Genomic DNA, 115,343 nt, shown 5'->3' on the forward strand with positions numbered 1-115,343 from the left:
AGTTCGGGTTGAAAAACATCCCTCGGGAGCTGAAGCCCGGACGCATTTTCAGGCATTTACGGTACGGCTGAAATTGTGCCCTTTCAAAACTGCCTTTGTAGGGGAGGGTGGGATAACGTCCGTATCTGCGAGGGCGTCTTGTTCGCGTATCCTTGCTCTTTCCCCTTCATTTGATTTCGCATCAGGGGATAAACTCATGGATGGCGAAACATGGCGAATGTACATTCTTTAGCGCGTGCGGTTGCAGGTTCAGGGGTAGAGGCTGGTTCTCTGCCGGGGGAAGTGGCCATTGACGGGATGATGGCGGAAGAGCGGCGGACGCAGATTGTGCAGATGGTTCGCAGCGCAGGCCGCGTGAAGGTGAATGAGCTGGCGGCGCACTTTAATACTTCTGCCGTGACGATTCGCAACGACCTGAATGATCTGCATCAGCGTGGGCTGGTGCTACGGTCGCATGGCGGCGCGGTGCTGCCGGATGCGATTCATCGCGAGTCTCCGGTGGATGAGCGGCTGAAGGCGCACGCGGCGGAGAAGCGGCGCATTGGCGCGCTGGCGGCAACGCTTATCAATGACGGCGAGACGATTATTCTCGACTCGGGCACGACGACGCTGGAGATTGCGCGGCAGATTAAGGCCAAGCAGGGGCTGCAGATTATTACGAATGGCGTGAATATTGCAGCGGAGCTTTTGGATGCGCCAGATGTGCAGCTTTTTATTGTGGGCGGTACGGTGCGCGGGGAGTCGGCGTCGATTACGGGGCGGTTTACAGAGCAGATGCTTGCGGAGTTTTCCGCGGACAAGATGTTTTTGAGCGGCGCGGGATGCGATATCGACTTTGGCGTGAGCGGCGGCAACCTGGAAGAGACGATGGTGAACCGCGCGATGTTGTCGATTTCTCGCGAGATTATTCTTGTGGCGGATGCGAGCAAGTTTTCGCGGCGCAGCATGGCAAGGATTGCGCCGTTCAGCGAGATTGATACGGTAATTAGCGATACGGGGCTGCCGAAAGAGCTGCAGCAACGTTTGCAGGCGATTGGCTGCAATCTTTTGCTGGCTTAGATTAGACCTCTTCCGATGGGATGTCGAAGCTGACAACGGCGCTGCGGAACCAGTTGGTGCGCCATGCTCCGTAGGCGATGCCGAGGAGCATCCACGCTGTGCCGAGAATGAGCGCGATGTGGCTTAAGTGAATCCAGATGAAAGCGCAGATGGCGAAGCCCAGCAGCGGCGAGAGCAGGGTGAGGTTGCGCTTGCCGTGACGGAACTGGTGGAGGAAGGCTGCGCCGTTGACTCCCATGAAGGCGATGAAGGCTCCGAAGTTGAGAGCTTCTGCGCCGACTTCATAGGCGCTTCCGCCGAGACGGGCGGAGAAGAACTCCAATGCGGCGGCACCGGCGAGAGCGAAGAAGCCTACCAACACAATGTTGTTGCGAGGAATGTGGCGCTTGGGGTCGATGGCTGCGAAGAAGCGCGAAGGGATTGCGTTGCCTCGGCCCATTCCGTAAAGCAGGCGGCCTGCGGCGAGCTGCGAACCCATGCCTGAGCCGAGGTTGGCGATGAGCAGCGTGAAGTTGATGACTTGAAAGAGAAGCGCGCCGCCGGCCTGGCGGGATACGAGTGCGAAGGAGCTTTCGACTTGATCGCCAGCGAAGGGCTTGGAGCCCCAGATGAGCTGCGCGGCGTAGACCTCAAGCCCGGAGAGGATGCCGGTGATGAGGCAGACGAGAACGGTGCCGAGCATGATGTTGCGGCGGGGATTTTCTACTTCTTCTGAGAGCGTGGATACAGCGTCAAAACCGATGAAGGTGAGTACGGCCACGGAGGTTCCGGAGAAGACGCTGGCTGCGTGGAAGGTGGCGGGGTCGTAGAACGGGCGGGTGAAGAAGCCGGGGTCGTGATGGGTGCTCCAGACGAAGCGGGTGGCTGCGGCGAGGAAGAGGAAAACGACGATGACCATGGCCGCGCAGAGTGCCTCATTGAGGCGGGCGGAGGTTTTGATACCGCGCAGGTTGAGCCAGGTGAAGAAGGCCGCGAAGAAGAGAATCCATACGTAGAAGGGCAGGCCAGGGAGGATGTTCATGGCGGCCTTGGCGCAGAAGGCGGTGCAGATGAGGGGGTTGAGGAGGTAGTCCATGACCATGCCCCAGCCGACGATGTAGCCGAGGATGGGGTGCATCTCCTGGCCGACGTAGGTATAGGCCGAGCCCGCGCTGGGATAGATGCGCGCCATGCTGCCGTAGCTGATGGCGGTGAAGAGCATGGCGACCATGGCTACGAGAACGGCGGTGACGACATGGCCGTGCGCGGTGTTGCTGATGACTCCGTAAATGCCCATGGGTGCGGTGGGCTGGATAATCACCATGCCAATGAAGACGAGGTTCCAGAGGCCGAGCACGCGGCGCAATGCTGCGCCGTTGCTTGCGGAAGGGGCAGAGTGGGGAGTTGCGGAATGGTCGTTGGTCACAAAAAGCGGCCTTCGTTGTGGGCTTGCTCGTGCGAGCGTCAGGCTTTGCTGGCAATGCTGGACGTAGAGTGAATCGTAACACCCTGCACGACCCTGTTGATGACTCCTTCAGGGCTGGGATTGTCCGGGTTGAGGCCGGAGAGCAAGCTTAGGTGATAGCCGAGTAATTGCGCTGCGGGGATTTCAAAGGGAGTGCGGAGGGTATCGTCTGTGTCTGGCGCTACCGCGGGGATGACGAGATTGAAGAGCGGGGCTACTTCTGCCGGGGCGGCGATGCCGACGAGATAACCGATTTCCTTATTGCGCAGCTCTTGCAGGAGCTCTAGCTCGTAGGCGCGGCGCAGCGGGTCGCTGGATAGCAGACAGAGGATGAGCGTGTCTGGCTTGGCGAAGACCATGGGGCCGTGGCGGAAGCCGAGGTAGCTTTCCGAGATGACGGGGAAGCGGCCTGCGGTCATTTCGAGCAGCTTGAGGGAGGCTTCGTGACGCCAGCCTGCGAGTGGTGATGAGGAAAGAACGACGATGCGATTGACGACATGCTGCGCTGCGGTGTGGGCGAGTTGGTCGATGGAGTTTAGCAGGGATTCGGCGTGGGAGCTGAGGGTGTCTACGGCGGCGAGCGTGGCTTGAGGATGCGCGAGGGTGAGTCCGCCGAGGACAAGGTTGGAGAAGGAGCTGGTCATGACGAGGCTTTTGTCGTCGGTGCGCGGGTCGAGAGGGAAGACGTGATTGACTTCGCTTTGCGCGAGCGCTCCGTTGGCGTTGCAGACGATGGCGAGCTGGAAGAGGTTTGGGTGCAGGGAACGCGCTAGCCGCACGACGGCGAGGCTTTCCGGGCTGTCTCCGGAGCGGGCGAGGGAGATGAGGACGTCGGTTTCGGCTAGCAGGAGTTGGCCGTCAACGAGCAGGTCTGTTGTTGGAATTGCCGTGGCGCGAGGCCAGGCTGAGGCTATGGACTCGGCGGCGTAGGCGGAGGTTCCGGCGCCGGTGAGAACGATGCGTGCCTGCGCTAGCTTTTCCGGGAGCAGGATCTGGGCGGCTTTTGCGGAAACAGCTTTGACGGTTTCAGGCCAAAGGCGGGGCTGCGCGAATATCTCCTGTCTCGTAAATGAGGTGTCTGCCTGGAAGAGGTCTTTCGCGGGCGCTTGGGTGTCCTGTGGCATTTTGTCGTCCTTTCCCTGCTGTATGCTTTCCAGAAAAATCTTGAAAGCATTCAATATCGAAACAAAATGAAAATATATAGGCAAGACTTGCGGTCGTCAATATGTGCATGGGCTTTTGAGTGAGGGTGATGGGCGTGCGGGGTGAGCGGAGATTGTTTTTATTGCTTTTATTTCAGATATTTATTGGGGAGTTTGCTTGTTCTGAGAGCTTAAATGTGGCGAGTTGGCGGCGATAGGGAAAGGGGTAATTCAAATACTTCGTATAGCGATTGTTTTTAACTGTTGACAATTTATTTTTTATTTCGCAATAATACGAAACACAAAAACAAGTTTTCGATGGTTTAGTAGTCTCCTCTCGCAGCAATATGAAGAAACAAAGAGCATTGTTGTAAGCAGCTTCTCCAATTTTCAGGAGGTAAGTGATGTTTCGGAATCGCAGGGAGTTTCGGGGCTGTTGGGGATATCTAAGGCTGGTTACGATGCTGCTGGCGGTTGCCGGCACTGTGGTTTGTCCACTGAATGCGCAGAGGGACGCTGCTTCTCTTGAGGGACGCGTGCAGGATGCGAGCGGGGCGCTGGTGCCGGGGGCGCTGATCCAGGCGGTTGAGACATCGACCAACTTTACTTATAAGACGCAGAGCGATGCTTCGGGTGCATGGGTTATCAGCCCGGTTCGCATTGGTACCTATCGGGTGACGATCACTGCGAAGGGATTCAAAGAAGCGGTAGCGGGGCCGATTACGCTGGATGTGCAACAGAGGCAGCGTGTAGATGTGAGCCTGCAGTTGGGTGACGCGAGCGAGCAGGTGGTTGTGCATGACTCGACGCCGCAGCTTCAGACGGACTCCTCTGAGACTGGGCAGGTAATTGATAGTCAATCCATGGTGGCGTTTCCGCTGAATGGACGCAATCCTGTGCAGTTGGCACAGTTGACGGTTGGCGTGACGACGAGCGAACCGGGTGCGCGTGACTCGGGTGGCTATGGTTTTAGTGCGAGCGGGGCGCGGTCGCTAGACAATAACTTTTTGCTGGATGGTGTGGATAATAACTCGAACCTTCCTGACTTGTTGAATGAAGCTAACTATGTAGTGATGCCTCCGCCGGACGCTCTGCAGGAGTTCAAGATTGAAACTGGCAACTATGATGCGGAGTTTGGCCGCGCTACCGGTGCGATTGTGAATGCGACAACGAAGTCGGGCACGAATCAGTTTCATGGTGTGCTTTATGAGTTTGTGCGCAACCAGGATTTTGATGCGTTGAACTACTTTGATTCGGCGCAGCAGCCGTACCACCAGAACCAGTTTGGCGCTACTCTGGGCGGACGGATTATTCGCGACAAGTTGCTGTTCTTTGTGGACTACCAAGGGCTGAGGACGAGTGAGGCGCAGACTACGACTTCTGTTGTGCCGAGCACGGCGGAACGGCTGGGAGATTTTTCAAGTCAGCTCGATCTCACGTCGCCAACGGGAGTGCTGGACTGCAATGGCAAGCCTACCTATGCGGGTGAGATTTTCGATACGCGCAGTACACAGACGAAGGGAAGCGGTTTCTGTGGTGTTCCGTTTGGCTATGACAATGGAGCGCCTAGTAATGTTGTCCCGTCCGCGAAGTTCGATTCGCTGGGCAAGACGCTGATTGATCTCTTTCCAACTTCGAATGCGAATGGCGTGGGCTACAACTATATTTCCGATCCTGTGACGGCGCAGACGATGAACCAGGGCGATGCTCGTGTGGATCAGGTGCTGACGAAAGCGGACAATGCTTTTTACCGCTTTAGCATGAGCAATAGTCCGGAGACGATTGGGTCGCCGTTTCCCGGCTACGCGGATGGCGGCGGGTTCTTTGATGGCATTCAGCAGATTATTGCGTATGCCGGTGCGGCGAGTGAGGTTCATGTTTTTTCTCATCACAAGATCAATGAGTTTCGCTTTGGATTTAACTGGATCAAGACAAGCCGCTATCAAGCGAACTATGACCAGAATGTTTCTGCGACGATTGGATTTCCCGGCGTGCCGTATCAGCAGGGAGATAGTAACGGCGGGTTGCCGCAACTGACTTTTGATGATGCCTCAAGCATTGGCAGCCCTACATATTTGCCCGCGGTTGAGCGGCAGAAGACAATCCAGTTTTCCAATACGTTTACGTTGATCTCCGGAAGCAACACATGGAAGTTTGGCGGTGAGGTTCGGCCGGAGCACTTCTCGATTTATGAGCCTGCGGAACCGCGCGGCTCTATGAGCTTTGTTCGTCAGTATACGGACAATGCAGGCAGCCCGGGGTCGGGAGGTAACAGTCTTGCGAGTTTGTTGACGGGGCAACCGGGAGGTGGCGGTATCAATAACCTGAACAATATTGAGTACTATCGCCATACATATGCGCTGTTTTTGCAGGATGACTGGCGCGTGCTTCCGAACCTGACGCTCAATATGGGGTTGCGCTATGAGTTTTTCTCACCTGTGTATTCGCAGCATAATGCGCAGGCGAATTTCAATCCCAACACGGGGTACCTGGATATTCCGAAAGGCAGCAATGTGAGCCTGACTCCGACGCTGGCTTCAGTGCTGCCGGTGAATCATAATGCTTCGTCTGCGTTGATTAGCTCGGACTACAAGGACTTTGCGCCGCGTGTTGGCTTGTCGTACAGCGTGACGAAGAAGGATGTGATTCATAGCGCGTTCGGCGTCTTCTTTAATGGAGATGAAGCGGGGCCGTATAGCAATCCGAGCCCGGGGTTTAATCCGCCTTACTTTATCAGTGAGGCTTTCTCTGCGCCTTGCTCGCTGCCTTCGTATTCTGCTGCGGCTGAGGATTGCTCGGTGCCTGGCATCAGCACGCTGGCAAATGGTTTTCCTGCGAATGCGCTTACTGATCCGAATACGCCAACGCTATTTGCGCTGCAGACGAATCTTCGGATGCCTTATGTGTTGCAGTGGCACTTGTCGAACCAGTATCAGTTGACTGACAAGACCATGGTGGAGCTTGCCTATGTCGGCTCCAAGAGCAACCGCGCTTATATCTATCTGAACCTCAATCAAGCAGTTCCTACGGCAGATCCTTCGGCTCCAACTGCGCCGCGGCGACCGTTTCCATATGTGGATACATCGATTGGATATCTGCGGTCTTCAGGGTCGGCAAACTATAACGGACTGCAGGCCTCTGTGCAGCAGCGGGTTAGCCATGGACTTGAGTTCATTGTGAACTACACGTACAGCAAGGCGCTGGGCAATGCGAGCAGCGCGGACCTTGGCTCACAGAATAATGATGGATTTCGCGATAGCCGGTATCCCAACCAGGAATATGGTCCGCTGGACTTTGATGTGCGCAATCGTTTTGTGGCCAGCTATGTGTATGACCTTCCCTTTGGCGCAGGGCAGCCGCTTGCTACGCATGTGCGCGCGCTTGATGCAATTATCGGGCACTGGAACTGGTCCGGCATTGTGACGCTTTCGAGTGGCACGTGGTTCACGGTAACGGATGGCAATGGGGGCTTTGCGAATTCCGATGGGCAGCAGCGGCCGGATGTGGTTCCAGGTGTGAAGGCAAATTCCAAGCCTTGCATTGCGGGGACTTTCTTTAATACGTGCGCGTTTCAGAATCCTGCGCTGGGATCGCTGGGCAATCTAGGGATGAATACGTTGGAGGGGCCGGGGTCTAAGAATGTTGACTTCGCTCTGCTGAAGACGATTTCCTTGGGAGAGCAACGCCGCATTGAATTTCGAGCGGAGGCTTTCAATGTGTTTAATCATCCGAACTTTCAGTTTGCAGCGCCGGGGCCGCAGAATTCTATCAACTCGACAGTTATGGGAACGCAGACCTTTGGGTACTTAACGGGCGCGCTTGCACCACGGCAGCTTCAGCTTGCGTTGAAGCTTTTTTACTGACGGGTTGTGAGAACGGCATGCTGATTTAAGGTGTGCGCTTGAGAGAAATTTCTGCCGGAATACATATCGAGAGTTTGCGGGAGAGAGCATGAGTTCGCATGCAGTTATAGGAGATAGAAGCGAGTGGGGAAGCGGTGAGAGGCCTGATGTGGTGCTTGCGGGAGAGATTAATCCTGATCTCATTTTGTATGGGCTGCCGCAGGAGTTGCCTGAGGAGCGTGAGCTGCTGGCCAGTGGCTGCAAGATGATGCTGGGGAGCTCTTCGGCGATATTTGCGCATAATCTTTCGCTGCTTGGGAGCAGGGTGAGTTTTACTTCGCGTGTTGGCGAAGACATTTTTGGACGAGTGTGTCTTGAAGAGCTTACAAGCGCTGGCGTGGATGTGAGCCGTGTTGTGCATTCGACGACAGGGACAGGAATCACCGTGATTTTGCCGCTGACGCAGAAGCGGAGGATTCTTACCTATCCGGGTGCGATGTTTGAGATGAGCCTTGCTGATCTCGATATTGATTTTCTTGCGCGAGCAAAGCACTTTCATCTTTCGTCGCTGTTTTTGCATCGAGAGCTGGTGAAGGATGTGCCGTGGTTGTTTGCGGAGATGAAGCGGCGCGGCTTGACGACTTCGCTGGATACCAATGATGACCCGGCAGATGAATGGTGCGGCGTGGTGGATGAGATTTTGCCGCATGTGGATGTGCTGCTGTGCACCGAGGAGGAATTGGAGAAGATTGCGAAGGTGAAGAATGCCGAGGAGTTTATTGCGGCACGCGTGCCTGTGCTTGTGGTGAAGCGAGGGGCGCGTGGCGCTTCAGTGTTTTACCAGGGAGAACGCGTGGATGCGCCGGCATTGAAAGTGGATGTGACGGATACGGTTGGTGCGGGCGATACGTTTGACGCGGGTTTTCTGCATCAGTGGCTTGGTGGCGCACCGCTTAAAACATGTTTGCAGTTTGGGAATTTGACTGCGGGATTGTCGGTAACGCGTTCGGGAGGTACGGCTGCATTTCGAGATGAGGAATACCGCAAGAGTTTTTTTATGCGGCATTGGCAAGAAAGTTTATTGGCGCGATAGAAGCATTTTGTTGTGGCTGAAGTATGGCGCGCGTAAAGAAAGAGGAGTGAGTTTCGCATGGCGGGGCAGGTGGATATCAAGAAGGAAACGGTTGCGCTGAAGCCTTCAACGGCTGCGATGTGCCGGTTGTTTGAGGAGAATCGCAGTGGGAAACAGAAGGGTATTTATTCGGTTTGCTCCGCGAATGAGTTGGTGCTGAAGGCTGCGTTTGAGCAGGCGGTGAGGGATGAGAGCCTGCTGCTGATTGAGGCTACGTGTAACCAGGTGAACCAGGAAGGCGGATATACCGGGATGACTCCGGCGCAATTTCGCGAGTATGTTCTTTCTCTTGCGAGAGGCGCTGACTTTGCAGAGGAGAACCTGATTTTGGGAGGCGATCATCTTGGGCCGAATCCGTGGCGATCTGCATCTGTTGATGTGGCGATGGAAAAGGCCGCGAGGATGGTGGAAGCATATGCGCGTGCGGGGTTTGCGAAGATTCATCTGGATGCGAGCATGCGTTGTGCAGATGATCCTGCTGTGTTGGGTGACGATGTGATTGCGGAGCGTGCAGCGCGCTTGTGCCAGGAGGCTGAAGCAGTAGCGAGCGAAACAGGGAACTGGCCGGTGTACATCATTGGTACGGAAGTGCCGACGCCGGGTGGTGCGCAGGGCGAGATGGAGATTGAAGTTACCAGTACGAAGAATGTGCAGAAGACGATTGAAGTGCATCGTGAGGCGTTTGCGAGGCATGGGCTGTCTGCTGTGTGGAATCGCGTGATTGGAGTGGTGGTGCAGCCGGGTGTGGAGTTTGGGGATGAGAGCGTGGCTGACTATGCACCTGAGCATGCTGCAGAACTCTCGCGGTGGATGCTTGGGCAGAATGGAATTGTGTTTGAAGCGCATTCGACTGACTACCAGATTGGTGATGCCCTGGGGCAGCTTGTGCGCGATCACTTTGCCATTTTGAAGGTGGGGCCTGAGCTTACCTTTGCAATGCGTGAGGCGGTCTTTGGGCTGGCGTGTGTGGAAGAAGAGTGGATTGTGGATTCGCAGCGTTCTGGCATGCGCGAGGTGTTGGAACAGGTGATGGTGGCTCATCCTGAAAACTGGAAGGCGTATTACCACGGGGATGCGCATATGCAAAAGATTGCGAGGGCGTACAGCTTGAGCGACAGGGTTCGTTATTACTGGCCGAATGTAGAGGTGGTTCGGGCGCTGGACTCTCTATTGAGCAATCTTGCGCGGCGCCCTGCGCCTTTGCCATTGGTTGCGCAGTATCTACCGTTTGAGGCGGAGGCGATTCGCAGCAAAGAGATTGAGAATGAGCCGAGGGCAATGATTTTTCATCACATTAGGCGGTCGCTAGCACGCTATGCCGGCGCATGCGGTATTGAAGGGGAACCAATGCAGAGTGCGGCAGCGCTGAGGGCTGGTAGAAGAGATGAGCAGCGTTAGCAAGCCGATTGCCGATGATAAATTTGCCAGCATTGTTTCGGCTGTTGCCGATGTGGATTTGCGTTTGAGCGAGTTTAAGCCGCACTCAACGTTGAATACGCGGGCGACCTATGTTGAGAGGCCGCGTTTTGCTGCGATTGACTTCCATAATCATTTGGACTCCATGCGGCCAGAGGATGTGCTTGCGGTGATGGACCAGTGCGGTGTGGAGCGCGTGGTCAACATCACGATGCAGGTGGGAGAGGCGGCTTTGGCGATTATGGACAGGTATCATTCTGCAGCGCCGGAGCGCTTCTCTACGATTGGGTGGATGGACTGGAATGGTGTGGAACGCGGGGACTTTATTCCACTGACGATGGACAGGCTGCATCGGCTGGTGGAGCACGGCGCATGCGGGGTCAAGTTCTGGAAAGACTTTGGGCTGACGGTGCGCGGAGCTGATGATAAGTTGCTGCGCATTGATGATGAGCGCTTTGCGCCTATTTTTGAAGAGTGTGGACAGATGGGGCTTCCGGTGATGTTTCATACTGCTGACCCCACGGCCTTTTTTGAGCCGCTAGATGAGACGAATGAGCGCTACGAGGAGTTGGCGGCGCATCCTGACTGGGGATTTGCGTCGTCTTCTGTGTCAAAGCGGACGTTGCTGGAGCAAAGAAATCATGTGATTGCGCGTCATCCTGCGACGACCTTTGTGGGGGCACATTGCGCGGAAAGCGGCGAGGATTTGATGTATCTGGCAGATCAGCTGGATGCGCTGCCGAATTTTTTTGTGGACATCAGTGCGCGCGTGTCTGAGCTTGGGCGGCAGCCTTATACGTCGCGGGAGTTTTTCCTGAAGTATGCCGACCGCATCGTGTTTGGAACGGACCTGCTGCCAGAGGTTGAGATGTACAGGCTGTACTATCGCTTCTTAGAAACGGCAGATGAGTATTTCGAGTATCCGTCGCATGCGTCACGGCAGGGGCGCTGGAATATCTATGGGCTTTTTCTTCCGGAGGATGTGCTGCGCAAGGTGTATCGTGAGAATGCATTGAAGCTATTAAATCGAGAGGGACGATGAGCGAGTTTGAGGTGGGTCAGTGGAGCAGGCGTAGGTTCATCCAGGTAAGCGCAGGCGCGGCAATTGCGGCAAGCGCTGCGGGGCATGCAGAGGAGCAGGATAAACAGCCGCATCGCTCAATGATTGATGTGGCTTTTGAGAAGCGTGAGCCGCGGATTGCCATTATCGGGACTGGGGGCCGAGGCACGTCTTTGCTGCATAATGTGCTGGCGGCGGATGGTAAGGTTGTGGCGCTGTGCGATGTGGTGCGTTCCAAGGCAGAAGCGGCTGCGGCGTTTGTGGTGAAGCAAGGGCAGAAGCATCCGGAGCTTTATACGGACAATGAGCACGCGTATGAGAAGCTGCTTGACCGCAAGGATATTGACCTTGTGATTATTGCTACTCCGTGGAACTGGCATGCGCCGATGGCGCTTTACGGGATGGAGCATGGGAAAGATGTTGCGATCGAGGTTCCGGGCGTGACGACGATTGAGGATTGCTGGAAGATCGTCAACACGTCAGAGAGAACCGGCAAGCACTGCATCATGCTGGAGAATTGTTGTTACGGATATAGCGAGACGCTGATTTTACGCATGGCTCATGCAGGCATTTTTGGGGATTTGCTCTATGGGGAAGGAGCTTATCTGCATGACCTGCGCGGGGAGTTGTTCTCGAATGCAGGCGAGGGGCTGTGGCGCAGGACGGAGCATACGCTGCGTAATGGGAATTTGTATCCGACGCATGGGCTTGGGCCGGTTGCGAACTATATGGGGATTCAGCGTGGGGATCGGTTTGCTTATTTGGTGTCGATGAGCACGCGTGAGCTTGGGTTTGATGCTTATCGCAAAGAGAAATTAAAGCCGGATGATGTGCGCATGCGCGAGAAGTACGTTGAAGGCGATATGAACACAACGCTCATTAAGACGGCGAACGGATTGACGATTACCGTGAAGCATACGGTTTCTACGCCGCATCCGTATGATCGCATCAACCAGGTGGCGGGCACGAAGGGGATTTTTCAGGATTATCCACCGCGTATCTATATTGATGGGCAGAATGCGGATGAGTCCTGGGAGCCTGTGGAGAGCGGGCCGCAGAATAAGTGGAAGCAGCATGAGTATCCGCTGTGGACGACGGAGGGTGATGCAGCGCGGAAGAACGGCGGGCATGGTGGGATGGACTACATCATGATCTACAGGCTGCTGCAGTGCGTGCGGCAGGGGATTGCGCCGGATATGGATGTGTATGACGCTGCAGCGTGGGCTTCGGTTGCTCCGTTGAGTGAGCAGTCTGTGCGTACGGGCAGTGCTCCTGTTGAGTTTCCGGATTTTACGCGCGGTGCGTGGTCAAAGAGGAGTATTTCGGCGATTGCTACTCTGGCGTAAGAGATAGAAGGCGGGAAAATATAAGCGCTCCCTGTTATGCAGGGAGCGCTTATGTTTTTGGAACCGGACTGCTTTGTGCGGCTAGATCTTGATGAAGATTTTTTTGCGATAGAGCCAGAAGAGCATGAGCCAGTAGACGAGCATGACGGCTATACCCTGCAGAAGTGGCTGGAGGTCGGGGCCTAATACCTGAAATGGCGCGAAGCCGAGATGCGTGTGGAGCGAGCTGATGATGAAGTCTTCACAGAGGTGCGCGATGAGATAGGCGGCCATGGAGTTGAGGCCGACGACGACGAGCGGGAAGGCCCAGCGGCGATAGCCTTTGATGTCAATGAGCCATGCGAAGGCCGAGAGGAAAAGGAAGCAGATGCCGCCGCTGAAGAGTGTCCATGCGGGTGTCCATACGCGCTTGACGATGGGGCAGATGCCGCTGAAGTGCAGGAGAATTGCGAGGGCTGCGAGTGAGACACCGGCTACGAGAAACTTTTTAAGTGGGATGCGTGAAGGGGATTCGCGATACCAGCGACCGGCGAAGAGGCCAAGCAGCATGGTTCCCAGGGTGGGGATGAAGCTGAGTGTCAGGTAGCCTCCGCTGTTGTAGGCGAAGCGGGAGGTGCGCGGGAAGAGGTTGAGGAACCACACGTCAAAGGCGTTGCCGAGGTTGCTGTTCTTGTTCCAGTGCGAGGCAAAACCTGTGAAGTTGTGCGACCATCCGGGCGGCACTCCTACCGCTGCATAGTCAAAGCCGGGGCCGGGGGCGGGGTAGAGCGCCCACGCGAGCCAGTAGGCGAAGAGGATGGAGGCGAAGGCGATCCATTGCCAGCGGGGACGGACGTGATACAGCAGAAAGGCGAAGGTGTAGCCGAGGCCTATCTGGGTCAGTGTGTCTTCAAAGGTGAAGTAGGTGATGGGCTGGCCGATGGAGCGAAGGAAGAAGCCCAGCAGGATGAGGAGCAGCGAGCGCCAGAGCGCGTGTTTGAGCTGATGCGCGAAGCTCTCGCCTTTGCGAGTGCGGGATGCGATGGAGTACGGCATGGCCACGCCGACGAGAAATGTGAATGAGGGCTGGATCATGTCATGCAGGCCCAAGCCGGCCCATTCGACGTGGTTCTGATTGAAGGAGAGTATTCGCCAGAAGAGACTTGCGGGGTAGGCGCGGTGTACGGCGGCAAAGTTCATTACTTCGCCCATCATGAGAAGCATTACGAGGCCGCGATATGCGTCTACGGCTACGTTGCGCGCGGCGGGTTTCTCGACGGATTTCAAGGGGCCAGTCTGAGCTTCGAGTGGGCCTTGCTGTGCCGTGGCTGCAATTGTGCTGGCAGAGCTCATGGGATGACCTCGGATACTGGGATTTCTTACGGTCGTGCAGGCCGGTAGAGGATTCTATTTGCACCAGGCAATGAGTCATATTGAGCAAGGCCTGACTCTATTGCCGGAGTTCTTTCGTTCAATATCGAATGCTTTCCTATTTCTGTGTATTTAGTGTTGGGTTGTCAAGTATAAAATGAAGTGCTTTTGATGACAGCGAAGGAGTTCCTCCCCAAGTTGGTGGAGTTGGCGCAGTTGGGTTCGGGACAAATGTCTGCACCTGTTGTTTCTTTTGTTTTCGGAAAATTTGTCGAGGTTGGTCTGTATGGTACGAGCCCTAGTAGATGCGGCTGCCGATAACTTGCGCGCCAGCGGAGCGGGAAGCGATGCTGCTGGAGCGGAGGAGAATTTCAAATGAGCGCAGGGAGCCGTCGGGGCGCGTGGCTTGCTGCAGAATGGATGCCACGGCTGCGGGGTGGATGAGTGCTTCGGCAGCGGCTTGCGTTCCGGCTATGTCTAGCCCTTGTAGAAGAAGAAGGTGGCCGCTGCCGCCCAGGTTTGGCAGGTACGCAATGATGGCGTAGGTCTCGTGCTCGGGCTGGTTCCAGTGGCTTTCGTAGGAAGGCGCTTCGCCCGGCAGCGGCTTGCTGTTCACAATCGTTGCAGACTGCATGGCTTCGCCGTTCACAATGCGGAAGTTTGCATTGCGTTCCGCAATGGCCGCCCAGGGGTTGCTGCCCATGGAGCCAATGAGGATGGCATTGGAAACCTTCAGGTCGTCGAGCTGCAACCGGCGTGGGAAGCGAAGAATTGTGCGCTCGGGGTTGAAATCAGGGAGGTGTGCGAGCGCGGTAATAATCTGCAGGTCGGTAAAGCTGCTGAACTCCTGAGTACGAAGGTCTTCCGAGCTGAAGGCATCCAGTTGCGGCAGGGGAGCGTCAAGGTAGCTGCCATTGACGTAATCTCCCAGCGGGATGGGGCGATGAAGACGGCCTTCGAGATTGTTGAGGGCTGCATCCGAGGGAACGATGTAGCAGCTTGCGGGTCCGCCAAAGAGAGAAGCCCACAAAGGCTTTACCGAGTCAGCGGGAGACGGCGCGTGGAACAATGTGCCAAGCCAGCTTGCGACCTGTGGAGAAACTACAGCCCACGTAAGAGCCACCAGGGCGACGCTGTAAACGGCAAGAAGCGTCATAAGGCGGGCGTTGGGTGTCCACATCTTTTGCGGGCGGGGAGTTGGAGGGGCAGGTTCCGCCTGTGGCGCTGGTTGTGGCGCTTGTGTTTCTAAAGGATCTTCTGCGGGCAGAGTTTGGGCAAAGGACGCAGGCTCGAAGACAGGGATGTAGCCACCGACAGGAATCTGGATGTGGAATGGCTCGGAACGGCCTTCGGTCTCAAAATATTCCGCAAGGCGGCGGCGAAGATGGCGGGCGTAATTCCGGACAATGTTGTCATCACCGGGGTTGTAACCCTGCGGGCGGCGAAAAACATGCTCGCCTATTTGCTGCTCGGTAATTTCATACGTGTGGTGCAGCAGGCACTTCTCACATATATAGAGAAGAAAGCTGGCCAGAAACTTGGATTTCGCAAAATGTTTGCTGGTTGCAACCCGCTTGGCAAGCAGCCACCGAGGGTCCGTCTCCAAAGAAGGCAACGAACCATCTCCTCCGGCGGAGGTTGGGGCAGCCTCAAGAATGTTGGAGGTTCGGCTCATGGAATCTCGATATATAGCTGACGTATTTAGTAAAAATTATCACCGTGGAAAAGAGTATTACGCTGGGATAAATTCAATCTTTGGGTTTCTAACCGATGTGACAGGAACATAAAAATAATATCGGGGGAAAATTCTCAAGTTAAAGAAAATAATGAAGATACTGGTTGTAATAAAGAGATATTTTAGAAAATTCCACGGTGGAAACCCCTAACAACTCCTCTTGCCGGCTGGAGAAGATTGAGGCACAGGAGAAAAGCTAATCTGGTCAGGCAGGGGCGTGGAGGCTTACGCTTCCGGTGTCTCTGCCGGGCTGGCTAGCTCGACTCAATGGGAGAGGGTTTTGCAAAAACTTATGAAATCGCTTTTGAAGATTCTGCCGCTAATCGGAATGGTGCCTTTGTGTGGGATTGCTCAGCAGGCTGCGGTTGTGCAACAGGACCAGGCGCTGCGGGTAAATCAGATCCAGGTGATTGGCAGCCACAACAGCTACCACACTGGAATTGCGCCGAGTGAGCAGAAGCTGATTGAAAAGCAGAACCCGAAGGCGATGCGGGCGCTGGATTATGCCCATGCTCCGCTGCCGGACCAGTTAAACGGCGGGGTGAGGCAGCTTGAAATTGATGTTTATGCGGACTCCAAGGGCGGGCGCTATGCTCACCCGGCGATTGTAGACAAGGTGAAGGAAGCCGGAATGCCGGCTGATCCAGATTTTGATCCTCAGCATGAGATGGATAAGCCGGGGTTCAAGGTGATGCACGTGATGGATGTGGATCAGCGGAGTTCGTGCCATACCTTTGTGCGCTGCCTAGAGATTGTGCGCGGCTGGTCGCATGAGCATCCGCAGCACCTGCCGGTCTTTCTGCTGATTGAAACCAAGCAGGGGCGTCCGGGAGCGGCGGTGAGCGACCATGGCCCGGAGCCGTTTACCTCGGCGACCTTTGATGCGCTCGATGCTGAGATTCGTTCCGTCTTTCCTCCGGAAGAGTTGATTACACCGGACCAGGTGCGCGGCGGTTACGACACGCTGTTTGAAGCTATCCAGAACAGCGGCAAGAAGGGGGCGAAGGCTGGCGGCTGGCCGACCCTGGCTGAGGTTCGCGGCAAGGTTATCTTTCTGTTGGACCAGAGGCCGATTGAGGCGATGTATACCGAGGGGCATCCTTCGCTGCGCGGGCGGGTGCTGTTTACCAACGCTACGCCGGGCGCTCCTGATGCTGCTTTCACGGAGATGAATAGCGGGAGCAAGGCGGAGATCGACGCGTTGGCGCAACAGGGATACCTGATTCGCACGCGCACGGATGACGGCACTGAAGAGGCGCGGGCCAATGACCATCGCCGTGCGGATGTTGCACTCTCCAGCGGCGCACAAATGCTGAGCACAGATTATCCGGCCTCAGAGCCGGCTAAGTGGACTGGCTTCTTTGTAGGGCTTCCACATGGGTCGATAGCAAGATGCAATCCGGTGACCGCTCCTGCCGGATGCGTAGATGGCTTGTTGGAGAAGCCGTAGAGCAAGGTAAGCAAAACAACACAATCTTTGTTTCGTTAACTCCACGCACGCCCAGGCTGTGACGTTAAGGGGAGTTTTTTGCAAATTTTCCATCTTTGTTCAGTTTCTTACTTAGGAGGCGCATGTGCGCAGTGTATTTCGAGTGACTAGCATGAGATGCTTCAAGGCTCCGGCTTTGAACGTATCTTCCTTGCCCCGTACTCTTGCTGCTTGTAGTCGTGGGCTTGCGGTAACGATGTTCCTGATGATGGTTTTCGCTTTGATGCAGCCAGCAGCTTTGCTGGCGCAGTCGGATAATGCTTCGATTACCGGCACGATTACGGATTCGTCCATTGCTGCGGTTCCTCATGCCACAGTAACGGTTACCAGCGAAGAGACCGGAGCTGTGCATACGACAATCAGCAATGCTTCGGGGTTTTATACCATTGCTGGACTTGTGCCGGGTAAGTACACCGTAACGGTGACCGCGCCGGGTTTTGCTACCGTGCAGCGTACGAATAACAATCTCGATCCGGCACTGCCTGCCACGGTGAACATCAGCCTGAAGGTGGGTGCGAACTCCGAACAGATTGAGGTGCGAGCAAACGAGACTACGCTGCAGGCGGATAGCTCTACGCTGGGACGCGTGATTACGAACAGTCAGGCGCAGGAGCTGCCGTTGAATGGACGCAGCCCTATTTATCTTGCTCTGACCAAGGCTGGTATTACGAGTACCAACAACACGGTGTCGTCGTCGAACTTCAGTACTGGCCTGGGCGGAATCAACATCAACGGTGGCCGTGAGCGCGACAACCTGGTGTCGTATGACGGCGCAGTTGCGGTGCGTGTTCGCGCCAGCGGCGACTCCGTGGGCACGCCGGACCTGGATGCGGTGCAAGAGGTCCAGGTGCTGACGACGAATTATCCGGCTGAGTATGGGCGTTCGATTGGCGGACAGGTTCGCATCATTACCAAGGGCGGCAGCGAACACTTTCACGGCAGCTTGTATGAGTATTTTCAGAACCCTGTGCTGAATGCGAATACGTGGGTTCGCGAGCACAATGGCAATAACTCGAATCCGAATTATCCCTCGGCGTTGAAGACGGATTCGGTGGCTCCGTTTACTTACAATCAGTTTGGCTTTGTGCTGGATGGGCCGCTCTATATTCCGCATCTCTTCCCGAAGGGGAAAGTGTTCTTCCTCTACTCGGAAGCATGGGTGCGCAATCCTTCGCTTTCGACGACGACAAGCGTGGTGCCGAATCCTGCTTTCCGGACAGGTGACTTCAGCTCGTTGATTACGGGGAATCCGGCGACGAATCACTACATCAAAGACCCGCAGTCGGACCAGCCTTGCGATGTATCGACGGGCGGGCCTGGATGCTTTTCTTATGAAGGCAGGGCAAACGTAATTGCGCCGAACCGCTTGAGCACGAACGGCGTGGGCTTGTTGTCCGTTTTTCCGACGCCGACGCCAGGATTCCAGGTTGGAACGGCAAACCTGCTGGAGACGGGTAATTATCCGCGGTCGCAGCGTATCGATAGCGGCAACCTGGACATTGTGCCGACGGATAAGGACTACATTCGCTTCCGCCTGATGCACTTCTGGTACACGGAACTGAATCCCTTTGCGACATCGAGCTATGCCGTGGTGCCGCGTCTTTACAACCGTCCTAATGAAACAGGCTCGCTGGACTGGGTGCATACTTTTAGCCCAAGCATGACGAACGAAGTGCTGTTGACGGCAAGCCATGAGGTTGCGCGCCTGAAAATTGATACTTCGACGGGCACGTATGACCGCACGAAGTATGGCATTAACTATCCGTATCTGTTTCCGAACGGCAAGGATCTGGAAAATAAGATCCCGACGATTGCGTTTGATTCGACGGGTATTACAACGGTGGATGGAAGCACGTATCCGGCACACTCGCAGGGACAGATATTTGACTTTGCGGATACGATTACGCGCGTCCTTGGCAATCACACGATTCGAGCAGGCGGCTTGTATGAGCGGGCTGGCGAAAATGATGACGACCAGATTGCGTATGCAAACTCGACGCCTGGACAGACCAATAATCAGAATGGCAAGTTTGACTTTTCGAGCCTGAATACGCAGGGCACGGGGTATGACATTGCCGACGCGGCGTTGGGTCTCTTCAATACTTACTCCGAGATTGGGCCGCGTAACGAAACACCGAGCCGCGCGAATATGTTCGAGTTCTTTGTGCAGGATTCATGGAAAGTGACGTCAAAACTGCACCTTGAATATGGCGTGCGTTATACCAGCATCCATCCTTTCTACAGCCTTTGGAACAATGCAGGCACGTTTGCTCCGGCGTTCTATGATGCGGCCAATGCAGTGCAGGTGAATCCTACGACAGGCAATCCGATTGCCGGCACGGGTGACTCACTGAACGGCACGGTGTTGTTTGGTAAGGGCTGGACTTCCGATGCGTCCAAGCATGTTGCCATTGCCTCTACCGGGGCATACGACAACCTCTTTCACGACCTGCCGCGTGGTTATATCCATGTGCAGAAGTGGCTCTTTCAGCCGCGCGTGGGCATTGCTTATCAGTTGAACAACAAGACGGTGTTTCGTACTGGCTTTGGGCGTTATACAAGCAGGCAGGGAACTTCCGATAACGTCTTTCTGGGCGGCTTTGCTCCGTTGCAGCAGGTGGTTTCTCTCTCGGCAGGCAGCGTGGATAATCCGGGCGCGAATGCTACTCAAGGTTCTTATCCAACACTCTCTGGTTCGATTGACAGGCAGTCACCGCAGCCTGAAGCGTATATCTGGAATGCGTCCATTGAGCGCGACCTGGGCTTTGATACTGTTGTCGATGTTTCTTATGTGGGCCGCCACGCATTGCATCAGCAGTTCGAGTCTGACATTAACCAGGCGCCTCCGGGCACTGCGCAGAAGTATGGCACCAGCGGCGTGAATGCGCATCGCCCGTACCTTGGATATGCAGCTATTACAGGCGTATATCAAGGGGACACGGCTGTGTACCAGGGTCTACAGATTGACGTGAACCATCGCTTCAGCCATAACCTTGGGTTTGGCGCGGCCTACACTTTTGCTCACTCGGATGACTGCGGTTCGTTCCAGAAGAACCTTCTGCCGGATGCAGATGATCCGAAGGGTTTGTGCGGTCCAGCCGACTATGATCTGCGTCATGTGTTTGTGCAGAACGCTATTTATCACATCCCCTTCCAAAGCCATAACTGGCTGGCGAATGAGGCGCTCAGCGGGTGGCAACTCTCGCAGGCGTATCAGTTCCAGAGTGGCACGGTGTTCAGTGTTGGCACGAGCCAGGACGTTGCGGGTGTGGGTGCGGGCTTTCAGCAGCAACTGCTGCAGGTGGCTCAGGGCGCACACTTGGAGGGAAACCACAAGTTCTCGACTGGTTCTGACGATAACTACTGGTTCAACACCACCCAGAGTGGCACACCAATCTTTACGACTCCGACGCCGGGCACGTTTACTTCGCAGCGCGTGCGCAACTTCCTGACGGGGCCTGCGCAGCCAAGCTTCAACGCGAGTTTACAGAAGCGGTTCCCGACGTTTGAGGACCAATATCTTGCGTTCCGTGTGGATGCTTTCAACTTCCCGAACCATCCTGATCTGGCGAATCCGGATGCAACCTACACCGATTCCACCTTTGGCCGGGTAACCAGCAAGAATGGGCAGCGTTCGTTGCAGCTTAGCTTGCGCTACACGTTCTAAGGTGTTCTGTTCCATTTTGCCGTTGGGGTTTGCGCAAGCAAGCCCCAACGGCAATTTCAAATAGTGATTTTAAAGAGATTGATTGGAAGGATGGAATTGTGATGCGTATAGAGAATCTTTTTTGCCGCATGACTTCTTGCCGCCTTAGTGTGGCTTTTGTTGTAGCGCTTGTTGTGGGGCAGACTGGGTGGGCGCAAAAGACGGACGCGGTAAAAGCCAAGGACTATACGCAGAATGTTGATCCGTTTATTGGCGTGGACTGGGGTGGAAATACTTTTGTTGGATCTGCAGTTCCGTACGGCATGGTGAAGGTTGGGCCGGATATACAGGGGTTTGATGGGCGCCGCTCAGGCTTTGGATATGCGAGCAGCGGCGAGGTTCTTGGCTTTTCGCATTTGCATCTGAGCGGCGCGCAGGGCAAGTACGGCAACGTGATGGTGATGCCTGTAACGGGGCCACTGGAACTGAATGACATTAAAAGCGCGCGGTCTGAGGAAGAGAATCATGTGGGCTACTATGCTGCGAAGCTTGACCGCTACCAGGTGAAGGCTGAGTTGACGAGCAGTCGCCGCGTGGGATTTCACCGCTATATGTTTCTTGCCCCGCAGGAGGCGCATATCACGATTAACCTGGCGCATGCGCTGGGGCTTGGAACGGATTGGCAGGCGCAGAAGTTTTTGGGTGCTGAGGCACACGTGCTCTCGAATCGCGAGGTGCAGGGTGTTACGCGTGTGACGGGAGGATGGAATCGTGGCGGTGAGTACAAGGTTTACTACGACATGGTTCTCGATACGCCTGCTGAGAACGTGCGTACATGGATGGGGACGGAGCTTGCAACGGCGAAGGATGCTGTTGTGGGAGCGAATACACCGGTTGGGGCTTCGTTTGATCTTCATGTGAAGGCGAAGCAGGTGGTGCGCGTGAAGGTGGGCATCTCCTTTATCAGCGCTGACCAGGCGAAGCGCAATGTGCAGGAAGAGATTCTGGGATGGAATTTTGATGCGGTGCGTAATGCGGCGAAGGAGTTGTGGAATCGAGAACTGGCGAAGCTGGAGCTTTCGGGCGAGAGTGTGTCGCAGCGTCGGCAGCTTTATACAGCGATGTATCACATCATGCTGATGCCTACGGATAGAACGGGGGAGAATCCGGACTGGCAATCGAAGGAGCCTTATTACGACGACTACTACTGCATCTGGGATACCTTCCGTACTTCCAATCCCTTGCTGACGTTGATTTCGCCGGATAGAGAGCGGGATATTGTTCGTTCGCTGGTGGATATTTATCGTCATACGGGCTATATGCCAGATGCGCGCAGCGGCAATGATAATGGACGCACGCAAGGTGGTTCGAATGCCAACGTGGTTGTAGCGGATGCCTTTGTGAAAGGGCTGAAGGGCATTGATTATGAGACGACCTTTGCGGCGATGGTGCATGATGCTGAGGTTCCTCCGGCAGATGCGCAGAAGGAAGGCCGCGGCGGTTTGAAGGACTACAACACCAAGGGCTATGTGACATTGGCGGATGAGCGCTCGGGTTCTCGCACGATGGAGTACGCTTACGACGATTTTGCGATTTCTGAAGTGGCGTGCGGTTTGGGTAAAACAAAAGAAGCCGCGCTGTATGGTGGCCGGGCGCACAACTTTAAAAATCTGTGGGACAAGGATATGACGGCGGAAGGCATAAAGGGCTTTCTGCGGCCTCGTAATCCGGATGGTAGCTGGGCTGCACCGTATCTTGTAGTGCGTGGTACGTGGCCGGATTTCTTCTACGAGGGAGATATCTGGACGTACTCGATTTATGCGCCGCAAGATATGCGCCGCTTGATTGAGATGGCTGGCGGCGAGGAAGCATTTGCGCATCGCCTGGACTGGACATTTCTACGCAGGCATTTTGATGTGACCAATGAACCGGGTTTTCTGCTGCCGGTGCTCTACAACTACGCACGTAAGCCGGATCGTTCTGCTGAAGTCGTTCGCATGATTCTTGAAAAGTACTTCATGGATAATCGCGCGGGGATTCCCGGCAATGATGATTCGGGAGCTATGTCGAGCTGGCTGATCTTTTCTACGCTTGGATTGTTTCCGGTGGCGGGGCAGGATGTTTATCTCATCAGTACGCCAAGCATCCCTGATGCTTCGCTATCACTGGACAATGGGAAGAAGCTGCACATTCTTGCGAAGAACTTTGATGGCAACGGTCTGAACCGCTATGTGCAGTCAGCCACATTGAATGGCGTGGACCTGCCAAATGCGTGGTTCCGGCATGGACAGATCAAGGATGGCGCCACATTGGTACTTACGATGGGGCCAGCGCCTTCCAAGTGGGGTACTGTTACACCGCCGCCCTCCATGAGCGATCCGGGGATGGGTATGTGCTACGGCAGCAAATAAGCCGGTGGATGTGGGGAGAAGGCCTCGCGACACCTTCTCTCCGAACGATTGCCGACGAGGATTACGACTGGCAATGCGGCCTGTGCTTCGCTACCGGCAGCCGATGGCACATCCTCTTCGAGTACACATCCGGGCTTTCGCAATTTCGCCGTTATCCTGGCCTGTGCTTGCCCGCGGACAATTTATCAAGAGCTTCCTGTCTGCAACTCTAGCTACAAATGAACTCAGCCGTACTCTTGTAGTTTTGCTATTCAGCCGACTCTCTCGATGTGCTGACGTACTTAGATCCGTGCAATCCGCTCCTTCCAGAAGACTGGCAGCAAGTCCAAGCTGATGATTCGCATTCGCATTTCCCTGTCGCTCGTGGTCTTTAAGCTGTAGCTCCAAATATCGGCAATGCTAATCTTCTCCGGCGCCCTAGAGACAATCTCGATTTCGCTATTTCTCGTTATGTCTCCTTCCTGAAGAACGGATGCATACCACCCAGGACGTCCTTCCCGCATGAACAGCGCTACCATATCAGGCCGATGGAATTTCATTTGCAGCTTATAGCAGGGGCTTCGCGGCTGCAGTACCTGCATGATTGCCGTGCCAATCTGAATTACGTCGCCAACATGCAGATCGGATTCGAGAAGCCCCTTTGACGTAATGTTTTCGCCAAAACTGCCCGGAGGTAGCGAGTCCATGCTTAGCAGCTTTTCCCAATAAGAGTAATGCTCTTCGGGATAAAAGTAGATTGCTTTGTCGAGACCGCCATGAACTCGCAAATCTCCCTGCGCATCGCCATCCAAACCAAGCTGGCGTGTGCGAATACTTCCTGAAACTGGGCTCTTGAAGAATCCGGTAATCACGGATTGTCCTGCAAACTGTACTTCTCGCAAGTTGCCGCTCACATTCACAGACTGCACATTTGCCTTTTTGGATTGGCTCGTCATTCTTACTCCTTACTGGACATACCATGGCATGGTTTTCTTTATGGTGATTGCTGAATCAATGACTAAATGATTGAAATGAGCTGCAGATTCAGAACAGGGAACCTATTAGTGCGAAAGAAAGTTGTCGATTATTGATGCTATTCATCTGCGTTTGTGTCCAGAGCGAAATGACCGGCATTCAGGATGTGTATTTCTGCATTCTTGACATCGCTCTGATAAGCAGCTGCTTCGGCGACTTGGAACGAGGAATCATATTTACCCCATAGCACCAGCAAATGAGGCTGCCGACTGCGGAGCCAAGCCTGCCATGCTGGATACGACGCGACATTGGTTCGGTAATCGTAGAAGAGGTCGCTTTGTATCTGGGCTTCGCCTGGCTGGCTTAGGAATGCAAACTCGTCTGTCCATAGGTCACGGTCATAAGGTAGTGTCCTAATTTGAATTCCACAGATTCAGGCTTCCACAGCGGAAGCCAACGTGCTACGAATCCATTCCGAAACGGTCTGCTCGGCCCGGTTCGCTGCCTCCTGAATCCGTTCCAAGTCCTCAAGGGCAAATCGCACCGGCACAATCTTGGCCTTTGCCTCATGTTTGGCCAGCTTCGGGCGACCGGGCTTCCGTTTCGTTTCTTTAGGCTGTTTGAGCATTACGATACTCCTGAACGATGAAAGTACGCACAGCGGTTTCGGGGGATACTGCGGGAGGAATTTTCAGGATCTTTATGCTGCGCTTAGGGGTCTGCGGGTCATCAGTCGCATGGGTCCAAGCAAAGGCCGTATCCGCCTTGGGGTGGCCGTGCAGGTCAAATATCTCGACGACACCCTCCCAGATAGTCTCTCCGTTGAACTCCTCTTTCACCGGGACGCTCTGGCGGTGCGTGGAATCCACGCCGTGGAGCTCCTGGATAACCTCGCGCAATTCCTCGATGTAATTCATGTCGCCGCCTCCACCAAGTCTCCCACTGACCAGAAACTCGGCGCAATCCCCGCAGCCACAGCAGGGGTGCAGCGAAGCGTATTATGCCGCCGCACCAGGTTGTAATAAGCGAAGTGCAGTCCGACCGCAGCCTCGAAGTTCTCCCGCTTCTTGCTAAAGGCGTGAGTCAGGCGAGTCAACCGCCTCATGTGGAGCCGGGTCGTAGCGTTTAGGCGTTCGACATAGCTGGTCGAAATCAGGTCGTAGTTGGGAGAGCCGGAGATGACAATTTTCTCAACGTCCGTGACTTCGGGAGTGCTGTAACGGTGGTCAACTACTTCGGTGGTCTGTCCGTAGACTTTGACGATTTGCGCGTAATCGGCATCCGCGCCAAAGGCGCTCTCCATCGCCGTGATGTAATGGCGAAGCCCATCCGTGGAGACTTGGACGCGGTTACGCATCCTGTTGGCAACGTCCGCGCAGAACGCATGAGCGGTCGTCGCGTCCCGCTCCCCAACCTTGAACGCCGGAACGAGCTTGGTCTCCGCGTCAATCGCGCAGAAGGTCCAGATGCTCCCAACTTCGGGTCATCGCCGGGGCGCACATGAGCTTCTTTCTTGCCGATGAAGCCCCAGATTTCATCCATCTCAAGCCGGGTGCAGGACAGGTCGCGCATCAGGGTATCAAGTAGCCGGGTGCATCCCCGACTTATGCGGACACCAAGGCGCATGATGGTGTCGCGGTGAATCTCCGTCATGCGCTCAATGGAGCGGATGCTGGAGCCTTCTGCCAGTGCTGCAATCACCGCGATTTGCTTGTTCATGCTGAGTACGTTCGCCATAAAGCATCGCTGCAATAAATGTATTACATAAATATGGTAGAGGTCAAGTATTTTTGTGATACATTTTCGTTATCATGCTGAAAAAATTGATTCTGTTGGCGATAACGCTCTCGCTGGTCTCTTTCAATGGAGATATTAAGGCGCACGAAGCAAAGCAGACTCAGTATTACCAGAAGCCATCCACGCCAGTCGCGTCTGTTCCGAAAAACCAAAAAGATGACGCCAGCAGCCCCCACTCCAAAGGCGAGCCACACATTAATGCCGATGTATGGGTCGTCAAGGCCCCCGAAAAGGATGGATACGACAAAGCCTCCTTTCTGATGAATGAGGTACTTGCTGTTGCTGCAATGATAGGTCTCATATATGAGTTCTGAAACTTGAGTTTTCTGAGTAGCCAAGTGAAAGAAATGAAGCAACAACGCATCGCCACACAGGACACACTCATAGCCATCAATCGGCAAGCTGAGATTATGGAGTCTCAAGCTAGGGATGCTGCGTCTTCCTCTGCCGAAACTTTGGCTGCGCTCAAGCGGCAGGGGGATTGGATGCGTCAGTCTGCAAAGGCCCAACTGCTTTCCGCAAGAGCGGCAATCCTTGGGGCCAAGGTGGCGAGCAAGCAGATTCACGCGCTGAGAAGCAATGCGCGAGCCCGACTGATAGCTCACGTTCCTTCCACCGAACCGCGTACTGGCTTTCCCGTTGAAATAGACGAAGGTATCACCGAAGAATCGCTGGACGTGAGGATTGAAGTCACCAACGAAGGAGGAACCGGGGCCTTCAATGTAAGTGCCACCGGGGATTTCTTGGTTGCTCCCCTCAACGGTAAGAACGTCATATTTGACGGAGCCAAGTTGAGCATTCCCACCATTGTCCGGGCCGGTTCTAAAACAGTAGTCCGAATCGAGCCAGCAGAGGACGGACTTGCATTTATCTCCGCCAAAGATTGGGAAGCGATATGCAACGGTGATCCGGCTCTCCATATATTCGGCGTTATAGCCTATGAGGACGTTTTCGGGATTAGTCACAGTACGCCCTTCCATTTCGCTTGGAAGGTTATTCGATATGGTGACGATGCTGGAGATGCCGAGGCTAAGTGGCTGAATCTCCGCCCAGCAGACGGGAAACCCGATAAAGGCCAGAAAAGCCAGAATCCAAATTAGGACACTACCTCGCTCGGTTGTAAGCACGGAAACATGCCCGAGAAGGAACTGAATCTGCTCTAATTCCCCGCCATTTACATGACAGAGTTTGGCGCAAGTGCGCCGGAGATCGCGTGGTGCGAGATGGTCCATTTGTATCCGCTCAGCGCATCTTCGGACGACATACCAGATCACATTTTCGGATACTCCCTTACCCCAAGCAGTTCCATGGCGGCTCACGGCTCGGAAGACTCGGCCGGCAGTTACGTTTGCCGACTGCCTTCATCGATCGACTGCCTGCTTGCCTCACGCAGGCATAGGAACTGTGCGGACATGACCACCCTTGCCCACCAGATCCACGATGGCCCAATGTCCTTGCCTGATCTGCAAGTCCTCAACTGTAAGTGCAGAGAGCTCGGCACGGCGCAATCCGCAACCGACAAGCACGGAAATCATTGCAACGTCCCGGAGACTGCGCAGATTCGCGCCATCTGCTTTTTCCAGTAGAAATCGAACTTGGTCCCGGGTGAGCCAGTTTCCCGTGTGGGCTCCAAGCTGCTTTACGCCTTTGACGCGGCGAATACCTGCCGCGAGTTCTGGGCTGAGTAAGCCGGAATCTGCCGCCTCGTACGCTAGCCGTCTGACTGCCGCAAGGCGCTGGTTGACGGTTCCTGCTGCCAAGCCCAGAGATTCCAAGTGAAGACGAAATCGCAGGACGACAACCCGATTCAAGGCAAGTCTCGGCTCAGAACAATACCAGGTGATGAACTGCTCCATTGCAAACTTGTAGTTTCTCCTAGAATGAGGAGAACTCAGGCTGTTGAGTACTGCGAATTTTGCGTGATCCAGATCTGGAAGCTTCAGAACGAGCTTGCGGCAAGGTGGCCATCCGTTACCTTTGTGCATATAAGCGGCCTCCACGCCGCTGGCATGCACAAAATAGACCTAATTGGTGGAGTTCTACCTCGAAAAGTATCCAGGCGATTTTGAACGCACCAGCTATCTTTGATGGAACCCCAGGAGATGGCGAGTCGCTCAATAAGAGCTATTGGGGATCTTGCCCAATTCCGCTCATCCTGATTCTGTCGCGGTTCTATTGCTCCCGAGCACTACGGCTCAAGAATATTGAATGGGGAAAGATTTTCCTGAATGGCGGACCGGCGTGAAAGGGATCTGCGAAAAATTTTCCATTTCTTGCCCAATCGATCGGATGCCATAAAGATCTGACCAGCGGTGAGTCCGCCCGCCACGCGGTAATGGCCGACCGCAGCCAATCCCATCGAGGCGATGCAGCCACATTGCTCGCAATCAGGGGCTCCGCCAAACTGGCAGGGGGTGATTTGCGTTCTGAGATCCGCAGAAATAATTTCCGTGGTTCTTGCAAAGATGCATTCGCTCGGGCTCCTCGGAGGAGCCTGCATCTCCCGAATCACTGCCTCCGGTAAGTCAAGCTTGGGGTATCTCATCCGTAAGCCATGCAATTCAGCGATCGTGGACGCCCTTTGCGAAGCCGTCAGGATCTCCGGGTCGGTGGCGCCGCACTGAGGAGTGAAAATGCTGAACCACACTTTGGCAATTTGCGGCCGGCTAGTCCAGAAGCGAAGGAATTCGTCGAGATAGCCGGGACGCTCCGCTATCTGCGATGTGATCGTGCAATGAATGGTAACACTAGCCTCTTCGATGTTCTGAAGGATACGCTCGTAGGTCGCGGGCATGCGTCGCGCGTCATGCTCTGGCTGAAGGCCATCGATCGATACCACGACATTCAGTTTCCTGAATTCCTTCCACGCGCTCGGGATCTTCCTGAAAGCGCTGGTAACGACCTGCGTATGCACACCACGGCTCTCGATCTGCGGTAACAGCGATTCAAGTTCGCGATACCGTACCAGCGGGTCACCACCCACAAGAGAAACATGGAGCGGCCTCCGTTCATCGATCAACTCAAGCACTTTTGCGACAAGTTCTTCGCCTTTGTAGTCGGAGAGCTGACGTAGCTGCGTGACTCCTCCGAGGTGCGCAGCATCGAAGGCATAGCATCCGGGGCACCGCAAAGGGCATTCTTTCGTGATTTCGATTGAAAGCGAAGGCGCACGGCCAGCCAATATCCTGGCCCAGGCGTGAAGGACTTCTGATTTTTTCATGACCTCTCCATATCAGACGTAACGAAGGTTGAGTCGATATCGATGGCTCGCAGACAACTCTGCGATGAACCACCCTACAAAGTTGCCTGGAGAGGGATGGATCAGATTTGAAGGGGAAGACTGAATTTTGCTAAACCCGGACTGGTCCCGCATTCTGAATAGAAGATCGAGGACGGTCCAACGAGCGCAACCCTAGCCACCACCGGGGCACGGGAAAGAAATGAACATTGGTGCCGGGCTGCAAATAACAAATCCATGCTCTGCTTGCAATGCTGAGCCAGTACCAGCACCATGCAGAGAAACGCCAGTAGCATGAGTGTGCTTAATTCATAATCCTGACCACCGTGCAGAAAGTGATCCCAAGTCCAAATGTACTGCGTCAGCGGCGCAGTAACCAGCAGAATGGCGGTTAATATCAACAAAACACGGCCGATCCAAGCAAATGCTCGTCCCGCACATGCGAATACAGTGGGGTTTGGATGGTTCGTGTTGGAAGTGCAATTCAATCGGCCCTCACCTGTTTTGACTCGATGCTCTTTCTTGGGTTTGCGTTTCTTACTCGCTGAACGGCACGCCAAACGATAGCAGCGCGGTATGCTCTGGACGATGCTGTGTTCCTACGATCTTCGGCTGCTTGCCCATGTCTTTCCAAATGCGAAGCGCCGTGGCATTCATATACAGCATCCGCACCTGCTCGCGGCTGTTGCCGCGCAGGCTATAGATGCTGAGCGTGGTCAGCAACCGCGTCTGTTCAGACGCTATCAGATACGGTCCCATACTCACGGATGGAGAATTTTGAATATCCTGCACATCTGCAGCGCTTTGCGCAATTACGGTATAGTTCATAGCTTCTTGTGGACGGTCTGATGCAAGGCGGAGCAAAAGATCGTTCGACGTAGGGTTAGACGGATATTCCATTCAACGCTCTCTCCATTAGATCAATCAGGCTTTTTCCCGGTATAGACGTGCGAAGGCATCAGGCCGGGTTCTCAGTATGGAAGGCAAACCAGTAATACCGCCTCCAGCAGAACATGCAACGAACCGGCCGTAATGCAAACATACTGAGCAGTCTGTCGAAGGGTTGTAACTCGGCTGGTTTGAATTTGACCGAGTTGCAACTGGGACATTCGTGCCTGGTCCAGATCAGATGCGGTAACCACACAGGCCGCTGTCGGCTTGCTGCACGCATTTTCTCCTCCATCCGATGCGCTACAATCGGCGCATGTTTTCTGAATCAGAGTGCAGGTTGAGCCATGCAAGCAGAGCGCGTATGCTGCCCGTTGCCATCGCCATACACGAATCGGCAGCACCGTAATAGAGGCGAATTGTATCTCCATCGGTGCCGATGATCTGCCCGCAGGGGAACACAACGTCCTTGACATCTCCGCTGCGCTCATAAGGAGCTTCCGGCCCAAACATCCAGGAAGCTCCACGTTGCAGGCAAATCTCCGGATTTTCCAGGTCGAAGAGCGCAAGTCCGAGGCGATAAATGCTCCCTGCAGCGGTTTGCCGGACTCCGTGGTAGATTGTCAGCCATCCCTTCGATGTCTCAATCGGCGGTGAGCAGAGCCCGATTTTGTTCGCATCCCACCATCCGCCGCGACGTGCTTCGAGCATGACTTTGTGGTTCCCCCAATGCCGCAGGTCCGGCGAATAGGAGATCCACATGTGCGCGCCCGTAGGCGTTACCGGGCGGTGAATCATGGCCCAATAGCCGTTGATCCTGCGCGGCAGCAAAGCCGCGTCCTTATCTTCGGGTGGCATGATGACACCGAGTCGTTCAAAGGTCCTGAAGTCCCTGGTTAATGCGAGTGATACGCCAGGACCGCCGCGCGCGAACGAAGTATAAGCAATCGCATATTGATCGAGTTCGGGAACGTACGTGATCCGCGGATCTTCGATTCCCCAGATTTCTTCAGGGTATTCGCGCGGATTGGCCATCAGCGTGGGTTCGGAATCGATGCGCCATCCATCGATTCCGTTTGCGGAGCGGGCGGCGCACAGATGTGACAAGCCAGTCCGCTCCTCCACCCTGCAGAGCAAAAGGGTGTCTCCATCGGGTAACTGTACAGCTCCCGCATTGAAGACGCTGTTCATCGGATAAGGCCAGTCTCGCTGGGTGAGGATCGGATTTCCGGCATAGCGAGTAAACAGGGGAAGGTCTGCGCATGGTCCAGGCTTCAGTGAGTCCGGGACAATAGATTCTGACGATACTGCTGAAGAGGCATTCAGGCTCAAAGGGAAACGCTCATTTCCTGATGAAGTTGGTTTGTGTTGGTCACTTTCTCCTCTTGCAATTCGAGGAGGGCCATCAGGAACGAAAGTGTCGACTCCGCTCCCTGGTTTTCATTTACGCGATCAGGATGAAGCCCATCCCTGCACCCGCCCGTTGCAGCATCGTAGAGGGGAATTTGCAAATCATTCTTGCCGAGAAACCAGCGAAAAATCTGCTGCGCGGATTCAAGCCAACGCTGTTCGTGCGTCAGCCTGTAGGTTTCAAGGCAGGCGGAAATGGTGGCACAGGCTTCGACAGGTTGTTGATCGAAGCGGGCCTTTTCTTTGCCCTCGGTAAAGAACCCATTTGAGCCGATAGGCACGAATATCTGTTCGTCGTCTTGATGCTGCGCGGTCAGAAGCCATTCGAGGGATTCGATACCGGTTGCGATCATTTTTCTGTTTTTACTTTTCCATCCAACCAGAATGAGCGCCTGTGGCAACCTGGCGTTTGAATAAGCGAGACTCTTCTCAAACCATTGCCAGGTCCCGGTGCAACTCTGCTCGTAGATAGCTAACAGCCGGTTGGCAAGCGTGTTTCGCGCGCTCTGAACGTCCCTGTCGCCGGGAAACCAATCCAGATAGGCCTGCATCCCGAGAATGCTGAATGCCCATGCGCGCGGACTGGTGAAAGTCAGCGTGGCCGGTAAAGCGGCTTCGAACAGTCTGCCTGCCGCGCCGCGTAATCCGGCATCCTGCGAACGGCCTAGTACGGTTCCTAAACTCCACAGCGCCCTGCCGTGGCTGTCTTCCGAGCCTATGTCTTCCTGCCATCTCCGGTCGTAGCCAAGAAAGTTTCTGAACCGTCCCGAATCCGAATCAAATGCCAGCCAGAGGAAAGCAAGATACCGTCGCGAGAGTTTGAGAGATTCATTCATGTGCGTGAACTCGCCACTCTCGTCCAAAAGCGTAGCCACGATGAGGGCGCGTGCGTTGTCGTCTGTCGTGTAGCCCTCACGCGTGCTCGGCACAGAGAAGATCGCGTGTTGCAACATGCCCGTGTCATCGGTCATGTTCAGCATGTGCGCAATATTTAGTTCAGGAAGATCCATTGGAGCGCTTAACGCAAGTTCATCCGATTGAGCGGGCCTTGGCCGCAGACTGCGCTCGAAGCGCGCGCGCTGGAAAGTCGCCATATATGCACGCGCTGTCTTTGGCCATGTCGTCTCACGAGAATGCAGATACGCTCGCTTACGCATCGCATGACGTTCCGCATCATTCTCCAATAAGCCAAGCACAGCTTTGGCAATGGATTCGGGATCATCAAAGGGGACAATCATGCCTCGTCCATTCGCGAGAAGCTCCCTGGCGTGCCAGTATGGCGTCGAGATAATTGCTTTGCCTGCGCCAAGCGCTATGGCGAGCGTTCCAGAGACGACCTGCGCTTCCTGCCGGTAGGGTGTGACATAGATGTCCGCCGCGCCGACGTGCTCCACCAGTTCCTCGGTGCTCACAAAGCGGTTGTTGAAGATCAACTGCGAGGCAACGCCCAGTTGTTCAGCCAGCGCTGTTAGTTCTTCGCGGTAGCGCTCGCCCTCCCGCCGCCGGATATGGGGATGCGTGACTCCGGAGACGAGGTACACCACATTCGGATGCTTCGCCAATATCGCCGGCAGCGCCCGTATGACGTTCTCGATGCCCTTGTTGGGAGAGAGCAGGCCGAAGGTCAGCAAGACCGACTTTCCTTCCGTGCCGAATCTGTCCTTGAAATAGTTGGGGTCCACAAATGGCATTTCCGGCACTCCATGTGGAATGACATCGATGTTTTCACCGGGAACTGCGTACACATCGCGCAGAAGCTCAGCCGCCAACTCGCTCATGACGACCAGACGATCGGAAAGTCTTGCAATTTCTTCCAGCACGGACCTCTGATCCATATCCGGGTTGCGCAAAACCGTATGCAGCGTAGTAACCAACGGCATTTTCAGTTTGCGAAGCAACGTCAGGATGTGGCTGCCGGCGCTTCCACCGTAGATGCCGTATTCATGTTGCAGACATACCAGATCGTTGCCGTTGAAGTTGAGAAAATCGGCCGCGCGTTCATACGAGGCCAAGTCGTCCTGCTCGATTTCCAAACGCACTTGTTCCGGATAGTCGTAATTTGAGCCGGGATCATTGACGGGAATGGCAAACAGACACTCCGAGCCATATTCTGAGGCGAGTGCTGTGCAGAGGTCGGTGGTAAACGTAGCAATGCCGCACTCACGCGGCAGATAGTTTCCAATAAAAGCAATGCGCGTTGGCAATGGGGCATGTGTGGTCTTTAACTCATTGGGGCGCAGCGCTGTTGAAACACGTTTCCCAGCCGGTTTCGCCGGATGCATCATTTCATGGAAAGTCACTTTGTCCTGCTTTCGTTTAAGCCCCGATTGCGTTGACGATCTCTGCAATCTACTGAGAAGTGTCGAGAGAAGGCGCATGGACCAAGTACACCGGGAATCTTCCGGGAAAAGTATCGTGCTGGATTTGGTGGAGATGCACGATCACTGCCGCGATATGGAAGCCGGATACTTTGCGGCCTGAAAAGAATCAAGCTCGGCGGCGTTGAACCGTTTCGCAACCCTTTCAAGCACACCACAAAGCTCGATAAGCCGCGTCTCCCTGCACGTCTTGCGCAGGAAAACGGAATGCGGGTTTACGCCCGTATGTTCTTCGATACTGCTGTTGCCTGCGGACTGATGGAACCAGTTACAGGACCATTCGATGCGAAGACTTTGCCGGAGGACGAATGCTCCGCAAGGAAATCCTCAGCGAAACCCAATGGAACTTTCTTGAGTGCGTCCGGTTCGTTCGCGGAAAGGCCAGCTGCGTCGGATACGGGTTTGTAAAGATGTATCTTGGCGCGATAGTGGGGAGACAAGGGGTTCTTTACATCGCCTTGTTTATGCAGATTCATGGCGGCTCCAGTCGCTCGGTTGCGTGCTTAAAAGGTGCTCGTCTGAAGCGAAGCCTGGAATGCCTGAGGCGAGAAGCAAACGTTACTTACCTGAGCATACGCCCGAATCCGTTTGCGTGCGGACCATTTGTGAAAACTCGCCGCAAAAGAGATTTAAAGCAGAATCCGAGTAACAGCGCTCTCGTCGTAGACGCGCAAAGCGGCTTCTTCTACTGAAAAACCGCTTAACGTAAGTGCCTTGGCGCACATAATCGACCGTTTGCTGATCAGGCAGCGGGTGCAATCAGCAGCACGTCAATCACTGGAGGCGGCGTGATCTCAGGCAGCTTCTCATACACGCGTGTGCCCTTTGCCACTTCGGTGAGCACCCGGTTGACAGTGTCTTCCGTTCGTGTCGAGTTCACGTGCAGTTTTCGGGTTGCCTGCATTGTTGTTGTTGCCAGAAGAAAGCGGTTCTCAATTTTGAGTCCGGCTTCAAACACCAGCTCCGATCGCATAATATGCCTCAATTCCCGGTGGTGGAGCGTTTCTAACAGAAGCCTGACTGGCCTCCGCACACTTGCGGCGTTATCTCGAATTCAGGGCGTTTTATACAAAGTGGCGCGGAGGGTGTCGAGGAAGGCCGAAGGTCGTTAAGGATGGAGATTATGGATTACCTCTTTGTCCAGCATACGCTGCTTGAGCCGCTTGGCCTAATCTAGCCATCAAGCGATGCCCCAGCGACGCGGCGTGGAGTGAAAGAGTAGGTGAAAGGGTTTTATGGCAGAGAATCTGCAACTGACCTGTAGCGACTGTGGACAGGAATTCACGTTTTCAAGCGAGGATCAGGAAGAATGGCGGCGAATCTGGCGCACGGGAACAGCCACTGCAGACGGCTGATGATATACATCTTCCACAAAGCGCGTTCGACCATTGAGGAATAAATGTTCTCCGCGCCAATATTTGTAGTTGACTGGGGTGTACACTTACCACAGATCAAAGAATCCGATCTGGATTTCTTGCTTGTTCCGCTTCTCCGCCTTACTCGCAATCAACTCCAAATTGAGTTCGGTGGTACACCTATTCAAAGGAACAAGTTCAATGGAACAAGGAACAGTGAAGTGGTTTAACGACGCGAAGGGATTCGGTTTTTTGAGCCGTTCCAGCGGCGAGGATGTCTTCGTGCATTTCTCGGCAATCCAGAGCGAGGGCTTCAAGAGCCTGCCGGAAGGTCAGCCTGTAACATTCAATGTTGTAAAGGGCCCTAAAGGCTTTCAGGCTGAAAACGTGCGGATTGCCTGAGAGACAAACAACACATCGAACGGGGCGGTCATCCAGATCGCCCTTTTTCGTTTCAAAGGAGGGTTCATGAGTAAGCCTTCTCCCCGGCATGATAAGTACTTCCTGCGCGAGCTTCATCAGGAGATCGACCTGTACGATCGCAAACTTGCTTACCTCGACAAATTTGTCGAGTTTGCCTCATCCACAGATCGCGAAGAGGCCAAAAGCAGAATGCTGGCGAAGAGAGCACCCCTTGAGAAAACTGCTCTGCAACTCGTGGCATCGGGCGTTGAATACGAGGAGAAAGACCTTCCACGCTCCTTCCGCACGATGAATCTTGTGCATAACCGTGCACGGAAGAATGTCACACTGATAAGACCGGCATAGCATGCCAGCCCTATCCAAGCCGTTCGCAAACGCCGGTTCCCCTGAATGAGCCGAGCTGTGATGAACAAGAGTCTCGCCGATGATGTCCAAGCAGCAATTCTCTCCGTTATGCGATGTGCATCATGTCCCCATGCGTCGCGTGATGCTGGAGGAAGACTCGGAAGATGTTCGCTCCTACCATGCATGTGAGCGGCGAGATTGCACGCGGATTTTCCGTGATTCCAACGGCTACTCGGATCGGACCGAAGGCCAGTTTGATGGTTCGCGTGCTTCGACTCGGACATGTCCCCGATGTGGAGCCATCCTCTATCTAGCGGACGTGGACCACTCACGGAAGGTGGAGACATGGGAGTGCCCGCAGAAAGAGTGCAATTTCTCGGAAGAGTATCCATCCCCTTCTGCGCGATAACCAGACTCGATGCTGATGGGCTTTCAGAAGCTACTGGAATGTTGTGAGATATCTGAGACATCAAGCAAGCACGATACGATGCCATATCGCCGAGCCCGGAAGGTACCCCGGTTATATGAAATCACCGCCTCGGCACAGGATTCATTGTCCACTTCATAATGGCTATCGTTGCGCGTGCGAAATTACTCGGACATGCAAGGCCGTACCTGCCTGCCGAGCTCAGGTCGTTGAGTCTCAACTATCGCCTCCAGTGCGTATCGTTCGTCGAATGAGAGGGTGGCTCAGCAGTCGATCAGTTTACGACCTGGCGACTATGCGCTCGTTAAGTGTAGGTCCTGATGCGTGGGAAGAGCGATCCTCAATCGCCGTGAACACTTGTGTCTGCTGTGGCAGGAACGAAGTTAGCTACACTCAGGTCTGGCAGGCCAAAGGAGCACTCCTGTGAATAGAACTGTTGCAATTTCCCTTCTTATTGTTGCAGCAGCTCTTGAAGCTGGTGGAGATGCTCTCATGCGCATCGGCTTGCATTCCGCGTCCATGTGGAACAAGTTAGGACTTTTTGTTCTGGCAACAATTGTGTTGTTTTCCTATGGTTGGGCCGTAAATGCGCCACCGTGGGACTTTGGAAGGCTTCTCGGATTCTACGTCGTCTTTTTCTTTCTCTTTGCCCAGCTTATCTCATGGCTTGTATTCAAGCAGCCGCCATCAGTCGGTGTGCTGATGGGCGGATGTCTTATTGTCGCTGGCGGAATAATCATTGCTATAGCCAAGGCATAATTTCTGCAAGCACAACAGGTTAGGAAATCCCGTTTAGCGATTTGCAGACATATTGAAAGCGCGCTGCATCCCTTTCAATCTTCACGGAACCGATAGCCGATATAGCTTTCTGTGAGGATGTAGACGGGATGAGTGGGATCGTCTTCGATTTTTTTCCGAAGCTGATTGATAAGCACGCGCAGATACTCCCGCTCATTGCCATACTCTGGCCCCCAGACGGATGCTAACAGGCGATGATGAGGCACAGGCCGCCCGGCGTGAGACATCAAGTATCGAAGCACATCAAACTCTTTCGGGGAAAGATGGATTTCCTGCCCCTGCTTCTCCACTCGATGACGGTCTGTGTCCAGACGGATAGCTCCGATGGAATAGGCCACAGGAGATATGTCTGTTGATGCTTGAGAGCGACGAATGGCGGAACGCAGGCGGGCGGTCAGTTCTCCAATTTGGAACGGCTTTGTCACATAATCATGCGCCCCGGAATCAAGGGCCTCTATCTTGTCTTCTTCTTCCTCTCGAACAGTCAGCATGATGATCGGAATACGGGGATACGTCTGCGAGATTCTTCGGCAGGCTTCCATCCCGCCTATTCCCGGCATGTTGATGTCGAGCAGAATTGCGTCATAATCCACCATGAGAAGGCGAGAAAGAGCTTCTTCTCCGTTACCAGCTTCCCCAATGGCAAATCCGAGTGCCCATAAGGTTTCAAAGAGGCTTTGGCGAATCCCGGAGTCATCTTCAACAATCAGTATCTTGCTTCTGTATTCCATCCTCATCGCCTTCCGCTGGGGAGTGTCAGAAAAAATGTAGTTCCGGCACTGGAGTCGCTGACGACCCACGCGCGCCCATGGTGCGCTTCTACGACATGCTTGACCACGGAAAGCCCGATCCCTGTCCCGGATGCCTTATGTGCAGAACTGGGCGAACGATAGAAGCGTTTAAAGATTTTGTCGCGTTCTTCCAGAGGTATGAACGATCCTTCATTATGCACACTGACAACTGCCTCATCTTTTTCTTCGTAAATATCCAGAGTGATTGAGGCATCGGTTCCGCCGTACTTAGCCGCATTATCGAATAGCTGAAGGAGAGCCATCTTCAAAAGTTGTCGATCTGCCAGCACCGAAATATGCTCTACTGCTGAAGCAAAGATGACAGGGCGCGGCATGAACTGTTCGGCAGATTCTGCAACGCTTTCCCGAACGAGCGCGACGACATTGATATGCTCGCGCTTAACCTTCAGGTTTGCACTATCAATTTTTGCCGTGCGAAGAAGGCGTGTTGTGATGTCGTTCAAATGATGAGCCTGCTGGTCAATCAGTGTGACCAGTTTCTTCTCTGTTCCGCGTAGTGTATTCATCTCCAAAAGACCGGAACTGGAGGTCTGAATGGTCGTCAACGGAGTTTTGAAAGCGTGCGCCAGCGAGTCAAGAACTGTCGCGCGGAGTTGCTCGCTCTGCCGGGCAGCTTCTGCGTTGCTCTCCTGTACAAAGGATCGTGCGCGTTCCATCGCGATTGCAGCAAGGGAGGCTGCGGCATTGATAGACACGGCATCACTGGTATGCCCGTAAAGGAGTAACGCTCCAATGGATCGCGTGCCCGAACGTAGAACACGTCGGGAAATTTCATTCGCTTCATCATCGTCGTTTCGATCTGCGAAAAAACTCGCACGGAGTTGCAGTTCTTCCTGCTTGAAATCAAATTGTCCGGCGGAAGAGAAGTGCAGATCGTAAGCGTTCCATAATCCGACTCCCTTGGCTTGCAATGCCGTTTGGATAAGAGGAGTAAGCTGTTGATCGACGGAATGCTGGAAGTCCAAGAGCAGGATGCTCTGGCTTAACTCATAGAGTCGTTGCAGGCGGGAACGGTGTATATCCGATTCGAGCGCATGTTGATTGACCTGATTTGAGAGACGGCTGACAAGCAACGCGACACTCTCAAAGGTTCCCAGCGCCACCCAGTCATGCGAATCCGCCATATAGAACTGAAAGAGCGGTACGGTGAAGAAATAGTCCAGGCAAGCCACCGACACCAGCGATACCGCACTGGCCTCCAGAAATCCCCACCGTAGCGCAATAGCCGTAATCAGAAAAAGATGAAGCGACGTGGCGGAAGAGAGATTGAAGTGGAATTTATAGGCTGCGCCTGTTGACAGCAATGCTGCTGCAACGCCCACGATAATCCTGAGCGCAATGTGGCGGATTTTCCCATGCAACATAGCCGTGCTCACTACCCTTCGAATTGTAGCGAGAAACCCATTAAAAACCCGTAAGTACAGGGCTTATGCCTGTCTAATACATTTCACGCTTCACTGAGCAAGGCTGGATTTCATGCTGCCCTTGAGGTGATTTCAGTGAAATACGACAGATTGTTTCATCGTTTTTCTTTTATAGCCGTTTCGCACTCAGCACATACCCTGAACGGAAACGGAATGGACGGAACGCTAGAAGCAGCTTCCGAAAATCTAAGGAAGAGTTCTGCACACTGGTTGCGTGTCTGCCTATGGGCAATTCTCCTCGGCGCATCGTTAGGGGCTGTGCCTTCCTACGCGCAATCCACGTTCGGCAGTATTCGAGGAACAGTACAGGATGAATCTGGCGCGGTGATTCCCGGCGCAGTGATTACGGTTCACTCCCTGGATGAAAACTTTGATCGTCAGGTAACAACCAGCGATGCCGGAGAGTTTGCTATTGAGAATCTGAAGGCAGGCCACTATCGGCTGACGATCCACCATGATGGTTTCGCGGATAGCGTTGTCAGTTCCACCGACCTTGAAGCGCGCCAGGATTTGCGTGTGCCGGTAAAAATGACAGTGGCATCTACAGCTACTGTCGTAGAAGTTAGTGCAGCTCAGGAACAGGTCAATACGGAGAACGGAACCATCAGTGACTCCAAAGACAACCAGTTGATGACGCAACTCCCACTCAACAATCGCGCCACAACGACAAGCCCGCTAGGTTCGCTCTCGCTGTCGCCTAATGTGCAGCAGGATAGCTCAGGCAACATTGCGCTCGGCGGAGCAAGTTCTTCGATGGTGAACTTCTCTGTGGATGGCATCTCGACGGCCAATGTCCGGCAGAATGGAGCGTTGCAGGATGCCTACCCCTCGCAGGAAGGCATTGCCGCTGTGAAGGTGACGTCTTTCAACAACAGCGCGGAGTTCTCACAGGTTGGAGACGTCACCTTCACAACCAAGAGCGGAACAAACCAGTACCACGGAAGCCTCTTTGAATATCTGCAAAATGATGCGATGGATGCAAGCCCTTATGGCTTTGATGGCAAGGCTCCAAAGCGGTTCAATACCTTCGGAGGTTCTCTCGGCGGTCCGTTGAGCATTCCGCATCTATATAGCAGCAAAGATAAGACATTCTTTTTTGCCGACTATGAGGGCAATCGCCGTACGACCGCGGCTGCACAGCAGTTCCTGGTTCCAACGGAAGACGAGCGGAACGGCAATCTGAGCGGCTTGCTGGATGCCAGTGGCAATCCTGGGCCGGTGATTGATCCCAGCAAGATCAGTGAAACCGCCAAGGCGCTGCTTGCCTATTATCCGTTGCCAAACGTTTCGGGACAGTCAAACTACAACTACGAGAACTTTCAATCGACTCCGGCGAGCACCAATGGAGCGGACATTCGTATTGACCGCACTATTACGGATAAACAATCCGTCTATGCTCGCTTCAGCCGGAAGAATATCAGCCAGGATGTGGCAAATTCGCTGCTGCCAAATGACACGGATCTCGTACATAACCGCAGCCTGCTTGTTTCCTATACCTATGCCATTACGCCGAAGCTGCTCAATGAATTTCGGTTTGGCTTTACGAATGTGACCACTCAGGTCAACTTTCCGATTGAAGGCGCAAATGCTTTGCAGCAGCTTGATCTGACGGGCGTTAACATCAGCCAGCATCCTACTTCTCATGCCTTTCCGACCTTTAACTTCAGTTCGGGAACGGGCTTTACCGCAATCGGGAGAGATAAGACAGGCACTACACAGTCAAAGACCTTGCAGCTTACCGACAATGTGACATATATATTCGGACGGCATACGGTGAAGGCCGGAATCGATGTGCGCCGAGTGCGCTATTTCGACATTGAAACCTTCCTGCCTTCCGATGACTTTGGGCAGTTTACTTTCCAGCCGAACTTCACCGGGAATGCTTTTGGAGATTTCCTGGAAGGCGCGCCTACGACACTGTTCTTCGCCGTCTCCAGCCCGGACGTGGGTGGAACCGCGTGGCAGTACAGCGCGTTTGCACAGGATGAGGTACAGCTTACCAGCAAGCTGACAATCAACTATGGTCTACGCTGGCAGATTCTCCCCGGCTTCCACGAGGATGGTGGCAATCTCGCAAACTTCGATCAGCGGAACAATTCCATTGTCGTTCCCGATGAGCTTGCATCCTATTTGCAGCAGAATAATCTTGGAGCATCGAACCTTGCCTTTCAGCAGTCCTTCAATGCGTGCGATCTGAGCTATACGGCACTGCCTTGCACAAACTATGTGACGGCGAGCCAGGATCATCTGCCGCAAGGGCTGCGTAATACTTATAAAGGCAACTTCCAGCCCCGCATTTCTCTGGCGTATCGTCCATTCAACGATACGAAGACGGTTGTCCGTGCAGGCTTCGGTATCTTCACGATGACCAACCTCGGACCGCTTTCCTTCAATAACAGCGGTAATCCAACATCGGCTCTTCACACATATTCCAATTCGCTGACAGCAGCGGGAACACCGCTTATTCAGTTTCCGAATACTGCGCCGCCTTCCGTTGGTGTGCAGTATGGTGGTGGCGGCCTGGATCAGGGGGTCGATCCCAACTTCCGCGATCCGCAATCCGAGCAGTGGAACCTCACCGTAGAGCGGCAGCTTGCGAACAACGATACGCTGCGCGTTAGCTACGTTGGCATGCACACCTACAGGCTCAACATTACAGAAGACCTGAACCAGATAGGGGCCAGTACAACTCCCTATCAGGTGACGACGGTCAGCCCCTATGTCGATCCACGCGCGCCGTATCACAACTGGCTGACGCTCTACAGCACATTCAATGCGGGCACTGCCAGCTATCAGGCATTGGAGGTAGATGAGACGCATCGGATGTCCCACGGATTGTACTTTGACGCCAACTACACCTTTGCCAAGAACCTGGCGGATAATCAGGGGGATAATCCGAGTGCCTTTGCCGGAGAGGTCAACTACGGCATACCAATTGCTGACCGTTTCCATATCGCCAATGATTACGGAAATGTTGAAGGCACGCGGCGTCATCGCTTCCTGCTTACGGGCATTTATCAGTTGCCTGCGGGGCAAGGACGTGCGTTTCTAAACAACGGCGGATGGAAGGATATTCTTTTGGGCGGATGGGATTTGAACACGGTCACTCTGCTTGAGACGGGACCGTGGCTGACGCCCAGCATCAGCACCTCCTTCGATCAGTCCAATACCAACGTCGTCAATCGCGGTGCGTTTCTCCGTCCCGATGTAGTCTCGAAAAGCTTCTACAAAGGGCAGTCGAGAACGCAATTTTTCAATCCGGCGGCATTTGCTCCTACTCCGACCGGAGCGGGCCGCTTCGGCAATGCCGGTGTTGGCATCCTGCAAGGCCCAGGTACAGCAGCAGTTTCTCTTGGCCTGGCAAAGAACTTTGCGCTGACGGAGAAGACAAAACTTCGCTTTGAGTCTACGTTTACCAATGTGCTCAATCACACGAACTTTGCTCCACCTGCAACGCAGATCGACAATACTACGACTTTCGGTATTCTGAGTGCCCCTCAGACCGCAGAAAGCGCGGGCAACCGAACCGGACAAGTAGCGTTGCGTATCGACTTCTGAGAACATGCGACATATCACTTTGCAAGAAGCCAGACTTTGGTCTGGCTTCTTTTTGACTCAAGCCACCACTGCCCGTGTGAAGGAATATAGGGTGTGCTCCTCAGAATCTACGATGTGATGGTTGCAGGTGGGAACTGATTCCAAAGCCGTTGAATGATTGTGAGGGCCTGCAACGTCTCGAATTTGCTCGTAGTCCCCTTTGAACGCTGCATCGCAGCTTAGTACCTGATCAGTGCCATCATCTTTAAATCATAGAGAACAGAGGATATCGCTAACCGTCGACTGCACTCCAATATGGCCCAAATCATTCAACTCAGCGCTTCCACTTTCCGGGAATTGTGAGCGGGGTAATTGTTTAGTGAACCTATACCTATCCTCTTAGCCATCCTTTTCTGTTTGACTTCCGCCTTCGTTTGCCTTGACGGTAAACTACACTTTCGCAGGATTGCTTTGCCGCCGATTATCCGCAGTGCGATCCTTGCGACTGATTCCACATAGGCTTGATCTCGATAAACAATGCACTTGCGCATAGTGAGCGTTGCTTCAGCTCAAATGTACGACAAAACAAAAACGCCCGCCCAAAAGATCCGGGCGGGCGTTTGAAACAACAGCAGAGTTAGTGAATCAACACGGGCAGAGCAAGCTGGGCGACGTTGCCTGACGTATCGCTCACTGTGACGTTGAGCGTGGTCGAGAGCGTCACATTCACGCTGGCTGCACCGGAAGCCGATGGCATGAAGGTGCTGTCTCCGCTGTAGCTTGCTGTGATGGTGTGCTTGCCCACGGCTAGGGTCGAGACGCTGAGTTGCGCCTTGCCTCCAGAAACCGTTGCGGAGCCAAGCGGAGTGGACCCGTCATAGAACAGGACAGTACCGCTGGGCGAGAAGGTGTTCGATACCGCACTCACGGTGGACGTGAAAGTGACCGCTGTTCCGTAAGACGCAGTGCCCGAGGAGACGGACAACTGGTTGGTGACCGCCGTCGAAGTCGCTTTGTGCGATGAACTGCCGCAGCCGGTGGTGACGCCCAGCGTGAGCGTCGAGAACACCAGCGCAAGCATGCCGAACATGCCGATGATGCGGCGACGCTGACGCGCACTCCAGAGCAGAAGCAATCCTCCGAGAGCGAGCGTGCCGGCGCCTGGTGCGATTGCCGGCGAAGCAGACTGACGTGCGGCGGCAGCACTGGTTTGCGGATTGTTGGCGGTGACGGTGAGCGTAGAGGTTGCGTCTCCACTGGCATCGAGCACTGGCGCGGTGAACGCGCAGGTGACGCCGGTAGTGCTGAGTCCCTGGCAGGCGAGCAGCAACGATGCCGGATCGATCTTAGTGCCATTGCCAGAGCCCACGGTGATGGTAGCGCTGGCCTGCTTGCTGCCGCTTACGTCGATGTCCAGCGAAGAACTGCTGGAGGCGATGGAGTAGGCGCCGGTGTAATGTACGGCCACCGATGCATTGGCTGCTGCAAGGTAGTTGCCGTCGCCGGCATAACTGACATCGATCACGTTGTTTCCACTTGCGAGTGCTGTTCCAGGCAGCTTCATGGAAGCCTGCGACCAGGAGGCCCCCGAGGAGCTCGTGAGCGGTGTGAGCGTGGTGGTGCCGAGCACAGCCCCGGTGGCGTGATTGGTAAATACCAGTGTGCCGGTCGGATTCAGCGCCGTGCTGTCGGTTCCGATCTGCGCCAGAATGGTTACGCTGTTGGGAGCAACGACACTGGTATTGCTGGCGGAAGCGGCTAGCGAGGTCGCTGCCCTGGTGACAACGAACTCCGTGGGCGTGGATGTGCTGGCGCCGAAGCTGGCATCCCCACCGTAAGAGGCATAGAGGTGATGCGTGCCCGGCACGAGCGAGTTGAACTGTACGTGCGCGGCGCCGGAGTCGAGTGCGCTGGAGACGACGCCGAGCGTGGAGCCGCTGGACTCGGATGACATGAGCGCAACGGTGCCGGAAGGAACCGCCGAGCCGGCCGCTGCCTTGACATTGATCTCGACTGCGGCAACCGAGCCGTACATTTGTGTAGTGGCTGTGGTGAGCGTGTGCGTGGTCACCGAACCGGCATCGGCGGCGGTTGCGCTGCTCCATGCGGCGAGAAGATTGGCTGCGTTCACAGAGCCAAGGCCGGTGGCAGGATCGTATCCGGCGGCGGCGCTGTAACCGGCTGCAATGCCTACCCAGTCATACTGTCCCTGCGCGGTGCAGGTAGTCTGGGTGGTCAGGTCGACGAGAGTTCTGAGTTTGCAAGGCTCGGCGTTCGAGCCCTGGATTACGTCGTGAAACGTGCAATCTTCGCTGCTGTTTCCATCGGCCGACTGGCAGGATGCGGACTGCACCGGATTGGCGAACTGCTTTGCAGCAAGCGCGTAGAGATACTTGTTGAGGTTGCCTTGACGCGCTCCCTGCTGCTGGTTGAGCAAGGCAACGATGCCCGCGAACGCGGGAGCGCCGAAGCTGGTGCCACCGGCGCCAAGCGTAGTGATGACACCCTGATTGTTGACGCAGTCGCCATCGTCGGTGGAGGCATCCGCTTCACAGAAGGCATAGGCGCTGGCCCAGGTTCCGGCACCTGCGAAGAAGGAGACGTCCGGAATGTGCCGCTTGCCCGTGGCTCCAATGCCGGAGATGCTCTGTTGCCAGGCCGGGGCATCGTGCCCGCCTGTGCAGGAGCTTTGATCGGCTCCATCGGACGAGGTGCAGAGGCTGACGCCGCCGCCGCCACCGACCGTATTCAGGAAGGCATACTCGTCATTGCAGATTTCAGCACTGGTGATTTCCGACAGACCAAAGGCCGCGACGTTGGCCAGCACATCGGGACTTGCGCAGCTATCGTTCCATACGCTCTCCGGCACATACGACTTGGCGGATTGCAGCGTAGTGGGATCGTTGGTCTGCGACCAGTATGTTCCTGCCTTGCTCACGTTAATGGGGAAATCCGTACCGCCGATTGCAGTCGAATTCTCCGTCGATGCCATACCGTTGATCTGCTGTCCATAGGCGGCATAGTACTCGTTCTGATCGCAGGCCACCGCACCGCCATCGCCGCTGGCGACGATGACACTGATGCCCTGCGCTGCGGCCTGTGCCCAGAGGTCGTCGAAATACTGGTTACCACTTTCCTGCAGTCCCAGCTCGCAAGAGCCCCAGCTCAGGTTCAGCACCGGGCTCAGGTTGTTGTCGATGGCGTATTCGGCGGCGATGAGAATGCCCTCGTCGGTCGCGGTGGATGCGGCGACGAGCAGGTTGATGTCGGCCTCCGGAGCGGTGGCGCCGGCCCACTCGACGTCAAGCACGGCTTCTCCCTCCGCGCCGCTGAAATAGCTTAACCCCGGATCGTCTCCGATGACGGTGACGTTGAGCTTCGTGGCGGGCAGGCCGAAGGCGGCACGAAAGGCATCGACATCGCTGGTAGCGATGTTGCTCTCGGCCACGATGGCGACGGATTGACCGGCTCCTTTGTAGCCTTGACTCCAAACCGACTTAATGCCGTACATCTGCGCGAAATCCGCGGGGCCGACGAAGACGTAGTAGCTGCCGTTGATCCGCTCGGTGACCTGCGGATTCACCTTGGCCGTGGCCTGGGCTTTGACGGCGGAGGCATCCTGCTTGTGCCAGCGACCGGTCGCATCGCGCTGCGCCCTGATGGGGCTGGTGTGCGTGGGAACAAAACGCGCATTGCCCAGCGTGGCGAGGCCGACGATGGCCGGAGCGAGCGCAGCGGGAACCGATGGCGTGTCAGCATTGGCGATGCGCACCTGGTCGTTCATCAGATAGCGATGCATCTCAGCCTGGAAGGCGTTTTGGAATTGCGCCTCCGTTCCCGAAAAGGTGACGACGGTCCGGCTGCGCGAAACACTATCGATGCTGAAGCCCTGCTGCTGAAGCCATGCAGTGATGGCAGCGATGTCGTCCGAACTGGCACCGAAACGCTGCCCGAACTGTTCCGGCGTGAGCCATTTGTGATAGCTGGCCGAGGCAGGGTTCTGCACCTGCGCCAGGAAGTCCTTCATCGCGGCCTGTTCTGCCGCACCGCGGCGGAGCACAAGCTTCATGCTCTGCAGCGGCTCGGTTGCGGTGAGGCTGCCCTGGTCTTTGCCATAATGGGCTACCAGCGGGGCAGCGCCGGTGAGCATGGTCCGCTGCGCGTTGTTGACGACCTGCGCCGACAACCGGGCGTGCTGAACGGTCTGCGCCTGAGCAACCGGAGCGCAGCAGGACAGTGGAACCAGCAGCGCACTGGCCGCAGCCACGGCGCGTGCCATTGTTCGCATTGCGTGAATCATCTTTACTCCTTCTCCATCCATGGCTCGTCGCGGGGCGACGAGGTTCGAGGCATCGTGCATCGTGATCTGCGGCATAGTACGCGCATCAGTCCACATGGACAGTCACGTTGAAGGCTTTGGCCGCGACGCCGGAAACCGACGGTGTGGCTTTGACAACGATGGTGTAATCGCCGGTATGCGTGGTGCGGACGGGCGAGTCCGATCCGCAACCGCTCAATGCCGTCATGGCTCCGAAGGATGCCGAGAGAGCGAGAGCCAGCATCAACAGGCGAAATGCACGGCGGCGCGCGCCACCAAAGCAGAGCAGCGAGCCCACGAGCGGCATTGCGAACAGCCACGCTGCTGCGACCCGGCTGGAGGCCACCGTTGAGGATGTGGTGCTGACCACCACGGTAACGGTTGCCGATCCGTTCGGAGTGAGCGCCACGCTGTTGGGCGAGAAGAGCACCGACATGCCGGCAGGAAGATCCGACGATGCCAGGCTCAGCGTTCCGCTGAAAGTGGCGTTGGCGGCTACGCTGAACGTGGTAGTGCCGCTTGCGCCACGAGCCAGCGTCAACGCGGCTGTCGGCGCCGAGAGGGTGAAGTCCGGAGCGACAACGGGCGCGGCCGAAACTGTGACCGCAAGGGAGCTGCTACTTTTGGTAGCGCTGAAAGACGTGTCCCCGGAGTAGATGGCGGTGATGGTGTCGGTGCCAACAGGGAGTTCGCTGGCATAGAAGGTTGCCGTGCCTGCCTGCAAGGTGGCTGTGCCCAGTACAGTGCCATTGGCCAGGAAGGTTACTGTGCCGCTGGGCAAGTCGCGATGCGCCACCGAAGGCGTTACAGTGGCGCTCAGATTGACGCCATCGCCATCCACAATCGCCTTGTTGTCGGCGGCCAGCGAGAGCGTGCTGCCGGAGATGTTGCGAATGACCTCAACGCCACCATAGTAGTAGGACCAGCTCATCAGGTCTGTGGTACCGTCGCCATCCAGATCGCCAGAGGCCAGGGTGCTAATGCCAGGTTCCATTCCGAGATTGGTGGCCGTGCCGAAGGTGCCATCACCGGTGCCGAGCAACAGATGCGAACCGGAGTTGTCGCCCGCAGGCGTGTCTGTGGCATAGTCGACGGTATTAATGATGTCGAGCTTGCCGTCGCCGTTGATGTCGACGAGCAATCCCTTGCCCGGGATCATGTCGGCGTCGTAGGTATTGCCGCGGGTGAAGGTGCCGTCGCCATTGTTGAGGTAGAGGATCACGCCGCGATCGGTTGCGCTGACGCTGTATCCGCTCTGTTGGCCTGCGGAGAAGACAGCGAGGTCGGGTTTGCCGTCACCATTGACGTCGCCGACCTGCAGAGTGCGGATGCTGAGGCCGGAGATGAGAGTGATGGCGGCGCCGGTGTTGAACTTGCCGCTGTTGTCGCCGAAGATGACCGAGAGATAGGGGCTAACTGAGCCCGAAGTTCCGTCGTCGGAGATGAGCAAGTCGAGCTTGCCGTCACCATTGAGGTCCGCGAGCGTGATGCCGGCATAGGCATAGGAGTGACCGAAGGGCTGAGTGATGGCCGGCTGGAAGGTGCCGTCGCTGTTGCCGAGGAAGGTGATGACGGCGGCGGTGTCGTAGTATCCGCCGGCGGTGACGGCGACGATATCGGCTACGCCATCGTCGTTGATGTCACCGACGGCAACCGAGGCCAGATTCGATGTGAGCGTGGTGCCATTCATATCGAGGAAGGTGGGCGTGCGAAAGGATCCATCGCCATTCGAAACTGCGACGGCCAGCGTGTAGTTGTAGGTGTAGCTGCTAACCGAGGTGTTGGCATCGAGCACGAGATCCTTGAGGCCATCACGGTTTAGGTCTGCGACCGCCTCGACGTAGCCAAGACCGTATTTGCCATAGACACCATCGAGCGCCTTGACGAAGGTGAAGCCACCCTTGCCGTTGTTGAGCGCGGTGCGATACGGATAGTTGCCGCTGCCATAGGTGTCGAGCGCGAGGATGTCATCGTAGCCGTCGCCGTTGGTGTCGAGCAGGGCTTGGCCGTAGAGGTGACCGGCGTCGTAGCCGAGCAGGCTCTGCGCAGGCAGCGTCGAGCCACCAAAGTAAGTGCCGTCGCCATAGCCGTGGAAGACGTTGAGACGGTTGTAACCTCCGCTCGAGCCGTCGACATAGGCGAGATCAAGGATACCGTCGCCGTCCAGGTCGTCCAGCACCATGTTGAAGCCGGGGGAGTTTTGGCTGTGGCCGGAACTGGAACTGATAGCGGCATAGTAGACGGGCGCTGTGCCGAACTTGCCAGTGCCGAGCCCGGGCAACACTTCGAGCGAGATGCTTTCTTTGGCGACGAAGTCGGGAATGCCATCGCCGTCGATGTCCCGAATAGCCCACGACTGCGGGGAGACTTCGACGGTGGGACTGGCGACGACGACGCTGGGGAAGGTGCCATCACTCTGCCCCAGAGCCGAATAGATGTAGCCATCCATGAAGCTCATGGTCAGGTCGGGGATGCCGTCGCCGTTCAGGTCGGCGAGGCTCATGCCCGAGTTGAAGGTGTTGACGTAGATATTGGCAGTGACAAAATCCTGCTGCGTGTAAGGGGTATCGCCGAAGGTTCCGTCGCCATTGACCGGAAGAGCGAAGACGGTAGAGCCATTGATGCCGTAGGAGTTGAGCGACAGCGCTTCGATATAGAGAGCCGAGCGGCCGGCATTGGTGCCGAGCAGCGCGCCCTGATTCGGGATAACAACGAGCGACTGCTCGAAGGTGTAGTCGGTCTCAATGGGCGTGGCGCTGAAGTCGCCTGTCCCGTTGCCCGCGTAGACGTACACGTCCAGGTCCGTGTTCGAGGTGCTGTAAGAGTACGTGGTACGGAAGATGACCAGATCCGCGACGCCGTCGCCGGTGACATCTCCCAGCATCAGCGCTCCACCGTAATAGGTGGTTGGAATGGAAATGCTCTTCGAGTTAGTGAAGGTTCCGTCGTGGTTGTTGCGGAGGAAGACGATCAGCGAGTCGGTCGTGTCGCGCACGATCAGGTCCGGATAGCCGTCGTTGTCGAAGTCGTCCACCAGAGCGGTGGCGTATCCGGTGTAGTAGGAGCCGGAGGGGAGAAAGTTTGTGGTGACAGGAGCCGCAAAGGTGCCGTCGCCCTTGTTGGCCAGAAAATGAAGCTGCGTCCTGCTGTCGATGGTGACCACGTCCTTGTGCCCGGTGCGGAGAAAATCTGCCGACAGCGTGAGCATGGTGCAGGAGTAGTTCAACGGAGTGGGCGAGGCCTGATACGAGGGTGCGAGTTGAAAGCCGGAGAAGCCACCGCCGGGTATAACTGTGCTGGCCACCGCGGACGAGGGCTCGTACTCGAGAGAGGACGTGGCGGACGCGTTCGGCTTGAGGCGAGAGATGCGATCCTGGCTGGCGAGGCCTGGGTTGGCCGTGCACAAGGTGGTCTGCGAGCCGGGCTTCCAGGTTCCGGCCTCTTGCATGCGGACTTCCTGAGCAATAGAAATGCAGGTTGAGGTACTGCCTACGGCGGAAACCGAGGCGGCCGTGGGCGCAGGTAGCTTGCCGGCGAGCACGCGCAGCGGCGCGGGAGAGGCTGTTCGCCTGCTCTGGGCGGCAGTGGCCATGGGAGCCAGGAGGCCGAGCAGCAGTACCAGCAGCCCTGTGGCCTGCCGCATTGGCGGCAACGCAAATCTCATCATCTTCCTCCAGATAGTCCAGCAACGCAGCCGTACGGCTGATCGGATCAGCGGGACGGTCTGCGGTTGATACACCAACCCGTCGCCTGCCCGAGGACAGCGCGGCCGGTTTTCCATTGAAAAAACGTGCGGGGGATACAGCTTGCCGAAGCGATTAGAACGGACTATAGCGCTGGCCTGGGTTTGTCCCAATTCCGGAACTCTGGTCTTAACCTTCTATTTTTCTGCCGACTTAAGGTATTTAATATCTGATTGATACAGAATTCATTTGACTCAGGCAAGATGCGGCTACTCCCAGACAGAGCGCCAATCATCGTGACCAAGCAGCACTGGAATGCTGAAGTGCATGCGGCGCAGCAGCATTTGATAGCGCGGGTCCTGGCGTAGTGTACTGTAAGCTGGGTCAACACCGATCTGCAGCGCGGCGGCTTCGTGGCGATCGATCTGGCTGCTGAGCGCGGCAATGGCGTTGTCCGGCTGGCCGGCGTAGAGGAACCACTCGGAAGGCACAAAGTCGAGAGAGGCGGCCTGCCACTTTTTGCCGGACTCGATGGCCTTGAGCCGCAGCTCTGCATAGCCCTTGACGCCTTCGCGCTGGAGGACACGCGCTCCTTCCTCCTCGAGAGCCTGGCGATCTTTGTTGCCTTGAAGCACGGCCATGGTACGCCACTCGGCAACGGCCTCGGCATAGGAACCGGAGTACCAGTAATTCCATCCGAGCTGATGATGGGCAATGGCGGCGTTGGGATCCATGGCCACCAGCTGCCGGGCCACCTCTAGACTGCGGCCATCCTGGCCGGCCGAGGAGTAAATAGCGGTGGCCGCCAGATAGGGTGACTTCCAGGAGGGGTCGAGCTCATGCGCCAGATTCACTTCGTCGATGCTTTGATGGAAGCGCCCGAGCGCGCACAGCAGACCAGCCAGCCAGACATGATAGTGGCTGTGCCCGGGATCGAGCGCAATGGCGGTGCGATACTCCTGCTCCGCACGTGCAAAGTCCCAGTCGTGCTGGTAGGCAATATTGCCGAGGACGGCATGGCCCTCGGCCAACTGCGGATCGAGTTGCAGAGCGCGGCTGGCATACTGGCGAGCCTGCTCGTATCCCTGCTGCTGAGGCAGCACGCCGTGCTCGGCCTCGGCAATGAGAGTCGTGGCCAGCCCGGAATAAGCCCGGGCAAAACCAGGATCACGCCGGATTGCCTCGTGAAATTCCTTTTCCGCCTGCGTCCACCGGCCGAGGTCCCACTGTTGCAAATGGGCGCGGGCCCGCTGATAGACGTCATAGGCCTCGGCGTTGCCCGTACTACCGAGCGCAGCGCCTTCGCGTGCGCGAGAGGCATTCAAAGCCAGAAGCAGGTCAGCCTGCACCCGCTCGCGCAGGCCGATCAGGTTCTTGCGCGTTACGTCGTAACGGAATGTGGCCATGTGGCTGGCATCGTTGCCGTGTGCTAGCTCGAGTTGCAGCCGCACGTGGTCCTGATCGAGCGCGAAGGTCCCAAAGATCAGCACGTCTGCATGCAGAAGCAGCATGGCCCCGCGGCCTTCCGCATCGGACGGAGTTACGTGCGAAGCGCTGACCCGCAATTGCGGAACCTGCGCCAGAGCGTCGGTGATGTCGAGACGGAAGCTCTCAGCAAGGGCCTGGGAATCGGCACCGCTGGCCTCAAACGGAGCGATGCCGACGCGCAGGATGTTGGCCTGCTGCTGGCGCGCGGCAGCGGCGTGGCGCGCTGCTGTGTAACGCCACGCTGCGAGACCAGCGGCAACGAGCAGCAACACGCAGAGGACAAGCAGGGCGCCACGATACCGCGTGCCGCGCGGAGCAGCGTGCTCAGCGGCGACAAGCGAGGGCGGCGCAGAATCGGCAGGCTCGGCCGGCAGTTCGTGGACCTGCACGGGCGGCGAGAGTGGCTCTTCTATCTCCTGCTGAAACTCCACTGTGGCCACAAAGCGATAGCCACGCTTTGGAAGTGTCTCTATATAGTTGGGCGAGCGGGAGCTGTCGCGCAAAACCTGGCGCAGATAGCTGATTGTCTTATTGATGGCGTCATCATAGGCGAGGCTGTCGCCGTCCGGCCAAAGCGCCGTGCGCAATTCATCGCGCGTTACTACCTGGCCCGCGTGGTTCAGCAGTGTATCGAGTACCACCGCTGCCTGCGCCGGGCAGCGAACTACCATCCCTCGTCCGTGGAGTTCTCCCGATTTAGGATAAAAGTGATACGGGGGGAAGTTGTAGACTTCCCGCCGGGAAATATCCATCTACAGCGCTCCGCTTCTGCTCGGTATTCTCGGATCATAGCATTTGCAGAACGGACGGCCCGCCGAGGTCCCACTTTGCATGACTCATCATCTAGAGTGCCCGTAATGGAAGGCATGAAGATCGGAGCGCACAGCAGTTGCCCTGACTCCTGTATCGAAGCGACTGCGGTGGAGCGGGCATTTCTCTACTGCTCGATGATCGCGCCGTAGTTCCCTTGGACGTTCACGATGAGATTACCGCTTACGACTTGATACGTAGTGTTCGTGAGTAGATCTGTCACCGACGATCCATTGATCATGCTCAGCTATTACGCTGAGATCGTCAAGGATTCTGTATTGGAAGTATTGTTGAGTACCACTGCGATCCGGTGGTTTGCGTCGCCGGACGATTTCATCTTCGCCAACGAAGTTGGAGGGTTCCTCGATACCGACAATTTTCGGAAGCGAGTGCTTCACAAGCTGGCCCGCAACCTGGGACTGCCGAAGCTGACGTTTCAGGTCATCCGGCGCACGATTGCGACTCTGGCTCAGAAGAAGGGCACCGTCAAGGACGTGCAGGGCGTGATGCGCCACTCACGGACGGCGACAACAACCGATGTCCACATGCAGGAGATTCCCGAGAGCGTGCAGGCGACGGTCAATTCCATCAACCGGGGCTGAGGAAGTTGTCGGAAAAGAATCACCGAAAGACGGTGAAGCCGTTACCGGATGCGGTGGCTCTTGGAGGGAAGGTACTCAAGCGCGACGCTGTGTCGGTGAAGGTGTTTGGAAATTTGACACCAAATGACACCAAGCGGGAAAGGAGGGAGCTTGCAAGTTGTTGATTTATTGGTGGACCTGATCGGGATCGAACCGATGACCTCTTCCATGCCATCGACCCAACCCTAAGCACATCAACAACTTACAAGACCCCGGTGGCTGCCTAAGTCCTTGTAAATACATAATAGCTCGCGAACCAGCGTATCGCAAAGCGTATCGCGTCTTTTAATTGGGATGGTCGACGCTGGCCTTTTCAGGGTGACCTGTCGGACAGCACAAACTGGTTGGATCAGTCAAAGTTGTTGAAACATCATGATCTTGGTGGATTCGATTTTGGTATCAGTTGGGATTGCTTAGGACGATGTCAGCTGGCCGTTGTAGGTTATCGGTACGTCGGTCTCGATTTTGGATTGTGTATCCTAATATAGGCGAGCCGCCTTTCGGCGGCCCACCCGGTTGTGAAAAGGGATGATCCCTATTTCCAGATAAGGATCACGAGTCCTTCGCTGGATCTGATCACCACTACCGTGATTGTTTGTCGTCGGGTCACGGTACCCCCCTTTCTCCGAGGCTGGATTTCACCGATGAGTTAGTGGCTCGTCGGTGAGCCCCCCGGAAACCTTCATGCCTGCTTCGCCTGAGTGATCGGCGTGACCTTCCCCGGTGGCTTGGGCACAATCGGGTCCCGGTTAAATGCATGCAAAAGCTCGTTGATTTCGAATAGGTCCTTCGACGTGACTTTGCCCTCGTCGAGCAGGTGCGCGATGGCAACGGCTGGATCGTGTACGAGGAAGAACTTTTTGCCCGCTGCAGTGACCGTAGAGATGAACTTGTTCTTCTCAAGGCTCTTGATGTGCGGGTTGAGGTTGCGCGGTCCGGCTAAGTCCAGATCGTGGGCGATCTCGTCAATGGTCGGATAGCAGATCATGTACTGACTGCAGCGTGTCTGCAGGTAGACGAGCACGCGGAGTTCGACAGGGCTGAGATACCTCATAGCCTTGCGCATGAGAACCGGCAGGGGAACGAAGCCCTTCTTGCCTTTGTCGAAGATCACTTGAGGGGCGTCTGGAAAATGCTGGTTCCGGAGCCGTAGGTCGCGGGGTTCCTTCGCTTGGCTGGTCTGCGAGGAATTGGTGTTTGCCATGGATCGAAGCCTCCTTACAAACTCAGTGTAGAGGAGCGTCAATATCCCCCCGGCTCTCCCCACACCCCTCTTAGGTCAAGCCCATTCAATACACAGGACAAGCCAGGTCAAACCCAGAGCAATACTGAGCAATACACGATCTCACTCACAACCCATCTGGAATGAGTGTTTACGGGATGGTGCGTGGATAATTTCATCCGCGAGAAGGGGGTGGCTGTTGTCGCCCTCACCACAAGCCAGCCTTCTAAACACCGAAAATAGCAGCGTTCTTTGACTTCCTGAATCCCGCCCCTCGAAGGCTTGTCAGGTAAACTTTTCGAGATGCCAAAACACTTCTCGGTTGATGCCCGCGCGATGTTGACCTGGGGACGCGAGAGCATTAAGGACCATACCACGGCCGTACTCGAATTGGTCAAGAACAGCTATGATGCTGCCGCGACCATTGTCGAAGTGCAGATATGGACGAATCTCTTCGCTGAGGGAGGGCCGCACATTCGTATCGTCGATGATGGTGTGGGTATGTCCGCCACCGACGTCGAAAACAACTGGCTGAGACTCGGGTATAGCGCCAAACGAGAGGATCGATTCACCGCACGTGGGCGCCGCAGAACGGGAGAGAAAGGCGTAGGTCGGATTTCCGCGGATCGTTTAGGGGCAGTTTTGGAACTGCGATCTCAGGCAGCATCCCAAACCTCTGTTGGCCTTAGAGTCAATTGGAATGATTTTGAAGAGCCGGGTCGAGATTTAGAAGGAATTGAGGTTAAGGAACTGTCGGACACGCAATTTCTCGTTCCTAAGCCCTCGATATGGAAACCGGACGAAGAGAAGTTTGGACCGGCCCCTGCGCCAGTTCCGAACGCATTGGATCGTCCGGGAACAGATTTATTAATCCGGGATTTGCGACAAAGCTGGGAGCCGGAAGATGTTCAGGAACTCCGTCGGTTATTGTCCCTGCTTACGTCTCCTTTCGAGAAGGTCAAGGATTTTCAGGTAAGAATCGACAACGATGTCGATACGGCATGCAATGGAGTTGTCCCATCGCCCCTGTGGGAGGCTGCAGCAATCGAAGCTGAGTTTTCCTTAGCGGCAGACGGTGCCGTGACCGGAAGCATTAGCCATAAGATTTTGGACTCGCGACGGCGATCCAAGACTTCCGTTTCAGTGACCTTCGATCAACTCATTCACCCAAAGATTCGTGGAGGAGCACAGGATGCGCCGCTGAAGCTGCTCAAGCGACTTGGTCCGGTATCCGCTCGGCTTCTCTTCTATCCGCAGAGGGCTGAAACCGTTCGAGGGCTCGACCTTGATCTCGGGGATCTAAGAGAATTCCTTAGAAGTAACGCCGGAGTGAGAGTTTATCGTGACGGCATCCGTGTCCCGCCCTACGGCGACCAAGGACGTCCCGAAGGGGATTGGTTGGGCCTTGGTGATCGGAAGGCACGCAATCCAGCAGGTCCGGCTCGGCCTGATTTCCGTGTTTCTCCGTACCAACTTGTAGGAGCTGTCTTCATAGGAAGGGATACGAATCCTGAACTTGTCGACACATCAGGACGCGAAGGGCTCGTTGCTGGCGAAACACTCGGCTTGCTTAAGAGCTTTCTAATCGGATGTCTGACTCGATTAGAGACGCACTACCATAAGATGTTCGTCGCGGCTGGAAAAGGGCCAATAGAGCGCAACCCGAGTCCCAGAGACACTGTCAATGAATTGCGCGTTCAGCTTTCTCAGTTGGCGTCCTCCATCAGGGACGTTGAAGCTACGATACCGACGTTAGCGCCTGAAAAAACAAAGAATGTCATCGAGCAACTGACTTCAACTACAGAAAAGCTCAAACGCGCTGACAAAGCATTTGAAGAGCTAGGCTCGCAGGCTGGAATCAGTAGAACACTGGCGACCATCGGTATAGCTGCAGCAACCTTTGGTCACGAAACGCAACGCGGCCTGGACAGCATGAGAGCAACTCTTGAAGCTGCGAGATTGCTCTTGGCTAATGGAGAAGAGCCCGACGATGTCCTCAGCGAACTGGAGAAGGCTATTGGTGAATCCGAAAGAGTTGCAGCATGGGGAGGCTTTGCACTCGGGAGAGTCAGAAGGAACAAGCGCGTTCGCAGAGTTGTGGATGTTGATCGTCTTGTCAATTCACTTCTCGATGAGATTCTGCCAGCGATGGAGGCCAGCTCAATTACACTTACCCGTGATATTGCGGCGGTGAAAGCCAAAGTGTTTGCTATGGACATCGAGTGTGTCGCCATCAACCTGCTTACAAATGCTTATGACTTTTGTAAGCATTCGTCACGTGAAAGGGGTGTCTTGGTTCGGCTTCAACCTCGAAAACATCAGGACCGCCGAGGGTTCGACCTTGTAGTTGGAGATTCCGGCCCTGGAGTTGCAAAGGCGATCCGCGAGCGCATTTGGGACCCACTATTTACGACGAAGACCGATGACACAGGTAAAGAAATTGGTACAGGTCTGGGATTAGCACTTGTTAACGCTGTAGTGCAAGATGTGGAAGGAACTCGATCCGTAGATACTGATCCCAATCTCAAGGGAGCCAGATTTTCAATCTGGTTCCCAGATGCAGGAGCTTAGATGCCCGCCATTGCCATACTCGATGATCGGAAGAGCGATCGAGAAACGATTGCAAGAGTCGTAAACTCGACGCTCAAAAAGTTGAAAGAGACAGATCACTGGAATGTGGTCTCTGAGGGGCCTCCTCCTAGAGAAAAAGATGTCATTAGTTGGCTGGATGAAAACGATGCGACTGTGCTTCTTTCAGATTGGAAGTTGAATGAGGGAGCAAAGAGTCAGCGAGTCGTTAACTACGAAGCCGATAGCCTGATCAATGAAATTCGCTCCAAACGGAAGACATTCCCTATTTATGTCATAACTGGTTTTGAAACCGAAGCACGTACTCATCTGAAGGACGTTGAGAACGTATTTAGTCGCAAAGAATTTGCAAAGAATGCGGAGACCTATGTACCCCAGATGATTCGCGCTGGTCTTCGCCGCTATGAAGAGCAGCGAGAACTGTTTGCAAATATGGATTCACTTTCTCGGAAAGTTGCCGGCGGAAAATCATCGGCAAAAGAGAAAAAGGAGCTGAAGAGTCTCCAGGGATATTTCCAAGAGGACCTCGGCGCGATGATTAGTCTGGATGGAGTTTTGGCAGAATTTGAGCAGGTTGCCCAAAAAGCAGATCAGCTAAAAAAACGAGTGGAGCGTCGGGTGGCTAAGAAGAGGACGAAATAGCGCGTGCGTTGGCCAAATGTCGTTGGTAAATCTCGGGTTCAGCCTGCTCATGGTGATTGGCACGATTGGAAACAACAGATCGCTGATCATTGCGAGGCGCGTTGTATCTATTGTGCGATCTCAGAAGCGCGATTTGGCGGTATCCGCAATTTTCACATAGAACACTATCGACCCAAGATAAGCTTTCCGCAGTTAGTAAATGACATCAAGAACCTATACTTGGCATGTGCGATCTGCAATGTTCTAAAGTGCGACGACTGGCCAGCCAGTCCACGCCAAGATCATTCAATTGCCGCGTATCCAGATCCATCGATTGCTGATTACAATACCCTCTTCCAAGTATCGGACACTACGTTTGAAGTGGATTCCTCGACCGTTGCAGGGAAATACGTCATACAACGTTTACTACTTAATCGAGGACAACTGACTCTGGAGCGGCGTCTCGCAGCCTTGGTTGCTCGCCTGGCGAGCTTTCAAAGCTGGGTTGATACCTTTTCGGGAGAAATGACAGCCAGTGAATCTCGGGAAACAGTGAGAATTTTTTCTAACATCCTTAGCGTGCACAGAAAAGCATTAACTGATGTTAGACCCTATCAAGATGCAGATACAAAGCGGTCCGTCAGGTCCAAGGCACGGAAGCGACGCTCGAAGTCGTGAGATGTCTGCACCTCATGACCTCGTCGAGGAATGTGTCCGTTCGACTATCTCGGAAAATACGCATAAGTGAACGGCAGGTTTCGATTGTTCCATCCTTCGGTGTAAGGACTATAAGATGATTTTCAACCGCAACTTTGCGAGTTCCTAATACGAGACTTGCAGAAGCCCGATGACGGTCACCTGGCCGTGAAGTTCTACGCACTACAACGAACGGTGGAGCAAAACGCCGTCCCTCAAACTGTCTAGTTTCGCTAATTCTTTTGATTTCACCCCAAAGAGGCGCATTCTTCGGATGCAAGAATGCGAGTCTCGGACCTGCAATAGGGTCCCGATGCGGAACGACTGCGCCTACCCCAACATTGAAATAATCTCCTACGGTCTGTGTTCGCTCCAACACGTCACGAACTGGACTCGTATTGAGGGGCGCACCTCGCTTGGTGAAGTGTTGAATAAATACATCAACATCCGCATGCGCCGAGAATTGTCCTATCGATTGAGGCACTGCTTGATCGACAAATCCACCAACATGCTCCCGCCAATGTCGATAGCTTGTCCCTGTCCGCAGGACCTCCGGCAGCAGAGCGGCGATTCGGGTTCCGGGAGAGGACAACTCCGCCGCGCGTTCCAGAAATAGAGCTGCGGCAGTGACGATGCCCTCCTTCCATAATTTCGTCCCCGATGGAACCCGCCCGTAAGGTGGATTCATGACGATACATGAACTCCTGCTATACGCATCCGAGGCAGAAAGTCCATCGGCAACCTCAAGATTGGTAAGGAACTTGGTTAACTCAGAAAGAGGGCCATCCAATATAGCTCCCCGGCTTACAGCCAGGAGCATGAGTCGAAGTCGGGCTGCCTCGATAAATTCGGGACTGAGATCACATCCGAAAATTCGATTATTCCAAGATTGAAGTGTGGCGGACACTGTTCCTTGAACAGCAAGCCTCCTGGCGACTGGGAGAAGGAGGTCTCCCGCTCCGCAAGCCGGATCAAATGCAGATTCTGTCTCCCAAGATTCAACATCAAGCCCTGCCACTATGCGTTCTGCAGTCTCTGATGGCGTAAAGAATGCACCGAGAACTCGCAGTGAATTCGAGCTTACGAGACTTAGGCATTTTTGCCCTGCAAGTCCATCAAGCAGGGCAGGAATATTCTCGGTTTGCGGCGTAATCAGAGCTTGGCGAAGGTCGCTGACAAACTGCCCATATCTGCGAGTACCAAAGCGTTTGCTCTGTCGTATTGTGCTCCGGTCACTTTCCAAGTCAGACCCCAAAATCAACCAAATTTGATTGTACTTGGGCTACCCATTATCTCATTCACCGGCTAAGGGGAAGGAGTACCTTCCCTGGCTCTAGCCGCCGATAAAGCTGGCGTCTTCCACCACCCATCCCAGCGGGTTCTTTCCTTCCCCGCAACGCCCCTCCCTAAAGCCATGCGGAAGAATTCCTAAATTTCTTCTTTTATCGAGTGCCCCCGCTTCATGCGGCTTTATGGCAGAGCCGGTCGGAACCCGTCAAGGGTGTTCGCTGACGCTCCATAAACGCGCAGAGTGCGCGCGCCCTTGACCGAACCCGCCTCGCCTCTGCCCGCCGCGCAAGACATGAAGCGGGGGCACTCAACAAAAGAAATTTGGTTGAGAGCCACAGGCGAAAAGCCCTCCTTCAAATTCCGCCCCTCAGCGGGCAACACAGGAGAGCGCATCATGTCATATCTCAACACCAACATCGCAGCCACCACCAACAGCAACACCACCGCACCGGCTTGTCCCGGCAGCGGGCAGTTGCCTCGAATGCCCGAAGCGTACCGGGCATAACACTCTGCTGTTTGCCGGAGTCAGTGAGCAGTCGGATGCTTGCTCTGACCCCGATTGCTATGCGGCCAAGCTGGACGCGCATATCAAGAAGGCCGTCGCAGCAAAGCCGAAGCTGGTACAGATCACAACCGGCTACGGCAGACCCACCGAAGGCAGCCCGGTTCTTCCGCGTGGTCAGTACGTCGAAATCCACGAGGAAAAACCAGCCAACAAGTATCAACAGGAATCGCCGGAGTTCAAGACGTGCAAATCCATCACGGAGGCCATCATCACCGAAGGCACAGGCAAAGGCAAGCTGCGCAAAGTCTGTGCCGATCCCAACTGCCCCGTTCACCACGCGAAGAAACAGGCCAGGACGGTTGACCCGAAGTGGAAGGCCGAACAGGAAAAGCAGCGGCGGCAGGAAGCCATTGCCCGCACGACAGGTCATCGTGTCCTGCAGGCCATCGGTGATGCTGTTCCGGTACGGCTGATGAAACGCGAACTGCTGTTTATCGCGCTTCAGATGGTCGCCAACTTGGATATACCGCGTCTCGATATTCTCGCCAAACTCCATCATGTCACCGCGCAGAAGGAGGACGAAACCATTTCCAAAACGGTAACTGCTTTCCTTCGTCGCTCCAGCGAAGGCACGCTTGGCAGAGTGCTGATCGAGATGGCGATTCTGCTGCGCGCCAATTCGCCGCAGAATGGTAACAAGGTGCTGGCCGAGGCCGCCAAAGAGTACAACGTCAGCGTGGACACCATAGCGGCGTCAGTCAGCAAGGAGTTTGCCGAGCGGGATAAGGCAAAGACCGCCGTGAAGCAAAAGCCGCCAGCGAAAAAGAGCGCGAAGCCCACCAAAGCAGCATAGGCATCTTGTTCCGTTCAGGCGTCCGGCACAGGCTGGACGCCTTTTCTTTTGCTTCGCAAAACGTTCCATTCTAATTACACGAACTTCGTAGCTTCCATTCTGAGGACCCAGCCGCCTCGCTCAATGGAATGATCAGTGGTCGCTTTGGTTGGTCGCCCCTTTGGTGTCTTGAGCGCAGAGATCAACTGGCGAATTTCATCTGCCGAAGGAGAATCGCCATCAATTTCACTGAACGTGGCAATGACCTCCTGCTTTAATAAATCGAATACTCCGAGGTGTGCTCCGCGGAGCACATGCTCCAAGTGATCGAAATCGACGACTTCGTAGCCACCGAGTTGAAATCCAGAATGAACCATCACGTCAGTAATTAGATAGGCGGTAATATTTGCCTTCCGCAAAGAGAAGTTGGGATCGTTTTTCTGAATTGCCGCCTCAACCTGCACTTTATTATCCATAACCGTGTCCATTTGGACCGCGGCAGAGAGAAGCGTTTGATCTACCCTCCAATACTCATAGGGAGTATCAGGAATCGATAATACTTTGCTCTGAAAGAAGAAGGCATCGTTATCCCTATATGCGACCAAATCAAGGTCCGTAAGCACCCTGCGATCATTACCACGTATGTCAACATCCTCCAGACACCGAAAGCCAGCTTTTTCGAATAGTGTGCGGATTCGTCGCAGTGGTTTCCTGCCCTTCGCTGCCACACTGTCATTCTTCTCACGGGCGATTATGCTTAATAGATTGCGTTCAAATCTGCTGTTCAGGACATAGCCTGCAGGGACCAATACGCTTTCCTCGCTTAAGCGCAGGAGCGGATGATGAAAGAGATCGACGCCTTGCTTTTGGTCTTTGAACGATGAGAAGTGAGAGATGCCCTTGTCAATGGCTTCCTGAGACAATTCATGTAACCCCACAAAGGTCTCCCTAAGCGCACTGATGCTGATAATTGCAACGGGGTACTCCCCAGTCGCCGAGTGAACAAGTTCTCCCCAGATTCGTGACGTTATCGCGATCCGCACGATATAGCACCAAATGGCGATCAGATCCCGATAGACATGCCGCAATCGTCCAATCTTCACCTCCTGATTGAGATCGATCAGCGCTTCTAGTCGGTCTGAAATATCTTTCTCAAGTCCTTTGGTCGTGGGAAGCAATCGTGTCAGAGCATCGAGTCCGGAAGGCGACTTTATAAAGTCATCTAAAGGAACCGAGAATGCTTCGGGGGAAAGTTTAGGTTTAATATCCTCTGACAGCATACTGAACCGCTGATGCGCACTGCTGCGATTTGTGACATCCAGTTCCATCATCCGCTGCTGATAATTGGCGCTTTGAACGGAAGCACGTGCATCTTGTTTTTGCACTTTTATTTCCGAACCAACCACATTCAGCGGCAATCGGCCGAACGAATAATGGTCCCAAGCCAGCATAATCTCGGTTGTCTCCTGGGCAAGTTGGAGTGCCTGAACGAATGCTGACGGGTTTCCTGTTTGGAAATCGGAAGTGAGAGCACATCTTCTCCTCGCCTCATTAATAACTAATTGCGCGCCGTCAAGCGATCCCCGAAAGAACCAATTCTTTTTCGAGTTTAGTGCGAGGAAGTCTGCCTGGCGAGATGAGGCCAATTGTTCCACCATGCTCTGATTGAACGCCACATTTGTAGCCTCCAGCGTACTAATTAGGATTGCGGACAGGTCAGGAAAGGAAAGATTCCAGATATCGAGAACTGCTGTGGCGTTGACCACGCTATACATCATTGACTGCAACCCGACCGTCACTTTGCAATGACGAATCAATCGGCTGCGTTCCTTTCCGCTCAGCAGCGCTGTCTTTGCCCAAGTTTCAAGGTCTTCGCACAGTCTAGCGGTGGTTTCCAACGATCTAGAACGCGAAAGTAGTTTTTGGGTTCGCAGTAGTTCGAACGCTTGTTGAAAATCCTTGATGAGGAATGTCTTTAATTGACGAAACAAGTCGGCATCCTCTGCATTTCCCATTTGGGATAGCCAAGCCCAACTTTCAGATCGGATAAAGACTGTCATTCTGCTTTCATTCCCCTCTATCAGGTGCAACCGTGGCCGTTTCGCTCGCCGAGGACCGTGAAAAGCGGAATAAGGCATCCACGCTTCCGGTTTGTAGCCCACCGGAATAGCAAAACTGAAAAGAATATTAATTAGGGTAACTCTAGAACCAGCGCGTCCGCTGTGGGTGCCTTTGTGTGTTCGATTTTCCGAAAGGGGAACGGGTCTGGAAAAGGATTCCGTCTCGTGTCTTTGTTTCTCTCCTACCTTCACAAATAAGTCATCGCAACCGGGAGTCACCACTCGCCGGCAAACCACCAAAGGAGACTTCTGTGGAGAGTACCCGTCAGCCGAAGCGCACCCGTATCTTCCGCTGGGCGCGCAGCCGCCCTTTAGCCCGTTACACCGTTCCCCTGTTCCTGTTATCCGCTGTGCCGCTCTACGCACAGGCTGGCAGCGACCCGTGGGATAACGCCGTCAACGTCCTTAAAACCGCCTTTACCGGAACCATTGCGACCGGGCTATCGCTGGTCGCAATCGTCGTCGGAGGACTGATGTTCGCCTATGGCGAAGGCCAGTCCAAGAAGACCCTCGCCGGGATCGTCTTCGGCGTGGGCATGGCGATCGGCGCGGTCAATTTCATGGCCTGGCTTTTCCCAAGCTAGAGAGGAGGTGATCCATGTCTCAGTCAACGGATAGCAGAGTGAGTCCGGTGTTCAAGGCCATGAATCGCCCGTTGACTGTCCTGGGAGCAGAGCGGCGGTTGTTCTTCGTCGCTCTGATCTCAGGAGGCGCGATCTTCTCCCTGTTGCACTCACTACTCGGCGGCATCGGCCTGTTCATCGTGGGCACGATCATCGCCCGCATTGCCACGAAACACGATGTGGAGATTCTACGCGTGTTGTTCAACTCGGCCAAGTTTCGCCGGCGCTACGACCCCATGAAGTGGGAACCCATAGGAATCACGATCGGGAATCGCAATGCTCAGGACTGACCACATTACGAAGGACTGGAAAGAGGCTGGCTCATTCCCGGCGCAGATCAACCTTTTCGGCTTTTGGGACGAGCACGCATTTCTTACCAAGTCCGGCGACCTCGGAGCTATGCTCCGCATTGGCGGCATCGACTACGAAAGCCTCGACCACGCCGGCAGGGATTACGCGGTGAAGCGGCTGGAGGCCGCTCTCCGCTCGCTCGATGACAGATGCCGCCTGTATCAGATTCTCTTCAAGCACAACCGGCCAGCGATCCCGCACGCCGAATATGAAAACCCCCTGATACGCGCAACCGTGGAACAGCGCGCCACGTTTCTCCGCTCCAAAGCCGACCGGCTTTACAGCATCGAGATTTATTGGGTGGTGATGGTGGATGGAAGCTATGCGAAGACAGGCTTTCTCCACGCCCTGGCGCAGCTACCAAAGCAGCCGCGCGCATCACTGCGCGGCTTGCGCGCCCTGTTCTCCAGCAACAAGGAACGCACATTGATTTATGAGCAGGTAGAACGCGACCGGCTGCGGTTGCAGCAGAAGATAAACAGTTTGAGTGGGCAGCTAAACGACCTGATGACGGTCGAGCTGTCAGGGGCGGAAGAGACGTTTCGCATACTGCGCCGTCTTGTGAACTTCCGCCCCTCTAAAATCAAAGATGCGCCGCTCTGCGGCGCGCGTCATCTCGACTGGCAGGTATGCGGCTCGGAGCTTGAGGCCCACCGCGGCTACCTGCGGATGGATGACGACTATCTGCGCGTCCTCACCCTGAAAGAACTGCCAGCCGAGACGCGGCCATTGATATTGAATGGCCTTCTCGATATTGCGGCCAACTTCCACGTTGTCACCGAATGGCATCCCGTCACCAATGAGAAAGCGCGCAAGGAAATCGCAAGCCGACGTCGGCATTACCACAATTCCAAAACGTCGTTTGTCTCGAATCTTCAGGACCGCGAGAACACCGGCAACCAGGACAACCTTGTAGACGACTCCAAAGCCGCAGCCGTCGCGGAGCTCGGCAATGCGCTCACGGCGATGGGCATGGAGGGCAAAAACTTCGGAGAGTTCACGCTGTCCGTTGTGATCTACGACGAGGACAGAGCCAAAGTCGAACATGCCGCCGCCGAGTTTCAAAAGCTATTTACGCAGCATGACGGCCTCTTATACGAAGAACGCTACAACCTACTCAATGCGTTCTTTGCGACGATCCCGGGCAATAAGCAATTCAATCTCCGCAAACAGTGGGCGCTTAACAGCAACTATGCGGACCTGTCGTTTCTGTTCAGTGTCGATAGCGGCTCCCAATGGAACCCGCATCTGGAGCGGGAATATCTTGCCGTTCTCGAATCCGCACATGGGACCCCGTACTACCTCAACATTCACAGCGGCGATGTAGCTCACTCATTGCTGCTCGGCGCGACCGGATCAGGCAAGAGTTTTACGCTGTCGAGCACCCTGCAATCCGCTCAGAAATACGACCCTCTGACCTTTATCTTTGACCTCGGCGGCAGCTACGAGACGCTGACGCGCGCTTTCGGCGGCACCTATTTGAATGTCGGGATGAAAGACCCCGGCTTCAAAATAAAGCCATTCTCCCTGGCCCCTACACATGAGAATCAGAACTTTCTTTACCTGTTTTTCCGCGTGCTCATCGAGGCCGGCGGGCGCTATGAGCTGACACCCGAAGATGAGAAGGCGCTCTTCGCGGCAATCGAGCGGGCCTATATGCTGCCCGCCGAGATACGAACGCTGACAAACTTTGCGTCCATCTTAGGCCCGTTGGGAGAACGGCTGTACCGCTGGACGCAGGCCGGACAGTTCGGACATCTCTTCGATCATTCCGAGGACACGCTGACGTTCTCGCGCTTCCAGACCTTCAATTTCGATGGATGGTCAGACTATCCCGACATTCTGGAGCCGCTGCTGTTTTATGTCCTGCAGCGCGCATCCTCCGAGATCGAGAAACCCGCGAATACTGCCACGTTCAAGATGTTCGTGATTGATGAGGCGTGGATATTTCTCAAGAACCGGACTATCCGCGACTGGATTACCAGGGCAGAGAAAACCTGGCGTAAGAAAAACGCCGCGATGATTCTCGCTACGCAGTCGGTCGTGGAGCTTGCAGCCTCCGATATGCTGCATGTCGTCAATGAGTCCTGCCCCACCAAAATCTTTTTGTCGAATCCGAACATTGACCGTCGGCTGTACGCCGAAATCTTCCAGTTGAACGATACGCAGCTTGAGCTTCTGGAATCGCTCGTGCCCAAGCGCGAGTTGTTGCTCATCCAGCCGCGCGGCACGAAAAAGCTGGTCCTCGAAGTCGATGCGCTGACCTATTGGATCGCCACCAACAACGCCCGCGACAACATCCGCAAACAGGATTACTTTGCCCGCTTCGGGCCGGAAGATGGTTTGCTCCGGCTCGCTCACGATTACCCCAACCCATAAGGAGAATCATGCGCCCTGCACCCATCATTCCGCTCTTGCTCGGCCTGGCCGCGACCGTGGCCCACGGCCAGCAGTCCGCCCGCATCGTCAAGTATCACGCCAACGACATCGTGAATGTCCACGCGAAGATGCGTTACACCACGCTCATCCAGTTGCCGGCCACGGAAAAGATTCTGGAAGTCGCAACGGGTGACAAAGATTTCTGGATCATCGATACGGTTGCGAATTATTGCTTCCTGCATCCTGCCAAAGAAGGCATCCACAGCAACCTCAACCTTATTACCGACAAGGGCAGCGTTTACACCTTCACGCTGGACGATGTAGAGTCCGCCGATCCCGACCTGAAAGTTGTTATCGAGCCGTCCGACCCATCCTCTCTCGCCGCAGCCAGCGGCTCCGGCAGGCTCGTTTCCGCCGGCGAAGTGGATGCGGCCCGCGCCCAGGCGCAGATGGCGCAGACCCGCGCCGCAGCAGCCGTAGAGCAGTTCCGCTCCGAATACCCGACGCAGGGATTGAAGTTCGATTACAGCTATCACAGCGAATCGCCCTTCGATGTCTCGGCCATCTATCACGATGACAAATTCACCTACATCAAGTCCACAGCAGCCGAGAAGTTCTCCATCTACGAGTTGAAGGACGGCAAGCCCGACCTCATCACGTTTCAGTTGAAAGATGGCACCTACATCCTGCCTACCGTCGTTGACCGCGGCTACCTCGAAATCGGGAAACACAAACTCGACTTCCAGCGGAAAGTGCAATAGGGGGGCATGATGGCAGACGAGAAAGCAACACACGCGGAGCCGGAGACTCCGCCTTCCGAGAACACGCCCACTCTCCGCGACAAGCGCATCCGGCCTGAAGGCGTTGTGCCGAAACAGGCGCAAGGGTACGTTGTCGCTGGCCTCGCCGTGTTGATCCTGATGGCCGTCATGTTCTCAAAGAACCATGCCCGGCCAGCAGCGGCTCCCGCCGCGCCCGCGCCTATTGCCGTTTCCTCCGATGTGAACCAGCGGAAGATTCAGGAGTTGGAGCAGGACCTCAGCGCCGACCAGCGCCAGGTGCAGCAGGCGCAAGCGCAAAAGGCCGGTACTGTGCCGTCGCCTGCGGGCGCACCTTCCTCCATGCAACCCAATGGGGTGACGACGCCAGCAACGCCGATGACGCAGTTGCCGCCTCCCGCTGCGGTGCAGCCGACAGAGCCGCCCCGCGATCCCGTTGCGGATGCGGAAAAGGCGCTGGCCTTCAAAGCCCGCTTCGCCTCGAATCTCGTTTCCGCCGAGGACAATGCTTCGCGTCCATTGGCCGAATCTTCCAGTACCGGAGACGGTGCTCCGACCCATGCTCCCGGCGCGTCACAAACGCCATCGGCGCAGACCGCCGCAGCAACGGACAAAAAGCGTGCCCCGGAGGTAAATGTCAACTCGGCGCAGGGCCAGCCGTATGTCGTCTTCGAGGGGACGACGATCGACACCGTTCTGGTCAATCGTCTCGACGGCGAGTTTGCCGGCCCGCTCAAAGTCATGGTGACGAACCCGGTTTACAGCCAGGACCGCCAGCATCTTTTGATTCCCGAAGGCACCTTCATCCTGGGCGATGTTCAGAAGGTTGCCGGACTCGGACAGAAGCGCCTCGCCGTCACCTTCCATCGTTTGTTAATGCCCGATGGATATTCGGCAGACCTTGACCAGTTTCACGGTCTGGACCAGGCCGGTTCGACCGGACTCAAGGACAAGGTAAACAATCACTACGTTGAAATCTTTGGCGCGTCCATCGCGCTCGGCATCATCGCCGGCGCAGCCGAAGCCACCACGCTCAACCAGGGTTACAACGAGTCCGGCAGTGAAGCGTACCGCTCCGGTATCGCTTCCAGCCTCTCACAGTCGAGCGCAAACGTGCTCGACCGCTTCATCAACATACCCCCAACCATCACCATCCGCGAAGGCCACCGGATCAAGGTGTACATCACGCAGGACATGCTCTTGCCTGCGTATGACGCCCACACGATTCCGAGCAATTTCTAAACAGCCATCGCTATCCATCAACCCGCGTCAATGCTCACGCTTTGGCGCTTACAAAGGAGCTTTTTGTGAAATTCAGCAAATCCCTCTTCTCCGTCCTCGCCTTTGCCCTTGCCATTGCGCCCGCGGCGCACGCGCAGTTTGGCAGCGGCATCGTCTACGACCCCACGCAGAGCGCCCATGCCATTCAGCAGATCGAGCAGGGCGAGTCGCAGCTCCAGAAATGGGCGACCGAGCTTAACAACTGGCAGCAGCACCTTTTGAAAGAGGCACAGATTTACACGACCGCGGAGCAGACCCGCACGCAGATCGTCACCATGTACAACCTCGCCTACCAGATGGCGACCATGCCGCAGAACCTCGAAGCCCGATACAAGGCGGATTGGGCGAAGTGGCAGAGCCTCGCCGCGCCGCCCAACGTCTACGGCAATACTTCGCCGCTGGTGAACGCCCTCAACTTCGGCGGACTCCCCCAGGCGCAGCAGGGCTATAACAGCGCCTTCGTGCAGACACAGAGCTATCCCTCTGCCGCTTACTCATCGCTCGACTCCCGCACCCAGGCCACGGTCGCCAATCAGTACGCGACCTCCGAACTGGCGCAGATGACCACCACCAACACGCTCTCGACGCTCGGCACCATTCGCACCAATGAGCAGACTTTTGCAGCTAAGCTGTCGAACCTCGATTCGGATACCTTTTCGACCGACCCGAGCCAGCAGAGCACGAACGCGCTGCTCGCCAAGATCAACTCGGCCACGCTGCTCCAGATTCACTCGCAGCAAGATACCAACCAGCTTCTTGCCGCGGCGCTTCAACAGCAGATCATCGCGCAGAAGCAGCAGATCGACGGGAACAATCGCCTGCTCAATAACGCCGTTTACTTCCAGCAGAACTTTCCCACCATCATGCAGAACGTCACCAGCGGCGTCAGCGATTCCATGCACGCCATCTCTCTCAGCATTAACGGGAGCAACTGATGCCGCAGAATCCGTTCACATTTCTAGGGCAAGCCATCACGCAGTTGCTCTCATCGCACAGCGCCACGCTCCAGGCCACGGGACTCGACATCTTCCGTGGCCTGGCGGTGATCCTCATTGTCTGGTTCGGAGTAAAGTCCGCCCTGTCCGCTTCGCAGGGGCATGGCGGATTTCATTTCGCCAGGTTTGCCGACCTGATTCTGATGATTTCCTTCGGACTCGGAATGCTGACGTATTACTCCACGCCAATCCCCGGCACCAGCTACAGCTTCTCGGACCTCATCACCAAAGAGGGTTTGAACATCTCAAATCAGATCGAGTCCGACCAGACGCAGCAGATCGTAACCGCTGTCACCAATGAAGAACAGGAATTAGGCGCGCCTCCGGGCAGCTTTAATCTCCTCGAAGACCTTGTGTACCTGCTCATCGCCGTGCTTCTCGCCGCGATGGAAGCCGTTGCCTTTGCAGTCATCGCCTATGGCTATGTCGCCTCTGCCGTATGTGTCCTGATCGGCCCCGTCTTCATTCCGTGGTTCATCGTGCCGAAGATGGATTGGCTGTTCTGGGGATGGCTCAAGGCATCTATCGGTTTCAGTTTCTATCAGGTCATCGCCGCGGCCTTCATCTTCGTGTTCTCCAAAGTCCTCACGTCGATGTTTCAGACCATCGGCAATATCAGCATCACGAACGCGCTCATGGTGCTGCCCGCGCTGTTCATCACGCTCTTTGTGTGCATCTACGGCCTGGTCAAGATACCGGAACTGACCTGCTCCATTCTCAGCGGGCGCGCCGGTACATGGGTAAACCCGATGGGGAGGTAACTATGCCAGAGAAAAACACACCGATGGTTACGGATGCCGGCCTGAAGTTTCTGGAGTTGTACGCCGAGCCAGTTGTCACCAACACATATCTGAAAGTCGCGCTGCTCGTGCTCTCAGCCGTTACGCTTGGCTGTTTGGTGCTGCTCTACCGGGCGCAGACCGCCGCATTGCGCTTGAAGCCCCTCATTATCTCCACTACAGACGCCGGACGCGGACAGGTGATGAATTATGCCGACTTCTCGAAAGTCCCTGTGGAGCGCGTCAGCAAATACTATCTTGCGCGCTGGGCGCAGCTCTATTACGGACGCAATCACGCCACACTGCAACGCGACTTCTCCGAGTCCCTGAATTTCTTTTCCAATGAATTGCAGGGTGCGACTTTGTCCCGCGTTACCAAAGCAAAGACGCTTGAGACGTTCCTACTCGACCCGAGCGCCCCCAACGTGGACATCGAGATCAAGGCCGTGGTGCTGGATGACATACGGCAGGCGCCGTATCGCGCACACATCGAGTTTGAGAAGGTCTCATATTCACTAGGCGACCAGCAGGAGCAGAGCCGGGAACGCTGGACTGCGAATGTGGTTTACGGCTTTCGTGACGAAGCGCCGAACGCCATGCTGCTGACCAATCCGCTCGGCCTCGTTATCAGCTACGTCCACGAAGATCAGGCGTTCGGAAACTGACAGCCATGCTCGCTAACGCCGTCTTCGTGGCTACGCTTGTGTTTCTCGCGCTGGGCTTCGGCCTCATGCACGAACTGCATTTTCTCGTTCCCTGGCGCAGTCTCATTCTGCATCGCTACTGGCAGCCCATCGCCGCCTACTGTGCGCTGCTGTTCGTAAACATCCTGGGACTCACCATCTGGATCGAGCGCAAGTTTTTTCTGCGCGACGCTGGCCGGAAACTAACCCATCTGGATCAGGAGATTCACAGCGGCCACAGCGCCCTCTCCGAAGAGATCCTTTCACAGTTCGGCAATGACGAGGAACAGCCATGAGCAGCCGCGACGACGAACATTTCGAGGACTCCCAGGACATGATTGCGCGCATCCGCAAGCTGCGCGAAGCCGCCGAGAAAAAGATGAACGCCTTTGGCGATCCCTCGGATTACGACGTGCGGATCGTCCGGGGCCGCAAGCGCGAGCTTGAGGAGGATGGCAGTGAGGCTTGAGCTTCCCCATGAACCGGAGATTCCGCGCCAGCGAGATATTGTGCCGGAATCCGCTGTATCGTCTTTGCCGGTATCGGTTGTCGATGACAACCTTGACCGTCTGCAACGCCCTGCCGTTGGCGGTCCCGCTCATCCGCGAATAGAACGAAAGCCAGCGCCCGAAGCGGACGAAATCAAACGCAGCCGGGAGCCGGAACACCGCCCGCGCCGGACGCGAGAGGGCGTCGCCGTGGACATCTGGGATGTGCGCCTGCGGCCAGAGGAGCGGCAGCTACTCATAGAGACGGGCCGCTTCCGCGTTCTCAATACCAAGGATGCGGCGCGCTCGATTTACGGCGGCGACGAGCGAGCCATGCGTGCCGACCTGCATTACCTGAAAGAGCGCGGCCTTGTGTCCGTCGATTCCGTCTCTCCCCGGAATGACGGCCATTGGCTTCCGCGAAAACAGATTGAGGTTGTCACGCTCACCAAAGACGGCAAGCGCCTGGCTCACGAGGCCGGCGGCCTTGCGCCGGAGCAGAAGCTATATCACGGCCTGGTCAAACCGCGTGAGGCCGAGCATGACACACAGATTTATCGCGCTTATCAGAAAGAAGCCGAGCGCATTGACAAAGAAGGTGGCAGCAATCTCCGCGTGGAGCTTGATTTCGAGATCAAGTCCAAAGTCCAGAAAGCCATCCGCGCCGCCCGCAAAGCCGATCCTGAGCGCGACATGACCGACATCAAGCGCGAGGTGGCCGAGCAGCAGCAGCTCCCCTTCGTCCGCAACAAGATTGAGATTCCCGACGCACGGATTCATTACGACGTGGACGAGGGATCGCGCACAGCGTTCTCCGACGTGGAAGTAGTGACCGCAGCCTATCGCCCCGGACACATGCGCGCCAAGTCCCAGGCAGGTTTTCGCATGTATGCCTCGGCCTCCGACCATTCACGCCTCGCCACCATCGAGGACGAGCAGCACATGCTCGATTGGGTGATGGACCTATGAGCCACACCTCACTCGAATCATTGGTGCGCGCCGGTTATACCGACCGCGAAGCCACCTTCATGTATATGGCCGCCGTACACTCCGGCTATTTCCTTCGCCGGCAGTTCATTGCATCCGTCCAACGCGAGCGCGGCGGTGTCGCCACCAGCTTTTTACGAAAGGCTGCGGAGCTGGGACACGTTACCGCTCTTCCGTGCGCCGAAGGCCGGTACATCTATCACCTGCACAGCAAACAGGTGTACCGGATCATCGGGCGCAATGACTCTCAGAACCGCCGCCTGAAATCGACGCCGGAGATTCGGCGCAGGCTCATTGCGCTTGATTATGTCCTGCGCCATCTTGGGCAGGAGTCCTTCATTGAATCGGACGAGGCGCGGCAGCAACTTTTCTCGTCGCTCAAAGTGAGGCCGGAAGCATTGGATCACACAGCGGCTTTCCTGCCGTCTGTCCCGACATCTTTTCTGCAATCTAAACCGCCCACTGTCCGCTTTGCCTTCGTGGACGAAGCGCAGCGATCCACCTCCAGATTCGCGCATTTCCTCGAAGCATACGGCGGACTCATCCGTTCCCTGGAGCGCGCCGTGGTTGCGTATGCTTCCACGTCGCCCATGAATTTCACCGCGGCCAGGCGTCTCTTCGAGCGATTCATGCCGCTCGGACATGGAACCTCAGCCTGTCCATTAGGTATCGGCCATCTGATCCGCTGGCTGGAAACGCGGCACAGGTTTCATTCGGGACGCGGCGCGATTACGCCGGCAGACCACCAGCTTTTGCTTCAGGGGGAGAGCATCTATCGTGCGCCTGTCCACCTGGGACTGATTGCGTCATGGGGCAACGGCGCGATGGACGCGGACAAGGTACGCAGGCTTTTTCACGCCGAGACGCACCGCGCACAGTTCGTCACCGAGCTTATCGACGCCGATTACCCCAAATTCCTAAATTCCGGCGTGGGCAGCAGCATGGGCAGCATCCGGGGTCAGGTACTGGTGCAGAAAACCCTCTTCGACAACAACTTAGCCGAAAGCGAGGGCGGAGAATAAGTGCGGCGGAGGGCGGGAACGACCCGCCCTCCGGGCTTGCCGCTGCCGCTGGTCGTTCCCGCCCTCCGTAAAAGACCGAACAACAGCAGTCCAGTAAACGGACTGCGACAGGACAAACCTAGTACCGAAGGAGTACCAGAGATGAGCAAACTACGAATCGAAAAAGGCGCAAGCCGTGTCCGGCGAGTGGCGTTGAAAGCCACCATCGACGGCACGGTTGCGGACGACGTGGAACTGATGTGCCGCTGGTCGGAGAACGACACCAGCTACATCGTGAATCACTTGCTGCGCTTCGCTCTCAGCCAGAGCGAAGACTTTCAGCAATACAAGCAGTCGCTGCCTGCAAACGCGGAGTCCGACAAGTGAACTGGCTGCGCTCATCTCTCCAAAGTCTGACGCGCATCGTCATCGCATACCGTCTGGTGTTGTCGCTTGGCGTGGCGGCCTCGGCCAGCATCATGCTTCATGCGCTCTGGCCGTGGCCTGCGACCGTCCCACTGTTGCACTACTTCGCATTGGAGAAGCCCGGCTTGTATGCAGTCGTCGTCCACGGATACGACCTGTTTCTGTTCACGACGCCGTTCCTGTTCTGTTCCATGCTGCTCTCCCTGATGTACGTCCACATCTACCGGCGGGAGATTGAAGCCGCAGCCGGGGCATTGCCGCCGCTGCCCAATCCCATGTCGCGGCGTGACCTTGCGCTGGTGCTAGGTGAGATCCACCACCAGTTACGCCCCGATCCATCGTCAGCTCCGCGCTGGCTGGAGATACCAGAACGCGGCCTCTACACCGGAGTCGCCGTCATCGGCTCGATTGGCTCAGGAAAGACTCAGGGCGTCATCCTGCCGGCTATGCGGCAGCTATTCGCCTACCGTGCAAAGGACGCGGCGCGAAAGCTCTCCGGCATCGTCCTCGAAGTAAAAGGCGACCTTTGCCGGCAGCTTCAGAAGATTCTTGAGGACTGCGGCAGAGCGAATGACTACGTGGAAGTGTCTCTTGACGGCCCCATGCGCTACAACCCGCTCAACAACTCTCTGGACCCTTACGCGCAGGCATTCAATATCGCATCGGTCATCACTGCCATCTGGGGCAAAGGGAAGGAACCATTCTGGCAGCAGAGTTATACCGACCTCGTGCGGTACGTCATCCTGCTCCATCGCATCCGCGATGGGTACGTCACGATGGTAGACATCTTCCGTACTGTGGTCAGCGCCGGCCAGCTTGAAGACATGCTTGTGGACGTTGGCTCACGCTTCTCCGATGTACCGTATGTCGGAGTCTCACCGGAGACGTACCACGAATATACGGAGTTGCTGGCCGCCTTCGGCTTCGAGCTAGACCGCAACACCAATCAATATGTAGCTCCGTGGAGCGAGTCGCTTGAAAGCACGTTGACCGAGCACACGGACGCCGAGGCCCGCGTCTATACTCGCAAGCCATACGACCCCGCGCAGCGCATCCGCTGGCAGAGCGTTCATTATTGGTACTGGGAACATTGGAAATTTTTCCGCAATGAAGTCAAGACCAGCATCATTCAGGGCATAGCCGTCTTTCTTTCGTTGTTCGAGACGGACCCCGACGTGCGGCGCGTTTTCTGCCCACTGAAAGAACTCTACGACGGCAAACCCTGTGCCGCCGATCCTCATGGTCGCGTCCTGCCGCCGTTCGATGAGCTGATCGAATCCGGCGCTGTTGTGGGTCTCAACTTTCCCGTCGCCCTGAATCCCGCGCTCTCGAAAACGATAGGAACGCTGATGAAAGTGGACTATCAGCGCGCCGTGCTGCTGCGGATTCCGAAGATGGACTTGGAACCGCACAGGCATTTTCGTCCGACCGCTTTTATCTGTGACGAGTATCAGCTTTTTGCATCTGTGGGCGCCGACAACCCAAATGGAGATGAGCGGTTTTGGTCACTTTCCAGACAGCCCAAGTGCATCCCCGTTGTCGCTACGCAAAGCACGTCCTCGCTCAAGGACGCCCTGCCCAACGAGGGCGTCAAGACTCTCCTGCAGGCGTTCAGGACTAAGGTCTTTCTTACGACCTCGGACCCCGATACGGCCCGCTTCGCATCCGAAATCTGCGGCAAGGCTGACCGCACTCGGATCAGCTACACCGTGTCGGAGTCCAGCAGCAATGCAAACGTCGGCTGGCTCAGTGGCCGAACGGCCTCCAGCAAAGGCTCCGTCTCCGCATCGAAGCAGTACCAGCGGCACCGGGAGCCGCTGTTTGAAGAGAAAGCATTCTTCGAGCTGAAGAACGCTCAGGCCATCGTCGCGGCTTTCGATGGCGTCAGTCCGTTGCCGCCCACCTATTGCTACCTTAAGCCCGACTTCCTGCCGGCAAACATGACATGGTTCGAGCAGGAGCGCATCGGTTTCGATCCAGAGAGGGCACGCGCATGAGCTTCGACATCATCATCCCGTTTCTCAAGCCTATCGAGCCTCTGCTAATGAGCAACACCGTCAGCGAGATCATGGTGAACTCGGATGGAACTGTCTGGATGGAAGAGAACGAACAGAAGCAGCGCCTTCCCGATGTTCGCTTTGAAGAAGGAGCGTTGAGTGCCGGCCTGGAAGTGATCGCCAACCGCTTCGGCAAAAAGCTGGACGCCGATTCGCCAATCCTCAACCTGCGGCTGCCGGACGGAAGCCGCCTGGCGGCTATCATCCCTCCAGTAGTCAATCCTCGTCCCCTTTTAACGATCCGAAAGTTCACCTCTAGGAATTTCACGATCCGGGACCTTGTTGCTCGTGGGATGCTTACCGCGGAATTGGCCGATACGTTGACGGAAAGAGTGCGCCGCGGCGACAACATTCTGGTTGCAGGCGCAACGGCCACCGGCAAGACCACGATGCTTTCCGTGCTGGCTGATTTCATTCCCGAAGAGGACCGCATCCTGGTCATCGAAGACACGGCGGAGCTGCACATCCGTAAGCCCCATGTGGTTTCCGCAGAGTCGCAGACCGACACTCACCGCGGCGCCGTTACCTTCGATGACTTGCTTAGAGCCATCCTCCGGCACACACCCGACCGGATCATCGTGGGTGAGATTCGCGGTATCGAGGCCCTCACGCTTCTGGACGCCATGAACACAGGCCATCGAGGAATGCTGGCGACGATTCACGCCGGCAGCGCTGAGGACGCCATACCCCGGCTGGCAACTCTGGCAATGCGCGCTAACACAGGCCTCGGCCTGGCTACCGTCGAAGCAGAGATCGAGCGGCATCTCGACCTCATCGTCTACATCTCCCGGCGCAATGGATCGCGTGTCATCGACGGCTTACTGGACTTGCACGGTCGGGTTCAAAACGAAGCCTCGCTATGCTCGTGCAGAATCTCCAACTCACCGCCCCTATCGCCTCGGTAATGTTTCGTTTTTACCGTCGCGGCGATTTCGAGGTCGATGGAAATCTGGCTTCCGTCCGTAAAGACCAGATGCACCTCGCGCCCGTAAGGGGGGTCGTCGTATACGCGGAGCGTCTGCACGGTCAGATTGGCGGCTTCCGAAAGTTCAAGAAAAGGCCGGTTCATCTTGTGCTCCAGGCAAATCATTCGCTTGCTGAAAGGACAGCATATACCTTTCGGGGTGGTACTTATTAGGTACTTTGAGGCTAATTTACAAGACTGTCATCTGTGAAGAAAGCCAAGCCCGCAGAGACACGAAAATCACGAAAGGCCAGGACCGCGAAGTTCCAGGATGCCTACGACACGCTTCTGGAACGCCTGATCGCAGCGCGGCAGAAGGCGGGGCTGACTCAGCACGAGGTTTCTGCGATTATGGGCAGGTCGCACAATTTCATGACAAGATGCGAAAGTGGCGACCGCAGCATCGATGTAATGGAATTGATGGAATTGGCTCAGATTTACAAGAAGCCGATCAACCATTTCTTTCCGGTCCAGCGCTAGGCCGGCCGGCGGGGTGCTGAGTTTCGGTTCGCTCCAGAAGCAGGTCGACAAAATTCTTGACCGCCGGATGCCGGTTGTCATCCCGCACAAAGAGACCGCACCTGCGCTTGAGAATCTGTGGAAACAAGGGCTTCGAGGCGACCACGGATGTAACATTACAGGCCGCCACGAGACAAAGGCCGATTTTTCTTTCGACCATCGTAATCGCCTCGGGTGGCCCATAGGCATCTGTGACGACATTAAGCTTGATACTGAAGTCTTCGAAGAACTCGATAATCTCGCGATGCAGGACGGGAAATGTGTCCCGCGATACCGCGATGATGGGTTGTCCCTCTAAATCTTTCGGTGCTATGTGCGGTTTGACTGCCAGTGGATGGCCTTTCGGCATACAGACAACAATCGGCTCCTCGGCGATCTGATAGACATGCAGATCGGGATGAACAACTGGCAGGTATCCTAAACCTGCGTGCAGTGTGCCCTTGAGAACTTCTTGTGCCAGCGCTAGGGTCAGGCCCGCCTTATGCTCTAGCCGTATCCCCAAGGCTGAAACGAAGGAAAGGCTGTGGATCAGTGCCAGCAGCGTTGAGGGCAGGTAGGTAGAGTGGCCGACAAGGAGATGACTCGCACGTAACTGAGCTGCAACTCTCGTCGTCTCCTCTGCCAGTAGTACCTGCTCGATGGGTGAGGTAGCATGGTAGTAAAGTACGCGACCGACTTCGGTGAGCTCGAAGCCGTCGTTCGTTGCAAGAAAAAGCCTGGTTCCGAAGACTGAATTCGCAGCCTTGATTCTCTTGTGGACTGCGGAAGGTGACAATCCAAGTTCTTTGCCAGCAGGCTCAAGATTTCTCTTTTGAGCCAGTGCGATGACGGCAGCCATCATATCGAGTGTGATTTTCGGAATTTGCATGTAGACCTCTGCGCACTCGACCAGACACAGGTTGCCACCAAGCACGTTCATATCACTCCTGCCTGAAACCATCCGTTTGAGGCTTCAGCAGTAGGACTATTGCCGAACAGAAGAGAGTAAACAGACAGATCCCCATAAGGACTGTCCTGAGAGACAGGAAATAGATCTGGCTAAGCTGAGAAACATTCATCGCTCCAGCATCTTTCGCCGCCGCCATCAAGTCGCCTCCTCCTAAATGTGATCCGATTGCGCCTGTATTGGAGAGGTGAGCAGCAGTAAGCCGATCCGTACATAGAACCGTCATAACAGCGCCCACGATGGCAATCGCAATGCTCTCGCCAGCAACGCGAACTGTATTGAAAATCCCAGCCGCCATCCCAGACCGTTCCTTGGGAACAACGCTTACCGCGAGGCCATCCATCAAGCCCCAGGGCATACTTGTGCCTGCGCCAATCATTAACAACGGACCTAGCAACTCACTTCTACTTGCATTTGCGAGAACCACTTGCAGCCATAAACAGCCAGCGGATGCGATAAAGAGCCCTATAGATGAGAGAATTGCGGGTTGTATCCGATGCGTGAGGTGAGCGATTCCATATGGAAGAATCAGCATCGGCATTGATAAGGCGAGCAGAGTGAGTCCCGCACTGGTTGCACTTTGTTTTTGTATACCGATGAGACACAGAGGAAGAACGACAAGAAGGACAACATAGCAATACGCAGTAGCGATCGGCAGCATTTGAACGCCCCAAAAACGCTTGAGACGGAAGAGAGAGAGGTCGAGCATTGGATGAATGGCTGTTCTTTCCGCGCGAAGGAACAGGGCAAATAAGCCCACTGATGTCGTGAAGCAGGAAAGCGTAATGTAGCTGAATAGTCCAAACGAGGTTGATTGGACTAGGGCAAACGTGAACAAGACAAGGCAGGCAGTGAAACTCGCCATTCCAAATATGTCGACTCTTCCAGCATCATTGTTACGGGATTCGATCATGCGCGGAGCACCAGATAAAAGCGACGCGACACCAAGCAGAGTGCCGCTCCAGAACACTGCTCTCCACCCAACTCGATCTACGAGAAAACCTGCGAGTAAAGGCCCGAAGGCTAATCCAATGCCAAATGTCGTTCCCAATAGGCTGAAAGCCTTTATACGAGTGTGGCCGTCGAACTCCTGAGCCAAAATCGCACTGCCACCAGCGAAAGCTCCTGCCGCCGCGATTCCTTGCAGTGCGCGAAGACCGTCAAGCCAGAGAATCCCATGAACTGAACCCAACAGGGCAGACACCAAGGAAAAGAGGCCGACACCACTGGCAAATACACGTTTACGCCCATAGCGATCTGCAAGTGTTCCCGCAATCATCAAAGTGCTTCCAAAACTCATCATGAAGGCGTTGACTATCCAATTCAACTCTGTTGGGGAACCTCCGAGCTCGCGCCCGATCGCAGGTGTTGCAACCGTCGCGCCTGCGAAGCTGAGCGGCAACACCAAAGCTGCAACACAGACAGAAAATAGAACTCCATAGCTTCTGCCTTTGATCGCAGTACCAACTGTGACGCTTGTAGTCATTTCAGCTCCGGTTCGGTTGCAAATGAATAACGAGCTACGCGATCTCCATGAAAACTCCCCACCCACAGTTCATTGTTTACACGCGCAGCACCCGTTGCTCCACCAAACTCACCATTGCCACCGCGAACGAGCACACGAGTCTGGAGCGTTGTAGGGGCTACCTGTAGCACAGTGAAATCTGCCGGACATACGGCATGACGTGCATCGCAACCGAAGACTTGGCTAGGAGTTGCGTTCTGTCCTGTCAACAGGAGGTTCCCGGATGTAGTCCATCGGAGGTTATCGGGAAGAAAATCAAGTACGATGCTTTGCGAAAGTCCATTGCCGTGTAAAGGTATCTTCCAAAGCTTCCGTGCGGACCACTCAGAAACATAGAGCCATCTTCCATCGGGAGAAGTTTCAACTCCATTCGCGCCGGAAAGCCGCTTGTGGATCGCCGGGAACCACCCCCGCTCAGGCGTCCATCTAAGCACGGTTCCTGTAGGGATGCCTGCATCAAACTTCTTTAGAAACGATCTATCCGAAGGGTCGTACATTTTGGAAATGACTAATCCTCTACCGTGGAGGGGAGCCACACCATTTCCATAAGAGTGCGGAGGCAATGGCACACATCCAATCCATTCGCTTTCGACGGATTCGGTCTGCACCTTGATGCGAAAGACTTCTACACTCTCCCGACCGCCATGATTAATGGCGTATAGCTCGAAGTCTCTGCCGTCGCGTTGCAAATAGTTAATCCCATGTGGAAAAAATTTTGCAGCCTCGGGACTATTTGCGCAGCCGGGAAAACGTGCAGCGTCTCGATGTACGGGAGTTTCGGCGGAGGGATAAATAATTTGTCGATGAGCAGGGTTTACCGCGTCGATCAGGTACAGATGCCCCGGGTCTTCGTTGGCGGTCTGCATAGAACTGACAACAACCCAAGGTGTACCGGGAAGCCACATTAAGTCTTCTGGCGCTTTAACGCCGGAGACAAACCCCTTCGGCGCATACGCCCCAGGCTGCGCTACGGCAGAGACTTGTCCGCTCATCGAGAGCCAAAGGAGCCAAAAGATGACATTTGTAAACCACATGGTCTATAAATATGACATGGAGCAACCGACGAATGCAAATTTATTGATCACTCGATCTAAAAAGAGTGCAGTTGAGATGTCCAGACCTCGTGGACGCCCTCGTGAGTTTGATCGTGATCGCGCGTTGGAACAGGCCATGAGGCTCTTCTGGCGCTTTGGATACGAAGGTACGTCAATGGCGGACTTGCGGTCTTCTCTCGGTCTCACGCAAGCCAGTATTTACGCGGCGTTCGGCAGCAAAGAACAACTCTTCCTGGAGGCTGTCGCTCTCTACCGCCGTACAGCTGGCTCGACCACAGCGAAAGCGCTACAAGAAAAGCCAACCGCACGAGAAGCCATTGAAGCCATGCTGCGAGATGCCATCGAAGAGTTTGCGTCGCACGAAACCCCACCAGGGTGCCTTATTGTTCTCGGCGCAATGAACTGTAGTGAAGAAAGCCAATCGGTCCAGAAACATCTGCGGTCGGTCCGTCTGCAAACAGCGCGCGCGATTGCTGAACGTCTGAAACGTGGACAGAAGAATGGCGATGTTTCTCCGCGCGCCTCGGTCGAGCGGATTGCCGAGTTCTATACGACAATCTTGCACGGCCTTTCAATCCAAGCGAGAGACGGCGCAAGCTTGAAGACACTTCGCAGTGTCATTGAGTGTGCTGCGGCTGCATGGAGCACGCTCGCGGCTGATTAGGCATATTCAACTTGAGAGACTACAAGAGGGAAGGTCCTGACCACGCCTGACACGATTGAGAAAACATCACTGCGATTACAGCCTTACATCGTGCCGGACAGGGTGCTGAAATAAAGGTTCAAATCCTAACACTGTTCTTGATACGTTTGAGAGAGCGCCATGTCACTCAGCTCAATGCAACGAATCAAGATTCCCGATTGAGAATGTCGAGGTAACTGTCATAGAGGAATAGACGATCCCTTCGCTTTCCACTCGACTCACGCAGAATGCCTTCCTCTGTCATCCGAGCCACAGCGGAGGAAGCGGTTGGAAAACTCACCTTTGTTTCACGAGCCGCATTTCTGATTGAGAAGAGCGGGTTGGCCTGGGCATACCTGTAGATCAGCAGGGCAGAAGCAGCTCCGCGTCCGAGTCTCTCAATCTTTTCTTTGTCTGCCCGGAACAGGGTGTCGATACTCCCTGCCATCTTCGCCGCCTGATTCGCCGTATCCCGCACCCCCTGGAGATAGAAGTCGAGCCACTCGGTCCAGCCTGCGCCCACTCGCGTTCCATTGAGCCGCTCATAGTAGAGCTGCCTGTGTTGTTTGAAGAAGAGGCTGAGATAGAGGACGGGCTCACGCAATGCTCCTTCAGCACAGAGCATGAAGGTGATAAGGAGCCTGCCCACTCTGCCATTTCCATCGAGAAACGGATGAATCGACTCGAATTGGGCATGGGAGAGGCCAGCCCGCACAAGTAGAGGAAGCCTTGGAGCATCCTGATGCAGAAATGTTTCGAGCTGGCCCATGCACTCCATCACGTATTCGGGTGGCGGAGGCACATACGCTGCATTACCAGGACGACTGCCACCGATCCAGTTTTGGCTTTTTCTGAACTGCCCCGGCTGTGCATGGCTGCCCCGTCCTTTTGACAGCAGGACTTCGTGTATCTCCCGAATAAGCCGGAGAGAGAGGGGAAAGCCACCCCGCAACCGTTCAAGTCCATGATTCAGGGCTGCCACGTAGTTCGATACTTCCTGAACGTCATCCAGGGGGACGCCCGGCACCTCTGCATTCTCATAGAGTAGGAGGTCTGAGAGCGACGACTGTGTTCCCTCAATCTGAGAGGAAAGAACAGCTTCCTTCCGGACATACGAATAGAGGAAGAGCTTAAGATCGGGGAGAGCGGAGGTCATACCATCCAGTCGGCCCACCGCCTGGTTCGCCTCTGCGAGAATGCCTTGTAGCGAGCTCAGATCAAGAGTCTCAGGATCGGGCGGCAATGGCGGAGGAATGAATGCCCGCACCCGCTCGCCCGAGAGGGTTGAGGTCACATAATGGCTTTTGGTATCGGCCTTGCGATCTCGTGACATGTCTTCATTAGCTCCTCAACTATTAAAGCATGATGCACTATCTTTTAATAGTGAGCGCCGTTATTCAAAGATACCGGGAGTATCATTCGAGGGTGCTGACGAGGGTGCTGAAACTGATTTTTGGGTGCTGAAGGGTGCTTTTAAATGCTTTTTATTCGCCATCGATGCCCATGTTTTCAATAACTTACAACCATTGACGTGAATGGCATGAAAGAGGTTGTCGGCGCAATCTCGACCAATGTCCGCTAAGAACAAGAGCTTGTAGGGGGCATCCCCCAAGGAAGGGTATTGTCGGGCGCTAGAACTGCCCGAAGATGTCGAAACCTGCACAGACGCGACAGACAGGTGGCAACTCTGAACACCGTTTGCCCACAAAGCGCCGACGTTCTTTGTGGGCAGTCTACAGGCTATTTCCCTCAAGCAGAATATCTCCCAGTTCGATGCATCAAATTGCGATGACCAGTGGATGGATTCAGTTTGAGGGTTGCCAAATGACTTTACCGGTCTTATCGATGTAGCCGGATTTGGCGTCCGTCCCTTTGCCTATAGTGACGTTTGCAAACCCATTCGTGAAGTCGCCAGCGTTGTCATAGATAGGGTTGATGACGAAGTGACCTGAGTGATCGATGAACCCAAATTTTCCGTTGTAGCCTGATCCTTCAGTCCAATCACATTTGCCAATGCAAACCTGTGCCAAACCTTCGTGGAAATCAGTAGCTATTCCGAATTGTGTCGGGATGACCAGTTTTCCGTCTCTGTCAATGTAACCGCGGCTCTGGGATGCTGTAGTATCCGTTCCGCTGCAGCCGTCTCCGAGACAAACAGAGGCGAGTCCTTCTTTGAAGCCGGAGGCTGCTTGGTACTGCGGCGTGACGATCATTTTTCCGTTTTCGTCTATAAAACCCCAGCGTGAGTCACCTGTTTTCCCGAACCAATCGCATGGTTTGCCTATACAAACTACGGCTCGTCCTTCCGAAAAGCTCTCTGCGGCGTCGAATTGAGGATTGATGACGAGCTGTCCCACGGTGTTGATATAGCCAAATTTTCCGGCAACTTTAACGGGAAGAAGCTTCGGTGAGTCAGATGTGGAAGATGCAAAGGGCATCGTTTCATTCCCGGTGGACGGGGAATGCGGTGAGCATCCGGCAAGAGCCAAGCAGAAAAAAGAAAATGCGATCGTATTTCTCATAATTGGCGACGACCGCAATTGTAATTGGAGCAACTCAGAATCTACGATCCTAGTACCTGTTGGTTGAATAGAGCTGTTCGAACATCCAGTCTTGGATATCATCGGTGACCCAATCGAGAATTCCAGACCATATCTCGGGGACGGAAGGAGGTGGAGGCATATTCACCCAAACCTTCTGCCACCACTCGGCGCTCTCCGTTCGAAGATCGCCGTGCGGATCGAGTAGCAGGATGCGTCTCGCGTCGGAGTGAGAAGCGAACTTCGCGGTGCAATTACCGTAAATCTTCGTCAGCGCAGCTTCAAGCTCATCAGGAAGGCTGGAGGGATCGAGAAAATCATCGAAGGAAAGGCCAGGCCCAACCAATGAAATCTGGAGTCCGCGGCTTGGTGCGTTATCTTCCCTCTCCCATTCGGGAAGTTTGCGGAATAACCACCACCAGCTTTCTCCGGCGCGACCCTTTAACCCTGAGCCGGATGCAATGGTCGACCACTTCGTCCGGATTTGCTTAGTGGCCTGAAGGGCATAGCGGAGCAATTCGGCGCGTTTACCCTGCATCAGCATCGGGAGCCGAATCTCGTAGAGATCATCGCCGGTGAGATCGCGGAGTTCATGAGCGAACAGCTCGCCGACGGCGTGATCGTTGTTATGCCGATATGGATAGTCAATTGGCCAAGAAATTGACTTCCTCTCAATCACGAGCTGGCGTTCATTTTCCGTATCCACATAGAGCGCTTCGGGCTGCGGAACTGTCCTCTCGGCCACATCGAGACAGGCACGATGAACATAATGGGCACCCTCGACGCGGTTTAGATGCGCAACTAGGACATCCGTAAAAGGTCTTTCACAGCCGCCGGATTCAGGAAGACAAGGCATGATGAATATTTTAAGTAGCGAGGACCGCGATAAAAGGATTGCGATGGTGACACGCTTAGGATGACGTCTTTCGCTTTGCCAACTTCTCATCGACCTCGGAAGCGAAGCGAATGATTTTTTCACAAAGTGCGTCGATTTCGACTTCGTCCACTCTTACCCGCACGCCGGCCTTCGTAAATCCGCTTCGATGAACGATATCGTGGCGCTTGATAAGCGCATCCTCGAATTGCTTGAAGCCGGGAATCTCAATTCCAAGCCCGTAGATGAACAGGGGCGCCACCTTGTTCCACTGGTGCCACACAAGGTTCTGCAGGTATGCCTTGATTTCTTGTTTCAGATTCTCCCGGCGTTCAAAGATTTCTCCTAATTTGAGTGGCGAATCGCGGAATGCCGGGATCTTCGTCACGATGTTGACGGTGATGGCATCATCGTGATCAACCCAGTAAGTGACGGTCTCCCACAGGAATGATTCGAGGCTCGTGATGACCGACGCAAAGACCAGATTGCGCGCAAGCAGCTGTGCGGGGAAATTGCCTTGGAGCGTCAACACCTGCTTCGACTGGGCCACGCGGTCGCGTAGTCTCGCTAGCGGCTGGCTGCTGGTCTCAACGACTACATCGTAGTCTTCGTCATAATCGTCTGGGGCACTGAACTGTATTGGAGCCCATTCATCGCCTACCTGCCGATATAGCTCGTCGATGACCTCTTGAATGACATCGTCTTTTACCGCTCTGCTGAAGCGGCTCGGCAAGACGTCGGCCGGATCGTATGGCCCTCCATGAATGAACTGGTATCCGCCTTCCCTGCCGTTATAGGGTGTGTCGTGCGCAGGGTCACAGTATCGGCTCAAAAACCATTCCCGAACCGCGATAAGCTGGTGATCCCTGCTCGCCGTTTCGAGCCAGTGGTCCTGGGGATCAAAAGGGCCATCAACATCCCATGTGCTGAATGCCTCAGGTGGTAGATTTCCAAGCTCACTGTCGTCCATGTGATCGTTCCAACCCATCCAATGCTCCTGTAAGTACCGATCTTAAGTATCTAGAGATTCATCCCACTCAGAACCCATGACCCAGGACAGTGCGGACAGTCGTCCGCTCAATAAACCCCACTCAAAATCATCCCAGCCAAGTTTTTCCTTGCCGTATTTCCGCTCGATGCGGCGGGCAGCCCTCTTTGCCTTCGCAAGAATAGGCTTCTGTGCCTCTGTAAGAGGTTCTTCGCCGGTCTTCATCCGATACAACCAGTTCTGATGGCGATTCCACCATACCTTGTCCCAGAATTCCTGATAGGCCTCGTGAATCGCTTTGTCCCCCCGCCGGAGAAGCATAGGCCATTTCTTTCCTGGCGCATCGTCGTCTGGAATCCACTCAACTTTGTCCCCGTCTCGCGTGTACCCAACTGGGAAGCCATTGGGTCCGGTCTCCGTCCTATTGTGCGTACTGATACCGCTTTTGCTCGCCTGCTTTCGGTCTCCGAGAAGCTCTTCACGAAAACGTCGAAATCTCGCCGGTGTGATCTTATGCTTCTGATGGGCGATCAGCAGTTCCGTAACTTTGGAGGCCTGTTCCAGTTTTGTGACACGGCGGGACGGAGCACTTGCCTTAATTTCACGTACACAGCGGATAAGGTCCCGTAGCAGGGTCTGCCGTAAATCCGTTACCGTGCTGAAGCTGCCAACAAGAGAGGTTTTCAAGGTAGCGGTCTTAAAAGCCTTGAGTCTCTTTTGTTGATTGAGATCGATTCTGCTCGGGTCTATCGGACGGCTCGAAAAATAGAGCATCGCAGGTTTCTTGGCACCGACGAATTGATTGATTTCCTCGACGGTTCCGGATTCCGCTACGCCTGTACTGGTGCCAAGCTTCGTCCAGAACATTCCGATCAGAATGTCACTGTTGTGTACCAACTGACGATTGATCGCTTCCTGTGGCCGCACGCCTGATTCAGGCATGGCGTGGGTTTCCCATTTGACGGGCAATAGAACGATGGACTCTGATGCGGCATGCTGCGCATTCCACTCGTAGATGGCTTCTGTCGCTGCCTGCCGCTCCTCGGCGAGGTCGGAAGGTGAGGCAACCAGCACGCGGAAAGTGATCGATCTGATAGACATTGGTCTCGTTCGTATCGCTGTCAGGATTAACATCGCTTTCTGGACGCATCAATCGTTACGCCCACAAAGTTCTGCTTTGTTGGAACTTAATGACACAGTTTACAGCGATTGACCAGTCGCTTGATCGTCGGTGATTCCGGCCCTCTGACCATTTCCTGTTTGGATAAGGGGCTGGAAAAAACTTCCGTCCTAAAAATATGTAGTCCGGCTACGCTTCACGTTGGGGTGCTCATCTCTGCATTGAGTTCTCCGTGTGAGGTGCGTATGGAGCCTTTATCGTTACCAGCATCACTCGAACCGTTCGTGGATGCAGAACGAGCCGCGAACTTTCTTGCTATGCCCCGCAAGACTCTGCTTGCAAAGTCCCGCAGTGGTCGATTGCCTGGGCATCCAATCGGCGACGGGCCGCGTAAAATCTGGCGATTTCGTCTCTCAGAACTCTCTCGATGGCTGGACCAAGAAACGCTAAAATTAGATAGCCATCGGGGTCGGAATGAGAGGGATTTCTCTTGAATCGACCACGGTATCAGCATGGATTTTTTAGCCGTCACAAACGCAAGAAGGGGCCAGAAGTATGGGTGTATCGGTGGCGGGAAATTGACGCCACCGGCAAGCCCAAACCAAAAGCTCTTGTAATTGGCTCAGTAAAGCAGTACCCAACGGAAACGGCGGCATGGAAGGCTGTTTCCACACTGCGCCTCGACATCAACTACAGCACCTCACGTCCCGAAGGCTTGCCTGAGACATTCGAGCAGTTGGCGAAGCATTATCAACTGATTGAACTCGACCTTGAAAAAGAGTCGGAGCGGAAGGTCCATCAGACAAAAGAGAACTACCGCATTTATCTGGAATCAAGAATCGTTCCCCGGTGGGGCAGCTTTCGGATTCGGGATGTGAAGGCGGTAGCCGTAGAGCGGTGGCTTGGTTCGCTCGATGATTTATCCAACGGTACCAAAGCCAAAATCAAGGGCATTATGAGCGATGTCTTTCAACACGCGATCCGCTATGGCTGGCTCAACGACGGGGAAAACCCCATCTTTGCAGTCCGCCAGAGTGCGAAGCGGACGCGGGTCACGGAGCCGCTGGAAGCGGCGGAGTTCCGGGCACTCATGCTGGAGCTGCCGCAGAAGATGCGCGTCATCGGCATCGTGGCAGCTACGACGGGGCTGCGCATCAGCGAAGTCCTGGGCCTGAAGTGGATGGACATTGACTGGAAGACTTTGCAGATGGAGGTCACCCGGTCGGTCGTGGATGGCATCGTGGGGAAGTGCAAGACGGAGACTTCCCGCAGGCCGGTGCCCATTGACGAGTTCACCGCTGATGAGCTGTTGTCCTGGAAGGAGGAAACCTGCTACGCCAAGCCCGATGATTGGGTCTTCGCCAGCGAGAAAGTGCAGGGGAAAATGCCGCCTTGGACGGACACGCTGCTGGACCGTTTCCTGCAACCCGCCGCAAAGCGGGCCGGGATCACCAAGTGGGTCGGATTCCATTCCTTCCGACACACATACTCCACATTGCTCAAAGCCAACGGGGAAGATGTCAAAGTGGTGCAGGAGTTGATGCGCCACGCCAACATCTCTACAACGATGAATGTTTACACGAAGGCTCTGACACCCGCCAAACGCGAAGCGCAAAGCCGGGTGGTGGATGTTCTGATGGATCGTTCGCGGAAGGTAGTAGAAAACGCTGCGGAAGATGCAGCTTGAGAACCAACGTATCGAAAGCGTATCGCGTTTTTCTTGCCGATTCGCTATGTTGTTGAGTTTATTGGTGGACCTGATCGGGATCGAACCGATGACCTCTTCCATGCCATCACGACTTCCAGACCTAACTTACTGAAACTGCGTGGCACGGACCGCTTCCAGAACCACGTTCCAAGCGGGATTTTCCCCGTATTGGACCTTTTGAGGACCTCCGAAAAGAGCTCAAGAGAAAATCAAAATCCATGGAGAGGATACGCCAATGCGCGAGGAAAAGAATACGAATGGGCACAATTTTGAACCGTGGCTTGATAGTGAAGAATTAGCAAAGTTGCTGAAAGTGCATCCAGAGACGGTAAAGCGCAGGGCGCGTGCCGGCGAGATTCCCGGTCTCAAGTTCGGCAAACTCTGGAGATTTCGCGCCTCTGCCTTGGATTTTTATATCCAGAAGGCAATTTCGGGACAGAACTGATATGGGCTATTCCGTGGGTGGCTTGCCCTGTTATCGACAGTTGACCGCAGCGTTGGATCGGCCAGTCTTGCTTTCACGGTCAATTAGTTCCTGTAAGCCGACTTAGCAGAACTAATGCGTTCCCGACGCTCATCAGCCAGCTGAGAACAACTTCGTTCTGGTCACAGGCTGCATGGGTTTATTATTTTTACACCATCTTTAGGGGCCACAAGCACAACTGAATGTTGAGAACGAGGCACGTCCATGAAGTTTGAGAAGTTGAAGGAAGAGATAAAAGCCATCGCCGAGATCGCAGACTCCGTTCCCAGCACGTTCAAAGAACGCTGTTTCGAAATCCTCTTGGAAAACCTCCTTGCCTCAACTACACCCGAGTCAAAAAAGTCGGGACAGGAACTGCCGCCAGCGCCACCAGCAGGGCCGCAGAAGGAACCGACGCCGCCATCCGGTGAGAACGGCAGTTCCATTCCGACACCATCGCAGATCAAGGTTTTCATGGGGAAAACTGGGGTGACCGCTTCCGAACTCGGCAAAGTGATGATGTTCGAAGATGACACCGTGCACTTTGTTCAAGAGCCTCAAGGTAACAAGATCGCCCGTGGGCAGATCGAATGGGCCTTATTGCTGGCCCTGAAGAAAGGCATAGAGAAGAACGTAATTGAGGTCGACCCAGAGGTTGTGCGTTCAATCTGTCAGGAAAAGGGCTTCTACGACGGAACTAACTTCCAGAAGAATTTTAAGAGTGCTAATGCGACAAAGCTCTTCATGGGAGAGATGGAAAAGCAGGGAGCGGCCCAAAAGCTCAGCAGCGACGGCATGATTGAGCTAGGCAAACTCGTCAAGGAGTTCGCAGCTCGGACGGCCCAATGAAAAAGCCCATTCTTGAGAAGGTAGAGGTATTCAAGAGGGATCTTCAGGCTTTAAAAAAGGATGTCACTGCCCTAACAACGGCACAAGTGAATCGTAAGGCGATTCGCGATCAGGCCGACACTATAGCTACCTACTGGGTAGAAGAGTTGCGCAGCCCACTCGAACATAAAGCCAAGTTGCCCGCAGAACTTATTGAGCAGACAGCTGCTGATATGAAGCAACTCCATGTTCTCAGCCGGCCAAGTAATCTCAAAACGTCTTATTTAGCAGTTCTTAACCGAGTTCTTAGGAAGTTTGACGACAAGTTTGTATTGCCAATCAAGCAGAGCGCTACAGAGGTAGAGAGCATCTTCGACCTCGGCAAGCTCGTGCCGGGGCTGGCCAACCCTGATGAATCCGATTATCTGAAAGAGGCGATCGAATGTGCAGGATCAGGTCACAGACGAGCCGCTATCGTCATGGGTTGGTGTGCCGTCGTCGACAAATTTCAGCAAAAAATAATGCGCCTTGGACTCGACAATTTCAACGCGATGTCACGCCAGATAAGGGCGCAGACATCGGGCAAGTTCAAGCGTTGGAACAAAGAATTCGCCTGCACCACGCTGTCCGAACTTCAGACAGTGTTCGATACTGATTTGGTTGTGATTCTTGAAGGTATGAATCTGATCGATGGCAATGAAGCAGAGCGTTTAGAGGTGTGCTTCATGTATCGGAACCAGAGCGCTCATCCTAGTGCGGCTCCAATTGCAGACCCCAATGTTGTGGCCTTTTTTTCCGACATAAGCGCTATTGTTCTGCAGAACCCAAAATTCAATCTCTAGCATAATCGCGCGACGGAAGAGCCGAATCTTCGTTTCAACATCAACTCTTTAAGCTCGACAAACCACGCACGATGGCGTTGGATCCCGTGCTTGCCGGTCGTATAAATATGACCATGTCGAAGAAGGAACGCGAGCACCTGCTGACGGGCCCGCATCAGGTGCATGAATCCGCGTCCGTTTGGGCCTTCAACTCCGCTCCGAGATTTCATTGCTTACTCATTTAGATACCGACTGTCACAGGATGCTGCTGTTAGTAGCTCCATTTTTCAAATCAATTTAGGACGCCTCCATCGGAGCTGGGTGCGAAGCAACGAAGAGCATGAAGCGTTCCCCAAATGACGAGAGTTGAAAGACGCGTCGCGTTCCGTGTCGGAGCAGGAATGCCAGTTTCTGCTGATCGCTCGTATTCGGATCGGGTCGTAAGAACTGTTCGTTCACAAGTCCAAGACTCGCAAGACGCGACAGACTTCCTAAGACCTCTGGGCCGTACTCGATATGTTGGGTAAGTGGCAACCAACCCTTCAGGTAATTGTGATTCAAATTCTGCAAATCGGTAGGACTGATTGCACGAAGGGCGCGAATCATCAACTCTTTGTCATCGGTCTGAAATTCCTTTGCACCGCTATGTGCAAGCGCAGCCGCAAGCATTCGCAGCTTTTCTCGATCATGCGTCGTCCAGAGCTGTTCCTGAGCGAGCGCCAGTAACGTCTGAAATTCCTCAGAGCCGTAGAAGCTGTCATCCGGGATAGAATTACGAATCGCGTCGATTTGTTTTCTTAGTTCGACAAAGAGTTCAATCCACCGTCGTTGAATATTCTCTTTTGCACGGCCATCGAGCAAGCTCTGAATGGCTGCGCCAGCACCTGGAATGAAAGAGAGGATGCTGGCCACCGTAGCTCCGGTCAAATCACTCTCGATGCTTTTATTCAAATCCTGCTTGAGATGCTCAAGATGGACTTCAATAGGGTCGTCCATTTTCATACAGACTCCTCGCTCTGCATTGTGTGGGAAAACGTACGATCCGCCGATGTCGTTGAAGACCTCACGCCTGCAATCTCGCGCGTGAGACTGTGTACCATTTCTGCAAGTGCGATCACTCTCTCATCTTCTTCTTGTGTCGACCACGGCAAAACAAGGTTCCCATGCATCACGCTATTGCGCACCTTCTTCCAGGCATCTTCGTGATGCTGCTCAATGACATTCCTCCTTACGAGCTTGCGAAGGAAAGCCGGGACGCTGCTCTTGCTCAGCAAGCTGATCGAATCGAGAACCCTCGATCTCACCTGCTTGTCCCCCTTCCACGCAGAGACCACCGCTCTGATGCTTTCCAACTCAGCGGGAGGAATCTCGGTTTTCTCGTCTTCGGGTTGCATCAGCATCTTCGCAATGCCTTCAGCAGCACTCGCTAGCGTGAGACACCAAACCCAGCGCGACCCCTGTGATGCCTGGATGATCTCTTCATAAAATCGGGTCAGTCTGTGTGCTTCGAGGTTGGGGTGTCCTTCGTGATTTCGGCCCTGCGCTATGAGGGTGAGTAAGGCAGCATAGAGTTCCCAGAAACGCTTGGTAGTTGGCAGGAGTTCGGAAGCGAGAAGCGATCCAATAGACGCGTTGCGAAACGTCTTCGGAGACTGTTGGACTGAAACGAATGCGGAGCCATCGCCGAAATTCCGGGCCACTAAACGCGGGTAATGTAACTGTCCCATCAGAATTCGTAGCGGTTCGCCGAGCCAATTTTCGAGGAAAGGATGGGGAAGTTCGCTCGAAGTATTAGCTGTGAGCCAGAGCAAATCATCTTTGGCGTCCTGTTCGAATTGAATGTGCGATCCAAGAAGCTGTAAAGCGTGTCGGCCTACACGCCAACTGCGGCTAATCTCCTCGTCTGCGATGGTATGAACCGTCAGCATTGGCACAGTCATAGGTATGTGAAAGCCAGGTTGAAATAAGAGTTCGACACCGGCATCGGGTGATACCCAGTCGCCCGATACGAAAGTAGTCAGAGAGCGAATGGAACCTGTTACCAGCGCGCCTGCCTTTGACGCTTCTTCGACGCGAGGCAGCAGCCAGCCACCGGCCCACTCCGTGCCCTCAAAATCCGTCGCGAATAACCGGAACTGATCGCGCATTTCATAGGGGTTGGCATGTGCCAGATGAAGCTTGATTAAGCCATCGCTGTTTTCTTGGGGCGACACAAACATCCGAAATTCGGTGATTGTACTGCTCTTGAGTTCGATTCGCCCCGGCCCTACAAAGACAGGCGGTTCGGAGTCTCGACCTGTCATTAAGCGTATTTCAGAACATTCGATATAGTGCGGGGTTTCCGTCAAACAGGTTTTCCAATGATCGAGAGTTTTCATGAATCCTCATGCTTCTGCCTGCAGCTCTTCGAATCGACTTCTTCGTATCCTTAATTATTAAGGATTCTGTTGTTCTACGGCACCCGTCCACGCCCTTGGTTTTTACAACGCCACTGTGCAAACGCAGGGTACCAAGCCAAAATCCTCGATTTACAGGCGACAGATTTCTGCCGAATCCGGCTGAGATCTGGAAATCAAAGTTTCAAGGTTAGGTAGATTTGTATCACCGATTTTCGCTCGATGGTAACAAGCCAAAGCGCTCATTGATAAGCACCTGATGACGGCGGAAGTTAAACTAACCCCATGATGGGGGGCGAGACCTCGATGGTCAGGTAAATTAAGCATGAGGAATCGGAGATCTAGCCGAAAGCTAGCGGAGAGGAACTAACGAATCCTAGAAGTGGATATTTGTTTTGTGACGTTGGAACAGGAGCCAAATGCAGAGCGAACCGATTCGTCCGTATTTCAATAAATCGATCGAGCAACTCGAAGGCTTATTCGCGCTACCTGGACTTGATATCAATGTGCTTCGCTCGCTGGAGGAGGAACTTCGATGCCGAACGACCGCACGGGCTGCAAAATTGCTTGTACGGGTACGGGAGGCATTGGAGGGACAAGAGGTTCTCTCGCCAGTTGTAAAAACGATCCTTCAAGCATCTCAACTGCAGGCAGGTCGATCAGCCCCACCAAATGGCCACGCTCTAAACGATATCGGAATACCTGCTTTGGAAGGCCTCGGAAAGATACCTTCGATCCGGCTTCCCAAAGAGCGCAATGAGCCAGTAGGAATTGTTGGGACATGGATTGCGCTGGAAGCGCTGTCACCACAAACATACCGCCGTCCGGAGGATCTGGTATCCGGCGATCGAGGATGCATTACTCGTCTCTCAGAAGGACACCTGCCATGGAATTTAGGTGAACGCTCGCGCCCTAATCGCCAACTCTACTATCAAGTTATTCTCGGTTCGGTGTCGATGGCACCCGCAACCGCAGAACTAATTAGAACGTTTGGTAGTGACGAAGAGATGGAACGACGCCCAGTTGCGGAAAAAGCTGCGTTAGCCGCAATCCTGGTAGATAGGAATGGCATTGTTTTAGAAGAGAATGGGATCGCTGTCTCAAGCTTCGCCTGGGCACTGCCCCTTGCACTAAAGAAAAGACTCGATAGTTTGGGTGCATGGCCGAATATTGAGTCAAAACTGTTAGAGAAGCTCGATGCGATTGTCCGACGCTTCGATCCCGACGGGACCCCACTTCCACTCGATTTTCTGACGCTTGACCGAGCATATCGTTGGCTTGTCGCGCAATGCGACTTACCGGTGCAGCTGATCGAACCGCCGTCATTTGCTCTCCGCATTTATCACTACTACAAAGCGAAGAATCCACCTGAAGTGTCTCTGCTGAATTCTTTTTTCCTCCGTGATCTCACCCGTGCCTCGAAGCTCTTGGAACAGAATGCTCTGCCTGCTGGGTTGCGGAGCTATCTCGGTATTGATCGACCGACAAAGGTCATTGATCTCCTTGCTGACCGCATGGCATTGGAGAACGTGATCACCCCTGCCATGATGCCTTATGCGAAGTGGCCCGCACCTGGTGGTCATCCGTTGGTGATGTTGCAACAGGCCGCAGTCAATGTGGCCCGCGCGGAGTTGGGTCGCAGCGAAGGCATTTTGGCTGTGAATGGACCACCCGGGACAGGAAAGACAACTCTGCTGCGGGATATTGTTGCCGCATGTGTGCTTGACCGGGCTTTGGCGATGGCTTCGTTCGAGGACCCCGAAAAAGCATTCACTGCTTCCGGTGAGCGCGTCTCTCTTGGGGAAAAGGCATTCTTCAATCTTTATAAGCTTGATCCAAACCTCAAAGGTCATGAGATCTTGGTCGCCTCCAGCAACAATAAAGCTGTCGAGAACATAAGCAAAGAGCTGCCGGCAGAGAAGGCGATCGGACGGTCAATAAACGATCTGAAGTATTTCAAATCAGTGAGCGACCTGATCTATGGCCAGCGTGGGAGGGCAGAGGACGACGAGGAGCGGATTACTCATGAGCCACTTGAAACCTGGGGCTTGATTGCCGCAGTGCTAGGGAACGCCAAAAATCGTGCCGCTTTCCAACAAACGTTTTGGTGGCACGAAGAATATGGTTTTCGAATCTATCTGAAGGCCGCCAAAGGAGACTCTGTGCTCATCGAGACTAAAGACCCCGATACGGGGAAAGTCATCGAACGGAGACAACCTGGTGTAGTCCTAGCAGAAAACCCACCATCGCCGGAGATTGCGCGAAGCAATTGGAAAAAAGCGAGAACACACCTTCTGGATCTAAACAGCACGATAGAAGCTGAGCTGAAGAGTTTGGAGGAGGTGAGAAACGTTTGCCTGCGATTATCGAAGGCTCGTCTCAATCTGGAAGTGGAGGAAAGCGCCTTGGCAGAATTGACTGCCGAGCAGAGGGCTCTAGAGGCGACCGTAGCAAATCTGTATACCGATCTTGAAAATGTCTCGCGCGAGCATCGCCAGCACATCCTTGCAAAGGATCAGCATAGAAATGTACGCCCCGGCATGCTGGCACGACTCCTCCGATCGAAACAGTGGAACACCTGGGCCGCAGCTAATGCACCGTATGTTGCGGCGGCAAATACATCGAAAGAACAACTTGCGGTTTCAGAGAAGTCGCATCAGGAAGCTGTATCTGCTTTAGAGAAGTCGAAGGAAGAGATTCGAGGCAAAGAGAAGAGCTTAGCTTTATCGCGAAAGCAAGTAGCCGAGCTTGAACGATCCGTAGACTCCCACCGAAGTGTTTTGGGAGATCGCCTCGTGGACGAGGTTCTTTTCCAAAAGGGCCACGAAATCTGGAACAGCACTTCGCCGTGGGTGCCAGACAGCCTACATCGCAAAAGGGAAGAAATCCTTGCAGCGGCCCTGGCCGTTCACCGGGCATTTATCGATGTATCTGCTCAGAAGATGCTCCACAATCTAAGCGTCCTCATGAGTGTTTTCTCTTCTGGGCCTCTACAAGATGAAGGGCAACGAAACCTTTTGGGGGATCTGTGGTCCACTCTATTTCTTGTTATCCCGGTTATCTCAACAACATTTGCATCTGTTGATCGCATGCTTGGCAATCTACCTGCTGGAAGCATCGGTTGGCTACTTATCGACGAAGCAGGACAGGCACTGCCACAGGCTTCTGTAGGCGCCATTATGCGTGCCAAACGTTCGATCGTTGTCGGCGATCCATTGCAGATTCCTCCTGTCGTCACATTGCCTGAACGGCTCGGTGCGGAGATATGTAGCTTCTTCAAGATGGATAAGCCCGTCTGGAGTGCTCCGGAGGCTTCAACTCAGACCTTAGCGGATCGTGCATCGAAGTTTCAGGCGGCATTCCGCTCAGACCTGGGACCAAGAAAAGTTGGGGTTCCACTCCTTGTGCATCGCAGATGCCAAGAGCCAATGTTCGGGATATCCAATCGCATCGCATATGACGGGCAGATGGTCCATGCTACAGGCGCGTCGAATACTGGGGACATCGGAATGGTATTGGGAGCATCGCAGTGGTTCGACATCGATGGGGATGCGGATTCAAAATGGTGTCCAGACGAAGGGAGGGTGGCCCTATCACTCTTAAAGAAGATTGGAAGTGCGGGGGTTCTTAACCCCGATGTCTTTGTTATCACTCCATTTCGGATCGTTGCTCAGGAAATGCGACGTCTGCTAGAGACCGACCATTCATTGCTGACAACTTTACAGTCTTGGGAACAAGAATGGACAATGAACCGCATCGGGACGATTCACACCTTCCAAGGACGTGAGGCAGACAGTGTCATCCTCCTTCTCGGCGCGCCGAAAGCCGCACAGAACGGCGCACGAAGTTGGGCTGCAGGTACTCCGAATATTCTCAACGTCGCAGTGTCTCGCGCGAAGAACAGTATTTATGTCGTCGGTTCTTACGGCGCTTGGTCAGGGGTGGGGTACGCTCGTGAACTGGCTTCAGCACTACCGCGCTATCGATGGTCACGTTGAGTAGGCGCTCGATTCCCCTGACCTGGATCGCTCTTATTGGACCTTCAGAGGACTCTTGAGCAGGAACTTGAGACTTCCAATCTACAGAATCTAAAGGCGAAATGTTCCTTGTGAAGTGTTTGCTCGCTTCCTGCTAATCACGACTTCCAGATCTAACTTACTGAAACTGCGTGGCACGGACCGCTTCCAGAACCACATTCCAAACGGGATTTTACCCGTATTGGACCTTTTGAGGACCTCCGAAAAGAGCTCAAAAGAAAATCAAAATCCATGGAGAGGATACGCCAATGCGCGAGGAAAAGAATACGAATGGGCACAATTTTGAACCGTGGCTTGATAGTGAAGAAGTGGCAAAGTTGCTGAAGGTGCATCCAGAGACGGTGAAGCGCAGGGCGCGCTCTGGCGAAATTCCCGGTCTCAAATTCGGCAAACTCTGGAGATTTCGCGCCTCTGCACTGGATTCTTATATCCAGAAGGCAATTTCGGGGCAGAACTGATGCGAGCTACTCTGTGAACGACTTGTCCTGTTATCGCAAGTTGATCGCAGCGTTGGATCAGCCCGTCTTGCTTCCATGGTTAATTAGTTCCTATAAGCCGACTAATGAGATGGTCCGCCGCTGTAACCTTCCGCTGAGGCGGAGGATATAAGCAGCGGTTTTCAGAGGAGGATCATCGGCATGCAGATTCGTTCGGTAGGCATCGACCTGGGCAAGACGACGTTTCACCTTGTTGCGTTGGGAGCATCGGGCAAGGTGCTGGTGAAAAAGAAGTTCACACAGAAGCAGTTGCTGGTGTTCACGGCGAACATGCAGACCTCACTGATCGGTCTCGAAGCCTGTGCTGGTGCGCACTTTCTCGGTCGAGCCCTGAAGCAGCAAGGCCACGATGTGAGATTGATCGCGGCTCAGTTCGTGAAGCCTTTTGTGAAGTCCAACAAGAACGACTTCGTGGATGCGGAGGCTATCGCCGAAGCCGTCGAGCGCAAGAACATGCGTTTCGTTCCGATCAAGACGGACGACCAACTCGACCTCCAGGCGATGCACCGGATTCGTGATCGGCTTGTCTCCCGGCGCACAGCAGTCATCAACCAGATACGTGCCTTTCTGCTGGAACGCGGCATGGTCTTTGCACAGAAGCCGGCGAAGCTGAAGGCTGCGATGGCCGATGTTCTCGAGAACGGAGACAACGCGCTGACGCCGATGATGCGTAACCTGATCGGCATGCTGTGGGACGAGTGGAAGACCGTCGAAGAGCAGATCGACGACCTGACCGACAGGCTCGAACAGATCGCTGATAGCGACGCGCGTTGCTGCCGCATCCGGCAGATCCCAGGCATCGACCCCATCGTGGCAACCGCTATCGTTGCCGCCATCGGCAACGGCGCTGCATTTCGCAAGGGACGAGACTTTGCCGCTTGGCTCGGCCTTGTTCCGCGACAGTACTCCACCGGGGGCAAGGCTAAGCTGCTCGGCATCAGCAAGCGAGGCGACATCTACTTACGCAAGGTACTGATCCACGGAGCCCGCGCTGCTGCGATGCGTATAAAACGAGATCGCTTCCCGATCGGAGCATGGATGAATGCGCTCGAAGCCAGAGCGCCACGCAACGTGCTGGTGGTCGCTATGGCCAACAAGCTCGCGCGTGTCGCATGGGCTGTGCTGTCCAGCGGAGAAGACTATCGGCCTGGAGTAATCGTGGCCGCCGCATGAGATAGAGCGGAAAAGACGCCTGCGGCTTGGAAGCGCTTCGCGCTCCCACTTTCCCGCTCTTACGACGACGACTTTCCCCACAAAGGTCTGCAATGGAACAGTAAGGACGAAAGAACAGTCACAACAGCGTGCCCGCAACCTGATACCGATAATGGTCCTAAACGACCGACCGACTTGTAAGGACAGGCACGCAGCGGAACTCATCCTGGCCAGGAGCAGCGGCTCCATCAAAGGCCGAATACATTGCCGCAGACTTGTCTTCTCGCCCAAACTAACCCTTGCAGTCGCGCGGCGGACCATACATATCGATACCAATCCGCTCTCGATGCGAGACTCGGCGATTTGGTACTCATTGACAAAGCGACTTCGGGATTGCTCGCGCTAAAGGCGCTCATCGATAGCCACATTTGGGAAAACCGGGACAAATGGAATGTAATAGGGCAGTCGAAGCCGTTCCGAAACGTATTAAGAACATTCCGTCTGTCACCAAATCTCCCAGTTCATTTCTTCGGTTGAGTTGACGGCTCAGCGTTGGTGATAGGCGTTGGTGGCGCGAGTTGCAGGAATTTCGTTCCCTCTGGAGTTAAAACAGAAACACCACCGCGACGCAATTGACTGATCTCTCCCTGCCGCAGACTCGTGAAAATGAGGCTCTGAAAAGGAGCCTTTTTGGCTAGCTCTTTGCTCAGAAAGGACAAGAAGCGTTCGCGGTGCTTCGGATCGGGATTTTGTTGCAGCGGCTCATCGAGCACCACCACGCCTGGATGAAGTCCCAGCACGTCGTGCGAGGCGCTGGCCAATGCGAGAGTGTAAGCCGCAATGAGTCGGGATTGATCGCTTGCGGAGCCAAGCGAGCGCAGGCGCTTCTGGTTCAGCATTGGCGTGTACTGCTCATTGAGAGACACGGAGTTACGATTGTCCAGCGAGACGGCACTGTGTCCAAAGGCAACCAGGTAGTTCCGGAGAGCCTCGGTAAAAGCTGCCTTTCTTGATCCAAAATCTGCGGAGACCCCTGCGCGGATCGTTGCGGCCTTCGCCTCATTCACCCAACTGTCCAATTCAGATTGCCAAAATCCGATGTTCTTCTCAGTTTCAAGCGTCCTATCGATAGCTCGCTCAGCGGAGGCCAGTTCCGCAGCAGTCTGTGCAAGTTTCTCTCGAACTGTACCCACGGCGTCCGTGACGTTCATGAGGGCTCTTTCCGCCTCACGAAACTCCATGCTCACCTCCTGTAACTCTGAATAGATAGTCGCTAAGGTGACGCGCATGGAAGCAAGGTTTCTGGACAACAGATCCCGATCCCGGCGAAGGGCCTCAATGTGATTCTCCACGGATTCCGTCGATTGGGAACTCAGCGCAAACGTAGCAGGATCAAGCTCGCGGTGACATGTGGGGCATTCGATGTGATCGATGCGGCCAATGCCGAGGGTCTTCAATCGGAATAGATTTTCGGCCGCACCCAAACGGCTTTCAAGGCTCTCAAGAAGAATCTCAGTTTGCTCAATCTGCGCACGAGACGTCGCACTGTCATCATTGAGCTGATGACGGCGGCGTTTCAATTCGATTACCCGCTGAGACGCCGAGATCGGAGCGGAGACATCTTCGACATCGATAGGAGCTTGCGTCAAGACGCGACGTAGAGCATCCACACGTTCCCGTAATCGGGCCAAGTCTTTAGCAATGTCCACGTCAAATTGTTGCAGCAGCACTGCCTTCAGATCGAAGGCTCCCCAACGGGTTATCAAGTCATTGATCGAACCATTCGCCGTGAGCTCGATGCGCCATCCGTGAGATATCAATCCATTCACAATACGCTCAGCGACAATCCGGGCCTTCTCTTTGAGGCCGCTGGTTATCTGAGCCGATCTCAACTGGTCGAATCGAGCTCTCGTTGCATCGAGGCCGCCAAGCAGGTACTCGACTGCGAACTCACCGATTTGTTGCTGACCATACCGGGTCACTTGAAGCGACTGGATGTCAGTCCAACCTTCATCCTGGTCGATATAGAAGAGCGGCAGGAGATTTTCAGCGTAGATTTCAGCTTCGGCTCCTCTGAAGGTGACGGTCTTCTGATGGGGCCAACCTATCCATCGGAAGAAGAAATTCTGGAAACCGCCGGCTTCATCCACCATCGTCTGGTAGCGTGCCGAGAACTCACTCTTTCGCACTTCACCTGTCTGCGAGATTTCCTCTGCGACGATCCGCGTGCAGTCGCCTTTGATTGCGCGCGTAAGTCCGAGCCGTCGTCCATCCCTATGTTTCAACGTGATGGAGCATGTAGAGCCAATCACGGGAACAGACGGCTTATCGCCTAAGTCGATCTCGTCGCGAACGGCGAGAGGAAAGCACGCAGGGTCATTGTCTGGAAGACCGAACACGGCCTCCGCACCAAGGCACCAAGCTATCGCGGTAACGCTCAAGGATTTGCCAAAAGCGTTATCGGCAGAGATCACTTGAAGACCAGTTTTGAAAAGCAAAGCTCCTGAGAACTCCCCGAGCTCCGATGTGCCGGCAACTTTGATTTCTTCGAGAGTAATCACCAGCCCTCCAGCATATCGTTGGTAATGACAATCTCACTGAGCGACCGAATCGTCTCCTGCTCGGTCGTGAAGAGTCCAGCCTTCACGGCCTCATCGAAGATGCTGTCCAGTCCACCCTCTTGTAGGTTTTCTGCAATCTGTCCCTTTTGCTTGTAGAGCAATCCAGCCGCAACGAGGTAATCAATAATGCCGTCATGCATTCCGTCGCTGAGAAAGCCACGCCGCAACGACTGCGATGATTGGAGAGACTGTTGCACATCTTTCCGCGTGGCGCTCCAGTTCTCGACCATGCCTACGAGCCAGGGTCTCATTGCCACAAACTGAAAGAGGCGCAGCTTGTTCGACGCAATCTTTCGAAAGTCTCCTTCTAGACGGCCAATGGTATGCAGACAGGCTGCGATCACGAAGGTGCGATATTGCAGGTCGTAAACGGACGACGGCGCGCTACGCTGAGGATTCGCGTAGGGCCTTGCGTTCGTACCTCCGAGGAGTTCGGACAGAATCTGCGATTCAGTTGGCATTCGCGCCTCCTGGACGGCCCCAACCTATCGAACACTCGCCGATAAGGCGTGCAACCTCGCCTGCGGCGATGTCATCGAGCATTGCCCCATACAGCGAACCGAACTCGATCGAAAGGATCTCGTTCGCGATCTCCTGTGCTCTCCCGAGTTCGGCTTCCGGTTTCGATGACCCGATCATCAGTGCAGCGATCCTTGTGACGATTCGGCTCCGGCTAGTCTCCAGTGCCTGATGCAGACCCGGCATTGTCTCGTTCAGCCGGATATCGAAGGCGAGCGCCGTCCGCCACTTTGTGAGGTATTGGTCAACGAGGCTCGAAATGGCTTTAAGTTGATCGGGGCGCATCTCACGAAGAAGCGCCATCTTCTCGTCGAACGTCTTCGGATTCTCGATGACAACCGTCTTTGCCGCTTCTTGTACGGATTGGTAGAAGTTCTTTTGCTGCGCACGAACCAAGGTCATCTCATCGACGGACCAGCGATTTGCGAGCTCGTTGGGGCCGAGAATAGCGACCGTTGCATTCGCGTCGACATAGCTCATCGCGCTGAGCGCTTTGTACTCAGCAAACGCGGTATGGATCGGGTTGATCACACGATGGCTTTCAAACCAGTTCACAATGAGGTCGATATGAATAAGCTTCTGCCCTGTGGGAAGGACCGTACTCATTTCCGCATTGAGGCAAGGCGTCAAAACCTTCTTCTGAAACTGCAACTCAAAGATCTTCTGAAGGTCTTCTTTGAACTTGTCGATGATTGCCTTCTCGATGCTGCGATTCTGACGGTATCCCTTGAGCTCCGGACCGTAACAACAATAACCCTGTCGCCCTCCGTGAGAGAAACCGTCAAGGCCCGCGTCGCCGAACGGTTTGGCGGGGATATTTTGGAAACCCAATACGACACTTTGGAGACGTGCACACACCTCCGCCTGGAACGCGTTTCCAGTGAGCGAAGTCAATGTACTTGCATACAGCTCAACGTTCGAAGCCACGTTTTGGATTGCCTCAAAGAAGGTGCAAACATTATAGCGAATTTTAGCACCGAGATTGCCCCATCCCTTTGAAAGAACAGCAGCTAAGTCACTGAATTGCCATCTGTCCGTCCCTGATGCTGGTCCTAAACGAAAAATGACGACGTTCGGCAAATGAGCCATATACCATCCTGTTATATTCGCCTTATCTTCGCCATCAAGCAGGTGGGGCTCTAGCATGGCACTGCCGTCTAAGGTCATGTCGGATGAAGGCTTACCGCGCTTTTGATTTGAATCTCACCTGATGAGAACAGGCCAAAGCACGTTTCCAGGATTTCCGGCGACTGGAAACGCGCCTCGGCGATTTTGCGCCAATCCAGAGTCACTACTGGCGGGAAGGGCGTTTATCAGGATCAATGTTCTGGATCGGCTCAGATATTGTTCGACGGGTGCATTGGCCTAAAATTACTGGTCTAGGACACCCTGAGCTATCTGGCCAGTTGAGCAGGCAGCAAGGCATTGTGCCTCACCAGCTAACTGTTCTCAATGCGGCACAAATCATCCCGGAGGATGATTGCTGTGCCCACAAAGTAGCTCATGTGCCAGAGCGAGAAGTACAACTTCTGCAGAGATATTCTTTACAATGAAAGCTTTGGAGGACCTTCAGTGTGGCTTGCGAGCGTGGAAAAGCAACACCTGATGCCAACACAAAACTACGCCTATTCGCGGATTCGGGTGGTTTTTGTCAAAAGCCGGACTGTAACCGCAACCTGTTTGAAGATACGGGATCGACCGTGATTCATGTGGCAGAGATAGCTCACATCTTCGCTGCGATAGATGGCGGTCCTAGGACGAATGAGAAGTTGTCTGCTACCGAACGTGGAGCATACGGAAATCTAATTCTCCTTTGCTCCAATTGCCATACGACTGTGGATAAGGCCTCCGCGGATTATCCAGACAATCTGATCAAAAAATGGAAGCGAGATCACCAGCTTCGGCTTGAGTATATTTTCGGTGCTCGTGCTTTCTCATCGCGTGCTGAGGTTCGCAATTTTATCGAGCCTTTGCTAGCCGAAAATTCGTTTATCTTCAAAACGTGCGGGCCAGACCTTCCTTATCGCGACAACCCTGAAGCTGAGCTTGCCGCCGCTTGGCAATCGAAGGTAAAGAGTAGGATCATTCCAAATAATCGCAGAATTCTTGCGTCGTTGGATAAGAACCGCTCCCTGGCTACCGCCGATGAACTGCAAGTGCTTGAGCATTTCCGACAGCACATTTTTGATTTGGAGGCGAGGCACCTGACGAGTGAGGCGAGCGCTGGTCAGTTGCGTTTTCCGCCTGAGATGGCAGAAATGATGGAGAACTGAAGAATGTCTTTCAGCGCAATTTCATCAACTACGTGGGTTGCAGATAAGATCAAGGACTTAGTAGATGTCGATGAGGTCGATATCAAGGGTCGACACCTGTTGGTTGTTAAACGTATAGCGACACCAACTTTCAAAGCCGCAGTAATATCGAAAAACGTCGTTGAAGCGGACGACATTCAATCACTCTTCGAGGCTTACACAGATATCGACATCGTTGTAAATGTGCCGAGCCAGGCAAAATGGTCAGAAGGTGCGGTGCGTCTTTGTCTCGATGCCGGTATCGCGTTTGGCGGTATGTCTGCGATTACTTCAGCGATTGACAAGCACATCAAAGACGTTCGAATTTACCCCGGGAAGGAACTCGACTTCGTCGAGGGAGGATTGAGACAACATTCTCGAGTTTCTGAATTTATTAGAGATGATGAGCGTTCGTACAGAGTGGAACGTATTGGTCTCCCGGCGATCCGCGTTGTTGTATTAAATGACTACGAGCTTACCGCAGAGCTTGTGAGAGCAGCGAAGCTCAGATACGGAAACTTCGACGTGATTTTGATGAATAATCCAAACGGGAAACCGACAAAGCCCGCGGACCAAGTAGCCAAGCATCTTAACATTCAGATTCTTTATTGGGGGCAATTCCTCGGTTGGTTGAACCGATAATGAACCGTGATGGCGACATTCAAGCTGTTCTTGAGATTGCGAGAAAAGTCTCAACGGAAATCCATGGACTGACATGGTACGGATTCGGATCCTGTTTCTTGAGAAAAGCCGATTATAACGATGTAGACGTGCTGGTCATTTGTCGTTCCGTCGATGATGCAATCGCGGTCAGAAACCACGTAGAAAGAAATTTGAATACCGGAATTCTCCACCTGATAGTGATGACCTATGAGGAGGAGAAAGAGACACAATTTGTGACACGTCAAACATGCGTTCCCTTCAACGGGCTGTCTCGTGTGGGACTGGCCAATTCATCAATGATGGATGAATAAAGATCGCTGCTCGACTCATAGGGAGTCGATTGGTCCTCATAAGTCGGCATAGCGGAAGTAATCCCGCTCCACGATTCGAAGCAGACCCGGCTCAATGAGTGCATTGGCGATTTACCGCATATCGAGCCGAGAGCAGTATGATCGAGACATCCAATGATCAGCATAGGCTTATTTGACATTACGGAGAACGATCTCTTGGCTCTCATCGCCAACGGGGTGAGTGAAAGCCGCAGCCTGGATTACAAACGCGAACTGCCAAGGGGTAATGACGAAGGCAAAAGGGAGTTTTTAGCAGATGTTTCTTCCTTTGCGAACACAGCAGGCGGGGATTTGATTTTCGGAATTGAAGAGGAAAAGGGGCTTCCGACAAAGATAGTTGGCATAGAGACTGCTGATGTGGATGCTGAGTTGAGGCGGCTTGATAGTATTCTCGCGTCGGGCATTAGTCCACGAATCAAGTATGAACTGAGAGCAATCCCTCTGAACGATGGGAATGCCGCAGTCATCCTTCGTATGCAACGGAGCTGGCTTGGACCTCATCGGGTTGTCTTCAAGAGCCACGACAAGTTTTACGGGCGGAATTCCGCTGGCAAGTATTCGCTCGACGTGACAGAACTTCGAACCGCCTTCAATCTGTCGAGGACTGTAAACGAACGCATACGAGCCTTCAGGACCGATCGAGTCATCGCGCTAATGAACAATGACACTCCGATCCCATTCACAGACACGCCCAAAGCCGTTTTGCACTGCATTCCAGTCGAATCCTTCGCCAGTCAACCAGTTTTCGATGTACTTCCGCTTTATGACGATCCCCGATCTCTGCCGGTAATAGGTTCAACGGTCTGGGAACGACGATTGAATCTGGACGGCTTGATGTCATACAAACATGGCTCTCCATGTGCCGCGTACACTCAACTGTATCGTTCTGGGATTATCGAAGCGGTCAGCGGAGAGATCGTAGCAAAACAGTACAAAGAGTGGACCGTGATCCCGAGCCGCGCCTTCGAAAGTTATATCTTTCAATTTCTGCCTCAGTGCATACGCATATTGCAGCAAATTGGCGTGACTGCCCCGGTCCTTTTCGGGCTTACCCTTACTAAGACTCGTGGCATTTCTATGGGTACCGACGCCCTGGATTGGGGTATGTCCTACCCGATTGCGCAGAACTCAGTTGTCCTCCCCGAGGTCTTGGTAGAAGATCTCTCAATGCCGGTTGGAAAAATCCTCAGGCCTATCTTCGATCTGGTTTGGAATGCGTGCGGATATCCTCGTTCTGAAAACTTTGACTCGGAAGACAATTGGATTACTCGGTAGCTTGGACGGAACACTGCTTCGGCTGTAACAAAGTCGGACAGAGTTTCGACTGGCGCCAACAGGGCTTACCGCCCACCGAGTGAGGGACTGCCCAGCAGCGTGTCAGTTTGCGACTCGGCGATTTCGCATAAACCGAGATCCTGCGGATCTGGCCACCGTTTTGCCGAAGCAGAGCGCGTTGTTCGGTACTAATCCGAGCTGATAGTTCTGATTCACCTACGCCACAGAGAGGCGTTGGTCTTTCTCCGCACGTTGGTGTTACGTCTGCCTTCACCTCATGGAAACCAAGAACGCTTCTGTGCTTTCGCATACCGCAAGTTGATCATCCAAGGCTTGAATGTAATGCTCAGATTTACTTATTGCGCTCGGATTCGACTTATCAACTAATGCCAATATGCGCGCCTTCATATCGGTTATCCATTGGCGGACGTTCCGGTTCGATTGCCGCTCTTTCTCAATATCAAATTTGTGTCCGAACATATCTCCAATGATGAATGAATGCTGCAAGGCTTGGAATGGAAAAAGCGCCACAAGGTCTCGATCTCTTTTCACAAAACGACGGAATATCTCTTGAACACACTTGTCACACTGGTCAATGTAGATGGACACTGCTGAATCGATCTCAACAAAGGGAGTACCGCGCTCATCAGCATTTCGTGTGAATACAGCGACATTGCTCTCGCTCGCATAGGCTCTCTGATAGCCAGTCCCATAAAACTGAGTATCAGAGTGAGATATCATGCCTCGAGTGATGTAGCCCCTACACATTACGCCTTTCTGCATTAATGAAAAAACGAGCTGCCAGCAATGATGCAGAAGATTGATTATGCCAGCAGGAGACACTTCGCTCGACACAATTACGCAGTCCGAAATTTGCGTGGCTCTAAAATTGAGATTGCGTTGAATGCACTTGCTCATTGGGCAAACCGTGGGTCCATCTTGTTCAAAGCGTAGTCGAGCTTGCACAGAACCACTGGCTCTCAGAACTGCAATGACTTCTAAAAGCAGACTGTCGCTTTTCCCTTCGGCTGCTTCCACCATGCTTTTGAAGCCCAGTACGTCTATATAGGCAATAAACTTATCAGCGAACTCGATTTCCAGCATCTTGGCATATTCTTGACTCAATTGCCCCCCCGTCTTCCACCCTATTTTAGCTGGGCGACTCATTTGCTAGACCGTGGATCAGTTCCGATACAGCTTCCTGGAGTTAACATCAATGATCATCGTAGGTAGCGTGAGATGTTACTCGGGAGCCTACGCTAGAGATGTGTGCTCAGTCCCCTAATCACGGCACAAGAGTGACGGGTGGAGCGAATTGACAGACTCTGAATGATCCAGAATGGAAGGATGGTTTTTAAACGTGGGGTTCTTCAAGGGTTATTGCACACTTGACGATGCATTTGCGCTTTTGATGGAGGCGAAGGGCCTACCCATGACTGCCAAAACATCGGTTCGTTTGCGCAGATTATTCCGATCATCCATCATGTTGAGCTGGATCGCGCTTGAAGACGGACTTGATGATGCCATAGATGACTGGAGCAGTGCAGGAAAAACATTTACTGGGATTCCGACAGGTTTGAAGCGTCGTCTGATATTTGTGCTGTCTGCCATTGATGCTTCGCCTTTGAACGAACCTGAATTTGATCGCTTGAGAAGTATTCGGAACTGCCTTGCCCATCCTAAAACCGCGCGAATTGACGATGAGCTAAGTATCGAGATTGCGAGGCAGACCTTTGAGTTGTGTATTGCGACGCTTCGGGCGTTGAGCCCATTTCGAATCGTCTGCCCGGCGGACCAATCTGATCTATCGCTCACTCACGAACTGACCGTCCGGGTGCATGAAACGCCTCTGCCGAATAAATCTGCCACGTCTCGAAAGGTTATGCCGTGATTGCAGGAGCCCGCTGATCCTTCGCTTTGTTCCTGAATTGGCGACGACAGGCCGATGTACTCATTAAGCATGGGTTTGATCCGACGTCGAATCATTAGTCCCGAGAAACGCCCTTCGCGGAAGCGATTATTGGGATTTTATGGGAATTTACCGGAGCAACGATCAAATCAGAAATTGTTGATTTGATCGTTGCGGGGGCCTGCAACGTCACGAACTTGCTCGTGATTCCATTTGAGAGACCCCTAACTGAGTCTGCCGCATGAATGCCGCTCAGCGCAGGCCTACAGGTGTGCCTGCTTCTTTCGCAGGACAGAGACCAGACTGTCGCCTTGGAGTTCCTCTGGAGCTACCACAATTCGCTTTGTCTCCAACGCCTTCAGAAGCTCGGATTCCAAAAGCGACCGTCGCTGCTCTTTGTCTTGGCGGATCAGATTGCGGATGAACTCGCTCGGCGTGCTGAAGTCGCTTGAGGCTACTCGCTCTTCTACATAGGCCTTTAGGGAATCGGGAAGCGAAATGTTGAGGGAGGTCATAGGTATGCCCTCATCTTATGACAATTTATGAAGGTAAGTGCAATACATTCAATGAAACTTGAACCGACTTTTGATTGAGAGGCGCGCCATCAGCCGTGATTGCTTGCATGGCTGGGCTGGATACGATCTAGGGAAATGACCGCTCCAGCCCATCGCAGGCTACAGAATGTTCAGCTTTTCCAAGGATGCTAGTCCAAGGCCTTCGATAACGCCGCGTTGAATGGGAGCAATCGCTTCGTTCGCGGCATCCGATCCGAAAGGCAGACCAACTACCACGCGGTTCGGCCTCTGGCCGGCGGGAGTTGCGAGCAACTTCTCGATTGCATCCGCAACATCCTGCGGATTGGGCTTCTTCTCCTCGAAGATGCTGACGAACGCCTTCAGAATGTTGCCAGGGATTTCAGCGACCTGGCCGTAGAGTCCAGCACGCTCGCCATCCGCAGGCTGCTGCGCGGCGGCATACATGTTTGTCGGATAGGCGCTCGGCTGCACAAGCACAACATCAACACCCAATTGGGACAGCTCATAGCGATAGCTGTCGCTCATCGCTTCCACCGCCTGCTTGGATGCACCATAGAGGCCGAAGAACGGAAGAGTGACCCTGCCAAGAATCGAGCCAACGTTGATGACGAGGCCGGAACGGCGAGCCCGCAGGGTAGGCAGCGTTGCGCGAAGAACTCGTTGAATGCCGAACACATTCACCTCGAACAGATCGCGCGTCTGCTCGGGGGTGAACGTCTCCGAAACTCCTGCTGAGGCGATTCCGGCATTATTGATCACCACGTCAAGCACGCCATTGGACTTTTCAAGCAAATGCGTGACCGCCAGATTGACGCTCCTGTCGCTGGTAACGTCGAGCTCGACAACTTCGATGTTCTGGCTCTTGAATTCGTCAGCGACCTGTTTTCTTGCTCCCGAGACGCTTCTGAATCCAGCAAACACTGTGTGGCCAGCGCGGGCGAGCTTTTCGGCAGTGGAGCGGCCAAAACCGCTCGATGCACCAGTAATGAGAATCGTTTTCGACATTGATTTTTCCTTTCGATGTGAGAGTCCGGCTCGGGACTGTTCAACCCTGGATCTGGACGACCACGGTCGCGACAGCTCAGGGAATGTCACGCACGCAGGCCGAATTCATGTAATCAATAAAATTACTTTTTAAGGATTACATGAATGCTATGTAAGTTGTCAAACGGTATTTTGAGGATTACACTCAACGGATGGAAATTTTGGCAGAAAAAGCGCCCGCATCGTTGCCAGCCCTTAGGGTTGGCGATCATCTGGCTCTTGATTTTCTGAATTCCATCGCAGGACCTCACGGCACTTGGTATGAGTGGATTGGAGACGGCCCGGCGTTCATGCTCTGGCTGGAACAGGTCGGAATGATTACACCCGATGAGCGTAAGAGAGCAACAGAAACGCTCTCTTCGCGGCAGTTGGATCATTTAGCCGCCGAAGCGCGCGATCTTCGTGAGTGGTTTCGGGGTTTACTTGCACGCGTTAAAGAACATGGCGTTCAAACTGTGGATGAGAAGGATGTCGATCGACTTAACTCATACCTCGCCGTAAGCGCAGTCTCTCAATATCTGCAAAGAACAAAGGACCTTCGGCTGGAACTCGTCCCGAGAAAAGATTTAGCGGAACCAAAGGCATTTCTCGCTCTCGTTGCAGAATCCATCGCCGAACTTCTCTGTGAAGAGAGTTTGAATTTGGTATCCCGCTGCGGAAGCCCTATTTGCTCGATCTGGTTTTACGACCGCACCAAGAGCCGTCGCAGGCGCTGGTGCAGCAAGGCCGTCTGCGGCAACAGGGCACACGTCACAGCATTCCGGCAGCGCACCAGAGATGTTTCCTAGGTGCTTCTCGGTCCGATCAGAAGAGAATGCCTGAAGAATTTGCGGCCCTTGCTCCTGCCTGTGGGATCGGCGCGACTGCCACGCGTTTGCGAGTGCGGAGCCTTTGCGCAACCGTTGCGTCCGTTTGGTCAAAGCCGGCAGTCCGAAGCACCGTTGTGCGTCCGATCGCAGCGGGAACTCGCTCGCCTGGGATGAGGATTCCGACGAGATTGACCGGGTCTGCTCCAGCCAGATTCACCTCATATTCTGCTTTTTGCTGAGCGATTGCCTGCAAACTTTCTACCGCTTCGGGAAGCGCAAATTGCTCGCCGCTGAAATTGCGGACAAACCTCCCGCCTCGGATCTCTCCTCGATCTTCAAGGCGCCGCAGCATACGCAGCAGAACTCCCCAACGCGGTAGGTTCGATTCCAGACTGAGCAGATCACGGAAGACAACACCATAGCGACAAAGCAACATCCTTGCCGCCGATTCCACCGCCGCATCCTCAAAACGAGCTGCTTCGATATGATCCTCAGGAACTGGAGCGTCTGCGCGGAATAGCGACCATCGTCCAGCTGCTGTCCGCGACTTTCGATACCACGGTTGATTCGACGTCCGGCGGTCAGGATCAATCATGGCTCTTAGCTGATCGAAACCGTCCGCTGCAGCAAGGCCCGCTGCGGCAAGCTCCCAGAGGCCATGCTCAACCTGAATCGGGATAAGACCGCAAGATCGCTGTATCTCTTCCGCAAAGCAGGCACCCTTCTTCTTCATCAGGTCGAAGACAATCGACGCATTCGGCGTGAATGCACGCGCGAGTTTTTCATCGTCAACGCGGTGTTCGCGAAGGGCATAATCCAACCACGCTGCTGAGTCGCGAAGATAGAAGGTGATGGGAGCTGCGCCTGTGGGTGTAATTCGACGTGGTGCATTTCCGTTACCTTCGTGGAAGGCGGGATGAGGGGATACTCGTCCCCAGCCTACGACACCGGACAAACACAGGTGATCCAGCCAACGCGGATCGTAGTTGGCAACGCGCGATGGGAAAATCATTTTTTCCCACTCAGCGGCCGGCGCTTCAAATCCCTCCAGCTTTGAAATCGCCTCGAGCAGTCCTTCTTCTCCTGAAAGCTGAGTCTGTGGAGCGAGGTGTTGCCAGCGCAGCAACCACCGCATGAAAGTGGAGGATGAAACCGCCTCTATTTGCTTCCTGCGCGCTCCTATTGTGAACTTGTGAATGCGTTGAAGAATACGACGCTCGCACCACTCTACCTGGAGCTCATCCTCCACAGGTGGATACTCGAAGCTACCGCGCATCAGGAGGCCCTGGACCTCCAGAGCGATGAAGGCGTGGAGAACAATCTTCGGCTCAAGAGAGAATTGTGTCCCAAACCGCGTTGCAGTCACGGGACCGAGTATCTGAATCCATCCTTGAATGCACTTGTGAAGCGCCTGCTCCCGCATCTCGCTCGACACGGCAGCCTTCGTCCATAGTGCGTTCGCCATAGGAGTGCGTTCCGCGGCAATCCAACATGGAATCCCACCACAGTCCATGGTCTGCGCGCGCCCACTGTTTTCGAGGCGCTGATAGAAGTCGGGCCAATGTGCGGTTTTCTCTTCGTCGAGCATTGGGAGTGGTAGTACGACCACGCTCATCAGAAGGTCATGCAGTTCATGGTGATCGCGAATGTCAGGCCAGCATTGCGCCCGGACTGCTGCAATCGCCTTGGCGTCAAGTTTGCCTGGACGTTCCAGAACGCTGGGAGGAATGCTCGTCTTGAGAGATACCGCGCGGGCTCGGCGTTCTTCGAGTCCAGCCTCATCGAGAAATGCATACGGATTTGCATTGATGAGTTCGTGTGCAAACTGTGATGGTACAGGAGTGTCAACAGCAAGGCATTGAACACCGCCGCTCTGAATGCTACGCAGTACCTCGAGCAGGCCATTGAGATCCATTGCTTCCTGCAGGACGTCCTGCATCACTTCGCGTACCAATGGATGATCGGGGATTTGAATATCTCCCTCGATGTTCTCGAAACACGCAGCAGCTTGCGGAAAGACACTGGCCAGCAAGTCTTCGGAACGTGTGCGCTGAACCTGTGGAGCGATGCGTTTCCCATTCGAGTTCCGCAGAAGTTGAAGGCTGCGCCCGGCAGCCCAGCGCCAGCGAGTCTTAAATACAGGGGCGGCAAGAGAGGCTTGTTCGAGCAGCGACGTCACCGTGACTTCTGTGAGGAATTGGAAAACATCGGAGAGCGGGAAGCTATGCTGTTCGGCAAGAGAGATGTTGATGCCGTTATCGGTCGCTGCCGCTTGAAGCTCAAAGTTGAAGCCCCGGCAGAAGCGTTTGCGAAGCGCAAGACCCCATGCCTTATTGATCCGTCCTCCGAACGGAGCATGAAGAACTAGCTGCATTCCTCCACCCTCGTCGAAGAAACGCTCCGCAATAATGGTCGATTTGGTCGGAACAGCGCCAAGCACCGCTCTTCCCGCGACAATATATGTGACTAGCTGTTGAGCAGCCCATTCGCCGATTCCGCATTGCTCCATTAACCAGGCGATTGTCGATGAGACTGCGGGATGAGCCGGCGAAAGAAACTCTGGAGAGAGAGCAGAGGTTCGTTGTGAGATGTCCGTTCGTAACTCGCTGACTGCATCTGAGAGCACGTCGGTACGCTGTGGCGCCTCTCCCGTCCAGAATGGAACACTGGGAGGGGCTCCGTGCGCGTCTTCGACATGCACTTTTCCAGATGGATCGATCCTCTGCACGCGCCAACTGGTGTTTCCGAGAAGGATCACATCTCCTGGACTGGAGTCGACTGCGAAGTGTTCGTCGAGAGTGGCAATCTGGATCTCGTCCGGCTGCAGGATCACATTAAATAGCCCGGTGTCCGGGATCGTGCCCCCATTGGAGATAGCAATCATCCGGGCGCCACGACGCGGATGAAGTTCCTCGTGAATACCATCATGCATCAGGTATACGCCGTATCGTCCACGGCTTGACTGGATTCCGTTAGAGAGAATTCCGACTACTTCTTCATACTGAGCCGCAGTGAGTTCCCGATACGGATAGGCACGTCGTAGGACATGAAACAGCGACATCTTTTCCCACGGTTCTGCTCCACAAGCTGCGACAATCTGCTGCATGAGAACATCCATTGGTTGCGGTGGAATTTCGAGCTGATCTAACTCTCCACGCCGCATTTTGCGTACCAGCGCAGCTTGGTCGATCAGGTCGTCCCGTGTTGTTGCGAAAAGCCTTCCTTTCGGTATGGCGCCACGCCAGTGCCCAGCGCGTCCGACTCGTTGCATGGCGACCGAAATGGAGCGCGTGCTTGCGATCTGACAAACCAGGTCAACATTGCCAATATCGATTCCAAGCTCAAGCGACGCTGTGGCCACCAGAATCTTGATCTCACCACGTTTCAGACGCCTCTCCGCGTCAAGACGCAGCGCGCGTGACAGTGAACCATGATGTGCGGCGACGTTTTCCACGCCGATCCGCTCTGCAAGCGCGAAAGAGATTCTTTCAACCAGCTTCCGTGTGTTCACGAAAACCAGGGTGGAGCGATGAGTTTCGGTATAGGCCGCAAGCTTATCGAATATCTCTTCCCACATGGCTTGCGATGTGACAGAGGTGAGTTCGACTGTCGGGACCTCGATAGCCACGTCCATAGTGCGTCGTTGCCCTACCTGGACGATGGATGCGCGATCTCGTCCGGGGCCAACGCCAGTGAGGAAATCTGCGAC

At 54.6% G+C, this 115,343-nt stretch carries 93 protein-coding genes (1 of these 93 cut by a window edge); 52 read left to right on the plus strand and 41 right to left on the minus strand.

Features of this window, described 5'->3' with window-relative positions:
- Positions 1–210 precede the first annotated feature (210 nt).
- Entirely contained in the window at positions 211–1,059 is an 849-nt protein-coding gene (gene agaR, locus AC5S3R_RS06670; RefSeq protein ID WP_494266236.1) for a transcriptional repressor AgaR, read from the plus strand.
- Between the two features lies 1 nt (position 1,060).
- Here agaR and AC5S3R_RS06675 read toward each other — a convergent pair whose 3' ends face one another.
- Both AC5S3R_RS06675 and AC5S3R_RS06680 read right to left on the minus strand, forming a co-directional pair.
- A complete protein-coding gene (locus tag AC5S3R_RS06675; RefSeq protein WP_494266237.1) occupies positions 1,061–2,464 on the minus strand; it encodes an APC family permease in 1,404 nt (467 codons plus the stop codon).
- 38 nt (positions 2,465–2,502) lie between these two features.
- Entirely contained in the window at positions 2,503–3,627 is a 1,125-nt protein-coding gene (locus AC5S3R_RS06680) for an SIS domain-containing protein (protein WP_494266238.1), read from the minus strand.
- A 422-nt stretch (positions 3,628–4,049) separates the two neighbouring features.
- Here AC5S3R_RS06680 and AC5S3R_RS06685 point away from each other — a divergent pair, with 422 nt between their 5' ends.
- From AC5S3R_RS06685 to AC5S3R_RS06705, 5 genes are all read left to right on the plus strand, one after another.
- Positions 4,050–7,508, plus strand: coding sequence for an outer membrane beta-barrel protein (locus tag AC5S3R_RS06685; RefSeq protein ID WP_494266239.1), 3,459 nt, complete (start codon positions 4,050–4,052; stop codon positions 7,506–7,508).
- A gap of 88 nt (positions 7,509–7,596) precedes the next feature.
- Positions 7,597–8,580: a carbohydrate kinase family protein gene (locus AC5S3R_RS06690; protein ID WP_494266240.1), complete on the plus strand. Its 984-nt coding sequence runs from the start codon at positions 7,597–7,599 to the stop codon at positions 8,578–8,580.
- A gap of 57 nt (positions 8,581–8,637) precedes the next feature.
- Positions 8,638–10,017 carry a D-tagatose-bisphosphate aldolase, class II, non-catalytic subunit gene (locus AC5S3R_RS06695; RefSeq protein ID WP_494266241.1) on the plus strand — a complete coding sequence of 460 codons (1,380 nt, stop codon included), beginning with the start codon at positions 8,638–8,640 and terminating at the stop codon, positions 10,015–10,017.
- Positions 10,004–11,077 (plus strand): amidohydrolase family protein, encoded by a 1,074-nt coding sequence (locus AC5S3R_RS06700; protein WP_494266242.1) that lies wholly within the window; start codon positions 10,004–10,006, stop codon positions 11,075–11,077. The genes AC5S3R_RS06695 and AC5S3R_RS06700 overlap by 14 nt, the downstream gene beginning before the upstream one ends.
- Complete coding sequence (locus AC5S3R_RS06705; protein ID WP_494266243.1) at positions 11,074–12,441, plus strand: Gfo/Idh/MocA family protein; 1,368 nt, start codon at positions 11,074–11,076, stop codon at positions 12,439–12,441. Before AC5S3R_RS06700 ends, AC5S3R_RS06705 begins: the two co-directional genes overlap by 4 nt.
- Before the next feature lie 81 nt (positions 12,442–12,522).
- Here the strand turns inward: AC5S3R_RS06705 and AC5S3R_RS06710 are convergent, their stop codons facing one another.
- A complete protein-coding gene (locus AC5S3R_RS06710) occupies positions 12,523–13,773 on the minus strand; it encodes an acyltransferase family protein (protein ID WP_494266244.1) in 1,251 nt (416 codons plus the stop codon).
- Between the two features lie 316 nt (positions 13,774–14,089).
- The gene (locus AC5S3R_RS06715; RefSeq protein WP_494266245.1) at positions 14,090–15,466 is read right to left on the minus strand and encodes a hypothetical protein; all 1,377 of its coding nucleotides are present in this window, start codon (positions 15,464–15,466) and stop codon (positions 14,090–14,092) included.
- 352 nt (positions 15,467–15,818) lie between these two features.
- Here AC5S3R_RS06715 and AC5S3R_RS06720 point away from each other — a divergent pair, with 352 nt between their 5' ends.
- From AC5S3R_RS06720 to AC5S3R_RS06730, 3 genes are all read left to right on the plus strand, one after another.
- Positions 15,819–16,976, plus strand: coding sequence for a phosphatidylinositol-specific phospholipase C1-like protein (locus tag AC5S3R_RS06720; protein ID WP_494266246.1), 1,158 nt, complete (start codon positions 15,819–15,821; stop codon positions 16,974–16,976).
- A 244-nt stretch (positions 16,977–17,220) separates the two neighbouring features.
- A complete protein-coding gene (locus AC5S3R_RS06725; protein WP_494266247.1) occupies positions 17,221–20,682 on the plus strand; it encodes a carboxypeptidase-like regulatory domain-containing protein in 3,462 nt (1,153 codons plus the stop codon).
- A gap of 128 nt (positions 20,683–20,810) precedes the next feature.
- Positions 20,811–23,072 carry a GH92 family glycosyl hydrolase gene (locus tag AC5S3R_RS06730; protein ID WP_494266248.1) on the plus strand — a complete coding sequence of 754 codons (2,262 nt, stop codon included), beginning with the start codon at positions 20,811–20,813 and terminating at the stop codon, positions 23,070–23,072.
- Positions 23,073–23,353: 281 nt separating this feature from the next.
- Here the strand turns inward: AC5S3R_RS06730 and AC5S3R_RS06735 are convergent, their stop codons facing one another.
- From AC5S3R_RS06735 to AC5S3R_RS06750, 4 genes are all read right to left on the minus strand, one after another.
- Complete coding sequence (locus tag AC5S3R_RS06735) at positions 23,354–24,007, minus strand: MOSC domain-containing protein (RefSeq protein ID WP_494266249.1); 654 nt, start codon at positions 24,005–24,007, stop codon at positions 23,354–23,356.
- 452 nt (positions 24,008–24,459) lie between these two features.
- The gene (locus tag AC5S3R_RS06740; RefSeq protein ID WP_494266250.1) at positions 24,460–24,654 is read right to left on the minus strand and encodes a hypothetical protein; all 195 of its coding nucleotides are present in this window, start codon (positions 24,652–24,654) and stop codon (positions 24,460–24,462) included.
- Entirely contained in the window at positions 24,638–24,943 is a 306-nt protein-coding gene (locus AC5S3R_RS06745) for a hypothetical protein (RefSeq protein WP_494266251.1), read from the minus strand. The genes AC5S3R_RS06740 and AC5S3R_RS06745 overlap by 17 nt, the downstream gene beginning before the upstream one ends.
- A complete protein-coding gene (locus AC5S3R_RS06750) occupies positions 24,940–25,383 on the minus strand; it encodes a hypothetical protein (RefSeq protein WP_494266252.1) in 444 nt (147 codons plus the stop codon). The genes AC5S3R_RS06745 and AC5S3R_RS06750 overlap by 4 nt, the downstream gene beginning before the upstream one ends.
- Before the next feature lie 454 nt (positions 25,384–25,837).
- Here AC5S3R_RS06750 and AC5S3R_RS06755 point away from each other — a divergent pair, with 454 nt between their 5' ends.
- Both AC5S3R_RS06755 and AC5S3R_RS06760 read left to right on the plus strand, forming a co-directional pair.
- Positions 25,838–26,137 carry a hypothetical protein gene (locus tag AC5S3R_RS06755; RefSeq protein WP_494266253.1) on the plus strand — a complete coding sequence of 100 codons (300 nt, stop codon included), beginning with the start codon at positions 25,838–25,840 and terminating at the stop codon, positions 26,135–26,137.
- 3 nt (positions 26,138–26,140) lie between these two features.
- The gene (locus tag AC5S3R_RS06760; protein WP_494266254.1) at positions 26,141–26,923 is read left to right on the plus strand and encodes a hypothetical protein; all 783 of its coding nucleotides are present in this window, start codon (positions 26,141–26,143) and stop codon (positions 26,921–26,923) included.
- A 285-nt stretch (positions 26,924–27,208) separates the two neighbouring features.
- On the opposite strand, the gene AC5S3R_RS06765 is transcribed toward AC5S3R_RS06760, so the two are convergent.
- The 7 genes from AC5S3R_RS06765 to AC5S3R_RS06795 form a co-directional block, all read right to left on the minus strand.
- The gene (locus AC5S3R_RS06765; protein ID WP_494266255.1) at positions 27,209–27,808 is read right to left on the minus strand and encodes a tyrosine-type recombinase/integrase; all 600 of its coding nucleotides are present in this window, start codon (positions 27,806–27,808) and stop codon (positions 27,209–27,211) included.
- Between the two features lie 203 nt (positions 27,809–28,011).
- Positions 28,012–29,043 carry a radical SAM protein gene (locus AC5S3R_RS06770; RefSeq protein ID WP_494266256.1) on the minus strand — a complete coding sequence of 344 codons (1,032 nt, stop codon included), beginning with the start codon at positions 29,041–29,043 and terminating at the stop codon, positions 28,012–28,014.
- Between the two features lie 555 nt (positions 29,044–29,598).
- Positions 29,599–29,961, minus strand: a complete 363-nt coding sequence (locus AC5S3R_RS06775; RefSeq protein ID WP_494266257.1) for a hypothetical protein — start codon at positions 29,959–29,961, stop codon at positions 29,599–29,601.
- Between the two features lie 291 nt (positions 29,962–30,252).
- On the minus strand, positions 30,253–31,140 hold the full coding sequence (locus tag AC5S3R_RS06780) for a glycoside hydrolase family 130 protein (RefSeq protein WP_494266331.1): 888 nt from the start codon (positions 31,138–31,140) through the stop codon (positions 30,253–30,255).
- Positions 31,141–31,277: 137 nt separating this feature from the next.
- Positions 31,278–33,659 carry a glycosyltransferase family 4 protein gene (locus tag AC5S3R_RS06785; protein WP_494266258.1) on the minus strand — a complete coding sequence of 794 codons (2,382 nt, stop codon included), beginning with the start codon at positions 33,657–33,659 and terminating at the stop codon, positions 31,278–31,280.
- A 293-nt stretch (positions 33,660–33,952) separates the two neighbouring features.
- Positions 33,953–34,213: a hypothetical protein gene (locus AC5S3R_RS06790; RefSeq protein ID WP_494266259.1), complete on the minus strand. Its 261-nt coding sequence runs from the start codon at positions 34,211–34,213 to the stop codon at positions 33,953–33,955.
- 266 nt (positions 34,214–34,479) lie between these two features.
- Positions 34,480–34,710, minus strand: a complete 231-nt coding sequence (locus tag AC5S3R_RS06795) for a hypothetical protein (protein WP_494266260.1) — start codon at positions 34,708–34,710, stop codon at positions 34,480–34,482.
- A 262-nt stretch (positions 34,711–34,972) separates the two neighbouring features.
- On the opposite strand from AC5S3R_RS06795, the gene AC5S3R_RS06800 reads away from it, so the two are divergent.
- The 5 genes from AC5S3R_RS06800 to AC5S3R_RS06820 all read left to right on the plus strand — a co-directional run bounded on the left by AC5S3R_RS06800 (position 34,973) and on the right by AC5S3R_RS06820 (position 37,046).
- Positions 34,973–35,092 carry a zinc-ribbon domain containing protein gene (locus tag AC5S3R_RS06800; RefSeq protein WP_494266261.1) on the plus strand — a complete coding sequence of 40 codons (120 nt, stop codon included), beginning with the start codon at positions 34,973–34,975 and terminating at the stop codon, positions 35,090–35,092.
- Between the two features lie 201 nt (positions 35,093–35,293).
- Positions 35,294–35,494 (plus strand): cold-shock protein, encoded by a 201-nt coding sequence (locus AC5S3R_RS06805; protein WP_494266262.1) that lies wholly within the window; start codon positions 35,294–35,296, stop codon positions 35,492–35,494.
- A 66-nt stretch (positions 35,495–35,560) separates the two neighbouring features.
- Complete coding sequence (locus tag AC5S3R_RS06810) at positions 35,561–35,860, plus strand: hypothetical protein (RefSeq protein WP_494266263.1); 300 nt, start codon at positions 35,561–35,563, stop codon at positions 35,858–35,860.
- A gap of 164 nt (positions 35,861–36,024) precedes the next feature.
- Positions 36,025–36,174 (plus strand): hypothetical protein, encoded by a 150-nt coding sequence (locus AC5S3R_RS06815; RefSeq protein WP_494266264.1) that lies wholly within the window; start codon positions 36,025–36,027, stop codon positions 36,172–36,174.
- A gap of 536 nt (positions 36,175–36,710) precedes the next feature.
- Entirely contained in the window at positions 36,711–37,046 is a 336-nt protein-coding gene (locus tag AC5S3R_RS06820) for a hypothetical protein (protein WP_494266265.1), read from the plus strand.
- Between the two features lie 74 nt (positions 37,047–37,120).
- On the opposite strand, the gene AC5S3R_RS06825 is transcribed toward AC5S3R_RS06820, so the two are convergent.
- Together AC5S3R_RS06825 and AC5S3R_RS06830 are read right to left on the minus strand one after the other, a co-directional pair.
- A complete protein-coding gene (locus tag AC5S3R_RS06825) occupies positions 37,121–37,816 on the minus strand; it encodes a response regulator transcription factor (protein ID WP_494266266.1) in 696 nt (231 codons plus the stop codon).
- Positions 37,817–37,818: 2 nt separating this feature from the next.
- Positions 37,819–39,273 carry an ATP-binding protein gene (locus AC5S3R_RS06830; protein WP_494266267.1) on the minus strand — a complete coding sequence of 485 codons (1,455 nt, stop codon included), beginning with the start codon at positions 39,271–39,273 and terminating at the stop codon, positions 37,819–37,821.
- A gap of 201 nt (positions 39,274–39,474) precedes the next feature.
- Here AC5S3R_RS06830 and AC5S3R_RS06835 point away from each other — a divergent pair, with 201 nt between their 5' ends.
- A complete protein-coding gene (locus AC5S3R_RS06835) occupies positions 39,475–42,879 on the plus strand; it encodes a TonB-dependent receptor (protein WP_494266268.1) in 3,405 nt (1,134 codons plus the stop codon).
- Between the two features lie 616 nt (positions 42,880–43,495).
- Here the strand turns inward: AC5S3R_RS06835 and AC5S3R_RS06840 are convergent.
- The 3 genes from AC5S3R_RS06840 to AC5S3R_RS06850 all read right to left on the minus strand — a co-directional run bounded on the left by AC5S3R_RS06840 (position 43,496) and on the right by AC5S3R_RS06850 (position 53,018).
- Positions 43,496–47,233 carry an Ig-like domain repeat protein gene (locus tag AC5S3R_RS06840; protein WP_494266269.1) on the minus strand — a complete coding sequence of 1,246 codons (3,738 nt, stop codon included), beginning with the start codon at positions 47,231–47,233 and terminating at the stop codon, positions 43,496–43,498.
- Positions 47,234–47,243: 10 nt separating this feature from the next.
- The gene (locus AC5S3R_RS06845; RefSeq protein WP_494266270.1) at positions 47,244–50,843 is read right to left on the minus strand and encodes an FG-GAP-like repeat-containing protein; all 3,600 of its coding nucleotides are present in this window, start codon (positions 50,841–50,843) and stop codon (positions 47,244–47,246) included.
- A gap of 285 nt (positions 50,844–51,128) precedes the next feature.
- The gene (locus AC5S3R_RS06850) at positions 51,129–53,018 is read right to left on the minus strand and encodes a winged helix-turn-helix domain-containing protein (RefSeq protein ID WP_494266271.1); all 1,890 of its coding nucleotides are present in this window, start codon (positions 53,016–53,018) and stop codon (positions 51,129–51,131) included.
- A 429-nt stretch (positions 53,019–53,447) separates the two neighbouring features.
- Here AC5S3R_RS06850 and AC5S3R_RS06855 point away from each other — a divergent pair, with 429 nt between their 5' ends.
- On the plus strand, positions 53,448–53,759 hold the full coding sequence (locus AC5S3R_RS06855) for a hypothetical protein (RefSeq protein WP_494266272.1): 312 nt from the start codon (positions 53,448–53,450) through the stop codon (positions 53,757–53,759).
- Positions 53,760–54,480: 721 nt separating this feature from the next.
- Here the strand turns inward: AC5S3R_RS06855 and AC5S3R_RS06860 are convergent.
- The gene (locus AC5S3R_RS06860) at positions 54,481–55,002 is read right to left on the minus strand and encodes a hypothetical protein (RefSeq protein WP_494266273.1); all 522 of its coding nucleotides are present in this window, start codon (positions 55,000–55,002) and stop codon (positions 54,481–54,483) included.
- Positions 55,003–55,302: 300 nt separating this feature from the next.
- Between AC5S3R_RS06860 and AC5S3R_RS06865 the strand changes: the two genes are divergently transcribed.
- Together AC5S3R_RS06865 and AC5S3R_RS06870 are read left to right on the plus strand one after the other, a co-directional pair.
- On the plus strand, positions 55,303–57,591 hold the full coding sequence (locus tag AC5S3R_RS06865) for an ATP-binding protein (protein WP_494266274.1): 2,289 nt from the start codon (positions 55,303–55,305) through the stop codon (positions 57,589–57,591).
- On the plus strand, positions 57,592–58,251 hold the full coding sequence (locus tag AC5S3R_RS06870; protein ID WP_494266275.1) for a hypothetical protein: 660 nt from the start codon (positions 57,592–57,594) through the stop codon (positions 58,249–58,251).
- 619 nt (positions 58,252–58,870) lie between these two features.
- On the opposite strand, the gene AC5S3R_RS06875 is transcribed toward AC5S3R_RS06870, so the two are convergent.
- On the minus strand, positions 58,871–60,187 hold the full coding sequence (locus AC5S3R_RS06875) for an N-6 DNA methylase (protein WP_494266276.1): 1,317 nt from the start codon (positions 60,185–60,187) through the stop codon (positions 58,871–58,873).
- Between the two features lie 1,006 nt (positions 60,188–61,193).
- Between AC5S3R_RS06875 and AC5S3R_RS06880 the strand changes: the two genes are divergently transcribed.
- Positions 61,194–61,574 carry a hypothetical protein gene (locus AC5S3R_RS06880; RefSeq protein ID WP_494266277.1) on the plus strand — a complete coding sequence of 127 codons (381 nt, stop codon included), beginning with the start codon at positions 61,194–61,196 and terminating at the stop codon, positions 61,572–61,574.
- Between the two features lie 74 nt (positions 61,575–61,648).
- Here the strand turns inward: AC5S3R_RS06880 and AC5S3R_RS06885 are convergent, their stop codons facing one another.
- Positions 61,649–63,613, minus strand: a complete 1,965-nt coding sequence (locus tag AC5S3R_RS06885; protein ID WP_494266278.1) for a hypothetical protein — start codon at positions 63,611–63,613, stop codon at positions 61,649–61,651.
- 311 nt (positions 63,614–63,924) lie between these two features.
- Between AC5S3R_RS06885 and AC5S3R_RS06890 the strand changes: the two genes are divergently transcribed.
- The 15 genes from AC5S3R_RS06890 to AC5S3R_RS06960 all read left to right on the plus strand — a co-directional run bounded on the left by AC5S3R_RS06890 (position 63,925) and on the right by AC5S3R_RS06960 (position 77,407).
- Positions 63,925–64,257 carry a TrbC/VirB2 family protein gene (locus AC5S3R_RS06890; protein WP_494266279.1) on the plus strand — a complete coding sequence of 111 codons (333 nt, stop codon included), beginning with the start codon at positions 63,925–63,927 and terminating at the stop codon, positions 64,255–64,257.
- 14 nt (positions 64,258–64,271) lie between these two features.
- Positions 64,272–64,586 (plus strand): VirB3 family type IV secretion system protein, encoded by a 315-nt coding sequence (locus AC5S3R_RS06895; protein WP_494266280.1) that lies wholly within the window; start codon positions 64,272–64,274, stop codon positions 64,584–64,586.
- Positions 64,573–67,026, plus strand: coding sequence for a VirB4 family type IV secretion system protein (locus tag AC5S3R_RS06900; protein WP_494266281.1), 2,454 nt, complete (start codon positions 64,573–64,575; stop codon positions 67,024–67,026). Before AC5S3R_RS06895 ends, AC5S3R_RS06900 begins: the two co-directional genes overlap by 14 nt.
- An 8-nt stretch (positions 67,027–67,034) precedes the next feature.
- Complete coding sequence (locus tag AC5S3R_RS06905; RefSeq protein WP_494266282.1) at positions 67,035–67,787, plus strand: TrbG/VirB9 family P-type conjugative transfer protein; 753 nt, start codon at positions 67,035–67,037, stop codon at positions 67,785–67,787.
- Between the two features lie 6 nt (positions 67,788–67,793).
- Positions 67,794–69,047, plus strand: a complete 1,254-nt coding sequence (locus AC5S3R_RS06910) for a TraB/TrbI/VirB10 family type IV secretion system protein (protein ID WP_494266283.1) — start codon at positions 67,794–67,796, stop codon at positions 69,045–69,047.
- Positions 69,048–69,112: 65 nt separating this feature from the next.
- Positions 69,113–70,021, plus strand: a complete 909-nt coding sequence (locus AC5S3R_RS06915; RefSeq protein ID WP_494266284.1) for a hypothetical protein — start codon at positions 69,113–69,115, stop codon at positions 70,019–70,021.
- On the plus strand, positions 70,021–70,842 hold the full coding sequence (locus tag AC5S3R_RS06920; RefSeq protein WP_494266285.1) for a type IV secretion system protein: 822 nt from the start codon (positions 70,021–70,023) through the stop codon (positions 70,840–70,842). Before AC5S3R_RS06915 ends, AC5S3R_RS06920 begins: the two co-directional genes overlap by 1 nt.
- A 2-nt stretch (positions 70,843–70,844) precedes the next feature.
- Positions 70,845–71,525, plus strand: a complete 681-nt coding sequence (locus tag AC5S3R_RS06925) for a VirB8/TrbF family protein (protein WP_494266286.1) — start codon at positions 70,845–70,847, stop codon at positions 71,523–71,525.
- 5 nt (positions 71,526–71,530) lie between these two features.
- Entirely contained in the window at positions 71,531–71,839 is a 309-nt protein-coding gene (locus AC5S3R_RS06930) for a hypothetical protein (protein WP_494266287.1), read from the plus strand.
- Entirely contained in the window at positions 71,836–72,012 is a 177-nt protein-coding gene (locus AC5S3R_RS06935; protein ID WP_494266288.1) for a hypothetical protein, read from the plus strand. The genes AC5S3R_RS06930 and AC5S3R_RS06935 overlap by 4 nt, the downstream gene beginning before the upstream one ends.
- Entirely contained in the window at positions 72,002–73,000 is a 999-nt protein-coding gene (locus AC5S3R_RS06940) for a hypothetical protein (protein WP_494266289.1), read from the plus strand. The genes AC5S3R_RS06935 and AC5S3R_RS06940 overlap by 11 nt, the downstream gene beginning before the upstream one ends.
- Entirely contained in the window at positions 72,997–74,040 is a 1,044-nt protein-coding gene (locus AC5S3R_RS06945) for a hypothetical protein (protein ID WP_494266290.1), read from the plus strand. Before AC5S3R_RS06940 ends, AC5S3R_RS06945 begins: the two co-directional genes overlap by 4 nt.
- Before the next feature lie 141 nt (positions 74,041–74,181).
- Entirely contained in the window at positions 74,182–74,406 is a 225-nt protein-coding gene (locus tag AC5S3R_RS06950; protein WP_494266291.1) for a hypothetical protein, read from the plus strand.
- Complete coding sequence (locus tag AC5S3R_RS06955; RefSeq protein ID WP_494266292.1) at positions 74,403–76,442, plus strand: type IV secretory system conjugative DNA transfer family protein; 2,040 nt, start codon at positions 74,403–74,405, stop codon at positions 76,440–76,442. The genes AC5S3R_RS06950 and AC5S3R_RS06955 overlap by 4 nt, the downstream gene beginning before the upstream one ends.
- The gene (locus tag AC5S3R_RS06960) at positions 76,439–77,407 is read left to right on the plus strand and encodes a TadA family conjugal transfer-associated ATPase (RefSeq protein WP_494266293.1); all 969 of its coding nucleotides are present in this window, start codon (positions 76,439–76,441) and stop codon (positions 77,405–77,407) included. The genes AC5S3R_RS06955 and AC5S3R_RS06960 overlap by 4 nt, the downstream gene beginning before the upstream one ends.
- On the opposite strand, the gene AC5S3R_RS06965 is transcribed toward AC5S3R_RS06960, so the two are convergent.
- Entirely contained in the window at positions 77,344–77,571 is a 228-nt protein-coding gene (locus AC5S3R_RS06965) for a hypothetical protein (RefSeq protein WP_494266294.1), read from the minus strand. The genes AC5S3R_RS06960 and AC5S3R_RS06965 overlap by 64 nt on opposite strands.
- Positions 77,572–77,673: 102 nt before the next feature.
- Between AC5S3R_RS06965 and AC5S3R_RS06970 the strand changes: the two genes are divergently transcribed.
- Positions 77,674–77,946, plus strand: coding sequence for a helix-turn-helix domain-containing protein (locus AC5S3R_RS06970; protein ID WP_494266295.1), 273 nt, complete (start codon positions 77,674–77,676; stop codon positions 77,944–77,946).
- On the opposite strand, the gene AC5S3R_RS06975 is transcribed toward AC5S3R_RS06970, so the two are convergent.
- From AC5S3R_RS06975 to AC5S3R_RS06985, 3 genes are read right to left on the minus strand one after another with little or no spacing between them, the layout of a single operon-like run.
- Positions 77,918–78,904: a LysR family transcriptional regulator gene (locus AC5S3R_RS06975; RefSeq protein ID WP_494266296.1), complete on the minus strand. Its 987-nt coding sequence runs from the start codon at positions 78,902–78,904 to the stop codon at positions 77,918–77,920. The two genes, AC5S3R_RS06970 and AC5S3R_RS06975, sit on opposite strands and share 29 nt — an antisense overlap.
- A 1-nt stretch (position 78,905) precedes the next feature.
- Complete coding sequence (locus AC5S3R_RS06980) at positions 78,906–80,417, minus strand: MFS transporter (protein WP_494266297.1); 1,512 nt, start codon at positions 80,415–80,417, stop codon at positions 78,906–78,908.
- Complete coding sequence (locus AC5S3R_RS06985; RefSeq protein WP_494266298.1) at positions 80,414–81,448, minus strand: hypothetical protein; 1,035 nt, start codon at positions 81,446–81,448, stop codon at positions 80,414–80,416. Before AC5S3R_RS06985 ends, AC5S3R_RS06980 begins: the two co-directional genes overlap by 4 nt.
- A 22-nt stretch (positions 81,449–81,470) precedes the next feature.
- Here AC5S3R_RS06985 and AC5S3R_RS06990 point away from each other — a divergent pair, with 22 nt between their 5' ends.
- Entirely contained in the window at positions 81,471–82,175 is a 705-nt protein-coding gene (locus tag AC5S3R_RS06990) for a TetR/AcrR family transcriptional regulator (protein ID WP_494266299.1), read from the plus strand.
- A gap of 184 nt (positions 82,176–82,359) precedes the next feature.
- On the opposite strand, the gene AC5S3R_RS06995 is transcribed toward AC5S3R_RS06990, so the two are convergent.
- From AC5S3R_RS06995 to AC5S3R_RS07015, 5 genes are all read right to left on the minus strand, one after another.
- Positions 82,360–83,526 (minus strand): Fic family protein, encoded by a 1,167-nt coding sequence (locus AC5S3R_RS06995; protein WP_494266300.1) that lies wholly within the window; start codon positions 83,524–83,526, stop codon positions 82,360–82,362.
- A 472-nt stretch (positions 83,527–83,998) separates the two neighbouring features.
- Positions 83,999–84,631 (minus strand): WG repeat-containing protein, encoded by a 633-nt coding sequence (locus tag AC5S3R_RS07000; protein ID WP_494266301.1) that lies wholly within the window; start codon positions 84,629–84,631, stop codon positions 83,999–84,001.
- 133 nt (positions 84,632–84,764) lie between these two features.
- Positions 84,765–85,589, minus strand: coding sequence for a hypothetical protein (locus tag AC5S3R_RS07005; RefSeq protein ID WP_494266302.1), 825 nt, complete (start codon positions 85,587–85,589; stop codon positions 84,765–84,767).
- Between the two features lie 55 nt (positions 85,590–85,644).
- A complete protein-coding gene (locus tag AC5S3R_RS07010; protein ID WP_494266303.1) occupies positions 85,645–86,595 on the minus strand; it encodes a hypothetical protein in 951 nt (316 codons plus the stop codon).
- A 24-nt stretch (positions 86,596–86,619) separates the two neighbouring features.
- The gene (locus AC5S3R_RS07015; RefSeq protein ID WP_494266304.1) at positions 86,620–87,696 is read right to left on the minus strand and encodes a DUF4062 domain-containing protein; all 1,077 of its coding nucleotides are present in this window, start codon (positions 87,694–87,696) and stop codon (positions 86,620–86,622) included.
- Between the two features lie 264 nt (positions 87,697–87,960).
- Here AC5S3R_RS07015 and AC5S3R_RS07020 point away from each other — a divergent pair, with 264 nt between their 5' ends.
- The 5 genes from AC5S3R_RS07020 to AC5S3R_RS07040 all read left to right on the plus strand — a co-directional run bounded on the left by AC5S3R_RS07020 (position 87,961) and on the right by AC5S3R_RS07040 (position 91,556).
- Complete coding sequence (locus AC5S3R_RS07020; protein WP_494266305.1) at positions 87,961–88,209, plus strand: helix-turn-helix domain-containing protein; 249 nt, start codon at positions 87,961–87,963, stop codon at positions 88,207–88,209.
- Positions 88,206–89,402 carry a tyrosine-type recombinase/integrase gene (locus AC5S3R_RS07025; protein WP_494266306.1) on the plus strand — a complete coding sequence of 399 codons (1,197 nt, stop codon included), beginning with the start codon at positions 88,206–88,208 and terminating at the stop codon, positions 89,400–89,402. Before AC5S3R_RS07020 ends, AC5S3R_RS07025 begins: the two co-directional genes overlap by 4 nt.
- A 256-nt stretch (positions 89,403–89,658) precedes the next feature.
- On the plus strand, positions 89,659–89,868 hold the full coding sequence (locus tag AC5S3R_RS07030) for a helix-turn-helix domain-containing protein (RefSeq protein WP_494266307.1): 210 nt from the start codon (positions 89,659–89,661) through the stop codon (positions 89,866–89,868).
- A 243-nt stretch (positions 89,869–90,111) separates the two neighbouring features.
- Positions 90,112–90,735, plus strand: coding sequence for a hypothetical protein (locus tag AC5S3R_RS07035; RefSeq protein WP_494266308.1), 624 nt, complete (start codon positions 90,112–90,114; stop codon positions 90,733–90,735).
- Positions 90,732–91,556 (plus strand): hypothetical protein, encoded by an 825-nt coding sequence (locus AC5S3R_RS07040; RefSeq protein WP_494266309.1) that lies wholly within the window; start codon positions 90,732–90,734, stop codon positions 91,554–91,556. The genes AC5S3R_RS07035 and AC5S3R_RS07040 overlap by 4 nt, the downstream gene beginning before the upstream one ends.
- A 276-nt stretch (positions 91,557–91,832) precedes the next feature.
- On the opposite strand, the gene AC5S3R_RS07045 is transcribed toward AC5S3R_RS07040, so the two are convergent.
- On the minus strand, positions 91,833–92,537 hold the full coding sequence (locus tag AC5S3R_RS07045; RefSeq protein WP_494266310.1) for a hypothetical protein: 705 nt from the start codon (positions 92,535–92,537) through the stop codon (positions 91,833–91,835).
- Complete coding sequence (locus AC5S3R_RS07050; protein ID WP_494266311.1) at positions 92,534–93,913, minus strand: hypothetical protein; 1,380 nt, start codon at positions 93,911–93,913, stop codon at positions 92,534–92,536. The genes AC5S3R_RS07045 and AC5S3R_RS07050 overlap by 4 nt, the downstream gene beginning before the upstream one ends.
- Before the next feature lie 437 nt (positions 93,914–94,350).
- On the opposite strand from AC5S3R_RS07050, the gene AC5S3R_RS07055 reads away from it, so the two are divergent.
- The 3 genes from AC5S3R_RS07055 to AC5S3R_RS07065 all read left to right on the plus strand — a co-directional run bounded on the left by AC5S3R_RS07055 (position 94,351) and on the right by AC5S3R_RS07065 (position 99,638).
- On the plus strand, positions 94,351–97,929 hold the full coding sequence (locus tag AC5S3R_RS07055) for a DEAD/DEAH box helicase (RefSeq protein ID WP_494266312.1): 3,579 nt from the start codon (positions 94,351–94,353) through the stop codon (positions 97,927–97,929).
- Positions 97,930–98,216: 287 nt separating this feature from the next.
- Positions 98,217–98,426 carry a helix-turn-helix domain-containing protein gene (locus AC5S3R_RS07060; protein ID WP_494266313.1) on the plus strand — a complete coding sequence of 70 codons (210 nt, stop codon included), beginning with the start codon at positions 98,217–98,219 and terminating at the stop codon, positions 98,424–98,426.
- 180 nt (positions 98,427–98,606) lie between these two features.
- On the plus strand, positions 98,607–99,638 hold the full coding sequence (locus AC5S3R_RS07065; RefSeq protein WP_494266314.1) for an IS110 family RNA-guided transposase: 1,032 nt from the start codon (positions 98,607–98,609) through the stop codon (positions 99,636–99,638).
- A 500-nt stretch (positions 99,639–100,138) separates the two neighbouring features.
- Here AC5S3R_RS07065 and AC5S3R_RS07070 read toward each other — a convergent pair whose 3' ends face one another.
- From AC5S3R_RS07070 to AC5S3R_RS07080, 3 genes are read right to left on the minus strand one after another with little or no spacing between them, the layout of a single operon-like run.
- A complete protein-coding gene (locus AC5S3R_RS07070; protein WP_494266315.1) occupies positions 100,139–102,178 on the minus strand; it encodes an ATP-binding protein in 2,040 nt (679 codons plus the stop codon).
- Complete coding sequence (locus AC5S3R_RS07075) at positions 102,175–102,699, minus strand: hypothetical protein (protein ID WP_494266316.1); 525 nt, start codon at positions 102,697–102,699, stop codon at positions 102,175–102,177. Before AC5S3R_RS07075 ends, AC5S3R_RS07070 begins: the two co-directional genes overlap by 4 nt.
- Positions 102,689–103,924: a hypothetical protein gene (locus tag AC5S3R_RS07080; protein ID WP_494266317.1), complete on the minus strand. Its 1,236-nt coding sequence runs from the start codon at positions 103,922–103,924 to the stop codon at positions 102,689–102,691. The genes AC5S3R_RS07075 and AC5S3R_RS07080 overlap by 11 nt, the downstream gene beginning before the upstream one ends.
- A 407-nt stretch (positions 103,925–104,331) precedes the next feature.
- Here AC5S3R_RS07080 and AC5S3R_RS07085 point away from each other — a divergent pair, with 407 nt between their 5' ends.
- The 4 genes from AC5S3R_RS07085 to AC5S3R_RS07100 all read left to right on the plus strand — a co-directional run bounded on the left by AC5S3R_RS07085 (position 104,332) and on the right by AC5S3R_RS07100 (position 107,336).
- Positions 104,332–105,030 carry a hypothetical protein gene (locus AC5S3R_RS07085; RefSeq protein WP_494266318.1) on the plus strand — a complete coding sequence of 233 codons (699 nt, stop codon included), beginning with the start codon at positions 104,332–104,334 and terminating at the stop codon, positions 105,028–105,030.
- A gap of 3 nt (positions 105,031–105,033) precedes the next feature.
- Complete coding sequence (locus AC5S3R_RS07090) at positions 105,034–105,690, plus strand: hypothetical protein (protein WP_494266319.1); 657 nt, start codon at positions 105,034–105,036, stop codon at positions 105,688–105,690.
- The gene (locus AC5S3R_RS07095; RefSeq protein ID WP_494266320.1) at positions 105,690–106,022 is read left to right on the plus strand and encodes a hypothetical protein; all 333 of its coding nucleotides are present in this window, start codon (positions 105,690–105,692) and stop codon (positions 106,020–106,022) included. The genes AC5S3R_RS07090 and AC5S3R_RS07095 overlap by 1 nt, the downstream gene beginning before the upstream one ends.
- Before the next feature lie 153 nt (positions 106,023–106,175).
- On the plus strand, positions 106,176–107,336 hold the full coding sequence (locus AC5S3R_RS07100; protein ID WP_494266321.1) for an AlbA family DNA-binding domain-containing protein: 1,161 nt from the start codon (positions 106,176–106,178) through the stop codon (positions 107,334–107,336).
- A gap of 270 nt (positions 107,337–107,606) precedes the next feature.
- On the opposite strand, the gene AC5S3R_RS07105 is transcribed toward AC5S3R_RS07100, so the two are convergent.
- Positions 107,607–108,461: a hypothetical protein gene (locus AC5S3R_RS07105; RefSeq protein WP_494266322.1), complete on the minus strand. Its 855-nt coding sequence runs from the start codon at positions 108,459–108,461 to the stop codon at positions 107,607–107,609.
- A 214-nt stretch (positions 108,462–108,675) separates the two neighbouring features.
- Between AC5S3R_RS07105 and AC5S3R_RS07110 the strand changes: the two genes are divergently transcribed.
- Entirely contained in the window at positions 108,676–109,227 is a 552-nt protein-coding gene (locus AC5S3R_RS07110; protein WP_494266323.1) for a hypothetical protein, read from the plus strand.
- Positions 109,228–109,508: 281 nt separating this feature from the next.
- Here AC5S3R_RS07110 and AC5S3R_RS07115 read toward each other — a convergent pair whose 3' ends face one another.
- Positions 109,509–109,760 (minus strand): ribbon-helix-helix domain-containing protein, encoded by a 252-nt coding sequence (locus tag AC5S3R_RS07115; protein ID WP_494266324.1) that lies wholly within the window; start codon positions 109,758–109,760, stop codon positions 109,509–109,511.
- Between the two features lie 159 nt (positions 109,761–109,919).
- Positions 109,920–110,786 carry an SDR family oxidoreductase gene (locus AC5S3R_RS07120; protein ID WP_494266325.1) on the minus strand — a complete coding sequence of 289 codons (867 nt, stop codon included), beginning with the start codon at positions 110,784–110,786 and terminating at the stop codon, positions 109,920–109,922.
- A 191-nt stretch (positions 110,787–110,977) separates the two neighbouring features.
- Here AC5S3R_RS07120 and AC5S3R_RS07125 point away from each other — a divergent pair, with 191 nt between their 5' ends.
- Positions 110,978–111,613 carry a CGNR zinc finger domain-containing protein gene (locus AC5S3R_RS07125; RefSeq protein WP_494266326.1) on the plus strand — a complete coding sequence of 212 codons (636 nt, stop codon included), beginning with the start codon at positions 110,978–110,980 and terminating at the stop codon, positions 111,611–111,613.
- A gap of 16 nt (positions 111,614–111,629) precedes the next feature.
- Here the strand turns inward: AC5S3R_RS07125 and AC5S3R_RS07130 are convergent, their stop codons facing one another.
- Positions 111,630–115,343: the 3' portion of a DEAD/DEAH box helicase gene (locus AC5S3R_RS07130; protein ID WP_494266327.1), read on the minus strand. Its footprint extends 687 nt past the window's final position; only the last 3,714 of its 4,401 coding nucleotides appear in the window; its start codon lies off the right edge, out of view — the gene reads right to left on this strand; it ends in the stop codon at positions 111,630–111,632.

It is taken from the genome of Occallatibacter sp. FHG110214_02, assembly GCF_059115385.1.

Coding starts and splice junctions, on each gene's coding strand:
- AC5S3R_RS07125 (WP_494266326.1), top strand. CDS start 110,978: ATGGAAATTTTGGCAGAAAAAGCGCCCGCATCGTTGCCAGCCCTTAGG.
- AC5S3R_RS06885 (WP_494266278.1), bottom strand. CDS start 63,613: ATGACAGTCTTTATCCGATCTGAAAGTTGGGCTTGGCTATCCCAAATG.
- AC5S3R_RS06965 (WP_494266294.1), bottom strand. CDS start 77,571: ATGAACCGGCCTTTTCTTGAACTTTCGGAAGCCGCCAATCTGACCGTG.
- AC5S3R_RS06975 (WP_494266296.1), bottom strand. CDS start 78,904: ATGAACGTGCTTGGTGGCAACCTGTGTCTGGTCGAGTGCGCAGAGGTC.
- AC5S3R_RS06750 (WP_494266252.1), bottom strand. CDS start 25,383: ATGCGTAACCGCGTCCAAGTCTCCACGGATGGGCTTCGCCATTACATC.
- AC5S3R_RS07115 (WP_494266324.1), bottom strand. CDS start 109,760: ATGACCTCCCTCAACATTTCGCTTCCCGATTCCCTAAAGGCCTATGTA.
- AC5S3R_RS06720 (WP_494266246.1), top strand. CDS start 15,819: ATGAAATCGCTTTTGAAGATTCTGCCGCTAATCGGAATGGTGCCTTTG.
- AC5S3R_RS07050 (WP_494266311.1), bottom strand. CDS start 93,913: ATGAAAACTCTCGATCATTGGAAAACCTGTTTGACGGAAACCCCGCAC.
- AC5S3R_RS06815 (WP_494266264.1), top strand. CDS start 36,025: ATGTTCGCTCCTACCATGCATGTGAGCGGCGAGATTGCACGCGGATTT.
- AC5S3R_RS06935 (WP_494266288.1), top strand. CDS start 71,836: ATGAGCAGCCGCGACGACGAACATTTCGAGGACTCCCAGGACATGATT.
- AC5S3R_RS07075 (WP_494266316.1), bottom strand. CDS start 102,699: ATGCCAACTGAATCGCAGATTCTGTCCGAACTCCTCGGAGGTACGAAC.
- AC5S3R_RS06770 (WP_494266256.1), bottom strand. CDS start 29,043: ATGAAAAAATCAGAAGTCCTTCACGCCTGGGCCAGGATATTGGCTGGC.
- AC5S3R_RS06780 (WP_494266331.1), bottom strand. CDS start 31,140: ATGAACAGCGTCTTCAATGCGGGAGCTGTACAGTTACCCGATGGAGAC.
- AC5S3R_RS06995 (WP_494266300.1), bottom strand. CDS start 83,526: ATGTCACGAGATCGCAAGGCCGATACCAAAAGCCATTATGTGACCTCA.
- AC5S3R_RS07100 (WP_494266321.1), top strand. CDS start 106,176: ATGATCAGCATAGGCTTATTTGACATTACGGAGAACGATCTCTTGGCT.
- AC5S3R_RS06895 (WP_494266280.1), top strand. CDS start 64,272: ATGTCTCAGTCAACGGATAGCAGAGTGAGTCCGGTGTTCAAGGCCATG.
- AC5S3R_RS06685 (WP_494266239.1), top strand. CDS start 4,050: ATGTTTCGGAATCGCAGGGAGTTTCGGGGCTGTTGGGGATATCTAAGG.
- AC5S3R_RS07030 (WP_494266307.1), top strand. CDS start 89,659: ATGCGCGAGGAAAAGAATACGAATGGGCACAATTTTGAACCGTGGCTT.
- AC5S3R_RS06930 (WP_494266287.1), top strand. CDS start 71,531: ATGCTCGCTAACGCCGTCTTCGTGGCTACGCTTGTGTTTCTCGCGCTG.
- AC5S3R_RS07060 (WP_494266313.1), top strand. CDS start 98,217: ATGCGCGAGGAAAAGAATACGAATGGGCACAATTTTGAACCGTGGCTT.
- AC5S3R_RS06730 (WP_494266248.1), top strand. CDS start 20,811: ATGACTTCTTGCCGCCTTAGTGTGGCTTTTGTTGTAGCGCTTGTTGTG.
- AC5S3R_RS07045 (WP_494266310.1), bottom strand. CDS start 92,537: ATGAAAATGGACGACCCTATTGAAGTCCATCTTGAGCATCTCAAGCAG.
- AC5S3R_RS06695 (WP_494266241.1), top strand. CDS start 8,638: ATGGCGGGGCAGGTGGATATCAAGAAGGAAACGGTTGCGCTGAAGCCT.
- AC5S3R_RS06835 (WP_494266268.1), top strand. CDS start 39,475: ATGGACGGAACGCTAGAAGCAGCTTCCGAAAATCTAAGGAAGAGTTCT.
- AC5S3R_RS06925 (WP_494266286.1), top strand. CDS start 70,845: ATGCCAGAGAAAAACACACCGATGGTTACGGATGCCGGCCTGAAGTTT.
- AC5S3R_RS06920 (WP_494266285.1), top strand. CDS start 70,021: ATGCCGCAGAATCCGTTCACATTTCTAGGGCAAGCCATCACGCAGTTG.
- AC5S3R_RS06745 (WP_494266251.1), bottom strand. CDS start 24,943: ATGAATTACATCGAGGAATTGCGCGAGGTTATCCAGGAGCTCCACGGC.
- AC5S3R_RS07010 (WP_494266303.1), bottom strand. CDS start 86,595: ATGGGTTGGAACGATCACATGGACGACAGTGAGCTTGGAAATCTACCA.
- AC5S3R_RS07080 (WP_494266317.1), bottom strand. CDS start 103,924: ATGACCTTAGACGGCAGTGCCATGCTAGAGCCCCACCTGCTTGATGGC.
- AC5S3R_RS06945 (WP_494266290.1), top strand. CDS start 72,997: ATGAGCCACACCTCACTCGAATCATTGGTGCGCGCCGGTTATACCGAC.
- AC5S3R_RS06725 (WP_494266247.1), top strand. CDS start 17,221: ATGATGGTTTTCGCTTTGATGCAGCCAGCAGCTTTGCTGGCGCAGTCG.
- AC5S3R_RS06740 (WP_494266250.1), bottom strand. CDS start 24,654: ATGCTCAAACAGCCTAAAGAAACGAAACGGAAGCCCGGTCGCCCGAAG.
- AC5S3R_RS06680 (WP_494266238.1), bottom strand. CDS start 3,627: ATGCCACAGGACACCCAAGCGCCCGCGAAAGACCTCTTCCAGGCAGAC.
- AC5S3R_RS07055 (WP_494266312.1), top strand. CDS start 94,351: ATGCAGAGCGAACCGATTCGTCCGTATTTCAATAAATCGATCGAGCAA.
- AC5S3R_RS06860 (WP_494266273.1), bottom strand. CDS start 55,002: ATGGCAAACACCAATTCCTCGCAGACCAGCCAAGCGAAGGAACCCCGC.
- AC5S3R_RS07005 (WP_494266302.1), bottom strand. CDS start 85,589: ATGCCTTGTCTTCCTGAATCCGGCGGCTGTGAAAGACCTTTTACGGAT.
- AC5S3R_RS06790 (WP_494266259.1), bottom strand. CDS start 34,213: ATGAATCTGCATAAACAAGGCGATGTAAAGAACCCCTTGTCTCCCCAC.
- AC5S3R_RS06950 (WP_494266291.1), top strand. CDS start 74,182: ATGAGCAAACTACGAATCGAAAAAGGCGCAAGCCGTGTCCGGCGAGTG.
- agaR (WP_494266236.1), top strand. CDS start 211: ATGGCGAATGTACATTCTTTAGCGCGTGCGGTTGCAGGTTCAGGGGTA.
- AC5S3R_RS06910 (WP_494266283.1), top strand. CDS start 67,794: ATGATGGCAGACGAGAAAGCAACACACGCGGAGCCGGAGACTCCGCCT.
- AC5S3R_RS06825 (WP_494266266.1), bottom strand. CDS start 37,816: ATGGAATACAGAAGCAAGATACTGATTGTTGAAGATGACTCCGGGATT.
- AC5S3R_RS06960 (WP_494266293.1), top strand. CDS start 76,439: ATGAGCTTCGACATCATCATCCCGTTTCTCAAGCCTATCGAGCCTCTG.
- AC5S3R_RS06795 (WP_494266260.1), bottom strand. CDS start 34,710: ATGCGATCGGAGCTGGTGTTTGAAGCCGGACTCAAAATTGAGAACCGC.
- AC5S3R_RS07015 (WP_494266304.1), bottom strand. CDS start 87,696: ATGTCTATCAGATCGATCACTTTCCGCGTGCTGGTTGCCTCACCTTCC.
- AC5S3R_RS07090 (WP_494266319.1), top strand. CDS start 105,034: ATGTCTTTCAGCGCAATTTCATCAACTACGTGGGTTGCAGATAAGATC.
- AC5S3R_RS06980 (WP_494266297.1), bottom strand. CDS start 80,417: ATGACTACAAGCGTCACAGTTGGTACTGCGATCAAAGGCAGAAGCTAT.
- AC5S3R_RS06755 (WP_494266253.1), top strand. CDS start 25,838: ATGCTGAAAAAATTGATTCTGTTGGCGATAACGCTCTCGCTGGTCTCT.
- AC5S3R_RS06765 (WP_494266255.1), bottom strand. CDS start 27,808: ATGCACAAAGGTAACGGATGGCCACCTTGCCGCAAGCTCGTTCTGAAG.
- AC5S3R_RS06810 (WP_494266263.1), top strand. CDS start 35,561: ATGAGTAAGCCTTCTCCCCGGCATGATAAGTACTTCCTGCGCGAGCTT.
- AC5S3R_RS06985 (WP_494266298.1), bottom strand. CDS start 81,448: ATGAGCGGACAAGTCTCTGCCGTAGCGCAGCCTGGGGCGTATGCGCCG.
- AC5S3R_RS07040 (WP_494266309.1), top strand. CDS start 90,732: ATGAAAAAGCCCATTCTTGAGAAGGTAGAGGTATTCAAGAGGGATCTT.
- AC5S3R_RS06900 (WP_494266281.1), top strand. CDS start 64,573: ATGCTCAGGACTGACCACATTACGAAGGACTGGAAAGAGGCTGGCTCA.
- AC5S3R_RS06690 (WP_494266240.1), top strand. CDS start 7,597: ATGAGTTCGCATGCAGTTATAGGAGATAGAAGCGAGTGGGGAAGCGGT.
- AC5S3R_RS06850 (WP_494266271.1), bottom strand. CDS start 53,018: ATGGTAGTTCGCTGCCCGGCGCAGGCAGCGGTGGTACTCGATACACTG.
- AC5S3R_RS06990 (WP_494266299.1), top strand. CDS start 81,471: ATGACATTTGTAAACCACATGGTCTATAAATATGACATGGAGCAACCG.
- AC5S3R_RS07065 (WP_494266314.1), top strand. CDS start 98,607: ATGCAGATTCGTTCGGTAGGCATCGACCTGGGCAAGACGACGTTTCAC.
- AC5S3R_RS06805 (WP_494266262.1), top strand. CDS start 35,294: ATGGAACAAGGAACAGTGAAGTGGTTTAACGACGCGAAGGGATTCGGT.
- AC5S3R_RS06710 (WP_494266244.1), bottom strand. CDS start 13,773: ATGAGCTCTGCCAGCACAATTGCAGCCACGGCACAGCAAGGCCCACTC.
- AC5S3R_RS06880 (WP_494266277.1), top strand. CDS start 61,194: ATGAAACGCGAACTGCTGTTTATCGCGCTTCAGATGGTCGCCAACTTG.
- AC5S3R_RS06715 (WP_494266245.1), bottom strand. CDS start 15,466: ATGAGCCGAACCTCCAACATTCTTGAGGCTGCCCCAACCTCCGCCGGA.
- AC5S3R_RS06870 (WP_494266275.1), top strand. CDS start 57,592: ATGCCCGCCATTGCCATACTCGATGATCGGAAGAGCGATCGAGAAACG.
- AC5S3R_RS07095 (WP_494266320.1), top strand. CDS start 105,690: ATGAACCGTGATGGCGACATTCAAGCTGTTCTTGAGATTGCGAGAAAA.
- AC5S3R_RS06735 (WP_494266249.1), bottom strand. CDS start 24,007: ATGACGAGCCAATCCAAAAAGGCAAATGTGCAGTCTGTGAATGTGAGC.
- AC5S3R_RS06800 (WP_494266261.1), top strand. CDS start 34,973: ATGGCAGAGAATCTGCAACTGACCTGTAGCGACTGTGGACAGGAATTC.
- AC5S3R_RS06775 (WP_494266257.1), bottom strand. CDS start 29,961: ATGGAATATCCGTCTAACCCTACGTCGAACGATCTTTTGCTCCGCCTT.
- AC5S3R_RS07000 (WP_494266301.1), bottom strand. CDS start 84,631: ATGCCCTTTGCATCTTCCACATCTGACTCACCGAAGCTTCTTCCCGTT.
- AC5S3R_RS06700 (WP_494266242.1), top strand. CDS start 10,004: ATGAGCAGCGTTAGCAAGCCGATTGCCGATGATAAATTTGCCAGCATT.
- AC5S3R_RS06905 (WP_494266282.1), top strand. CDS start 67,035: ATGCGCCCTGCACCCATCATTCCGCTCTTGCTCGGCCTGGCCGCGACC.
- AC5S3R_RS07110 (WP_494266323.1), top strand. CDS start 108,676: ATGGAAGGATGGTTTTTAAACGTGGGGTTCTTCAAGGGTTATTGCACA.
- AC5S3R_RS06705 (WP_494266243.1), top strand. CDS start 11,074: ATGAGCGAGTTTGAGGTGGGTCAGTGGAGCAGGCGTAGGTTCATCCAG.
- AC5S3R_RS07035 (WP_494266308.1), top strand. CDS start 90,112: ATGAAGTTTGAGAAGTTGAAGGAAGAGATAAAAGCCATCGCCGAGATC.
- AC5S3R_RS07020 (WP_494266305.1), top strand. CDS start 87,961: ATGGAGCCTTTATCGTTACCAGCATCACTCGAACCGTTCGTGGATGCA.
- AC5S3R_RS06840 (WP_494266269.1), bottom strand. CDS start 47,233: ATGCCGCAGATCACGATGCACGATGCCTCGAACCTCGTCGCCCCGCGA.
- AC5S3R_RS06845 (WP_494266270.1), bottom strand. CDS start 50,843: ATGATGAGATTTGCGTTGCCGCCAATGCGGCAGGCCACAGGGCTGCTG.
- AC5S3R_RS07120 (WP_494266325.1), bottom strand. CDS start 110,786: ATGTCGAAAACGATTCTCATTACTGGTGCATCGAGCGGTTTTGGCCGC.